96 protein-coding genes and 2 tRNA genes are annotated in these 107,055 nt (G+C 71.2%); 65 read left to right on the forward strand and 33 right to left on the reverse strand.

What is annotated here, in order from left to right; all coding sequences use genetic code 11:
• Positions 1-1,051 (forward strand): stealth family protein (locus KUM40_RS33070; protein WP_217169972.1); only part of this gene is annotated, 1,051 nt, incomplete at its 5' end.
• Positions 1,052-1,202: 151 nt separating this feature from the next.
• Positions 1,203-2,471 carry a glycosyltransferase gene (locus KUM40_RS42255; protein WP_302180926.1) on the forward strand — a complete coding sequence of 423 codons (1,269 nt, stop codon included), beginning with the start codon at positions 1,203-1,205 and terminating at the stop codon, positions 2,469-2,471.
• Between the two features lie 80 nt (positions 2,472-2,551).
• Here the strand turns inward: KUM40_RS42255 and KUM40_RS33080 are convergent, their stop codons facing one another.
• The 3 genes from KUM40_RS33080 to KUM40_RS33090 form a co-directional block, all read right to left on the reverse strand.
• Entirely contained in the window at positions 2,552-6,121 is a 3,570-nt protein-coding gene (locus KUM40_RS33080; protein ID WP_217169973.1) for a bifunctional glycosyltransferase/CDP-glycerol:glycerophosphate glycerophosphotransferase, read from the reverse strand.
• Positions 6,122-6,144: 23 nt separating this feature from the next.
• Complete coding sequence (locus KUM40_RS33085) at positions 6,145-8,376, reverse strand: bifunctional glycosyltransferase family 2 protein/CDP-glycerol:glycerophosphate glycerophosphotransferase (protein WP_217169974.1); 2,232 nt, start codon at positions 8,374-8,376, stop codon at positions 6,145-6,147.
• 568 nt (positions 8,377-8,944) lie between these two features.
• Entirely contained in the window at positions 8,945-11,140 is a 2,196-nt protein-coding gene (locus tag KUM40_RS33090) for a hypothetical protein (protein WP_254396009.1), read from the reverse strand.
• Positions 11,141-11,431: 291 nt separating this feature from the next.
• On the opposite strand from KUM40_RS33090, the gene proB reads away from it, so the two are divergent.
• The 5 genes from proB (at position 11,432) to KUM40_RS33115 (ending at position 16,587) form a co-directional block, all read left to right on the forward strand.
• The gene (gene proB, locus KUM40_RS33095) at positions 11,432-12,535 is read left to right on the forward strand and encodes a glutamate 5-kinase (RefSeq protein ID WP_217169975.1); all 1,104 of its coding nucleotides are present in this window, start codon (positions 11,432-11,434) and stop codon (positions 12,533-12,535) included.
• A gap of 137 nt (positions 12,536-12,672) precedes the next feature.
• Entirely contained in the window at positions 12,673-13,239 is a 567-nt protein-coding gene (locus tag KUM40_RS33100; RefSeq protein WP_217169976.1) for a hypothetical protein, read from the forward strand.
• Between the two features lie 216 nt (positions 13,240-13,455).
• Complete coding sequence (locus tag KUM40_RS33105) at positions 13,456-14,742, forward strand: glutamate-5-semialdehyde dehydrogenase (RefSeq protein ID WP_217169977.1); 1,287 nt, start codon at positions 13,456-13,458, stop codon at positions 14,740-14,742.
• A 119-nt stretch (positions 14,743-14,861) separates the two neighbouring features.
• On the forward strand, positions 14,862-15,431 hold the full coding sequence (locus tag KUM40_RS33110) for a hypothetical protein (protein ID WP_217169978.1): 570 nt from the start codon (positions 14,862-14,864) through the stop codon (positions 15,429-15,431).
• Between the two features lie 85 nt (positions 15,432-15,516).
• Positions 15,517-16,587 carry a hypothetical protein gene (locus tag KUM40_RS33115; RefSeq protein ID WP_217169979.1) on the forward strand — a complete coding sequence of 357 codons (1,071 nt, stop codon included), beginning with the start codon at positions 15,517-15,519 and terminating at the stop codon, positions 16,585-16,587.
• Positions 16,588-16,597: 10 nt separating this feature from the next.
• On the opposite strand, the gene KUM40_RS33120 is transcribed toward KUM40_RS33115, so the two are convergent.
• Entirely contained in the window at positions 16,598-17,809 is a 1,212-nt protein-coding gene (locus KUM40_RS33120; RefSeq protein ID WP_217169980.1) for a M48 family metallopeptidase, read from the reverse strand.
• Between the two features lie 155 nt (positions 17,810-17,964).
• On the opposite strand from KUM40_RS33120, the gene KUM40_RS33125 reads away from it, so the two are divergent.
• From KUM40_RS33125 to KUM40_RS33170, 10 genes are all read left to right on the forward strand, one after another.
• On the forward strand, positions 17,965-18,126 hold the full coding sequence (locus KUM40_RS33125) for a hypothetical protein (RefSeq protein WP_217169981.1): 162 nt from the start codon (positions 17,965-17,967) through the stop codon (positions 18,124-18,126).
• A 143-nt stretch (positions 18,127-18,269) separates the two neighbouring features.
• On the forward strand, positions 18,270-18,437 hold the full coding sequence (locus KUM40_RS33130) for a hypothetical protein (protein ID WP_003976223.1): 168 nt from the start codon (positions 18,270-18,272) through the stop codon (positions 18,435-18,437).
• A 59-nt stretch (positions 18,438-18,496) separates the two neighbouring features.
• Complete coding sequence (nadD, locus tag KUM40_RS33135; RefSeq protein WP_217169982.1) at positions 18,497-19,213, forward strand: nicotinate-nucleotide adenylyltransferase; 717 nt, start codon at positions 18,497-18,499, stop codon at positions 19,211-19,213.
• A gap of 16 nt (positions 19,214-19,229) precedes the next feature.
• Positions 19,230-21,023, forward strand: a complete 1,794-nt coding sequence (locus KUM40_RS33140) for a LytR C-terminal domain-containing protein (RefSeq protein ID WP_217169983.1) — start codon at positions 19,230-19,232, stop codon at positions 21,021-21,023.
• 83 nt (positions 21,024-21,106) lie between these two features.
• Positions 21,107-21,553, forward strand: coding sequence for a ribosome silencing factor (rsfS, locus tag KUM40_RS33145; protein WP_217169984.1), 447 nt, complete (start codon positions 21,107-21,109; stop codon positions 21,551-21,553).
• The gene (locus KUM40_RS33150) at positions 21,550-22,221 is read left to right on the forward strand and encodes a histidine phosphatase family protein (protein WP_217169985.1); all 672 of its coding nucleotides are present in this window, start codon (positions 21,550-21,552) and stop codon (positions 22,219-22,221) included. The genes rsfS and KUM40_RS33150 overlap by 4 nt, the downstream gene beginning before the upstream one ends.
• Positions 22,222-22,341: 120 nt before the next feature.
• Positions 22,342-22,414: transfer RNA gene (locus KUM40_RS33155), tRNA-Ala, on the forward strand.
• A 201-nt stretch (positions 22,415-22,615) separates the two neighbouring features.
• Positions 22,616-22,789 (forward strand): hypothetical protein, encoded by a 174-nt coding sequence (locus KUM40_RS33160; protein WP_104632996.1) that lies wholly within the window; start codon positions 22,616-22,618, stop codon positions 22,787-22,789.
• Between the two features lie 3 nt (positions 22,790-22,792).
• On the forward strand, positions 22,793-23,026 hold the full coding sequence (locus KUM40_RS33165) for a hypothetical protein (protein ID WP_003976229.1): 234 nt from the start codon (positions 22,793-22,795) through the stop codon (positions 23,024-23,026).
• 120 nt (positions 23,027-23,146) lie between these two features.
• Positions 23,147-23,219: transfer RNA gene (locus tag KUM40_RS33170), tRNA-Ala, on the forward strand.
• A gap of 88 nt (positions 23,220-23,307) precedes the next feature.
• Here the strand turns inward: KUM40_RS33170 and KUM40_RS33175 are convergent.
• The gene (locus KUM40_RS33175) at positions 23,308-24,921 is read right to left on the reverse strand and encodes an NADH-quinone oxidoreductase subunit NuoF family protein (protein ID WP_217169986.1); all 1,614 of its coding nucleotides are present in this window, start codon (positions 24,919-24,921) and stop codon (positions 23,308-23,310) included.
• The gene (locus KUM40_RS33180) at positions 24,918-26,150 is read right to left on the reverse strand and encodes a ferric reductase-like transmembrane domain-containing protein (RefSeq protein ID WP_217169987.1); all 1,233 of its coding nucleotides are present in this window, start codon (positions 26,148-26,150) and stop codon (positions 24,918-24,920) included. The genes KUM40_RS33175 and KUM40_RS33180 overlap by 4 nt, the downstream gene beginning before the upstream one ends.
• Positions 26,151-26,684: 534 nt before the next feature.
• Between KUM40_RS33180 and leuS the strand changes: the two genes are divergently transcribed.
• From leuS to KUM40_RS33205, 5 genes are all read left to right on the forward strand, one after another.
• Positions 26,685-29,585, forward strand: a complete 2,901-nt coding sequence (gene leuS / locus KUM40_RS33185) for a leucine--tRNA ligase (protein ID WP_217169988.1) — start codon at positions 26,685-26,687, stop codon at positions 29,583-29,585.
• A gap of 240 nt (positions 29,586-29,825) precedes the next feature.
• Positions 29,826-30,587, forward strand: coding sequence for a hypothetical protein (locus KUM40_RS33190; RefSeq protein WP_217170072.1), 762 nt, complete (start codon positions 29,826-29,828; stop codon positions 30,585-30,587).
• A gap of 103 nt (positions 30,588-30,690) precedes the next feature.
• Positions 30,691-31,536 (forward strand): DegV family protein, encoded by an 846-nt coding sequence (locus tag KUM40_RS33195; RefSeq protein WP_217169989.1) that lies wholly within the window; start codon positions 30,691-30,693, stop codon positions 31,534-31,536.
• Positions 31,537-31,646: 110 nt separating this feature from the next.
• On the forward strand, positions 31,647-32,732 hold the full coding sequence (locus tag KUM40_RS33200; protein WP_217169990.1) for a ComEA family DNA-binding protein: 1,086 nt from the start codon (positions 31,647-31,649) through the stop codon (positions 32,730-32,732).
• Positions 32,729-35,299 (forward strand): ComEC/Rec2 family competence protein, encoded by a 2,571-nt coding sequence (locus KUM40_RS33205; RefSeq protein ID WP_254396011.1) that lies wholly within the window; start codon positions 32,729-32,731, stop codon positions 35,297-35,299. Before KUM40_RS33200 ends, KUM40_RS33205 begins: the two co-directional genes overlap by 4 nt.
• A 210-nt stretch (positions 35,300-35,509) precedes the next feature.
• Here KUM40_RS33205 and KUM40_RS33210 read toward each other — a convergent pair whose 3' ends face one another.
• On the reverse strand, positions 35,510-35,995 hold the full coding sequence (locus KUM40_RS33210; protein WP_217169991.1) for a hypothetical protein: 486 nt from the start codon (positions 35,993-35,995) through the stop codon (positions 35,510-35,512).
• A gap of 8 nt (positions 35,996-36,003) precedes the next feature.
• Positions 36,004-37,455 carry a helix-turn-helix domain-containing protein gene (locus KUM40_RS33215; RefSeq protein ID WP_217169992.1) on the reverse strand — a complete coding sequence of 484 codons (1,452 nt, stop codon included), beginning with the start codon at positions 37,453-37,455 and terminating at the stop codon, positions 36,004-36,006.
• 262 nt (positions 37,456-37,717) lie between these two features.
• Here KUM40_RS33215 and KUM40_RS33220 point away from each other — a divergent pair, with 262 nt between their 5' ends.
• The 5 genes from KUM40_RS33220 to KUM40_RS42260 all read left to right on the forward strand — a co-directional run bounded on the left by KUM40_RS33220 (position 37,718) and on the right by KUM40_RS42260 (position 40,726).
• Positions 37,718-38,032, forward strand: a complete 315-nt coding sequence (locus tag KUM40_RS33220; protein WP_254396012.1) for a DUF6415 family natural product biosynthesis protein — start codon at positions 37,718-37,720, stop codon at positions 38,030-38,032.
• Positions 38,029-38,235, forward strand: a complete 207-nt coding sequence (locus KUM40_RS33225) for a hypothetical protein (RefSeq protein ID WP_217169993.1) — start codon at positions 38,029-38,031, stop codon at positions 38,233-38,235. The genes KUM40_RS33220 and KUM40_RS33225 overlap by 4 nt, the downstream gene beginning before the upstream one ends.
• Positions 38,236-38,466: 231 nt before the next feature.
• Positions 38,467-39,390 carry a radical SAM/SPASM domain-containing protein gene (locus KUM40_RS33230; protein WP_254396013.1) on the forward strand — a complete coding sequence of 308 codons (924 nt, stop codon included), beginning with the start codon at positions 38,467-38,469 and terminating at the stop codon, positions 39,388-39,390.
• Positions 39,387-40,520 (forward strand): methyltransferase domain-containing protein, encoded by a 1,134-nt coding sequence (locus tag KUM40_RS33235; protein ID WP_217169994.1) that lies wholly within the window; start codon positions 39,387-39,389, stop codon positions 40,518-40,520. Before KUM40_RS33230 ends, KUM40_RS33235 begins: the two co-directional genes overlap by 4 nt.
• Positions 40,521-40,603: 83 nt before the next feature.
• Positions 40,604-40,726, forward strand: a complete 123-nt coding sequence (locus tag KUM40_RS42260) for a hypothetical protein (RefSeq protein ID WP_302180928.1) — start codon at positions 40,604-40,606, stop codon at positions 40,724-40,726.
• A 60-nt stretch (positions 40,727-40,786) separates the two neighbouring features.
• On the opposite strand, the gene KUM40_RS33240 is transcribed toward KUM40_RS42260, so the two are convergent.
• Positions 40,787-42,439, reverse strand: coding sequence for a transposase (locus tag KUM40_RS33240; protein WP_217169995.1), 1,653 nt, complete (start codon positions 42,437-42,439; stop codon positions 40,787-40,789).
• Complete coding sequence (locus tag KUM40_RS33245) at positions 42,432-43,010, reverse strand: IS607 family transposase (RefSeq protein WP_217169996.1); 579 nt, start codon at positions 43,008-43,010, stop codon at positions 42,432-42,434. Before KUM40_RS33245 ends, KUM40_RS33240 begins: the two co-directional genes overlap by 8 nt.
• 48 nt (positions 43,011-43,058) lie before the next feature.
• Between KUM40_RS33245 and KUM40_RS33250 the strand changes: the two genes are divergently transcribed.
• The 4 genes from KUM40_RS33250 (at position 43,059) to holA (ending at position 46,276) form a co-directional block, all read left to right on the forward strand.
• On the forward strand, positions 43,059-43,835 hold the full coding sequence (locus tag KUM40_RS33250; protein WP_217170076.1) for an arylamine N-acetyltransferase: 777 nt from the start codon (positions 43,059-43,061) through the stop codon (positions 43,833-43,835).
• A 198-nt stretch (positions 43,836-44,033) separates the two neighbouring features.
• On the forward strand, positions 44,034-44,915 hold the full coding sequence (locus KUM40_RS33255; RefSeq protein ID WP_217169997.1) for a YceI family protein: 882 nt from the start codon (positions 44,034-44,036) through the stop codon (positions 44,913-44,915).
• Positions 44,916-44,969: 54 nt separating this feature from the next.
• On the forward strand, positions 44,970-45,215 hold the full coding sequence (locus KUM40_RS33260) for a hypothetical protein (RefSeq protein ID WP_217169998.1): 246 nt from the start codon (positions 44,970-44,972) through the stop codon (positions 45,213-45,215).
• 71 nt (positions 45,216-45,286) lie between these two features.
• Positions 45,287-46,276, forward strand: a complete 990-nt coding sequence (holA, locus tag KUM40_RS33265) for a DNA polymerase III subunit delta (protein ID WP_217169999.1) — start codon at positions 45,287-45,289, stop codon at positions 46,274-46,276.
• Between the two features lie 283 nt (positions 46,277-46,559).
• On the opposite strand, the gene rpsT is transcribed toward holA, so the two are convergent.
• Entirely contained in the window at positions 46,560-46,826 is a 267-nt protein-coding gene (gene rpsT / locus KUM40_RS33270; RefSeq protein WP_217170000.1) for a 30S ribosomal protein S20, read from the reverse strand.
• 275 nt (positions 46,827-47,101) lie between these two features.
• On the opposite strand from rpsT, the gene lepA reads away from it, so the two are divergent.
• From lepA to KUM40_RS33295, 5 genes are all read left to right on the forward strand, one after another.
• The gene (gene lepA, locus KUM40_RS33275) at positions 47,102-48,970 is read left to right on the forward strand and encodes a translation elongation factor 4 (RefSeq protein WP_217170001.1); all 1,869 of its coding nucleotides are present in this window, start codon (positions 47,102-47,104) and stop codon (positions 48,968-48,970) included.
• 328 nt (positions 48,971-49,298) lie between these two features.
• The gene (locus KUM40_RS33280) at positions 49,299-51,176 is read left to right on the forward strand and encodes a long-chain fatty acid--CoA ligase (protein WP_217170002.1); all 1,878 of its coding nucleotides are present in this window, start codon (positions 49,299-49,301) and stop codon (positions 51,174-51,176) included.
• Between the two features lie 228 nt (positions 51,177-51,404).
• Positions 51,405-53,672: an ATP-binding SpoIIE family protein phosphatase gene (locus KUM40_RS33285; protein WP_217170003.1), complete on the forward strand. Its 2,268-nt coding sequence runs from the start codon at positions 51,405-51,407 to the stop codon at positions 53,670-53,672.
• 62 nt (positions 53,673-53,734) lie between these two features.
• Positions 53,735-54,967, forward strand: a complete 1,233-nt coding sequence (gene hemW / locus KUM40_RS33290) for a radical SAM family heme chaperone HemW (RefSeq protein WP_217170004.1) — start codon at positions 53,735-53,737, stop codon at positions 54,965-54,967.
• A gap of 100 nt (positions 54,968-55,067) precedes the next feature.
• Entirely contained in the window at positions 55,068-55,646 is a 579-nt protein-coding gene (locus KUM40_RS33295) for a Uma2 family endonuclease (protein ID WP_254396016.1), read from the forward strand.
• On the opposite strand, the gene KUM40_RS33300 is transcribed toward KUM40_RS33295, so the two are convergent.
• On the reverse strand, positions 55,624-56,448 hold the full coding sequence (locus KUM40_RS33300; protein ID WP_217170006.1) for a DUF3097 domain-containing protein: 825 nt from the start codon (positions 56,446-56,448) through the stop codon (positions 55,624-55,626). The two genes, KUM40_RS33295 and KUM40_RS33300, sit on opposite strands and share 23 nt — an antisense overlap.
• A gap of 34 nt (positions 56,449-56,482) precedes the next feature.
• Positions 56,483-57,307 carry an MBL fold metallo-hydrolase gene (locus KUM40_RS33305; RefSeq protein ID WP_217170007.1) on the reverse strand — a complete coding sequence of 275 codons (825 nt, stop codon included), beginning with the start codon at positions 57,305-57,307 and terminating at the stop codon, positions 56,483-56,485.
• A 184-nt stretch (positions 57,308-57,491) separates the two neighbouring features.
• On the opposite strand from KUM40_RS33305, the gene hrcA reads away from it, so the two are divergent.
• The 4 genes from hrcA to KUM40_RS33325 all read left to right on the forward strand — a co-directional run bounded on the left by hrcA (position 57,492) and on the right by KUM40_RS33325 (position 61,634).
• Complete coding sequence (gene hrcA, locus KUM40_RS33310; protein ID WP_217170008.1) at positions 57,492-58,508, forward strand: heat-inducible transcriptional repressor HrcA; 1,017 nt, start codon at positions 57,492-57,494, stop codon at positions 58,506-58,508.
• Entirely contained in the window at positions 58,509-59,645 is a 1,137-nt protein-coding gene (dnaJ, locus tag KUM40_RS33315) for a molecular chaperone DnaJ (protein ID WP_217170009.1), read from the forward strand.
• Between the two features lie 121 nt (positions 59,646-59,766).
• Positions 59,767-60,852 carry a nitronate monooxygenase gene (locus tag KUM40_RS33320; protein WP_217170010.1) on the forward strand — a complete coding sequence of 362 codons (1,086 nt, stop codon included), beginning with the start codon at positions 59,767-59,769 and terminating at the stop codon, positions 60,850-60,852.
• Positions 60,849-61,634, forward strand: a complete 786-nt coding sequence (locus tag KUM40_RS33325; protein WP_217170011.1) for a 16S rRNA (uracil(1498)-N(3))-methyltransferase — start codon at positions 60,849-60,851, stop codon at positions 61,632-61,634. The genes KUM40_RS33320 and KUM40_RS33325 overlap by 4 nt, the downstream gene beginning before the upstream one ends.
• 39 nt (positions 61,635-61,673) lie before the next feature.
• On the opposite strand, the gene KUM40_RS33330 is transcribed toward KUM40_RS33325, so the two are convergent.
• A complete protein-coding gene (locus tag KUM40_RS33330) occupies positions 61,674-62,075 on the reverse strand; it encodes a hypothetical protein (RefSeq protein WP_254396017.1) in 402 nt (133 codons plus the stop codon).
• 71 nt (positions 62,076-62,146) lie between these two features.
• Between KUM40_RS33330 and KUM40_RS33335 the strand changes: the two genes are divergently transcribed.
• The 5 genes from KUM40_RS33335 to KUM40_RS33355 all read left to right on the forward strand — a co-directional run bounded on the left by KUM40_RS33335 (position 62,147) and on the right by KUM40_RS33355 (position 68,492).
• Positions 62,147-62,674, forward strand: coding sequence for a hypothetical protein (locus KUM40_RS33335; protein ID WP_217170012.1), 528 nt, complete (start codon positions 62,147-62,149; stop codon positions 62,672-62,674).
• A 139-nt stretch (positions 62,675-62,813) separates the two neighbouring features.
• A complete protein-coding gene (locus tag KUM40_RS33340) occupies positions 62,814-66,029 on the forward strand; it encodes a S41 family peptidase (RefSeq protein ID WP_254396062.1) in 3,216 nt (1,071 codons plus the stop codon).
• A gap of 169 nt (positions 66,030-66,198) precedes the next feature.
• On the forward strand, positions 66,199-66,552 hold the full coding sequence (locus KUM40_RS33345; protein ID WP_217170014.1) for a histidine triad nucleotide-binding protein: 354 nt from the start codon (positions 66,199-66,201) through the stop codon (positions 66,550-66,552).
• Between the two features lie 15 nt (positions 66,553-66,567).
• Positions 66,568-67,473: a ribonuclease Z gene (locus KUM40_RS33350; protein ID WP_217170015.1), complete on the forward strand. Its 906-nt coding sequence runs from the start codon at positions 66,568-66,570 to the stop codon at positions 67,471-67,473.
• A 20-nt stretch (positions 67,474-67,493) separates the two neighbouring features.
• A complete protein-coding gene (locus tag KUM40_RS33355; protein WP_217170016.1) occupies positions 67,494-68,492 on the forward strand; it encodes an adenosine deaminase in 999 nt (332 codons plus the stop codon).
• 62 nt (positions 68,493-68,554) lie between these two features.
• Here the strand turns inward: KUM40_RS33355 and KUM40_RS33360 are convergent, their stop codons facing one another.
• The gene (locus KUM40_RS33360) at positions 68,555-69,358 is read right to left on the reverse strand and encodes an IclR family transcriptional regulator (protein WP_217170017.1); all 804 of its coding nucleotides are present in this window, start codon (positions 69,356-69,358) and stop codon (positions 68,555-68,557) included.
• A gap of 200 nt (positions 69,359-69,558) precedes the next feature.
• Between KUM40_RS33360 and KUM40_RS33365 the strand changes: the two genes are divergently transcribed.
• The 3 genes from KUM40_RS33365 to KUM40_RS33375 all read left to right on the forward strand — a co-directional run bounded on the left by KUM40_RS33365 (position 69,559) and on the right by KUM40_RS33375 (position 73,040).
• Positions 69,559-70,455 (forward strand): 5-dehydro-4-deoxyglucarate dehydratase, encoded by an 897-nt coding sequence (locus KUM40_RS33365; protein WP_254396064.1) that lies wholly within the window; start codon positions 69,559-69,561, stop codon positions 70,453-70,455.
• Positions 70,452-71,747 (forward strand): glucarate dehydratase family protein, encoded by a 1,296-nt coding sequence (locus KUM40_RS33370; protein WP_217170019.1) that lies wholly within the window; start codon positions 70,452-70,454, stop codon positions 71,745-71,747. Before KUM40_RS33365 ends, KUM40_RS33370 begins: the two co-directional genes overlap by 4 nt.
• A gap of 132 nt (positions 71,748-71,879) precedes the next feature.
• Positions 71,880-73,040 carry a carbohydrate kinase family protein gene (locus KUM40_RS33375; protein WP_217170078.1) on the forward strand — a complete coding sequence of 387 codons (1,161 nt, stop codon included), beginning with the start codon at positions 71,880-71,882 and terminating at the stop codon, positions 73,038-73,040.
• Between the two features lie 94 nt (positions 73,041-73,134).
• Here KUM40_RS33375 and KUM40_RS33380 read toward each other — a convergent pair whose 3' ends face one another.
• The gene (locus tag KUM40_RS33380; protein ID WP_217170080.1) at positions 73,135-73,458 is read right to left on the reverse strand and encodes a hypothetical protein; all 324 of its coding nucleotides are present in this window, start codon (positions 73,456-73,458) and stop codon (positions 73,135-73,137) included.
• 405 nt (positions 73,459-73,863) lie between these two features.
• Between KUM40_RS33380 and KUM40_RS33385 the strand changes: the two genes are divergently transcribed.
• From KUM40_RS33385 to KUM40_RS33395, 3 genes are all read left to right on the forward strand, one after another.
• Positions 73,864-74,283, forward strand: a complete 420-nt coding sequence (locus KUM40_RS33385; RefSeq protein ID WP_217170020.1) for a DUF4259 domain-containing protein — start codon at positions 73,864-73,866, stop codon at positions 74,281-74,283.
• Positions 74,284-74,430: 147 nt separating this feature from the next.
• Positions 74,431-74,976 (forward strand): winged helix-turn-helix domain-containing protein, encoded by a 546-nt coding sequence (locus KUM40_RS33390; protein WP_217170021.1) that lies wholly within the window; start codon positions 74,431-74,433, stop codon positions 74,974-74,976.
• On the forward strand, positions 74,901-75,419 hold the full coding sequence (locus KUM40_RS33395) for a transposase (RefSeq protein ID WP_217170022.1): 519 nt from the start codon (positions 74,901-74,903) through the stop codon (positions 75,417-75,419). The genes KUM40_RS33390 and KUM40_RS33395 overlap by 76 nt, the downstream gene beginning before the upstream one ends.
• Positions 75,420-76,098: 679 nt before the next feature.
• On the opposite strand, the gene KUM40_RS33400 is transcribed toward KUM40_RS33395, so the two are convergent.
• Positions 76,099-76,377: a hypothetical protein gene (locus KUM40_RS33400; RefSeq protein WP_217170023.1), complete on the reverse strand. Its 279-nt coding sequence runs from the start codon at positions 76,375-76,377 to the stop codon at positions 76,099-76,101.
• Between the two features lie 251 nt (positions 76,378-76,628).
• Here KUM40_RS33400 and KUM40_RS33405 point away from each other — a divergent pair, with 251 nt between their 5' ends.
• A complete protein-coding gene (locus tag KUM40_RS33405; protein ID WP_217170024.1) occupies positions 76,629-77,192 on the forward strand; it encodes a Uma2 family endonuclease in 564 nt (187 codons plus the stop codon).
• A 67-nt stretch (positions 77,193-77,259) separates the two neighbouring features.
• On the opposite strand, the gene era is transcribed toward KUM40_RS33405, so the two are convergent.
• The 3 genes from era to KUM40_RS33420 all read right to left on the reverse strand — a co-directional run bounded on the left by era (position 77,260) and on the right by KUM40_RS33420 (position 79,476).
• The gene (era, locus tag KUM40_RS33410; RefSeq protein ID WP_217170025.1) at positions 77,260-78,213 is read right to left on the reverse strand and encodes a GTPase Era; all 954 of its coding nucleotides are present in this window, start codon (positions 78,211-78,213) and stop codon (positions 77,260-77,262) included.
• Between the two features lie 157 nt (positions 78,214-78,370).
• A complete protein-coding gene (locus KUM40_RS33415) occupies positions 78,371-78,616 on the reverse strand; it encodes a DUF397 domain-containing protein (RefSeq protein WP_217170026.1) in 246 nt (81 codons plus the stop codon).
• Positions 78,613-79,476 (reverse strand): helix-turn-helix transcriptional regulator, encoded by an 864-nt coding sequence (locus tag KUM40_RS33420; protein WP_217170027.1) that lies wholly within the window; start codon positions 79,474-79,476, stop codon positions 78,613-78,615. Before KUM40_RS33420 ends, KUM40_RS33415 begins: the two co-directional genes overlap by 4 nt.
• Positions 79,477-79,588: 112 nt before the next feature.
• Between KUM40_RS33420 and KUM40_RS33425 the strand changes: the two genes are divergently transcribed.
• Entirely contained in the window at positions 79,589-80,047 is a 459-nt protein-coding gene (locus KUM40_RS33425; protein ID WP_217170028.1) for an ATP-binding protein, read from the forward strand.
• Here KUM40_RS33425 and KUM40_RS33430 read toward each other — a convergent pair.
• Both KUM40_RS33430 and KUM40_RS33435 read right to left on the reverse strand, forming a co-directional pair.
• Entirely contained in the window at positions 80,034-80,387 is a 354-nt protein-coding gene (locus tag KUM40_RS33430; RefSeq protein ID WP_217170029.1) for a cytidine deaminase, read from the reverse strand. The genes KUM40_RS33425 and KUM40_RS33430 overlap by 14 nt on opposite strands.
• A 38-nt stretch (positions 80,388-80,425) precedes the next feature.
• Positions 80,426-81,325: a helix-turn-helix transcriptional regulator gene (locus tag KUM40_RS33435; RefSeq protein ID WP_217170030.1), complete on the reverse strand. Its 900-nt coding sequence runs from the start codon at positions 81,323-81,325 to the stop codon at positions 80,426-80,428.
• 113 nt (positions 81,326-81,438) lie between these two features.
• Here KUM40_RS33435 and KUM40_RS33440 point away from each other — a divergent pair, with 113 nt between their 5' ends.
• Positions 81,439-82,941 (forward strand): MFS transporter, encoded by a 1,503-nt coding sequence (locus tag KUM40_RS33440; protein WP_217170031.1) that lies wholly within the window; start codon positions 81,439-81,441, stop codon positions 82,939-82,941.
• Here KUM40_RS33440 and KUM40_RS33445 read toward each other — a convergent pair.
• The 7 genes from KUM40_RS33445 to KUM40_RS33475 form a co-directional block, all read right to left on the reverse strand.
• Complete coding sequence (locus tag KUM40_RS33445; RefSeq protein WP_217170032.1) at positions 82,903-83,310, reverse strand: MmcQ/YjbR family DNA-binding protein; 408 nt, start codon at positions 83,308-83,310, stop codon at positions 82,903-82,905. The two genes, KUM40_RS33440 and KUM40_RS33445, sit on opposite strands and share 39 nt — an antisense overlap.
• Positions 83,307-84,614: a hemolysin family protein gene (locus KUM40_RS33450; protein WP_217170033.1), complete on the reverse strand. Its 1,308-nt coding sequence runs from the start codon at positions 84,612-84,614 to the stop codon at positions 83,307-83,309. Before KUM40_RS33450 ends, KUM40_RS33445 begins: the two co-directional genes overlap by 4 nt.
• Positions 84,611-85,108 (reverse strand): rRNA maturation RNase YbeY, encoded by a 498-nt coding sequence (ybeY, locus tag KUM40_RS33455; RefSeq protein ID WP_217170034.1) that lies wholly within the window; start codon positions 85,106-85,108, stop codon positions 84,611-84,613. Before ybeY ends, KUM40_RS33450 begins: the two co-directional genes overlap by 4 nt.
• Before the next feature lie 12 nt (positions 85,109-85,120).
• Entirely contained in the window at positions 85,121-86,203 is a 1,083-nt protein-coding gene (locus tag KUM40_RS33460) for a PhoH family protein (protein WP_217170035.1), read from the reverse strand.
• 106 nt (positions 86,204-86,309) lie between these two features.
• Positions 86,310-87,674 carry a GH1 family beta-glucosidase gene (locus KUM40_RS33465; RefSeq protein ID WP_217170036.1) on the reverse strand — a complete coding sequence of 455 codons (1,365 nt, stop codon included), beginning with the start codon at positions 87,672-87,674 and terminating at the stop codon, positions 86,310-86,312.
• A gap of 75 nt (positions 87,675-87,749) precedes the next feature.
• Positions 87,750-88,016 carry a protealysin inhibitor emfourin gene (locus KUM40_RS33470; protein ID WP_217170037.1) on the reverse strand — a complete coding sequence of 89 codons (267 nt, stop codon included), beginning with the start codon at positions 88,014-88,016 and terminating at the stop codon, positions 87,750-87,752.
• A gap of 21 nt (positions 88,017-88,037) precedes the next feature.
• A complete protein-coding gene (locus KUM40_RS33475) occupies positions 88,038-89,108 on the reverse strand; it encodes a M4 family metallopeptidase (RefSeq protein ID WP_217170038.1) in 1,071 nt (356 codons plus the stop codon).
• A gap of 366 nt (positions 89,109-89,474) precedes the next feature.
• Here KUM40_RS33475 and leuA point away from each other — a divergent pair, with 366 nt between their 5' ends.
• Positions 89,475-91,196 carry a 2-isopropylmalate synthase gene (leuA, locus tag KUM40_RS33480; protein WP_217170039.1) on the forward strand — a complete coding sequence of 574 codons (1,722 nt, stop codon included), beginning with the start codon at positions 89,475-89,477 and terminating at the stop codon, positions 91,194-91,196.
• Between the two features lie 184 nt (positions 91,197-91,380).
• Entirely contained in the window at positions 91,381-92,076 is a 696-nt protein-coding gene (locus KUM40_RS33485; protein WP_217170040.1) for a TerB family tellurite resistance protein, read from the forward strand.
• Between the two features lie 38 nt (positions 92,077-92,114).
• Here KUM40_RS33485 and KUM40_RS33490 read toward each other — a convergent pair whose 3' ends face one another.
• Positions 92,115-92,663 (reverse strand): N-acetyltransferase, encoded by a 549-nt coding sequence (locus KUM40_RS33490; protein ID WP_217170041.1) that lies wholly within the window; start codon positions 92,661-92,663, stop codon positions 92,115-92,117.
• Positions 92,664-92,918: 255 nt separating this feature from the next.
• Here KUM40_RS33490 and KUM40_RS33495 point away from each other — a divergent pair, with 255 nt between their 5' ends.
• The 9 genes from KUM40_RS33495 to KUM40_RS33535 all read left to right on the forward strand — a co-directional run bounded on the left by KUM40_RS33495 (position 92,919) and on the right by KUM40_RS33535 (position 103,999).
• Entirely contained in the window at positions 92,919-93,692 is a 774-nt protein-coding gene (locus KUM40_RS33495) for an SCO2525 family SAM-dependent methyltransferase (RefSeq protein WP_217170042.1), read from the forward strand.
• Between the two features lie 69 nt (positions 93,693-93,761).
• Positions 93,762-95,606 (forward strand): SCO2524 family protein, encoded by a 1,845-nt coding sequence (locus KUM40_RS33500; RefSeq protein WP_217170043.1) that lies wholly within the window; start codon positions 93,762-93,764, stop codon positions 95,604-95,606.
• A gap of 2 nt (positions 95,607-95,608) precedes the next feature.
• Positions 95,609-96,526: an SCO2523 family variant P-loop protein gene (locus KUM40_RS33505; protein ID WP_217170079.1), complete on the forward strand. Its 918-nt coding sequence runs from the start codon at positions 95,609-95,611 to the stop codon at positions 96,524-96,526.
• Complete coding sequence (locus tag KUM40_RS33510) at positions 96,523-97,488, forward strand: SCO2522 family protein (protein ID WP_217170044.1); 966 nt, start codon at positions 96,523-96,525, stop codon at positions 97,486-97,488. Before KUM40_RS33505 ends, KUM40_RS33510 begins: the two co-directional genes overlap by 4 nt.
• A gap of 1 nt (position 97,489) precedes the next feature.
• Positions 97,490-98,470 carry an SCO2521 family protein gene (locus KUM40_RS33515; protein WP_217170045.1) on the forward strand — a complete coding sequence of 327 codons (981 nt, stop codon included), beginning with the start codon at positions 97,490-97,492 and terminating at the stop codon, positions 98,468-98,470.
• An 88-nt stretch (positions 98,471-98,558) separates the two neighbouring features.
• Positions 98,559-99,683 carry a hypothetical protein gene (locus KUM40_RS33520; RefSeq protein ID WP_217170046.1) on the forward strand — a complete coding sequence of 375 codons (1,125 nt, stop codon included), beginning with the start codon at positions 98,559-98,561 and terminating at the stop codon, positions 99,681-99,683.
• A gap of 185 nt (positions 99,684-99,868) precedes the next feature.
• Positions 99,869-101,962, forward strand: coding sequence for an MMPL family transporter (locus KUM40_RS33525; protein WP_217170047.1), 2,094 nt, complete (start codon positions 99,869-99,871; stop codon positions 101,960-101,962).
• A gap of 76 nt (positions 101,963-102,038) precedes the next feature.
• A complete protein-coding gene (locus KUM40_RS33530; RefSeq protein ID WP_374227442.1) occupies positions 102,039-103,325 on the forward strand; it encodes a sensor histidine kinase in 1,287 nt (428 codons plus the stop codon).
• Positions 103,322-103,999, forward strand: coding sequence for a response regulator transcription factor (locus tag KUM40_RS33535; protein ID WP_217170049.1), 678 nt, complete (start codon positions 103,322-103,324; stop codon positions 103,997-103,999). Before KUM40_RS33530 ends, KUM40_RS33535 begins: the two co-directional genes overlap by 4 nt.
• Here the strand turns inward: KUM40_RS33535 and KUM40_RS33540 are convergent.
• The 3 genes from KUM40_RS33540 to KUM40_RS33550 form a co-directional block, all read right to left on the reverse strand.
• The gene (locus KUM40_RS33540; protein ID WP_217170050.1) at positions 103,987-105,480 is read right to left on the reverse strand and encodes an alpha/beta hydrolase; all 1,494 of its coding nucleotides are present in this window, start codon (positions 105,478-105,480) and stop codon (positions 103,987-103,989) included. The two genes, KUM40_RS33535 and KUM40_RS33540, sit on opposite strands and share 13 nt — an antisense overlap.
• Positions 105,481-105,579: 99 nt before the next feature.
• Positions 105,580-106,122: a hypothetical protein gene (locus tag KUM40_RS33545; protein ID WP_217170051.1), complete on the reverse strand. Its 543-nt coding sequence runs from the start codon at positions 106,120-106,122 to the stop codon at positions 105,580-105,582.
• A gap of 136 nt (positions 106,123-106,258) precedes the next feature.
• The gene (locus tag KUM40_RS33550) at positions 106,259-106,744 is read right to left on the reverse strand and encodes a cupin domain-containing protein (protein WP_217170052.1); all 486 of its coding nucleotides are present in this window, start codon (positions 106,742-106,744) and stop codon (positions 106,259-106,261) included.
• Between the last annotated feature and the right edge of the window lie 311 nt (positions 106,745-107,055).

Below are 107,055 nucleotides of genomic sequence, written 5' to 3' on the forward strand. Positions count from 1 at the left end.
GGTCTCCGACGTGATGCCCACCGGCGAGCAGAGGCCGGCGACGGTGACGGTGCGGGGGCGGGACTTCCCGACCTTCGAGCCGTTCACCATGACCACACTGGACGACGTGACCTTTCCCGTCGACGTGGTGTACACGTGGGTCGACGGCGAGGACCCGGAACTGCGGGCCAAGCGTGAGCGGTACTCCACCGGAGAAGACGCGGGCATCGCCGAACGGGAGGTCGGCGAGTCCCGGTACACCAGTCATGACGAGTTGAAGTACTCGCTGCGGTCGCTGGAGATGTACGCCGACTTCGTGCGGCACGTGTACATCGTCACCGACGGGCAGGTGCCGGAGTGGCTGGACGCGGACGCGCCCGGTGTGACGGTCGTCGACCACAAGGACATCTTCCCCGAGGGTGTGCTGCCGGTCTTCAACTCGCACGCCATCGAGACGAGGCTGCACCACATACCGGGGCTGTCGGACCACTACCTGTACTTCAACGACGACGTCTTCGTCGGGCGCAGCGTCACCCCGCAGCACTTCTTCTACGGCAACGGGATGGCCCGCCTGCCGTTCTCCTCGTACCAGATCGGCGTCGGCGCCCCGCACCCCATGGCGGCCGCCCCCAACTCCGCTGCCAGGAACGTGCGTCGGCACCTGATGGATACCTTCGGACGTTCCATCACGCACAAGTTCCTCCATACCCCGCACCCTCAGTTGCGGGAGGTCATGCGCGAGTTGGAGAGCGAGTACGCGGACGTCGTCTCACAGACGACGCGTTCGAGGTTCCGGTCCATCGACGACGTATCGCCGGCGACCTCTTTCCACCACCACCTGGCGATGCTGACGGGACGGGCCGTCCCGGGCAAGTTCAAGTACCGCTACGTCGATCTGGGCAAGCCTCACCTGGAGAGCCGGGTGGAGTCGTTGAAGGAACGGCGCGCCTACGATTTCTTCTGCCTGAACGACGTGGACACGGAGCCCTCGCGGCGAGCCTACGTGCGCGGCTACGTCCACGACTTCCTCGAGTGGTACTTCCCCTACCCGAGCAGTTTCGAGCGCGGTTGAGGCGCTTCGGCCCGCCAGCCGTTACATGATCTTGAAAAGACCGTTGGTCCGGTGAGACTTAATACCCCCAGAAGCGCAGATAAGGTGATCTTACCTATTTGTTGTGTTCTCTGGGGGGAGACATATGGGCAGCGCGCCCTTTTATCAGCCCATGGCAGACCTGCCTAGAGTGTCGGTCATCATCCCGGTCTACAACGCGGTCGACCATCTGCCGGAGTGCCTGCAGTCGATCGCCGACCAGACGATCGGCTTCACGAACATCGAGGTCGTCGCGGTCGACGACGGCTCCACGGACGGCAGCGGTGCTCTGCTCGACGCGTGGGCGGAGCGTCACCCCGGGCGGGTCCGGGTGACGCATCAGGCGAACTCCGGAGCGCCCGGCGGGCCCCGCAACCGGGCCATCGAGATGGCCGAGGGCGAGTTCCTGTTCTTCGCCGACCCCGACGACTACCTGGGCACCGAGGCGTTGGAGCGCATGGTGGCCGCCGCCGAGCGCGACGACTCCGACGTGGTGCTCGGAAAGATCAAGGGCGTGGGCCGCAAGGCCCCCGTCACGCCGTTCCGGGAGAACGTCGAGGGGGGTGACATCTTCACCACCAAGGCCGTCTGGACGCTGACCGCGCACAAGATCTTCCGACGGTCCCTGGTCATGGAGCACGGGCTGCGGTTCGCGCAGGGCCTTCGCCTGGCCGAGGAACAGGTGTTCGTCGTGCCGGCCTATCTGCTCGCCAGGTCGATCTCCGTGGTCTCGGACTACGACTGCTACTACCTGGTGCGGCGCGACGGCTTCCCGCACCTGACCCAGCAGACCCCCGACCCGGTTCCGTTCTACGGCAACGTTCGCGACGTGCTGGACATCGTCACGGCGCATGTCCCGCCCGGCGAGAAGCGCGACACGCTCCTGTACCGGTGGCTGAGCCTCGAGGTGCTCGGCCGCTTCGGCAACGGCTTCGCCGGGCTCCCGCACGAGACGCGTGCGCAGTACGTGAAGCTGGCCGACGAGCTGCTGCGGGACTTCTTCCCCGAGGAGCTGGTCGCGCAACTGCCGCCGCTGGCCGGGCTGCGCTGCCTGCTGATCTCCCAGGGACGCCTCGAGGAGCTCACCGCGCTGACCACCCTGGTCCCCAAGCCCAAGCCCAAGCCCAAGCCCAAGCCCAAGCCCACGCCCAAGGTGGACTCCGCGCCGAAGCCCGCGCCGGTGCTCGCGCAGACGTCGGCCTCGGCGGCGACGCAACCCGCGCCGGCGGCGGGCGGGGGCGGGACCCGGGTCAACGTGCGTCCTGCGCGGGGCCGTTCCGCACTCACCAGAATCCTGGCCGTCGGCCGCCGCCGGATCCGGGGCCGGCGCGCCGACCCCACCCCCGACCTCACCCCCGGGCCGGTCACCGGGCCCGCCACCGAACCTGTTCGGGTTCCCTAAGACGCTCGGGCCGCCGCGTGCGGCACGCGGCGGCCCGAGCGTCTCATGTGCGGGGCGCGACCCCTGTCACGGCTCCCGGGTCACAGCTCCCGGCTCTGCTCCAGCATCCGGTCGACGACCCGTGCGGAGGCGTTGCCGTCGTCCAGGTCGCAGAACAAGTGGTGGAAGCGGTCGAACCGGTCCTGGTACTTGGCCTGGACCTGGTCGATGTCCCGGATCGCGTCGACCAGTTCCCTGGAGTTGTCGATCAGCGGGCCGGGGGCGTCCTGCTCGAAGTCGAAGTAGAACCCGCGCAGCGTGTCCCGGTAGTGCTCCAGGTCGTACGTGAAGAACAGCATCGGCCGCTTCAGGTGCGCGTAGTCGAACATCACCGACGAGTAGTCCGTGATCATGATGTCGGCCGCGAGGTACAGGTCGGCGATGTCCGGGTACTCCGAGACGTCGAACACGAAGCCGTTGCCCGCGCCCGGGACCTGGTCGACGACGTTGGAGTGGCGGCGGATGAGCAGGACGTGGTCGTCACCCAGGCGCCGGCGCGCGTCCTCCAGCTCGATCCGCAGGTCGAACAGGTACTGCCCCGCGCTGTGGGACTGGTCGTCCCGCCACGTCGGCGCGTACAGCACGACCTTCTTGCCCTTGGGGAGCTTCAGCGTCTCCTTGACCTGCTCGGCGATCTTGTCCCGGTCGGCGGAGTAGAGGTAGTCGTTGCGCGGGTAGCCGGCCTCCTGGATTTCCCCGTCGTAGGAGAAGGCGCGCTTGAGGATCGGCGTGGAGAACCGGTTCGACGAGACGAGCAGGCTCCAGTTCTTCGCCTCCAGGGCCAGGCGGTTCTGGTACTCGCGGTCGAAGTAGAGGGTCTCGATGTCGTGGCCGATCTTCTTCAGCATCGTGCCGTGCCAGGTCTGCACGATCACCTGGCCCGGGCGGCGCACGACCCACTCGGGCAGGTGCCCGTTGGTGACGATGTAGCGGGAGGAGGCCAGTGCCTCGAACCACTCCCGGCCCCACATGCGGACCTTCTCGGCGGTCGGCGGCAGGACGACCTGGCCGTCGCGCACGGCCCACAGGTACTTCATGCCGCTGTCCCGGCGCAGCAGCTCCTCGTGCATCGCCCGCGGGCTGTCCGAGTACTGCTTGCCGTTGTAGCTGAAGAAGAACACCTGGTCGCGCAGCGGCAGTTCCCGGGCGGGCTCGTAGATCTCGCGGCGGTGCTGGAGCTGGCGGTACGGTCCGCGCTCCAGGTCGCTCAGCTCGGAGCGGCAGTTGAGCTGCGGGAAGTCGCCCCAGCGGTTCTCGAACCAGTAGCGGCGGCCGTTCAGTTCGGCGTGGAGCGGGAACTGGGCCACGGCCAGGCGGTCGATGACGAACTCGGTGTCCGGCACGGCCGCGTCCGCCGAGCGCAGCAGCAGGTTCCACCGGCCGGCCTTGAGCGGGACCCCGCCGGAGCCGCCCATCACCGACGGGTCGAAGGACGTGCGGAAGCTGCCGTCGTCGGACCAGTCGACGGCGGTGGCGCGCTCGTCGTAGCGGTTGCGCGCCTTGAGGACCAGCTCGGAGCCCACCAGCTCGGGGCTGGTGCGGCCCTCGACCGCGATCCGGCCGTCGCGCAGGGCGACGTCCGTGATCGTGGCCCGGCGGGTCCGGCCGAAGATCTTCAGATAGCCGTTGTGGCCGGAGACGACGGCGAGTTCGCGGTGCGCGCCGGGCTCACCGAAGGACGCGGGCAGGTCGAATGAGAGATCCTCGAGACCCTCCTTGACGACGCTGGCGAACTGGCGCTCGGTGCCGTCCTGCGAGGTGGCCAGCAGGGCCGTGCTCCAGCGTCGACGGTCGAGCTGGGCGTTCTCGTCGACGGTGTCGTCACCGAGCAGCGCGACGTCGGTCAGCGGCACCCGGGCGTCGAAGGTGGTCCGGGTGCCCGTGCCCTGCTGTGCCACGTCGACGGGGTACTTGTGGACCTCGCCGCTCTTGGCGTTCGTCAGCCGGAGCGCCAGCGTCTCGCCGGGTTTCAGCGGGACCCGGATCTCACCGGCCACCGCGAGCGAGTCACCGTCGAGGCGGCGGTCGGTGATCAGGGCGCGGACCTTCTCGATCCGCAGCTTGAGGGCGCCGCGCGTGACCGTCGGCAGCAGTCGGAAGTTCTCGTCGAGCCACTGGTACGCAGGGTAGTTGGCGGCGGAGCCGCCGCGGGCCCAGACGCCGCTGCGGCGCACCAGGCCGGACGCGTAGACGTTGATGCCGACGTGCCACAGCCCTTCCTGCCAGTTGCCGCCCTTGCGCAGCTTGGCGGGGTCGAGCTCCAGCTCCCAGCCGGCCCAGTCGTAGTTGTAGCGCTGCTGGCCGGAGTCCGTGGTGCACTCCGGGCGGTGGACGCTCCTGGCCGGCAGGTACATGCGGCGGCGCGAGCCCTCCCGCTTGAGCTGCACGACCTTGACGCTGCTGCGCTTCGACGGCAGGTCGATCTTGTCGATGTAGGCGTTGCCGGAAAGCTGGAGCTTGCCGTCGTGCCAGGTCACCGACTGCAACGGGGCACGCAGCGACAGGTCGCCGTCGATGCGCAGCGCGGACTTGGGCAGTTCGACTCCGCTCTCCTCCAGCGTGCGGTAGCTGGCGTACTTGCGGAAGGAACCCGACACCTCGACCGGCTCCTTGCGGCGCTGGGAGGCGAGCAGGGCGATCAGCTCGGGCATGGCGTGCTTGCGCACCAGCAGCCACTGGACCCGCAGATCCGTCGGCAGACCCATCACGATCTTCGGGTCGACGTTGTCGAGGTAGCGGTTGGCGGCCTCCAGGAAGGCCTCGTGGAACTCGGCCGTCGCGTCCGGCAGCACCCGCAGGAACAGCCGCAGGTCGTCGCGGAGCACCCGGTCGTCGTACTGGTTCTTGTACGCGGCGAACTCTGCGCCCGGCTGCTGCGACAGGTAGTCGCTGACCATGCTCACCGCGGTGACCCGGTCGCGGATCGCCTGGGGTTCCTTGCGGCGCTGGGTGATCGACGGCGCGGACTCGCCCTCGCGCAGCCGCCAGAAGTACGTCGGCTCGCCGATGATGTCGACGGCCTCGGCCCGGTAGTAGGCGGGCAGCACCACGGGGATGTCCTCGTGCAGGATGCCCTCGGGGAACGAGAAGTGGTGCTTGTCCCAGAAGGTGCGCCGGAAGACCTTGTTGCAGGCGATGCGGTCGGCCACCAGGCGGGAGTTCTTCGATATGTGCGTGCGCCTGCGGGCCTCGCCGGCCAGCATCTTCAGCAGCGGCACCTGCCAGGACTTCTCGCCCTTGAGGTGGAAGACGTTGCCGGTGGCGAAGTCCGAGCGGGACTCGTCGAGGCTGGTGACCATCAGCCGGTAGGCGTCCGGCGGGATCACGTCGTCGCTGTCGACGAAGGTCAGGTACTCCGTATCAGCGGACATGTGGGAGATGCCCGTGTTGCGGGCGGCTCCGAGCCCGCCGTTCTCCTTGCGGATCAGCCGGAACCGCGGGTCGCGGTCGGCGTACTCGGCGGCGATGGCGGCCGATCCGTCGGGGGAACCGTCGTCGACCATCAGGACCTCGAGGTCCCGGAAGGTCTGCGCGGCGAGCGAGTCGAGACAGGCCGGCAGATAACGCTCCACGTTGTAGATCGGGACGATGACACTGAGCCGAGGGGCCATGGCTTGGTGATTTCCTTTCAGGGTCAGGCCCGCTCGACCAGTTCGAGCGCCTGGGTGGGGGTTGGGGCGTGGCGGCGTTCGTCGAAGGGGACGACGGGCGGCAGGTCCTCCTCACCGAGGAAGACGCGTCGTACGACCCGTTCCGCCGCGTGCCCGTCGTCGAATTCGCAGAAACGCCGGCGGAAGATGTCCCGGCGCTCGGTCGTCTCCGGGCGGTCGTACGCGCCGGAGGCGAGCAGCCCCAGCAGCTCCGCCTGGGTGGTGGCAACCGCGCCGGGCGGTTCCTGGAGCAGGTCGAAGTAGGTGCCGCGGACCGCGGAGTAGACGTCCCAGTCGGGGACGTAGCTGATGATCGGGCGGTCCAGAACGGCGTAGTCGAACATCGCCGAGGAGTAGTCCGTGATCAGGGCGTCGGCCGCGAGGTACAGCTCCTCCACCCGGGCGTGCCCGGAGACGTCGACGATACGGCCGGTGCGGCGCAGCTCGGCGACGTGCGGGGAGTTGCCGTAGAAGTAGTGGCCGCGCACCAGCAGCGTCACGTCGGGCCCGAGTTCGCGGGCGAACCGGCGCAGGTCCAGCGGCGGGGTGAAGTCCGGCTGGTACTCGCGGTGCGTCGGCATGTACAGGAACGCCTTGGTGCCGTCGGCCAGCCCGAGCGCGGCGCGGGCCGCGCGCACGTCCTCGGAGGTGGCGCCCACGAGGACGTCGTTGCGCGGGTAGCCGGTCTCCAGCGAGGTGTACGAACAGGGGTAGACCCGCTCCCAGATCACGGTCGAGAACTGGTTGGCGCTGATGCTGTAGTCCCAGCGGTCGCACCGCTCCAGGAGCTTCTCGAAGTTCATGGCGGTGGACGCCGGGTACTTCTGCTGGTCCACGCCCATCGTCTTCAGCGGTGTGCCGTGGTGGGTCTGCACATGGATCTGCCCCTCGCGCTTGATCACGGAGTCCGCGAAGTTCACGTTGTTCACAAGGTACTTGGCGCGGGCCAGGGCCGCCCAGTACTCGCGTGAGCCCACGCGGACGACCTCCACACCCTTGGGTACCCGGTCCGCGTGGTCCGCGCGGACCGCCCACACGCGGCGCATGTCCGGGGCCAGTCGGGCGAGTTCGGCGTCGATCGCGGCGGGGTTGCAGGAGACGCTGCGGCTCCAGTAGGCGGAGAACAGCACCAGCTTCTCGTCCAGCGGCAGTCTGAGCTGCGACCGGTAGAAGGCGCCCATCGCGACGCGCTTGGACCGGTTGACCGCGGTGCGGGCGCGGGTCCTGACCTGCTGGCGGAGCTTCACCGCACGCAGGGCGCTCATCATCGTCGTGTAGGCGTCGCGCTCCAGCATCCCGTACTTGACGCCGCGACCGCCGCCCGGCCGGGCGAAGCCCTTCGGCACGCGGGCGCGGTAGTCGGCCGAGGCACGGTGGAAGAACTCCGCGCGCGCGTCCTGCGGCAGGCGGCCCGGGCGCGTCAGGACGGTCAGGTAGTGGTCGATCATCTTGCGGAACAACGGGCCGCGCCACTCGGCGAGTTCCTCGTGCGCGTCGAGGTAGTCGAAGACCCGCCGGTACTGGTCCAGGACGTCGAAGTGCTTACGGCTGACCGTCTTGAGGATGTTGCCGCCCTCGCGCCGCTGCCGGTAGCGCACGCAGACCCGGTCAAGGACGGCGATCCGCTCGGCGCTGATCAGGGAGCAGAACGTCCAGGGGGCGTCCTCGTAGTACCCGGGCGGAAAGGTCAGCCCGGTCCGGGTGACGAAGTCGCGCCGGTAGGCCTTGTTCCAGACGATCTGGAGCAGGTCGAGGAGCTGGGGGCGCTCGGCGAGGGAGAAGCTGTCCGGACCCTTCTCCTTGAGCAGGTCGGCCCGCAGGTTCGGGCGGACCTGGCCGTCCCAGTAGGTGCGCGCGTAGTCGAAGACCAGGATCTCGGGATCGCCCGATGCCTCGAGCCGGTCCCGTATGGCGGACAGGGCACCGTCCGACAACGTGTCGTCACTGTCCAGGAACAACACGTAATCGCCGGTGGCCTTTTCCAGCCCGGCGTTGCGGGCGCGCCCCAGGCCCACGTTTTCCGTGAGGTGAATCACATGAATTCGGGTGTCGCGTTTCGCGTACTCGTCGAGAATGTCCCCTGACCCGTCCGGCGAGCAGTCGTCGACCGCGATGATCTCGAAGTCCGTGCAGTCCTGACCGAGTACGGAGTCAAGGCACTCCGGCAGGTAGCCCTGGACCTTGTACGCGGGGACGACGAGAGAGAATTTGGGCATCCTTACAACCTGTTCCGAGGACTGAGCAGGGGGCTGCGGGCTGGGGCCGGAACGCGCTCCGGGCACCGCTCAGGCGTGGACCGCGCCGCCGCATCAGCGTAGAGGATTCACGTGGAGTTTCTGTGGGGACGGTAGTGGGCCATCCTGTGGGCCGACACAGCGGAAAATGGCCGGATCCGCCGCCGGAATGGCCACTCGGAGGCGGCTGGAGAACTTCCTCACATTCGGTCCCCCCTGTCCTCCCTGTCCCCCCTGCCCTCTTCACCGACTTGTGCCGGGTTCCGCCTCATGTGCCCCGACTCGATTTCGGCGGCCCGCTGGTGGCGGGCGGAGCCGGGGGCGGTGAAGGCGTGGTGGAGTACGCCGGGGTGTCCCGCACGTTGTCATGTCTGCGGCTTGTCCGCCCGCCAGTACCCGGCCAGTACTCGACCCCTCCTGAAGGCCGTGATTCGTGACCATCCTGTGACCGGCGTGGTGTGCACATCGAGATCGTCACCGGGGTCCCGCGTCGAGACCGGGTGGGCCGGGCCGGGCCGGGCCGGGCGGGGCCGGTGAGGGCGTCCTGGGCTCAGCTCTGGCGGTGCGCGGGCCCGTGCGTGTGGCGGTGCGGCTCCGGTGCCGCCGTGGGGGCGGGGGCGGGGGCTGACGGCCGGGCGGGTTCGCGGCGCGGGCCCGGAAGCGGCACCTCCGCGGCGAGCCGCTGCGCCATCCGGGCCCGGTGCTGCCCGGCCGCCGCGCACAGGTCCCGTACGGCACCCCCGAAGCGCTCCCTGGACGGCGGCTCGGCCGGGCCCAACAGGCGCAGGGCCAACGCGGCGCGCGCGTCGGCCAGTTCGTCCCGCTCCGGATGCCGCACCGCGTCCAGCAGCGCCGGCACCCCGGCCGCGTCCGGCGTCAGCACGGTCGCCGCCACCACCGTCGGGAACGACTTGCGGAACACGTCCTCGGCCAGTCCGCTGGTGTTTGCCACCGCGTACGGCTTGCCGCTCGCCAGGAAGTCGCTGATGACGCTCGACACATCGCTGATCAGCAGGTCGGCGCGGTTGAAGCAGGCGTAGAGCGGCGGCCGGGCGTCCGTGACGACCTGGTGCTCCCACTCGGGCAGCGAGGCCCAGTACGCCTCCTCCCACGCGGCCGTCGCCCGCCGCACCGCCCCGGCCCGCCCGGGCTCCGGCGCCGGCTGCCGCAGCATCCGCTCCACCTGGTCCGCCGCCGACCGGAAACCGGCCGCCGTGAGCCGGTCCAGCTCCGCCGCCCGCCGGGCCAGGCCGGTGGCCGCCGACGCGTCCGGCCGGGGACCGCCCCGCTCCCGGTCCCGCTCCCGGTTCGCCGCCCGCACCAGCCCCCGGACGCGCAGATCGGCGGCCCGCGCCCGCGGGTCCACCGACCCCGTCAGCGGATGCGGCTTGTACAGCAGCCGTACCCCCGGGTCCGCGAGCAGCGCCCGCACCAGGTTCTCGCCGGCCTCCACCACCGACGTGTTGCCGGGGTTGCCGTCCCAGCCCTCCCAGGTCGGCGCGTACAGGACCGTCGTGAACGCCCCGGTCGCGGGCGGCCCCGCGTACGGCCGTACGGCGTCGAGCTGCGGGCGGCCGATCTCCACCACGTCCTTGTCCTCGACGCCGACCTCCGCGAGCGCGTACCGCTCACGCGCCGCCGGACCCGCCACCCACACCTCGTCGTACGCCTTCGCGTACGGGTTGCAGGAGGACAGCTTGTCGCTCTCCCCGTGGTTGACGAAGGCGTGCTTGATGGTCGGGATGCGCAGGACCTGCGAGGTCTTCCCGGAGTTGGAGGGATGCAGGAGGACGCGGAGCGTGGAGTGCTCCAGGCGCATCAGCGTGGACACCTTCGGCAGGCACACCACCGGGACGTCGGTCGCCGCGATCCGCTGCACCATGAACCGCTCGCGCAGCACGATCAGCGGCCGCCCGTCCGGCCCGTCCAGCTCGTCCAGCCCGGCCAGCGGCTCCAGCCACATGTTCGCCTGGTACGCCGAGGACGCCCCACCCGAGAAGTACAGGCCGACCGTCGGCCGGTACCGGGCCAGCCACGCGTCGAACCAGTCGAGCACCTCCTGCTCGGCGGCGGGGCGGCGCCCCGGCAGCAGCCGCAGCAGCAGGGCGCCGAGGCCGGTCAGCGCCACCGCCAGCGACACCGCGAGGCCGGCCGCCCCGTACCCGGGCGCGTCGGTCGCCGCCGTCGCCAGCAGCCCGGCCGTCGCCGGCAGCCCGAAGGCCGCCAGCCGGTGCCCGGGGCGACGCAGCAGCACCGGGGGCGCCGGGGTCAGGCGCAGCGCCGAGGTGTCGATGTTCCGGGTCACCACGGGCAGCGTCCGGGTGCGCCGGACCAGGACGGAGACCGCCTGGATCGCCCAGTGCAGCGCGTAGAAGACGAGCAGACCGGCGACGAGCGGGGCGTACACCCCCTCCCGGTGCTGCTCGCCGAGCCGCAGCAGGCCCACCACGAGCAGCAGGTCCCGCAGCACGTGCCGCACCGTGACGTCGGCGTGCGACTTGGCGAACAGCGACACCATGCCCCGCTGCCAGCGGTACAGCACCCCCTCGGCGGCCAGCGAGCCCGCGGTCGCCGCGAGCAGCAGCGGTACGTGCGGCAGCAGCGCGCCCACGGCCTGCCCGGCGAAGGCGGTCGCCAGCACGCCCAGGACGAGCAGCTTCACGGCGGTCCGCCGCCCGGGCAGGCGGAGGAGTCGGCGTCGGGGCGGGGATAGGGGCACTGCGGTCGCTCCAGGCTCGTCGCGCATCGGACGAACTGGTTAACGCGCGGTGACCACCCGACGACACGCGCGTGTTGACGCCGCCCCTCGACCCGGCGGATTTCACGCGCCCGTCCGCACCCTGAACCGTGGTGCGGCGCGCGTTCCCCTTCGCGTAGATTGCCTGGCGAGCGCAGGGTTCGGCGCGCGTCGACGGGAGAGGCGGACGGGGCCGTGGCAGGGGCAAGGCCAGGGACAGGGCCGAGGACAGGGCCAGGGCAGGGGACAGAGTCAGGGCCACGGCAAGGGCCGGGGACAAGGCCGGCGACGAGGCAGGCCGTGGGCGAGGCCCGCAGGATCGTCGTCAAGGTCGGTTCCTCCTCGCTGACCACCGCGGCCGGCGGCCTGGACGCCGACCGGGTCGACGCGCTCGTCGACGTGCTCGCCAAGACGCGGGGCGCGGACAAGGAGATCGTCCTCGTCTCCTCCGGCGCCATCGCCGCCGGACTCGCCCCGCTGGGCCTGCCCCGCCGCCCCCGGGACCTGGCCCGCCAGCAGGCCGCGGCCAGCGTCGGCCAGGGACTGCTGGTCGCCCGCTACACCGCCTCCTTCGCCCGCTACGGCGTCCGCGTCGGCCAGGTGCTGCTGACCAGCGACGACATGAGCCGCCGCGCCCACCACCGCAACGCCTCCCGCACCCTGGACAAACTGCTGGCGATGGGCGCCTTCCCGATCGTCAACGAGAACGACACCGTCGCCACCGACGAGATCCGCTTCGGTGACAACGACCGGCTCGCCGCCCTCGTCGCCCACCTGGTCCGCGCCGACCTGCTGGTGCTGCTGTCCGACGTGGACGGCGTGTACGACGGCGACCCGAGCAGGCCGGGCACCTCGCGGCTGTCCGAGGTGCGGGACATGGCCGACCTCGCGGGCGTCGACATCGGCAGCGCGGGCAAGGCAGGGGTCGGCACCGGCGGCATGGTCACCAAGGTCGAGGCGGCCCGCATCGCCGCCGCGGCCGGCATCCCCGTGGTGCTGACCAGCGCGGTCCACGCGGCCGACGCCCTGGCCGGCGGCGACACCGGCACCTACTTCCACGCCACCGGCAGGCGCTTCGCCGACCGGCTGCTGTGGCTCCAGCACGCCTCCGCCCCGCAGGGGGCGCTCGTCCTCGACGACGGGGCGGTACGGGCGGTCGTCGAGGGCCGCAAGTCGCTGCTGCCGGCCGGGATCGCCGGCGTCGAGGGCGAGTTCGCCGCGGGCGACCCCGTCGAGCTGCGGGACGGCACGGGCCGCGCGGTGGCCCGGGGGCTGGTCAACTTCGACGCCAAGGAGATCCCCCGGCTGATCGGCCGCTCCACCCGGGAACTGGCGCGCGAACTCGGACCCGCGTACGAACGCGAGGTCGTACACAGGGACGATCTGGTGATCCTGCACCCGTAATGGGTCGAAACGTCCCCGAATCGGTGGTGGACGTTCCGCAAAATCGCCCCGCGATCTCCTGGCGCCTGCTCAACTTTCCTCAGGGACAAGCCCGGCCGACCACCGGGCCGATGCCGTGTGCGTGAAGGAGGCCCGTCGTGAGCGGAGTGCGCCCTGGATCGGCGGCGTCCCGCGGTGGCAACGCCTCCCGTGCCGGTACCACCTCCCGCGGTGGCACGGGTGTGCACGGCGGCGCGGGGGCCCGCGGCGGTACCGGCGCGCGCTCCGGCGGCGCCCGGGGCGCAACCCGCGCGGCCGGTGAGGAGCGCGCCCTGACCAGCGTCGCGGCCGGCGACCGGTTCCGCGGCGAGGAGCCCGAGCACACCCCGCGCCTGTGGCACGTCACCCTCAGCGTCTCCGGCGCCCACGCCCCGCTCACCGAGGTGCGCCGGGCGCTCGAACAGCTCGCGCACGACCACCCCTTCCTGCTGACCAGCCGATACGCCGACGACCACGCCGAGATCCGGTACTGGGAGGAGGCCCGCGACCTGCACGACGCCGCCGCCGTCGCCCTGCGCCTGTGGGGCGAGCACCGGCAGACCGCGGGCCTGCCGCCCTGGGAGATCGTCGGCCTGGAGGTCATCGACCGGTCCACCTACCACCAGCGCATCGCCGCGGGGTACGGACCGGCCCCGGCGACTCCGGTCGGGGTGCATCCGTTCTAACAATCAGTAAGGCGACCGCGGACCGCGCCATATGCGGACCGCGCCATATGCGGACCGCTCCATATTGGGACCGCGGACCGTAACCATCAATTGCGCACCCCCCACGGCGAGCAACCACCTCCGCGAGAGCGGCGCCGGTTTAGGCGCAAAGGGGCGCCCATCTCGGGGTTCGGGACAACCCGTGGGCGCCCCCGCCCGGCCCATTACGCTTCCCCCATGACCACGCTCTCGCCGTACGACTCGATGTCCCCGGTCACCCGGGCCGCCTACCGGGCCAAGTCCGCCGCGGCCGACCTCGCGCCGCTGCCGCGGGCCGCCAAGGACGACGCGCTGCTCGCCGTCGCGGACGCGCTGGAGGTCCGTACGAGCGAGATCGTCGAGGCCAACGCCCAGGACGTGGCCAAGGCCCGCGCCGCCGGGACCAGCGAGGCCATCATCGACCGGCTCACCCTGACCCCGGAGCGGGTCCGCGCCATCGCCTCCGACGTGCGCGACGTCGTCGCGCTGCCCGACCCGGTCGGCGAGGTCGTGCGCGGCTCCACCCTGCCCAACGGCATCGACCTGCGCCAGGTCCGCGTGCCGCTCGGCGTGGTCGGCATCATCTACGAGGGCCGGCCCAACGTGACCGTCGACGCCGCCGCCCTGTGCCTGAAGTCCGGCAACGCGGTCCTCCTGCGGGGCTCGTCCTCGGCCTACCAGTCCAACACCGCCCTGGTCCGGGTCGTCCGCGACGCCGTGGGCGGGGCCGGGCTGCCCGCCGACGCCGTGCAGCTCGTGCCCGGCGAGAGCCGCGAGAGCGTGCGCGAGCTGATGCGGGCCCGCGGACTGGTAGACGTGCTCATCCCGCGCGGTGGCGCCTCGCTGATCCACACGGTCGTCCAGGAGTCCACCGTCCCCGTCATCGAGACCGGCACCGGAAACTGCCACGTCTACGTCGACGCGCAGGCCGACCTCGACATGGCGATCGACATCCTGATCAACTCCAAGGCCCAGCGCGTCAGCGTCTGCAACGCCGCCGAGACCCTCCTGGTCCACCAGGACATCGCCGCCGACTTCCTGCCCCGCGCGCTGGACGCCCTCGCCGAGGCCGGGGTCACCGTGCACGCCGACGAGCGCGTGCTGGCGCACGCCAAGGACTCCCGGGCGACCGTCGTCGAGGCGACCCCCGAGGACTGGGAGACCGAGTACCTGTCGTACGACATCGCGGCGGCCGTCGTGGACTCCCTGGACCGGGCCGTCGAGCACATCCGGCTGTGGACCTCCGGCCACACCGAGGCCATCGTGACGACCTCGCAGCAGGCCGCCCGGCGCTTCACCCAACTGGTCGACTCCACGACCGTCGCGGTGAACACCTCCACCCGCTTCACCGACGGCGGCCAGTTCGGCTTCGGCGCCGAGATCGGCATCTCCACGCAGAAGCTGCACGCCCGGGGCCCGATGGGCCTGCCGGAGCTGACCAGCACCAAGTACATCGTCACCGGCGACGGGCACGTACGGCGCTGACGGGCACGTGCGGCGCCGACGGGCAGGTCCGTGCCCAGGAACCGAACGGGGCATCTCACCCACCGGATGAATTTCCCCGCCGTCTGCCCAAAACGACCCCCCAGGTCTACTCTGGATCCGTGCCGGAGGACGTGGGGGGTAGGCCGTTCCCTGACGGCTGGGAGCCCGACGACGATCACGACCGCGGGGTGTCGGACGAAGAGTTCGCCTCCGTGGTCTTCGACGAGGCCTTCGTACAGGCGGCCGCGGCGCACGAGCCGACCGCCGTCGAACGCCTCCTGGCCGCCGCGCAGGCCAGAGCCGAGGCCACCGAGGCGGAAGCGGCCCGCCGCGGCCGCAGACGAGCCGAGCGCTACGACGACGGGTACGGCGATTTCGGCCATGATCCCGACCTCGACGACCCGGACGACGACCGCGACCTCCTCGACCGCCCCTACGGCGCTCCCGCGGCGTACGGCAAGCAGGTGCGCTGGCACCGGCCGGTCGCCTGGATGCTCGCCCTCGTGATGGGCGTCGGCATGGTCGCGCTGGCCTTCGTGGCCGTCTACCGGGGCGCGTCCTCGGGCGGCGGCACGCAGCCGGTGCCGCCCCCCGCCTCGACCGGTCCCGAACAGGGTGGCAGCGTGACGCCCTCGGCCTCCGCCGACTACTCCCAGCCGGCCGTGTCGGTCATTCCGCGCAGCCCCTGACCTGCCCCTCGGGCGGCGGCAAGCTGTCCCAACTTGACCTGCACCGGCGCGTTTACGGGACCTTCCGCAGACCTACTCTGAAGGTATGGCAGGGCTTGGCGATCCGCCCGGAGGAACGCCCGAGGGCGCACCCGGGGGCGGAGAGGACGAGTACCGATCCGTCGTCTTCGACGAGTCGTTCGTCCGCGCTGCCCGGCTCCAGGAATTCTCCGCCCAGGAGCGCATCACCGACCACGCGCCCGCCGTACGCCGCCGCCCGCCCCTGCGCCGGGCCGGCCTGTCCCGGCAGGCGCTGATCCTCGTCGTACTGATCGCCGTCGCCTTCGGCACCGCCATCTACATGGGCGTACGGCACCCGTACCAGAGCCCCTCCGGGCAGCGGGCCGCCGAGCCGACGCGGATGACCGTCGTCCCGCTCGCCCCCAGGGGCAAGGTGCCCGGCGCCGACGACGCCGCGTTCCTGTACGAGCACAGCCCCGCCGCGCACTTCAGAACCGCGGCGCAGGGCATCCCCCTGCCGGGGGCCCGGCGCACGGCGCACTTCTCCGAGGACCAGGTGATGAGCGCCCTCACCACCGCCAAGAACTACATCCTCCGCTCGGCGCTCGACCCGGACGTGCTCGGCGGCGGGGAGGTCCGCTCGGTGCGGGTGCTGCTCGACCCCGACCAGCTCCATCAGTTCGACGAGAGCTTCGAGAGGCCCACCGCGGACGGCGGGCACGCGCCCACCGGATGGCTGGTCCGCTTCGACCCGGCCCGGGTCGAACTGGCCGACCCCGAGATCCGGGTGAACGGCAGCCTGCGGGTGGTGGAGAGCGACGCGTCCACGCTGGAGGTCACCACCGACCACACCATGGTGTACGCCCTGCGGCCGGCCGGCGACGCCCGGGCCGAGACGTCGCTGTTCACCGTCCGGCGCGAGCTGCACTTCCGCTTCGACCGGGACGACCTGCGGCTGCACCAGACGCAGCTCGTCGCCTCCTACGTCCAGGCCGGTCCGCTCTCCTGCGCCGAGGACTCGGCGAACCACCTCCGCCCGCTGCTGGCCGGCCAGACGGCCCGGGCCGGGACCCCGGCCGGCACCGACCCGTACACCTCGGACAACGCCACCGCCCTGTGCGGCACCCTCGCGGCGGACGCCCAGCCGAAGGTGTGAGGGCGGGGCGTCAGGCGCCGTCGCGCGGCGGACGGCCCTCCCCGGACTCCGGACCGTCGTCGCCGGACCCCTCGGTACCCCCGGACCCCTCGGTACCCCCGGACCCCTCGGGGCCTTCGGAACCCCCGGAAGAACCCGAAGCGCCGTCCGCCGGTCCTCCCTCGTCCCGGGGCGGACTCGGCTGGGAGGCCGTGAAGCCGCCGAAGCCGCGTCGCATCCGGTCGCCGAGGTCACCGGCGCCGCCCGCGATGTCGTTCACCAGCTTCATGAGCGGATCCTTGGAGCCGCGCACATGCGTGGCGTAGTGGGACGCCGACTCCCGGAAGGAGTCCCGGACCGAGGTGTCCTTGTCCTCGTCGCGCCGCGGGTAGTGGCCGTCCATGATCCGCTGGTACTCCCGCGAGGCCGTCCACTTCTTCAGCTCGGCGGCCCGCACCGTGGTGAACGGGTGCGAGCGGGGCAGCACGTTAAGGATCTTCAGCACGGAGTCGCGCAGGTCGCCCCCGGCCTCGTACTCCTCGGCCTGTTCCAGGAACGCGTCCACGTTCATCTCGTGCAGGTGATTGCCGCCCGCGATCTTCATCAGGCCCCGCATGGAGGCCTGCGGGTCCTGGCCGACGAGCAGGCCCGCGCGGTCGGCGGACAGCTCCGACTTGCGGAACCACTCGCGCAGCGCGGTCACGATCGCCATGATCGCCACGTTGCCCAGTGGGATCCAGGCGACCCGGACGGCGAGGGAGGTCAGGAAGAGCAGGATGGTCCGGTAGACCGAGTGCCCGGACAGGGCGTGCCCGACCTCGTGCCCGACGACCGCCCGCATCTCCTCCTCGTCAAGGAGCTCGACCAGGCCCGTGGTGACCACGATGATCGGCTCGTCCAGGCCGATGCACATCGCGTTCGGAGTCGGGTCCTGGTTGACGTACATCGGCGGGACCTTCTCCAGGTCCAGGATGTAGCAGGCGTCGCGCAGCATGACGTTCAGATGGGCGAACTGCCGGTCCGAGACGCGCACCGAGTCGGACAGGAACAGCAGCCTCAGGCTCCGCTCGGGGAGCAGGCCGCTCAGCGCCTTGAAGACCGTGTCGAAGCCGGTCAGCTTGCGCAGCGCCACCAGGGCACTGCGGTCGGCCGGATGCTCGTACGCCCGCGAGGAGATTCCGGGGAAGCGCCTGCGCTGCCTGCTCGGCACGTTCTCGTGCCCGTTGTGGTGGCCGTCGGACATGTCTTCCCCCATGTGCGTGTGTGGCCTGTGCGTATGTCGGCCTGTGCGTATGTCTGGCCTTTGCGAACCCTTGTGCGGTCCTTTGCGCCCCCGACGCCGGGCCCAGCCTAGGCGGAGATACCGTGGACGGGCAGTACGTCGAAGGAGTCCACGCCATGCAGCACATCCCCCACGCCGACTGGCTCGCCGGGGCCACGACCGCCGCCGAGCAGCAGGGGCCGGGGAATCTGCTCCGGATCGTCCTGATCGTCATGGTGCTGGGCTGTGTCCTGACCGCGTGGTTCCTGTTGCGGGGTTACAGGCAGAAGGACGACTGAGGCGATCCCAAGGTTCCCCGGAAACGCTCCCCGGACCCTCTCGGCCCGTCCCCAACGGCGGAGTCGGCGTGATCGCCCGCGAGGCGCCCGCATACGATGAGCGGACGTCGTGTCCCGCCCACACCGGATAGGTCCTGCCGAAGATGAGCCTTCCCCTCAGCGCCGCCCAGTTCGTCACCCTCGCCGCCGAGGGCGGCGAGGAGCACGGTGGCAACCACGAGAGCCTCAGCCCCTACGTCACCGGCATCGGCGCGTTCGTCATCCTGCTGCTCCTGCTGTGGATCACCACCCGGTTCAACCGCGACCGCTGAGCCCGCGCCACCGTGGGCGCGGCCGGGTCGCTCGGGGCGGGCCGGTAGGGTCTGCTCGCATGGGAGAGCAGGACACGCCTACCGGCCCGGCGCACGCGCCGGCGCGCGGCACGCAGAACGCGGTGCCCGCCCGCGCCACCGGCCCGGGCAACGGCCCCGGCGGCGCCCCGGGCAGCGGCCCGTCGTCGGGCAAGCGCCGCCTGGGCGTCATGGGCGGCACCTTCGACCCGATCCACCACGGTCACCTCGTGGCGGCCAGCGAGGTCGCCGCGCAGTTCCAGCTCGACGAGGTGGTGTTCGTGCCGACCGGGCAGCCGTGGCAGAAGAGCCACCGCGCGGTCTCCGCGGCCGAGGACCGCTACCTGATGACGGTCGTCGCGACCGTCGAGAACCCGCAGTTCTCGGTGAGCCGCATCGACATCGACCGCGGCGGCCCCACCTACACCGCGGACACCCTGCGCGACCTGCGCGCACTCAACCCGGACGCGGACCTGTTCTTCATCACCGGCGCCGACGCCCTCGCCCAGATCCTCACCTGGCGCGACAGCGAGGAGCTGTTCTCCCTCGCGCACTTCATCGGCGTCACCCGGCCGGGCCACACCCTCACGGACGCCGGACTCCCCAAGGGCGGTGTCTCGCTCGTCGAGGTACCCGCCCTCGCCATCTCCTCCACGGACTGCCGTGCGAGAGTCGCCAAGGGCGATCCCGTCTGGTACCTGGTGCCGGACGGAGTCGTGCGCTATATCGACAAACGCCAGCTCTACCGCGGCGAGTGAGCCGAGAGGGGCACCGGTGAACGACGGATACGACGCGGGATACGGCGGCGACGACCAGTACGAGCTCGTCGGCTACGACGAGTACGGCCGTCCCGTGTACCGCCAAGCCCAGGGCCACGGCCAGGGACAGGTCCCGCCCCAGCCCGGCGGGCAGCAGCAGTACGACCCGTACGCACAGCAGCAGGGGCAGCAGGGGGGACAGCAGGGGCAGGAGTACGGGCAGCCGTACGGACAGCAGTACGGGCAGCAGGGCTACGGCTACGACCCGTACGCCACCGGTGGCCACCAGGCCCCCCAGCAGCCGTACGACCCCTACGCCCACCAGGGCGGCTACGACACCGGTCAGCAGCCGCCCGTCCCCGGCCACGGCTCCTACGAGGGCGGCCCCGCGCAGCAGCCGTACGACCCGTACGGCCAGGCCGCCACCAGCGGCCGGCAGCCCCGGGTCGCCGAGCAGACCGCCCACATCCCGCAGCAGGCGGGCCCGCGCGAGGACCCGGAGGCGGCCGCCACCGCCGAACCCGACCGGGAGTACCGGACCGAGCAGTTCGCCTTCGTCGAGGAGCCGGAAGACGACTCCGAGGACGTCATCGACTGGATGAAGTTCACGGAGAACCGCACCGAACGCCGCGAGGAGGCCAAACGGCGCGCACGCGCGCGTGTCGTCGCCCTGGTCGTCGTCCTGGCGCTGGTCGCGGTCGGCGGCGTCGGCTACCTCTGGTACGCCGGAAAGCTGCCCGGAGTGTCCTCCTCCGACGACAAGACGGGCGCTGCGACGACGGCCGGCGCCCAGAAGCGCGACGTGATCGCCGTCCACCTGCACGACACCAAGGGCGGCGGCACCTCCACCGCGCTGCTCGTGAACAACACCACCACCAAGCAGGGCACCGCCGTACTGGTGCCGAACTCGCTCGCCCTGACCGGCGACGACGGCAGCACCACCACGCTCACCAAGTCCGTCGACGACGAGGGCCCCGACGCGACCCGGACCGCGCTCGACTCCGTCCTCGGCACCGACATCGAGGGCACCTGGCGCCTGGACACGCCCTACCTCCAGATCCTCGTCGACCTGGTCGGCAACATCGACGTCGACACCGACGCCGACGTGCCCGACCCGGAGTCCAAGGACAAGGACAAGGACGCCGCGCCCCTCGTGCACAAGGGCGAGGGCCAGACTCTCAGCGGCAAGATGGCCGTCGCCTACGCCACCTACAGCGGCAAGGGCGAGGACGCGAACGCCCAGCTACAGAGGTTCGGGCAGGTCATGGAGGGGGTGCTGCGCAAGTTGTCCTCCGACCCGAAGGCCGCGACGACCACCATCCAGACCCTCGGGCTGATCCTCGACCCGCCGCTGACCGAGAAGGACCTCGGCTCCTTCCTCGCCGGTCTGTCCGACCGCGCCAAGGGCGGCGACTTCAAGACCGCGCTGCTGCCCGTCCAGGACGACGGCGGGCTCAGCGCCGAGGCCAGTGACAGCGTCGTCAAGGACGTCCTCGGCGGCACCGCCAAGAGCCCCGACAAGGACGCGGCCGTCAGCGTGTCCGTCCGTAACGCCACCGGGGTCGAGGACCGCACCGGCAAGGCGCGCGTCGTCCTCCTCAACGGCGGCTTCACCTTCGTGTCGGGCGGCACCGCGTCCGGTACCGAGGCCACGTCGGAGGTCGTCTACGCGGAGGCCGCCGACAAGGAGAACGCCGTCCAGGTCGCCAAGACGCTGGGCCTGCCCACCGACTCCGTCTCCAAGGGGAAGGTCTCCGCGAACGCGCGGGTCTCGGTGGTCCTCGGCAAGGACTACAAACCGGCGTCCTGAGGGGCGGGAACATTTCGCGTGGGCCGTCGTCGGCGGTCGTGAGACCCTTGAGGTCAACCGACCGCCGACCCGAAAGCCAGGCAGTGACCGCGACCGACCGCTCCATCGAACTCATCAAGACCGCCGCGCAGGCGGCAGCCGACAAGCTCGCGCACGACATCATCGCCTACGACGTCAGCGACGTCCTGTCGATCACGGACGCCTTCCTGCTGGCCTCCGCGCCCAACGACCGCCAGGTCAAGTCGATCGTCGACGAGATCGAGGAGCGGATCGGCAAGGAACTCGGCGTCAAGCCGGTGCGCCGCGAGGGCGACCGCGAGGCCCGCTGGGTCCTGCTCGACTACGTCGACATCGTCGTCCACGTCCAGCACAGCGAGGAGCGCGTCTTCTACGCCCTGGAGCGGCTGTGGAAGGACTGCCCCGAGCTGGAGCTGCCCGCCGACGCCAAGGAGACCCGCGGCAAGGCGGAGGAGCACGCCAAGCTCCAGGCCGCCGAGGAGGCGACGCGGACCGACGAGGACTGGCGATGAGCGCCACCGGCGAGGTGACCGCCGGGAGGCCGGGCCGCGGTCGGCGCGTCATCCTCTGGCGGCACGGCCAGACCGCGTGGAACGTGGAGCGCCGTTTCCAGGGCAGCACGGACGTCGAGCTGACCGGCACCGGCGTCGCCCAGGCCCGCCGCGCGGCCCAGTTGCTGCTGCACCTGAGGCCCGACGCGATCGTCGCCTCCGACCTGGCACGCGCCGCGAACACGGCCGCCGAGCTGTCCGTGCTCACCGGTCTCGAGGTGACCCTGGAGGAGGGCCTGCGGGAGACCTACGCGGGACTCTGGCAGGGTCTGACCCACGAGGAGATCATCGCCCGGCACGGCGACGAGTACGCGGCGTGGAAGCGCGGCGAGCCCGTGCGCCGGGGCGGCGGCGAGCTGGAGACCGAGGTCGCCGACCGCGCCGCCCCCGTGGTGCTCCGGCATGCCGAGAAGCTCCCCGAGGACGGCACCCTCGTCGTGGTCAGCCACGGCGGCACGATCCGCACCACCATCGGCCGCCTGCTCGGCCTCGAACCGCACAGTTGGGAGAGCCTCGGCGGCCTGACCAACTGCTGCTGGTCCGTCCTCGGCGAGGGCGCCCGCGGCTGGCGTCTGCTGGAGCACAACGCCGGCACGCTGCCGGAACCGGTGCTCGGCGACGACGACTGAGCCGCAGGTGCGGGCCCGGTTCCCGGATTTCACTTTCCGGCTGGGCGCAGGCTAAAGTTCTTCTTGTTCGCCCCGCCGAGCGGAGCGAAAGAGACCATGCGGCTCCGCCGCGTGGCACCAGGGGCTATAGCTCAGTTGGTAGAGCGCCTGCATGGCATGCAGGAGGTCAGGAGTTCAATTCTCCTTAGCTCCACAGCCCACGGACGAATCCCGTCCCCTTCGAGGGGGCGGGATTTTTCGTCTCCGCCCGCTTGAGCAACAGGCGTCTCACAGGCGTATACCCCTGTGGGACTCCGTGTCCGGACCGGTACTGAGGCGTCGCTGACCGTCTTGGCCCGCTCGTGGCAGAATCAAACGGCCGGAGGGGACCGCGGCCCGACGGGAGGGAGTGGCGATGCCTGGGAGCATCCTCGAGGAGGTCGGTCACCTCCTCGGTGGAGCGGTGGCAAGGAACACGGTCACCCGGCTGAGCTGCCCTTCCTGCGGTTCCGGGCATGTGGCCCAGGTCCTCGGCGACAACGGCGGAATCTCGTACGTGTGCACGGCCTGCGGCCACAGCTGGAGCTGATCGATGGGTGCACACAGGCGAAAGTGCGACTGGTGCGGCAGCGGCACCCCGATCGTGCGGGACATGGAGCCGGTGAATCCGGACTACCAGTACTGGTGCGAGGAGTGCGCGCGGGCGTTGATCATAAAGGGCGACCCGATCGAGACGTACCGCGAACTCGAGGGTGAGCCGATCTATGGCCGGCTCCTGGAGGAGCACTGCACGCTCAAGCGGTTCTACTCGTTCGTCACGGCCTGACCAACGCACGCATCCCACCAAATCAAACAAATCGGACGGAACGGAAACGATTTGGTGGTGGGCCCGGTGGAACGTGTAATGTTGGCGTCGCCGCCGGGGAGACCGGGCGGCAGACGGCAAGGGGCTATAGCTCAGTTGGTAGAGCGCCTGCATGGCATGCAGGAGGTCAGGAGTTCAATTCTCCTTAGCTCCACTTGGTTCCACTTGGTTCCACTTGGTTCCACAACTTCACGAACGAACCCCCCGGATCTTCGATCCGGGGGGTTCGTTCGTCTGCGGTCTCAGCGCCCGAGCGCGCGGCGGCCGCGGCCCTGGGACAGTACCGGCAGGTTGGTGCGCGAGGCCGGCGCCTGCCCGCGGGTGTCCTCCTCGATGCGCAGCGCCAGTGCCGGGCAGCGGCGCACCGCGCGCACCGCCTTGGCCTCGGCGAAGCGCGGCACCTCGGCCTGCGCGACGGTCGGGAAACCGTCGGCGCCGAGCTGGAAGACCTCCGGGAGGATGTCCGCGCACAGGCCGTGGCCCCGGCACAGCGTCCAGTCGACGAAGATCTTCTGGCGGCTGGGCCCGTTCTCCTCCCCGCCGCCGCCCGGAATGCCCGTAGGGGTCCTGCCCCCCTCGAAGAGCGGCAGGACGCCTTCCACGGGCCGTCCGCAGCCGTTGCCGAGGACATGGGCGGCCAGGTCGTCCGTGAACGCCTTGACGGTCGACTCCAGGAACATCGCCGAGCCGTCCGGGTGCGAACAGGCGCCGCGTCGCTTGACGTTCCTCGCGACCTGCTTGACCGCCTCCAGGGCGGCCGGGCCGCCGCCGTTCAGGATGTCCTCGAGACCCCGCGCGGCGGCCGGCAGGCCGAGGTAGCAGGGGCCGCACTGGCCGGCGCTCTCCTCGGCCAGCCACTGCGCCACCCGCAGCGACTCGCCCAGCGGGCAGGTGTCCTGACTGATCGGCAGGATCGCGCCCGCGCCGAGCGAGCCGCCCACCTGCTGCAGTGAGTTGCGGGAGACGATCGCCTCGTCGACGGTCGCCGCGTCGATCCACTTGCCGTGGTAGCCGCCGGTCAGCACGCCCTGCGGCACCGGCGGGGCACCCGCCAGTTGGAGGACGTAGCGCAGCGGCACCCCCGTCGGCACCTCGATGACCATGGGGCGGGCCACCGCGCCGGAGACCGTGAGCATCACGGTGCCCGGCTCGTCGTACAGCCCGGTGTTGCCGTAGCGCTCGGGGCCGATGCGGGCGGCGATGGCGAGCTGGGCGAACGTCTCGGCGTTGGACAGCAGGGTCGGCGCGCCGCCGACGCCGCTCTTGGAGGCGCTGACCTTGCGGCCCGCCGGGATCGCCGGGCCGCCGTCGATGGAGCGGACCAGCGAGGCCGCCGCGCCGGTGACCATGCGCACCGGATTGCGCTGCACGCGCGCGCGGAGGGCGGAACGGCGCCCGTTGCTCAGGCCGCGCTCGGCCAGGGCGGCCTCCATGGAGCGCTGCGTGGACTCGCGGGTGACCCCGATGACGAGCGTGCGGGCGCCCATGGCCTCGGCACACAGCAGCGCGCCGTCCAGGATCAGGTGCGGGGCCCGGTTGATGAGCACCGTGTCCTTGCGGCAGGCGGGCTCGTCCTCGCTGCCGTTGACGACCACGACGGGCCGTACACCGCGCTTGATCGCCGTCTCGGCGACCGAGCGCAGCTTCTTGTGGAAGGGGAAGCCCGCGCCGCCGCGGCCCTTCAGGTTGATGCGTTCGGAGAGCTGGGCGAGCTGTTCGCCGCCCAGCGGTTCGAGCGGACCGTGCACCTTGAGGTGCATCGGCAGATCCAGGCGCTCGACAAGGTCGAAGCCCGACGTGAGCTGGGGAAGACCGACCACGCGGACTTCTGGGACGTCGGGCAGGGCCTCGTTCAATTCCGGCCTCCGGAAGGCGTGTTCCAGGGTTCACCCGAACCCGGTGCGTCGAAGTCGTAGGCCGAGGACGGCGTACCGGGGGTTGGTTCAGTGGCGGGACCGCTGTTGTACGTGTCGTTGGGGTAGTACGTGTCGTAGACCGCGTTCGTCTCACGGGTGTCGTACACGTCACTCGAGCCGTAGCCCGAGGCGTCCGTATTGCCGTAGACCGGGATGGTGTGTCCCGTGTCGTTGAGCGGGTCGTAGGCCGACGGGGGCGCTTCGCCGACCGGCGGCGGCGACGGTACGGGCCAACTGCCGGAGGTGCTGCCGGCGCCGTCCACGAAGGGCATCGCCTCGGTGGGCCGCATGTCCGGCGGCAGCGGAGCGGACGCGGCCGGGTCGGCCGTCAGTGGCGCGCGGGGCGGGCCCGAGGGGCCGGACACGGCACGGTAGGCCGCCGCGAAGCCGCCCGCGGGTTCGGGGGACGTGAGGCGCTCCGCGGACTCGTACAGCGGGGCGGACGGGGGCAGGCCGCGCGACCACGACGCCCCGGCGCGCTCGTAACCCGGCAGGGCGGCGGTGTCCCTCGGCAGGCTTTCCTCCAGCTCCTCGCGGGCCGGCCGCTCCCCGGTCCCGAGGAGGCCGGCGATCCGGTCGGCGACCCTGCGCTTGACCGGGCGGGGCGCCGCGCGCAGGGCCAGGGCCGCCATGACGCCGACCACGGACAGGGCGTACAGGATCGTGAAGACCGGCTTCGCCGGGCGACCCGCGTAGAGCCCGTGCAGCAGGGCCAGGCACCACGCCGGGTAGGCCAGCATGTGCATGGCCCGCCAGCGGGAGGCCACGGGGGCCGGGGACGCGAAGCGGTTGCGCAGGGCGCCGGTGACACTCACGAAGATCATGAGCATGCTGGCCAGGGTGCCGAAGCCGATGAGGACGGCCCGGCCGCCGAACTCCTCGTCGTCCGTGGCCAGGAGCCCGAACGGGAGGACCGCGGCGACCCAGGTGGTGTGGTCGAGGATCAGCTTGACCACGATGTGCACCAGCAGGAACACGACCGAGGCGACCGCGGTGATCCGGTGCACCGCCTGGGCCAGGATCCGCTGGCGGATGTCGAGGACGATCCGGTCCTGGGCGAGGAGTCCCCAGATCACCGAGCAGGTCAGGAAGACCAGGGAGAGGACACCGGCGCCGAAGTCGAGGAACTGGGCGAAGGTGTCGTCCACCGTGCTGTCGTTCGTCACCACGGCAGACCTCCCCACGTCAGGGACGCGAGGGGAGGCGGCGAGCTGTTGTCGCGCGGGTGGATCGGGGGAGGGTTCATGGGGGCAACTCCGGAGTGGTTCGGGAAAGCGGTCCCGCTGCCGCACTCTAAGTGGCGCCATACCCGTGGGTACGAGGTTTGAGTTATTGCGTTGTTATCAAACGACAGTGTGCTTGCGATGATGTCCCTTAGTAGTCGTTACGCGAAGTAACCTTTGACTTTGGTTCAGATTTGGCACCGATTTCCGGATCCCGGCTTCCGGTTCCCGGTGGCCGAAAGCCCGTCGCGGCCCGCTCGGCGACTGCGGTACCCTGACGCCATGCGTGCCGTACGCCTTCTGCTTAGCGAGCCGCGCTGATCAGTCCCGACCCCGGTCGAAGTAGTCGTAGTACCGGTGGCCGGAATCGGCGCGGCGTCCCCTCCTGTGCGAGGGGATTTTTCATTTCCCGGCCATCGCAGCCGCTGGTCATGAAGGTCGCAGCCGCTGGCAGAGACGATCGATGGAGCTTTGAGGATCATGAGCGAGACGAACCCCGCGGCGAGTGCCCCTGTGTCGGCGGACGCCGCACCGCACCGCTACACGGCTGCCATGGCCGCCGAGATCGAGGCACGCTGGCAGGACTTCTGGGACGCCGAGGGGACGTACGCCGCGCCGAACCCCAAGGGTGACCTGGCGGGCGACCCGGAGCTGGTCGCCAGGCCCAAGAAGTTCATCATGGACATGTTCCCGTACCCCTCCGGTGCGGGCCTGCACGTCGGCCACCCCCTGGGCTACATCGCCACCGACGTCGTCGCCCGCTTCCAGCGGATGACCGGGCACAACGTCCTGCACACCCTGGGCTTCGACGCCTTCGGCCTGCCCGCCGAGCAGTACGCCGTGCAGACCGGCACGCACCCGCGCGCGTCCACCGAAGCCAACATGAAGAACATGCAGAGCCAACTGCGCCGGCTGGGCCTGGGCCACGACAAGCGCCGGTCGTTCGCCACGATCGACCCGGAGTACTACAAGTGGACCCAGTGGATCTTCCTGCAGATCTTCAACTCCTGGTACGACGACGAGGCGGACAAGGCCCGCCCGATCGCCGAGCTGGTCGCGCAGTTCGCCTCCGGTGAGCGGGCGGTCCCGGGCCACCCCGGGCGGGCGTGGGCCGCGCTGAGCGACGCCGAGCGCGCCGGTGTACTGGGCGAGTACCGCCTGGCCTATGCCTCCGACGCGCCCGTCAACTGGTGCCCGGGACTGGGCACCGTGCTGGCCAACGAGGAGGTCACCGCCGACGGCCGCTCCGAGCGCGGCAACTTCCCCGTCTTCAAGTCCAAGCTGCGCCAGTGGAACATGCGCATCACCGCCTACGCCGACCGGCTGCTGGACGACCTGGACGAGCTGGACTGGCCCGAGGCCATCAAGCTGCAGCAGCGCAACTGGATCGGCCGCTCCGAGGGCGCCCGCGTCGACTTCCCCGTCGACGGCGAGCACATCACCGTCTTCACCACCCGCCAGGACACCCTGTTCGGCGCCACCTACATGGTGCTGGCGCCCGAGCATCCGCTGGTCGAGAAGTTCACCCCCGACGCCTGGCCCGAGGGCACCCACCAGGTGTGGACCGGCGGCCACGCGAGCCCGGCCGAGGCCGTCGCCGCATACCGCGCGCAGGCCGCCTCGAAGTCCGACGTCGAGCGGCAGGCCGAGGCCAAGGACAAGACCGGCGTCTTCATCGGCGCCCACGCGACCAACCCGGTCAACGGCGAGCAGGTCCCGGTCTTCATCGCCGACTACGTGCTGATGGGCTACGGCACCGGCGCGATCATGGCCGTGCCGGCGGGCGACCAGCGCGACTTCGAGTTCGCGCGCGCCTTCGAGCTGCCGATCCGCTGCATCGTCGAGCCGACCGACGGCCGGGGCACCGACCCGGCGACGTGGGAGGACGCCTTCGGCTCCTACGACGCGAAGATCATGAACTCGTCCAACGGCGAGATCAGCCTGGACGGCCTGCCCGTCGTCGAGGCCAAGGAGCGCATCACCGAGTGGCTGGAGCGCACCGGCGCCGGCGAGGGCACCGTCAACTTCCGCCTGCGCGACTGGCTGTTCAGCCGTCAGCGCTACTGGGGCGAGCCCTTCCCGATCGTCTACGACGAGGACGGCATCGCCCACCCCCTGCCCGCGTCGATGCTGCCGCTGGAGCTGCCCGAGGTCGAGGACTACTCCCCGCGCACCTTCGACCCGGACGACGCCGACACCCGCCCCGAGACCCCCCTGTCGCGCAACGAGGACTGGGTGAACGTCACCCTGGACCTGGGCGACGGCCGCGGCCCGCGCAAGTACCGCCGCGAGACCAACACCATGCCCAACTGGGCCGGCTCCTGCTGGTACGAGCTGCGCTACCTGGACCCGCACAACAGCGAGCGGCTGGTCGACCCCGAGATCGAGCAGTACTGGATGGGCCCGCGCGAGGGCCTGCCGCACGGCGGCGTCGACCTGTACGTCGGCGGCGCCGAGCACGCCGTGCTGCACCTGCTGTACGCGCGCTTCTGGTCCAAGGTCCTGTTCGACCTGGGGCACGTCTCCTCGGCCGAGCCGTTCCACAAACTGTTCAACCAGGGCATGATCCAGGCCTACGTCTACCGTGACGCGCGCGGGATCGCCGTACCGGCCGCAGAGGTGGAGGAGCGCGACGGCGCCTACTACTACCAGGGCGAGAAGGTCTCCCGGCTGCTGGGCAAGATGGGCAAGTCCCTGAAGAACGCGGTCACCCCCGACGAGATCTGCGCCGAGTACGGCGCCGACACCCTGCGCCTGTACGAGATGGCGATGGGCCCGCTGGACGTCTCCCGGCCGTGGGACACGCGCGCGGTGGTCGGCCAGTTCCGGCTGCTGCAGCGGCTGTGGCGCAACGTCGTCGACGAGAACACCGGCGAGCTGTCGGTGGCCGACGTCGCGGACGCCGACATCGCCCCGGACACCCTGCGCGCCCTGCACAAGGCCATCGACGGCGTACGGCAGGACCTGGAGGGCATGCGGTTCAACACCGCCATCGCCAAGGTCACCGAGCTGAACAACCACCTGACGAAGGCGGGCGGCACGGTCCCGCGCACGGTCGCCGAGAGCCTGGTCCTGCTGGTCGCGCCGCTGGCCCCGCACGTCGCCGAGGAACTGTGGCGCAAGCTGGGGCACACGGACTCGGTGGTGCACCGGGACTTCCCGGTGGCCGATCCGGCCTACGTCGTCGACGAGACCGTGACCTGCGTCGTCCAGATCAAGGGCAAGGTCAAGGCGCGGCTGGAGGTCGCCCCGTCCATCTCCGAGGACGACCTGGAGAAGGCGGCGCTGGCCGACGAGAAGGTCGTGGCCGCGCTGGACGGGGCCGGTATCCGCAAGGTGATCGTGCGGGCGCCGAAGCTGGTGAACATCGTCCCCGCGTGACGCCGGGCGGGCGCTGGTGCGGGGCCGGTTCGCGACGCCGCCGACGCGGGAATCGCGCCGGTCTCGGGGCAGCCCCTACGGGTAGGCCCGGGCTCCGGTACGGGCAGGTCCAGGGTTCCGGCGGAACCCTGGACCTGCCCGTTGCGTTTACCGTGGAAGAGCGGCGCGACGCGTGCCGCGCCGTGGCCTGCCGGCCCGTGGGCCCGCGGGCCGGACGCTCGGAGGAGGAGCTTCGTGGAACTGGAAGCAGTCATCACAGTCTTCGCCCTGCTCTTCCTGCTCGCCGTCGTGCTGGGCGTCTACGCCACGGTGAAGGCCGTCGGCGCCGCCAAGCGCAGCGTGGACCGCGGCATCACCCAGGCCCGCCGCACGGTCGAGGACCACACCCTGCGCGCCAAGTCCCTCGTCCAGGTGGGCCCGGCGGCCGAGCTGGCCCAGCTTCGGCTGAAGCTGCGCACCTCGCTGCGCGCCACGCAGGATGCCCTGCACGCGCGCGTGGCCGAGGACGAGTCCCTCAAGGAGTCCCTCGGCCTCTTCGACCGGCTCAGCGCGCACGGGTTCGAGCTGGACGCCGAACTGCGACGGCTGGAATCCGAGCCGGACCGCGCCACCCTCGCCGAGCGCCTGCCCGGCCTGCGTGAACGCACCGACCGCATCACCCGCTCGGCGGACGCCCTGCGCTGGGCGACCCGGGACCGCGCCCGCCGCTTCGCGGACGACGACCTGGACTCGCTGAGCGCACAGATCGACGTCGAGGCCGGCGCCCTGCGGCACTGGACGGAGACGGAGACGGAGACGGAGACGGAGCCCGCCGCCGCGCCGCAGTCCTGGCCCGATGCCCCGGCCGCCGATGCCCCGTCCGCCCGGCAGAGTTGGCCCGAGGCCCCGCGGCAGGAGCAGGCCGAGGAGCCCGGGCCGCCCGCGTCGCCCGCCATCACCCCACCCGCGCCGAGCCCCGTGTACCCCTGGCAGAAGAAGCCCCGCCCGGAGAGCACGACCTGACCCGGTCGGCCGGATCACCCGATCACCCGATCACGGCCCTGTGAACGCCTGACGGCCGGGGCCGGACTGCCGTACGGGCACTACGCCAGGTAACCTCCAGCTCATGTCCCGCCATGTCGCTATCGTCACGGATTCAACGGCCTACCTCCCGGCCCGGACGATGGAGCGGCACGGCATCACCGCGGTACCCCTGACCGTCGTCCTGGGCAACCGGGCCCTGGAAGAGGGCACCGAGATCTCGACCCGCTCACTGGCCCAGGCCCTGCAGAAACGGCGGCCGGTCACCACCTCCCGCCCCAGCCCCGAACTCTTCGCGGAGACCTACCGCAGGATCGCCGAGGCGGGCGCGGACGGCATCGTCTCCCTCCACCTCTCCGCCGAGCTTTCCGGCACCCACGACGCGGCCGTCGTCGCGGCGCGTGAGGCGCAGGTGCCGGTGCGGGTCGTGGACACCGGGATGATCGCGATGGCCCTCGGGTTCTGCGCGCTCGCCGCCGCGGAGACGGCGGAGGCGGGCGGCACGGTGGACGAGGCCGTCACGGCCGCCGAGAAGCGGGCCGCGGGCACCTCCGCCTACTTCTACGTCGACACCCTCGACTATCTGCGCCGCGGCGGCCGGATCGGGGCGGCCCAGGCCCTGTTCGGCTCCGCGCTCGCCGTGAAACCGCTGCTGCAACTGGACGACGGCCGCATCGAACCCCTGGAGAAGGTCCGGACGGCGTCCAAGGCCATCGCCAGGCTGGAGGAGATCGCCGCCGACCGGGCGGGCGCCGCGCCCGTCGACATCGCCGTCCACCATCTCGCCGCCCCCGACCGGGCGTCGGCCCTGGCAGACCGCCTGCGGGACCGGGTGCCCGGGCTGGGCGACCTGCATGTGAGCGAGGTCGGTGCGGTGATCGGGGCCCACACGGGCCCGGGTCTGTTGGGGGTCGTGGTTTCCTCGCGGTGAAGGCCTTCACCTCACCCGTGCGGGGGTCGGAGTTTTCCACAACCCGGCGGTAGTCCCCGGGAATTGAGCATGATCATCGCGGATGTGCCCGAGTGCCCGATCCTCGTCGCATGGCTCTTCGATCACGCTCACGCACCGCGTCCGCGACCAGCGGCCCGGGCCGCGCCCCGTCCTCCGACGGCCGCCACCGCCACCGCCGCGCACCCGGCTCCCGCCCGCACGCCCGGCACGGCCGCCGGCACGCGCCTCCGGAGGAACTGCGGCGGAGGGCGGAGGCGTTGTTCGCCGAGCGCGCTGAGCGAATCGAGCACACCGGACACGACGGACCGCAGAGCGAGTCGGGCAAGGGCCCGCCATTGCCCACCCCGGACGCTGGCACCAGTACCGACACCGACACAGGTACCGACACCCACCCCCACCCCCAAACCGCCGTCGCTCTCTCCGACGGTGTCGGGACGACCTGGCGGGAGCGGACCGGACAGGCGCTGCGGGAGCGGATGCCGGTGTGGCTGCAGACCCGGTGCGGGCTGGAGCGGCGCAGCGTGGCCGCGCTCTCGGTGCTGCTCGTCGTCGCGGCGGTCTTCGCGGTGCAGCACTTCTGGTCCGGCCGCACCGAGCCTGTGGCGGCCCCCGAGGTGGTGCGCGAGGCGGCGGCATACGGAGCCGGGGAAGCGGCGTCGACGGCCGGAAATCGCGCCGGTCCGGCCGCGCCCAAGTCCAAATCCGCACCCACGACCACGACCACGGCCGGGACGGGGACGGGGGCGGAGATTGTGGTGGACGTCGGCGGCAAGGTCCGCAAGCCCGGAATCCACAGCCTCCCGGCCGGTTCACGCGTCGCGGACGCCCTGCGAGCCGCCGGAGGCGTGCGGCCCGGCACGAAGACCGACGCACTGAACCGGGCCCGCTTCCTGGTGGACGGCGAGCAGGTGATCGTCGGAGCGTCCGTGCCCCCGCCCGGATCGGGGGCCGCCCCGGGAGGTCCGGCGGGGGCGGCCCCCGCGGCACCGGTCTCCCTCAACACGGCGACCCCCGACCAGCTCGAGACTCTCCCGGGCGTCGGCCCGGTCCTCGCCCAGCACATCATCGACTACCGCACCCAGCACGGCGGTTTCCGCTCGGTGGACGAGCTGCGCGAGGTCAACGGCATCGGTGAACGCCGCTTCGCCGACCTGCGGGATCTCGTGCGGCCATGAGCCCGGACGTGACGCAGGTGCACCGGCTGCCGCACGGGCTCGACGCACCGGAGGAGCCACGTGCGGCGCCCCCGCGCGCCGCCGTGCACGCGGCCTCCGGCCACCGGCTGGGCGCGGCCCACCCCAGGCAAGAGGGCCCCGCAGACCTGCGCCTGGTACCACCCGCCCTCGCGGCCTGGGCGACGGCGGCGCTGATGCTGGGCGTGCCGGCCGGCTGGGCGGTGGGCGTGGTGACGGGCGCCCTGGTCCTGGCAGGGGCACTGCTGCTGGTGTCGCCGCGCGGACGCCCCCATGTACCGGTCGCCGCCCTGCTCCTCTGTGTCGCCGCGGCCGCCACCTCGGCCGCCCTGCACGGAGCGGACCTGCGCCGGGGACCCGTGCCGGAGCTGGCGCGGGAGTACGCCACCGTCACCGCGGAGGTGGAGGTCACGGCCGACCCCCGCCGCACCCGGCCGCGCGTCCGGGGCAACCGCGCCCTGCCGCCCACGGTGCTGATCGAGGCCGACGTGCGGCGGATCAGCGAGCCGGGCGGGACGGCGGTGACGACCCGAACACCGGTCCTCGTCCTCGTGGACGTCGGCGAGGAAGACGAGCAGCCCCGTGCAGAGCCGGGACCCTCCCCCTGGCTGAACCTGCTGCCGACCACAAGGCTCCATGTCACCGCCCGGCTGTCACCCCCGAGGAAGCGCGGCGACCGGATCGCCGCGGTGCTGCGCGTACGAGCCGGCCGACAGGCGCCGGAGTTGGCGGCGAAGCCTTCGACGGCGCAGCGCCTGGCGGGACGGTTGCGGGAGGGCCTGCGCGAGGCGACCGAGGACCTGCCGACGGACGCGAGGGCGCTGCTGCCGGGCCTGGTAGTCGGCGACACCTCACGCGTCACACCGGAGCTGGAGGAGGCGTTCAAGGAGACGGACCTGGCACACACACTGGCTGTCTCCGGGGCCAACTTCACGATCGTGCTCGCTCTGTTGCTGGGCCCTCCGGGCCTGGCCCAGCGCAGCGAGCGCCGGGGCCTGGCACCCCGCCTCGGCCTGCACCTGCGGACGACCGCGCTGCTCGGCGGGCTGCTCGCGCTCGCCTTCGTCGTCGTGTGCCGGCCCGACCCGAGCGTGCTGCGGGCGGCCGCCTGCGGTTCCGTCGCCCTGCTCGCCCTGGCCACCGGCCGTCGCAGATCACTTCTCCCGGCCCTGGCCACGGCGGTCCTCCTGCTGGTCCTGTACGACCCCTGGCTGGCCCGCAGTTACGGCTTCCTCCTCTCCGTGCTGGCCACGGGGGCGCTGCTCACGCTCGCTCCACGGTGGAGCGCGGCGTTGCGCCGGCGCCGGGTATCGCCCCGGCTCGCGGAGGCGCTGGCAGCGGCGGGTGCCGCGCAGGCCCTGTGCGCGCCGGTCGTCGCCGTGCTGTCGGCGCGGGTGAGCCTGGTGGGGGTGCCGTGCAACCTGTTGGCGGAGTTCGCGGTGGCCCCGGCCACGGTGCTCGGCTTCGCGGCCCTGGCGACGGCGCCGGTGGCGATGCCGCCGGCCAAGGCCCTGGCCTGGTGCGGAGGCTGGCCGGCCGAGTGGATCGCGGAGATCGCCCGCACCGGAGCCGCGCTGCCCGGCGCGGGAGTGGACTGGCCGGGCAACTGGACTGGGGCGGCGCTGCTCGCTCTGGTCACGGCGGGCGTACTGCTGCTCGGCAGGCGCCTGTTGCGGCACCCGTGGTGGTGCGGCGTCTGCGCACTGCTGCTGCTCCTCGCGGTGGTGCAGCCGCCCTCGCTGGCCCGGGTGATCAAGGGGTGGCCCCCGCCGGGCTGGCGCATGGTGATGTGCGACGTGGGCCAGGGCGACGCGTTGGTCCTCGCGGCGGGAGAGGGAACGGGCGTGGTCGTGGACACGGGCCCCGACCCCACCCTGATCGACCACTGCCTGCGCTCCCTCGGCATCACCCGCGTCCCCCTCGTGCTGCTGACCCACTTCCACGCCGACCACGTGGCGGGCCTGCCCGGGGTGTTGCGGGGCCGCTCGGTGGGCGCGATCGAGACGACGGCCCTGGAGGAGCCTGCGGACCAGGCCGAGGCCGTACGCAGACAGGCGGCGGCCCACGGGATCCCCTTACGGCAGGCCGCCGCAGGAGAGCAGCGCCGTTCGGGCCCGCTGTCCTGGCAGGTGGTGTGGCCCCCACCGAGCCCACCGACGACCACCGCACCGGGCACGGAAGGCGGCCCCAACGACGCCAGCGTCACCCTCCTGGTCCGGACGGCGGGCATACGCCTGCTCCTGCTCGGCGACCTGGAACCCCCGGCCCAGCGGGAACTGGCCCGCTCCCCGGCGGCTGCGGCGTTGGAAGGCGTCGACGTGATGAAAGTGGCCCATCATGGCTCGGCTCACCAGGACTTCGAGTTCCTCCGGCGGGCCGCCCCACGCCTGGCGCTCATCAGTTGCGGCGAGGACAACACCTACGGCCACCCGGCGCCCGGCACGGTCGCGGCACTGCGCGCCCAGGGAGCGACGGTACTGCGCACGGACCAGGACGGGGCGGTGGCGGTCGCCGGTACCGGAAGGGAGTTGTGGGCAGCGGGAGACTGAGCGCATGGACACATCGCAGGTGTCCGCACAACTCGCGTCGGCGCGGAGCCGGGCATCGGGCGTGGCCCGCCTTCGACGCCCTGCACGGACTGCACAGGCGCCAACGCCGGTGCGTGGCGGCAGACCATGCGCCGCTACGAATGCCGCACCTGCCGGTGAAGATCGGCTGTCGACACGAGTCGAGGCCGGTCGGTACACCTTGCGCGCTGATCAGCCGCGCCGTGCAGCGCCGTGCGGCCAGACTACGTCGACGGGCAGGCTGGCCTCGCGTGCCTCCAGCACGGTGTCTGCGCTGCCGCCACCCTTACCGCTCGGAGGCTCGCCGTTCCACACAGCGACGAGGCGATCGGCTCGTCTCAGCAGGGTCCGGTTGGCGTGCTCGTACGCTGACCGGTCAGCCGTCTCGTGGTCCAGGACGATGGCCTCGCCCGCGGCGTTCATGAGGCGGTCGAAGGTCTCGGCATGGTCGGGCTTGACCTTGTTCTGGCGGTAGTCCTTCGAGGGAATGACGACGACCAACCGTCCGCCCAGTTCGAGCACGATCTCAGCGAAGAGGGAGTCGGAGCCCTTGGCAATACAGGAAACGCCGGTGAGGTCGGCTGCGTAGGGCTTGAGCGTCTCTCGCAGCGCGTCGCGCACCAGGGGCACGCTGCTGTCGGTCAGGTCCATGTGCCCGGTCACGGCGATCGTGGTCACGTTGCTCCTCAGCTCGACAGGACTTCGCGGATCCTCGTCCGCGCCTCGCTGACGGTACGTGATGTCGACCGGCCGACCGTGTACGGGTACAGATGACCGAGCTGAGTACGGACGCGACTCGACTGCGTGCGAGCAGCGACATCGGCCGCTCGGTGCGTGTGATCGACTGCGACCTTCAAGTCGCCCATCAGGAAGTGGCATTCCGCGAGGCCGATCAGGTCCAGGGCATGGCTGCGTCCCGCCTCGGCACCGCGCCCGGCGAGCGCGTCCCGGATGCTTACTGCTGCGGCTTCAGCATGCGTCTGCGGATCTTCCCGAGCCATGTCGAGGAACCTGCCGCCCGTCACGCCGGCCAGCTCGGATTCGTCGAAGTACGCAATCCAGTAGGGCTCTTCGCCGGGTCCACTGCCGGCATTGGCAAGGGCTTCGGTGGCCTCCCCGGTGGCCCGCCGGAATGCCGCAGCCCGTCCCATGGCCGCGTAGGCCCATGCCTCCCGCGTGTGCAGCAGGGCACGAACGCGTGCCCCAGCCGACTTCCGGGCCCCCTTCTGCGCCAGGTGCACGAGTTCCAGGGCGTCCTCGGGGCGGTCCCGATACAGCATCTGCCGGGCCATCCCCGCAAGCACGTTCGCACCGAAGGCCCTGTCGCCGGCAGAGTGCGCCGCGCGTAGCGCCAGCATGTAGTACTTCTGCGCCTGCTTCTGATGCCCGGAGTCCCACGCCATCGTGGCAGCGATGCCGCCAAGGTGAGCCATCACCCCGAACAGGCCTTCTTCGACAACCGGCGCGTGGTGCTCCTCAAGATTGCTCGCCACCTCGTTCATCTGCCCGACGACCGCCTTACGGCGTAGTCCGCCCCCGAACCGGTGGTCCCAGGCGCGGAAGGCGCGCGCGGTCGCCTCCAGCTCCCGCACCTCGCGCAGCCCGATGCGCCCGCGGTGGCGCTCCTGGTCAGCCTGCGGCGAGGGCTGGAGCCAGGCCTCCAGGGAGTCGAGCAGGGGCGCGCCGGATACGGCTGCGCCTGCCAGCGCCCGCGTTGCAGCGCGACGGTCCATCACGAGATCGCTCCTGGTCAGATCTGCGGCCAGGTGCACCGTCACAGCGGGACGCCAAGGAGCGTCGTTGGAGGGCGGTGCAGATGGCGGCGTCGGTGGGTCGGGCAGGTTGGGATGTCTTTCCCAAGGCCGGTCGGCAAGGCCAACGAGTCGACCGGGGATACCGAGCCCGTCAGCGATGCGGCAGATCACATCGAAGCTGGTGACCTGCTGCTGTCCGCCGATAATCGTGGAGACCTTGCCGGGCGTGAGTTGGCAGGCCGCCGCGATGCGGTTCTGCGACAGGCCGCCCCACTTCTTGAAGAGGGAGAAGGCCGCAGCGAAGTCGTGCTCCTCCAAGGCTCGCTTCACGTCGTCTCGTTCGAAGACCTCGGGTGCGAGTGGGCCGGGGACGGCGGCGTCCATGGGGTCAACTTCCGCAGTGATGGTTGCGCTTCCTCGCGCTCTTACGGAACCAGTAACGACTGTATTACCGACTCGGTAACACCCGCCGGGCATGCCGCAATTGCGTTGCGTCGACGACTCTCGATGCATGAACAGACCGGACCCCGGCGACCGCTCGAACGGCCCCGGGGCGGCCAACGCTCAGCAAGGGAGCGCCGACACGATGAAGGCTACGGCCCGCCCACCGACGGCGTCATTACAGCCTCCGCTCAATACCGCGGAGATGAGAGCCACCGCCCGCCGCCTGCTTGGCGAGGATGCCGAGCCGCCCTCGCCCCAGGACTTGGAGACGCTCACGCTCCGGCTCCGCGGCTACATGATGCTGGCCATCCCCGTAGTCGAGACGGCCGCGCTCACGTGGCCCGAGGACGACGTGCCGCGTGCCTGCGCGCTCGCCTGTATCGGAGAGGCCCGGATGCGGCTGCGCCTCGAGTCCGGCCGCAATCTGCCCGCCGGCATCAGGCACGCGCAGCGCCTCGCCCGGTCCGTGAACGCCCTGTGCGACCACTACCAGACCATGGGCGGCGAACACCCGTGACTGCCCGACGGCACGTGTGCCGGTACTGCGACGAGCCGATCCCCGACCCCGACGACGCCGTCCTGGTCGCCCACGAGGGCGGCAACTCCGGGCCCGGCTGGAACATCTGGGCACATCGCGCGCACGCCGACCTGGTGGAGCCCGACCCGGCCGCCGTCCGCATCCTGGCCCGGGTCCTGGCCGTACAGGCGATGCGGTCGTGAAGGCGATCGTCGGCCTGCCCGCCTACGTGGCGGCCGTGTCGGTCCCGGTCCTCGCCCTGGTGCTGGCGCGGACACCGAGCTGACGCACCCCCATGGCGACCGCAGGGTCAGGGTCGCACCCCCTCAACGCCCGTCCCGTCGGAGGAACGCAAGCCTCTGGCGGGACGGGTCCCGCCAGACCCCCGCCCCGAGCCCCCAACCCTGGACAGGTCGAGCGCCCGGGGCGGGCCCATGTTCGAGACCACCACCCTGGAGGACTGCATGACAACGGCCACCACCCCGATCGCGGCGGGTATCCGCTCCGTCGAACTGGAAATCACCGGACGCTGCCAGCTCCAGTGCACGCACTGCTGCACCAGCTCCGGCCCGAAGGCCAGTACCGGCACCATGACCCGCGACGACTGGGAGCGCGTCATCACCGACGTCGCCGCCCTCGGCATCCCCGGCGTCCAGTTCATCGGCGGGGAGCCTACGCTCACGCCCTACCTGCCGCAGTACATCGACCACGCCCTGGCCGCCGGCCTGAGCGTGGAGGTGTACTCGAACCTCACGCACGTACGGCCCGGCCTGTGGTCCGCGTTCTCGAAGCCCGGCGTGTGCCTGGCGACCAGCTACTACAGCGACCAGGCGCAGCAGCACGAGGAGATCACCCGCGGGCCGGGCAGCTACCGGCGGACCCGCGACAACATCACCGAAGCCGTGCGGCGCGGCATCCCGCTGCGAGTCGGCATCGTCGATGTCCTCGAAGGGCAGCGCGTCGACCAGGCGCAAGACGAGCTGCGCCGGCTCGGGGTGTCCAGCATCAAGGTGGACCGGGTGCGGAAGGTGGGCCGCGCCGCCGACCAGGGCGCGAGCATCCCGAGTACGACGGAGCTGTGCGGGAACTGCTTCCGCTACCGGGTGTCCGTCGACCCCGACGGCGCCGTCTCCGGCTGCATCCTGTCCCGGTTCCTCGTGGCCGGGAACGTGCAGCAGCAGCACCTGGCTGACATCCTCGGCAGCGACCGGTGGCAGCAGCTCACCGACGCGGTACCGATGCCGCGCGGCGCCTGCCCGCCCGACGACTCGGGGGACTGCGACCCGGCGAACACCCCGGCATGCGATCCTGCCTACTACGCCCCGGACCCGACACCCAGCCTCGGAGCGACCACGTGATCTGGGAAACCTGCGCCGCAGACCTCGCCGACCGTGTGACCCACCGGTCCTCACGATGGCGTCGCCCGGTGGCCCGCATCCCCCGCCACGTCTTCGTGCCCGCCTGGTGGGAAGCCGAAGACGACCAGTGGGTGTTACGCGATCCCGTCAACGAAGGCCAGTGGTACCCGGCCGCCTACGCCGACCGCTCTCTGGTCACCCGCGTCGGACCGCGGCACGCCGACCGCGCGAAACCGGACGACCACCCGACAGGCCGGCCGACGTCATCGGCGACGCTGCCCAGCCTCGTGGTCCGCATGTTCCAGCACGCGCGGATCGACGACGGTGACGAGCTGCTGGACGTCGGCACGGGCAGCGGCTACGGCACGGCGCTCGCCACCCACCGCCTCGGTGCTCAAGCCGTGACGAGTATCGACGTCGACCCCCACCTCGTGGAAGCCGCCCGCGAGCGCCTGGCCACCATCGGCCTGCACCCCACCGTGGAAGCGGTCGACGCGACCGGGCCCCTCCCGGCAAAGGCCGGGACGTTCGACCGGATCGTGGCCACCGTCTCGGTACGCACCGTGCCCGTCGGCTGGCTGACAGCCCTGTGCACCGGCGGCCGTCTGGTCACCACGATCGCCGGGACCTCGCTGATCCTCACCGCGGAGAAGCGGGCGGACGGGGCCGCCGTCGGCCGCGTGGAGTGGGACCGGGCCGGGTTCATGCACGCCCGGCACGGCGACAACTACCCGGCGGGATCCTCGGCATTGCTGGCGGCCGCGCACGACATCGACGGCGACGACGTCACCACCGGCCCGTACCCGGTCGTCGACGTTGCCAACGCCTGGGACCTGGACTCCATGCTCGGCATCACCGTGCCGGGCATCGAACACGCCTACCGGGAGGTGGGGGAGCGGCGTACCGCGATCATGGCGCACGCCGACGGGTCATGGGCCCGGGCCACGGCCGTCGGCAGTGAGCCTCCCACGGTCCACCAGGGCGGCCCGCGGCGCCTGTGGGACATCCTGGACGGGATCCGCGCGTACTGGCTTCAGCATGGCGAACTGCCGGCGCGCGGCGCCCGCGCCCTGGTCACCCCGGACGGCGAGACGCGGCTCGCACGAGGGAAGTGGCGCGCGATCCTCTGATGGCGCCTCAGGCCGGCCCCGCTCGTCTGCTCCCCCCGTGGCGGATGGGCGGGGCCTCCCCGTGCCCGAGAGGTCAGTCGTGGATGAGGACCGCCACCCGGGTGTCGAGGACGGCAGCGATCCGCATCACTGTGCTGCGCACGGACCGGGACGGGGCGGTGGCGGTCGCCGGTACGGGCAGGGAGTTGCGGGTGACGGGAGACTAAGGGCATGGAACGAGCACAGGTCGATGCCTATCTCCGCCGTCTGGGAGCCGAGTACCGTTCCTAGTCAGTGAGCAGGAGTGGGTCTTGGACCCACGTCCCGGCACTGCGCGCATCCCGAACGGTTTTGGATGCACTGGTCTGCCGCGTTCCCTGTTGTATCCCCGTTCGGGCACGTGCATCGTGTGCACGCTCCGTGGCGGGTGGGCGGGTTTCCTTACGCCTTCGTGCGCCCGGTCCGGCCTGGACGGTCCGATGCCCACGACGATCACTCTGGTCGTCGTGGGGCGGTGCCGCCCGTCGCCGGATCGGGTGCCCGAGGGCGCGTCGCCCGATCGCGATACCGGCGGCATCGTGACGGGTCATCTTGCGTCGCGGGGTGGCCAGCGGCTTTTGCCAGTGCTGGCCTCCCCACTGGGAGGTGTAGGCCGGATCGACCGCGACAATGCTCAGACCGGCCTCGGCGGCCATGGAGACAAGCCGGGCTTTGAGCCTGCCGGTCGGGATGCCGGAGATGAGCTGCCGGAACCTCTTGCGGCGGCCGTGCTTCTCGCGGGTCTTCTCGGCGGTGAAGTCCAGGTCCTCAATCGCGATGGCATCGACACCGCAGCTTTTTGCCCAGTGCAGGACCTGGGTGATGGCGTGCCGGATCTGTGCGTCCCGGTGGTCTGCCGACCCGGACAGGTCGTAGTGGAAGCGGCGCGGGTCGCCGACCGGGTTGCCGGAGATGTCGAGTTGGTAGGCGGCGAAGCGGTCGGCGTTCGTATCCACGCCGACCATGCCCTTGGCCTGTGCCGTCTCCAGCGGGATCGTCCGGACGACAGGACGCTGCCACGATGTGGTGAGGTACCAGCGCCCGCGTTCCGCGTCGTATTGGATGCGGTAGGCCACGGCCCGGTTGCTCTCGATACGGTCGGCCCACTCCGCGACCCGGTGCGCGAAGGCGATACGGGAGGTGAGGACGTACCGGCCGTGCTTCGCGTTCGCCAGCTCCGCGAGCGGAGCCGGAAGCTTGAGAGAGACCTCACCCTCGGGCGTGACGCGGATTGTCTCGTTTCCGTACCGCTTCCCGGACTCGCCGTCAGCGGCGAGGAACCAACGCTCGGCTTCCCAGCGCCGGCGCCACTCGGTCTCGGTGAGCTGCGCGGCAGCAAGGTTGTGCCGGGTGTTGAGGAGTCGCCGGCCGCCGCGCACGACGTGCACGACACCGGCCTCACGCTCAGCTCGGGCGGTATCGAGGCGGTGTTCCAGGATCGTCAGGCGCCGGGTCTTCTGGAACCACTCGTTCTTGGAGCGATAGCCGCCCGCGGCCTTCTTGGTGCCTTTCTCCCCGAGTGGGAGGGACAGGCGGTGCGTCAGTGTCCGGGTACCGGCTTCGAGGTTCTGGATGTGGGCGAGCTGGCTGCGGCGGGAAAGCGCCCACTGATCGTGTGTCGCCTTCGTGATGCTCCCGGCCCACCGCGACGACGAGGCGGACGTCAGGTCCCGCTTACGGGACGCCCACGTCTCGGTGGAGTGGTCGTTGCCGTCCCGGCACCGTGCCGACAAGTCCAGCGAGGCGAGGTGTCCGAGGTGTTCGCCGACCAGCCGCAGTACCTTCTCGTCCTGCGGTGTGAGGTGCTTGAGGCGGTCGCGTACCGCCACCCCGGTCGGGCCGAGGGCGACGAACGGGGCGTCGATGGTGCGGAGCTGCTTCTTCTTCGCGGGCTCACTCATCGGCTGCCGCCGCCTCAAGAGCCTTCTTTGCACGGTTCTTCGCGGAGCGGCGGCCGTACAGGCGGGCACAGAACGAGGTCAGGACCTCCACCATGTCGCGCACCAGATCGTCTTCGACCTCACCGTCATCAAGGACGACGAGGCGACGCCCGGTCGCGGACAGGGCGGCTTCGACGAGCTCGACGTTCATACGGCCGAGGCGGTCCTTGTGCTCGACCACCACGGCGGTCACGTCCGGATCGGCCAACAGGCGCCGGGCCTTCGTACGGGCGCCGTTCATGCCCGACGCGATCTCGGACTCGATCCGCACCACCCGGTGCCCGGCCTTCGCCGCCCACGCGGACAAGCGCGCCGTCTGACGGACAAGGTCGTCCTTCTGTTCGTGCGAGGAGACACGGGCGTACAAGCCCACACCACCGGTCACCGTCGGTGAGGAGTTCGCTTCGATGTTGACCAGGACCGTGCGCGGCCCGACCCGCTCAGCAGGGACTGGAAGTGTGCCCTCACGGAACCAGCGATACGCGGTCTGCCGATGCACACCGTTCGCTTTCGCCCACTCCGTAAGGTTCATAGACGAGATCGTAACATCGCTTAAACGCGCTAACAGTCACTCAATCGACTGTATGGTCGCACAGTTGACCACCCCGCGGGGCCCACCTCCGAGTCCCTGCGTGCGCTGCACCTGCGCCATCTGCGGACGGTGCCCTTCGAGAACCTGTCCGTCCACCTGGGCGAGGAGATCGTGCTGGAGGAGAAGCGGTTGCTGGACAAGGTGGTGGGCGCGGGGAGGGGCGGGTTCTGTTACGAACTCAACGGGCTCTTCGGGGCCTTGCTCGCGGCGCTCGGGTACGAGGTCACGCTGCTCGCGGCGCGGGTGTACGGGGACGGGGGCCGGCTCGGGATCCCGTACGACCACATGGCGCTGCTGGTGCGGACGGTGGACGGGGGCGACCGGCTGGCGGACGTCGGGTTCGGGGCGCACAGCCACGGTCCGCTGGCGTTCGGGGAGCGGGGTGAGCAGGAGGATCCCGGGGGGACGTTCCGGGTCGTCGAGGCGGGGCCGGACGCGGCCGGGGTGAGCGGTGACCTGGACGTACTGCGGGACGGGAGGCCCGTGTACCGGGTGGAACCGCGTCCCAGGGTGCTCGACGACTTCGTGTCCGGCGCCTGGTGGCACAGCACCTCGTCCCGGTCGCACTTCCTCCAGTCACCGGTCTGTTCACGGCTCACGGAGGACGGAGGCAGGGTCACGCTCAGCGGCCGCCGGCTCACGACGACGGCCGCCGACGGCGCCCGGGAGGAGCGTGAACTGGACACGGACGAGGAGGTGCTCGCGTCCTACCGCGACCACTTCGGCATCGACCTCGACCGGGTGCCCACTGTGTCCCGGCTGTGAGAAATGCCGTCCGGTGCGGCGGTGATACCGGGGCGTATTGGGTCATGTCTGGATGCACGGGCCACTCGTACGTACTCCCAGCACATGTGACGGTTTCCCGCGATGTGGTCCCGTGTTGCCTCGAAAGCCACATCGGTGATCGAATGTTGCTCCGTCAACTAGTTTTCTCATGTCGTCGTCGTGCAGAGGGTGTCGCAATTGATCGGCCGCTTGCTGGGAAGCCGCACGAAGCGGATGCAACGGACGGGTCCCCTGGCCGCGGTGCGGACCCCGCCGGACGCGGGAGTGCTGAGCTGCCGCGTCCTCGACCCCGTCAGCGATCCGGTGCCGAACGCGGAGTTCACGGTGAGCGACGCCATGGGGCGCAAGGTCGTCGGCGGCGGTACGGACCCCTTCGGGTCGTTCGTGGCGACGGTGCCCGCGGGGGAGTACCGGCTCGCGGTGTCCGCCGAGGGCTACACCCCCTACCGCGCCTCCGCGACGGTCACCGAGGACTCGCTCGCCTCGCTCGGCGACGTCACGCTGCAGGTGGCCCAGCCGCCGGCGCTGCCCGCCGCGGGTGACTGGGAGATCGAGCCGGCGCACTCCTCGATCGCGTTCACCGCGCGGCACATCGGGCTGGCCCGGATCCACGGCCGGTTCAACTCCTTCGCGGGCGCGGTGCGGATCGGGGACGAGATGGACCGGTCCGCGATGCACGTGGTGATCGACGCGGCGTCCATCGACACCAACGTGAAGATGCGCGACGACCACCTGCGGTCGGCCGACTTCCTGGACGTGCAGCGGTTTCCGACCCTGGAGTTCTACAGCGACCGGTTCACGCACCGCGGCGGCAACCGGTGGGCCGTCACGGGGGCCCTGTCCCTGCACGGCGTGACACGCACCGTCACGCTGGACGCCGAGTACCTCGGACTCGGTAACGGCATGGAGGGCGAGACGCGGGCGGCCTGCCGCGCCACCACCGAGCTGCACCGCGACGACTTCACGGTGAGCTGGCAGACGATGCTGGCCCGCGGCATCGCCGTCGTCGGCCCCAGCATCCGCATCGACCTCGACGTCCAGATCGTGCCCAAGGGGTGACCCGGCGCCCGGCCGACCGCCGGGCACACCGTCCGGTGGCCGACAATGGCACCCGTGAGTGACGTGAGACATGTGCTGGTGCTGCCCGACCGCGATGCCGCGCAGGAGGCGGCCCAGGCGCTCGGGGAGCGGTTCGGGCTCGACGAGGAACCCCGGCTCCTGAGGGACGCGCTGGCCGGCGAGGACGATGCCGAGGACGCCCAGTGGCTCGTCGTGCTGTGCGACGAGCGGGAGCAACTGGACCCCGGCGAGCTGGACGCGTTCGCGGGGGAGTGGGAGGGCTGGCGCGAGGAGCCGTAGCGGCGCCCGGCGCCCAGTGCCCGGTGCCCTTCCGGCGTTGACTGTCAGTGGTGCGTGCGATGCTTGTCGCGATGGCCAGGAAGACTGCGAATGACGACCCTCTCGCCCCGGTGACCCTTGCCGTGGGCCAGGAGGACCTCCTGCTCGACCGTGCCGTGCAGGAGGTGGTGGCCGCCGCGAAGGCCGCCGACGCCGACACGGACGTACGCGACCTGACACCGGACCAGTTGCAGCCCGGCACCCTCGCCGAGCTGACCAGCCCCTCGCTCTTCGCCGAGCGCAAGGTCGTGGTCGTACGCAATGCGCAGGACCTGTCCGCCGACACGGTCAAGGACGTCAAGGCCTACCTCGGTGCCCCCGCCGAGGAGATCACCCTCGTCCTGCTGCACGCGGGCGGCGCGAAGGGCAAGGGCCTGCTGGACGCCGGTCGCAAGGCGGGCGCGCGCGAGGTGGCCTGTCCCAAGATGACGAAGCCCGCCGACCGGCTGGGCTTCGTGCGCTCCGAGTTCCGTACGGCCGGGCGGTCCGCCACGCCCGAGGCGTGCCAGGCGCTGGTCGACGCGATCGGCAGCGATCTGCGGGAGCTGGCCTCGGCGGTGTCCCAGCTCACCGCCGACGTGGAGGGGACGATCGACGAGGCGGTCGTCGGGCGGTACTACACGGGGCGGGCGGAGGCATCCAGCTTCACCGTCGCCGACCGGGCCGTCGAGGGACGCGCGGCGGAGGCCCTGGAGGCGCTGCGCTGGTCGCTGTCGACCGGAGTGGCACCGGTGCTGATCACCAGCGCCCTGGCGCAGGGCGTGCGGGCCATCGGCAAGCTGTCCTCCGCCCGTGGCGGACGCCCCGCCGACCTGGCCCGCGAGCTGGGGATGCCGCCGTGGAAGATCGACCGCGTCCGGCAGCAGATGCGCGGCTGGACACCGGACGGCGTCTCCGTGGCCCTGCGCGCGGTGGCCGAGGCGGACGCGGGCGTGAAGGGCGCCGGGGACGACCCCGAGTACGCCCTGGAGAAGGCCGTGGTGACCGTCGCCCGGGCGGCGCGTTCGCGAGGGCGGGCGTAGGACAAAACACTCACGAGGACGGGCGTAGGACAGGCGCTCGCGGGTCACGCGGGTCGCTTTGTGGCGCCCGACGCTCCGGTTCTGACGTCTCGGGCCGGTTTCTGGCGTCGGGGTTTCTGCCGGACGGACACAGCAACGCCCCCGGAGTGGGTCCGGGGGCGTTGTCGCAGCGTGGCGTACTGCGGAAATCTGTCCGTGAATCGAGGTAGAGGGCTCGACGTTCCTCACGGGGGGTGCGCAATTCAGCGCGGATCAGACCAGATGATCAGACCGGGCAAGGGGTTCAGCCCTTGAGGGCGCCGACCTTCGACGCCAGCGCCGACTTCTTGTTGGCGGCCTGGTTCTTGTGGATGACGCCTCGGGAGACGGCCTTGTCGAGCTGGCGCGAAGCGACGCGCTGGTACTCGGTGGCCTTCTCGGCGTCACCCGCGGCAGCGGCCTCACGGGCCTTGCGGATCGCGGTCTTCAGAGACGACTTGACGGCCTTGTTGCGCAGCCGGGCCTTCTCGTTGGTCTTGTTCCGCTTGATCTGGGACTTGATGTTCGCCACGAAATGAGCCTTTGCAGGTTCAGGCACGAGGCCGCGAGGGTCCCGTGCCGATGATTTCTTGAAGGAGTGCCTCGCGCTGAGAGGGCATGAGACACAGCCCCCCACAGTACCAGCGGCCCGCAGGGCCACCCAAACCCGACCTCAGTCCGGCCTCACCCCGGCCTCAACCTGTCCCAAACCCATCCCAGCTCCCCAGCCGTGGGACGATGGAAGCTACGTATCGATCCGACCCGAGACCGCAGACACTGCGGACGCCTCAAGAATCAGGACCCTGCGTGCCCGCGATCCCCAGCCATGTGCCCGAGCCGAGCCGTACCGACCCGGCGCTGATCCGCAACTTCTGCATCATCGCGCACATCGACCACGGCAAGTCCACGCTCGCCGACCGGATGCTCCAGCTCACCGGAGTGGTCGATCAGCGGCAGATGCGCGCCCAGTACCTCGACCGCATGGACATCGAGCGCGAGCGCGGCATCACGATCAAGTCCCAGGCGGTGCGTCTGCCGTGGGCTCCGACCCACGACAAGAGCGACACGCACATCCTCAACATGATCGACACCCCCGGGCACGTCGACTTCACCTACGAGGTGTCGCGGTCGTTGGCCGCGTGCGAGGGCACGATCCTCCTCGTCGACGCCGCCCAGGGCATCGAGGCCCAGACCCTCGCCAACCTCTACCTGGCGATGGAGAACGACCTCACGATCATCCCCGTGCTGAACAAGATCGACCTGCCGGCCGCGCAGCCCGAGAAGTTCGCCGAGGAGCTGGCCAACCTGATCGGCTGCGACCCCGACGACGTGCTCAAGGTCTCCGCCAAGACCGGCCTCGGCGTCGACGTGTTGCTGGACAAGGTCGTCGCCGAGGTCCCGGCCCCGGTCGGCGTCAAGGACGCCCCCGCCCGCGCGATGATCTTCGACTCCGTCTACGACTCCTACCGCGGTGTCGTGACGTACGTCCGTGTCATCGACGGCCAGCTCAACAGGCGCGAGCGGATCCGGATGATGTCCACCGGCGCCACGCACGAGCTGCTGGAGATCGGCACCAACTCGCCGGAGATGCGCTCCGCCGACGGCCTCGGCGTCGGCGAGGTGGGGTACCTGATCACCGGCGTGAAGGACGTCCGCCAGTCCAAGGTCGGTGACACCGTCACCAGCATGCACAAGGGTGCCGAGGAGGCGCTCGGCGGCTACAAGGACCCCAGGCCCATGGTCTTCTCCGGCCTGTATCCGCTGGACGGCTCGGACTACCCCCTGCTGCGCGAGGCCCTGGACAAGCTCCTGCTCAACGACGCCGCCCTGGTCTACGAGCCGGAGACCTCCGCCGCCCTCGGCTTCGGCTTCCGCGTCGGCTTCCTCGGCCTGCTGCACCTCGACGTGATCCGCGAGCGGCTGGAGCGCGAGTTCGGGCTCGACCTCATCGCCACCGCGCCCAACGTGGTCTACCGCGTGATCATGGAGGACGGCGTCGAGCACACCGTCACCAACCCGAGCGAGTTCCCCGAGGGCAAGATCAACGACGTGTACGAGCCGGTCGTGCGCGCCACGATCCTCGCGCCGACCGAGTTCATCGGCGCGATCATGGAGCTGTGCCAGACCCGGCGCGGCACGCTCCTCGGCATGGACTACCTCTCCGAGGACCGCGTCGAGATCCGCTACACCCTCCCGCTCGCGGAGATCGTCTTCGACTTCTTCGACCAGTTGAAGTCCAAGACCCGTGGCTACGCCTCCCTCGACTACGAGCCCACCGGCGAGCAGACCTCCAGCCTGGTCAAGGTCGACATCCTGCTGCACGGCGACAAGGTGGACGCCTTCTCCGCGATCACCCACAAGGACGGGGCGTACGCGTACGGCGTGCGGCTCGTCGCCAAGCTGCGCGAGCTGATCCCGCGCCAGGCCTTCGAGGTGCCCATCCAGGCCGCCATCGGCTCCCGGGTGATCGCCCGCGAGACCATCCGCGCCATCCGCAAGGACGTCCTCGCCAAGTGCTACGGCGGTGACATCTCCCGGAAGCGGAAGCTGCTGGAGAAGCAGAAGGAAGGCAAGAAGCGCATGAAGATGGTGGGTTCCGTGGAGGTTCCGCAGGAGGCCTTCATCGCGGTCCTGTCCAGCGATGACAACGCCGGGTCGGGCAAGGGCAAGAAGTAACCGAGAAGTGGCCGGGAAGTAACCGCCACCCCGCACCCAAGCCGGGGCGAAGCGGACACCGAGGGGCTCGTCGTACGAAAGTGCGGCGGGTCCCTTCGCATGTCACGGGCGGGCCTCTGTACGAAGTGACAGGGCGCGGCCACTTACGCGGGGGCCGGTCGCCCTTTACCCTGATGCCTGCCCCGTAGTTACTCGTGAGTTAAACAAGTGATCGGGCAACTGTCCCCGTCACCGCCTGAACACCGCCTGAACACGCCCGAGAGTGAACCAGCCACACCTGAGCCAACCGCAACGAGCCAGCCGCACCGTCGCGGGCCCGGAGGATGTCGTGAGCGACACACAGACACTGATCGAGAACCGTCCCCCCTCCGTGGCGGGACTCTTCCTGGAGCGGGTGGCGGCCACGCCGGACGCCGAGGCGTACCGCTACCCGGTGCCGCCGGCCTCGGGCGAGGGTCCCGAGGACTGGAAGTCGCTCACCTGGGCGCAGGCCGCCGAGCGGGTGTACGCGATCGCGGCCGGCCTCATCGAGCTGGGCGTGCAGCCGCAGCAGCGGGTGGCCCTGGCCTCCTCCACCCGCCTGGAGTGGATCCTCGCCGACCTCGGCATCATGTGCGCGGGTGCGGCGACGACCACCGTCTATCCGCAGACCAACGCCGACGAGTCGGCGTACATCCTCGCCGACTCCGAGAGCCGGGTGCTGATCGCGGAGGACGCCGCGCAACTGGTCAAGGCGAAGGAGAAGCGGGCCGAGCTGCCCGACCTCACCCACGTGGTCGTGATCGACACGACCGGCGCGGACACCTCCGAGGACTGGGTCCTCACCCTCGACGAGCTGGAGCGCAGGGGCGCGGCACGCCTGGAGAAGGACGCGGAGCTGATCAAGGAGCGGGTCGGCGCGCTCACCAAGGACCAGCTCGCCACCCTCATCTACACCTCCGGCACCACCGGCAAGCCCAAGGGCGTGCGCCTCCCGCACGACTGCTGGTCGTACATGGCCAAGGCGATCGCCGCGACCGGCCTGGTCAGCGGGGACGACGTGCAGTACCTGTGGCTGCCGCTCGCACACGTCTTCGGCAAGGTGCTGACCTCCGGCCAGATCGAGGTGGGCCACGTCACCGCCGTCGACGGCCGCGTCGACAAGATCATCGAGAATCTGCCGGTGGTGCAGCCGACCTACATGGCGGCCGTGCCGCGCATCTTCGAGAAGGTCTACAACGGCGTCGCCGCCAAGGCCCGCGCGGGCGGCGGGGCCAAGTACAAGATCTTCCAGTGGGCCGCCGGTGTCGCCCGCGAGTACGCCAAGGTCACCCAGGACAACTTCAAGCGCACCGGCACCGCGAGCGCCCCCGCCGGTCTGCGCACCAAGCACGCGGTCGCCGACAGGCTCGTCTACGCCAAGATCCGCGAGGCCTTCGGCGGCCGGCTGCGGGCCTGCGTGTCCGGCTCGGCCGCCCTCGCCCCGGAGATCGGCTACTTCTTCGCCGGCGCCGGCATCCACATCCTCGAGGGCTACGGCCTCACCGAGACCTCCGCCGCGTCCTTCGTGAACCCCGGCGAGGCCTACCGCACCGGCACGGTCGGCAAGCCGCTGCCCGGCACGGAGGTGCGGGTCGCGGACGACGGCGAGATCCTGCTGCGCGGCCCCGGCGTCATGGAGGGCTACCACAAGCTGCCCGAGAAGACCGCCGAGGTGCTGGAGGCCGACGGCTGGTTCCACACCGGCGACATCGGCGAGCTGTCGGCCGACGGCTACCTGCGCATCACCGACCGCAAGAAGGACCTCATCAAGACGTCCGGCGGCAAGTACATCGCGCCCGCCGAGGTCGAGGGCCAGTTCAAGGCGGTGTGCCCCTACGTCTCCAACATCCTGGTGCACGGCGCCGACCGGAACTTCTGCACCGCCCTCATCGCCCTCGACGAGGTCGCGATCACCGAGTGGGCGAAGGAGAACGGCCTGGAGGGCAGGCCGTACGCGGAGATCGTCGCGGCGCCCGCGACCGTCGAGATGGTCGACGGCTACGTCAAGGAGCTCAACGAGGGCCTCCAGCGCTGGCAGACCATCAAGAAGTTCCGCCTGCTGCCCCGTGACCTCGACGTCGAGCACGGCGAGATCACCCCGAGCCTGAAGCTGAAGCGGCCGGTGGTGGAGCGGGAGTACAAGCACCTGATCGAGGACATGTACGCGGGCTCACGCGAGGCGTAGTGCGTGGCGCGATGTGCAGCACGTGGCGCGTCGCGGACCCGTGACTTCCGGTCCGCGCCGTGGATGTTCGAAGACGTCCGTTTCCCGGCCGTCTTCGAACGCTCGTGTAGCACGGTTCTCGCTCATGACGGCCCACTTCGGTAACTCCGCGCGTATGGCCGGGATCGGTCTGTCACTCTGTCGGCATTGACTGCGAGGAATTCGCACGAACTGCCCGGGGAGCCGTCTATGGGGGCCATTCCGACGCAGCGGGAGTCCGTCTCCCGCGCCGGCGCGGCGCCCGCGCACGCCGCCGCTGAGGCATCCGCCGAATCCGTCCAATCCGCCCAATCCCTCCAATCCGTTCAGGAGTGTCCGTCGGCACGCGTGACCCTGCTCGGCAGCTCCCTGGCGCCCGGCGCCGCCCGCGAGATGGTGCGGGCCGCGCTCGCCGACTGGTCGGCGCTCGGGCTGCCCGGTACGGAACTGCTGACCGAGCATCTCGTCTCCGACGCCCTGGTCGTCGTCAGTGAGCTGGTCACCAACGCCGTGGTGCACGCCGGTACCGACGTCGAGGTGACCTGCCGGCTGGAGGAGACCGGCACCCTCGTCGTCGAGGCCACGGACCACCACCCGTCCCGCGCACCGATCGGCGGCGGCGACGAGACACCGCACGACCTCCCCGAGTACGGGCGCGGCCTGCGACTTGTCGCCGCGCTCGCGGAGGCCTGGGGCATCACGTACCGCCCGGGAGTCAAAACGGTGTGGGCACGGTTGCCGGCTGCGGGTACGGAGAGCGCCGACGGTGCCGGGGCGGGGGAGGCCGTCGGGGTCGCGGAGATCAGCGGGGCTGCTGGGGGCGCCGAGCGGATTGAGGCGTACGGCGCGTGGCGTCGCGGGGCGCGGCGCACCGACACACCGGTCGACCGTTCGTCGGTGGAGGAGCCCGCGCAGTCCCGGCAGCCCGGGCTCCTCAACGTGTTGGACGGCCCCGACGGCATGCCCGGCACCGGCACCGGAATCGGCACAGACACAGGCACAGACACAGGCACCGTCCTGCGTGGCGTCCGCGACCGGGAGTGGCTGGGCCGCGGTGCCCTGTCGTTCCTCGCGGAGGCCTCGGACCTCCTGGCCGGGCAGCTCGACGAGGACCTGGTCGCCTCCCTCACCGGGCAACTGATCGTGCCCCGCCTCGCCGACTGGTGCGGCGTGTGGCTGGAGGACGAGTCCCTGGGCCGGGGTGCATGGAGCGACGGCCCCGGCGCGGCCGTGGGCGCACGGCTGGCCCGCGTGTGGCACACCGGTGAGGGGCACCTCGACGAGCTGCGCGCGGCCCTGGAGAAGGAACCGCCCCGCCCGCGCGACCCCTGGCGATCCGGTCCCGTCGGCCACCCCTGGCCCGGCGACGCGCTCGGCCCGGACGGCAGGCACGGCACCGCGCTCGCCTACCGCCTGGTCGCCGGCGGCAGACCCCTGGGCACCCTGGTCATCGGCCGAGCCGACACCTCGGGCTCCTCGGGCTCGCCGGGCTCCCCGGACACCCCCGGCTCCTCGGGCTCCCCGGACACCTCCGGCTACCTGGACGCATCCGACCCCCCGGACACCGCCGACACCGCCGACGCCCCCGGCCGCTCCGGCTTTCCCGACGAGATCACTGGCCTGGTCGAGGATCTCAGCCGCCGGGTGGCGCTCGCGATCGGCGCCGCCCGCCAGTACGCCCGGCAGGCCACCATCAGCGCCGTCCTCCAGCGCGGCCTGCTGCCCGGCGCCGTCGCCGAGATCCCCGGCGTACGCAGCGCCCTCGTCTACGAACCGTGCGACAAGGGCGGCCCCAGCGGCGACTTCTACGACCTCTTCCCGGCCGGCGAGGGCCGCTGGTGCTTCGCCGTCGGCGACGTCCAGGGCAAGGGCCCCGAGGCCGCCGTCGTCATCGGGCTCGCCCGGCCCTGGCTGCGGCTGCTGGCCCGCGAGGAGTACGACGTCCCGGACGTCCTGGACCGCCTCAACCAGCTCCTCCTCGACGATGCCACCGAGGCCGCCGACGCCGCCGCGCGCGCCCTCGTCGCCGTCGGCGGCCCACCGGTTGCCCCGGGCGACGGACCGCAGACCCGCTTCCTGTCCCTGCTCTACGGCGAACTGGTCCCCTTCGACGGCGGCGTCCGCTGCACCCTCGCGTCCGCCGGACACCCGCTGCCGCTGCTCCTCGGGCCCGACGGCACGGTATCCGCCGTCGCGTGCCCGCAGACCCTGCTCGGCGTCGTCGAGGACGCGACGTACACCAGCGAGACCTTCGAGCTGCGCTCCGGCGACACCCTGCTGTGCGTCACGGACGGGATCACCGAGCGGCGCAGCGGCTCCCGTCAGTTCGACGACGGCGACGGGCTCGCCGCGGCTCTGGCCGGGTGCGCGGGCATGGACGCCGAGCTGGTCGCCGAGCGCATCAGGAGGCTGGTGCACGAGTTCGGGCCCAGGCCCCCGGAGGACGACCTGGCCCTGCTGGTGCTCCAGGCGCAGTGAGCGGGCGGGCAGGGGATCCGGCCGGGCAGGGGGATCCGGCCGGGTGCGGGACAATGGAACGCATGCCCTCCGCACTTCCCGACGGCGAACCCGTCCCCGCCGACGGCGCGCTGCCCGCGCCCGCGCTCGCCGGGGCCGCCGACCGTCCCCTCGGCTTCTACCTGCACGTGCCGTACTGCGCGACCCGCTGCGGCTACTGCGACTTCAACACCTACACCGCGACCGAGCTGCGCGGCACCGGCGGCGTCCTCGCCTCCCGCGACAACTACGCCGATACGCTCGTCGACGAGGTCCGCCTGGCCCGCAAGGTCCTCGGCGACGACCCCCGCGAGGTCCGCACGGTGTTCGTCGGCGGTGGTACGCCCACCCTGCTGGCCGCCGGGGACCTGGTACGGATGCTGCGCGCGGTCCGCGACGAGTTCGGCCTGGCGCCGGACGCGGAGATCACGACGGAGGCCAACCCCGAGTCGGTCGACCCGTCGTACCTCGCCACCCTCCGCGCGGGCGGCTTCAACCGGATCTCCTTCGGCATGCAGAGCGCGCGCCAGCACGTCCTGAAGGTCCTGGACCGCACCCACACCCCGGGCCGCCCGGAGGCCTGCGTCGCCGAGGCCCGCGCGGCCGGCTTCGACCACGTCAACCTGGATCTGATCTACGGCACCCCCGGCGAGTCCGACGACGACTGGCGGGCCTCACTGGACGCCGCGCTCGGCGCCGGACCCGACCACGTCTCGGCGTACGCCCTGATCGTCGAGGAGGGCACCCAGCTCGCCCGGCGCATCCGGCGCGGCGAGGTCCCCATGACCGACGACGACGTGCACGCCGACCGGTACCTGATCGCCGAGGACACCCTGTCCGCGGCGGGCTTCGACTGGTACGAGGTGTCGAACTGGGCCACCTCCGACGCCGGACGCTGCCTGCACAACGAGCTGTACTGGCGGGGCGCCGACTGGTGGGGCGCGGGACCGGGCGCGCACTCCCACGTGGGCGGCGTGCGCTGGTGGAACGTGAAGCACCCGGGCGCGTACGCGGGGGCGCTGGCGGCGGGCAGGTCCCCGGGCGCCGGGCGCGAGATCCTCACGGACGAGGACCGGCGCGTGGAGCGCATCCTGCTGGAGCTGCGGCTGCGGGAGGGCGTCCCGCTGTCGCTCCTGCGGGAGGCGGGGCTCGCGGCGTCGCGCCGGGCGCTGGGCGAGGGGCTCCTTCAGGAGGGGCCGTACGAGGACGGGCGGGCGGTGCTGACGCTGCGCGGGCGGCTGCTGGCGGACGCGGTGGTGCGGGACCTGGTGGACTGATCACTCGGGGGAGTGAATCGGCGCGGAACGAGGGATCGGAACGTAGTCTGATTCGTAGGCTGCCGCCAAAAGGACGCGGCGGATGTGGAGGGCCACGGAGATGACGGCTGTGGACGAACGTGGAGTCGCGGAGTTCTTCGCGGGGTTCGAGCCACCCGAGGGGCTTAAGGTCGAGCTGCTTCGGGGGGAAATCGTGATGATGGCCAGCCCTGATCTGGTGCACAACCGGATCGTCACTTCTCTGATGGACCAGATTTCGAACAGGCGCTGGGAGCGGCTCCAGACTCAGGATGTCGATGTCGTCGACGAGGCCAGTGAGCCTGTGCCCGATCTGGTGGTGTTGGAGGTTGGTGTCGGTCCGGACTCTGGGCGTCTCCTGCCGTCCCAGATGATCACGCTGGTCGTGGAAGTGGTCTCGAAGACCAGTGTCATCCGGGACTACACCGTCAAGCGCTCGATCTACGCAGCGGGCAAAATCCCGGCCTACCTCGTGGTCGATCCGATCATGGCGCACTGCGTGCTGTTCACGTTGCCCGCCGGAGACGGAGACGACGCGGACTACCAGGCGCAGCTAACGGCGAAGTTCGGCGATCCGCTGCCGCTGGAGATGCTCGGGCTCGAACTCGACACCAGCGACTTCGGCACCTTCACCGGCGTCAGGCCCCACCGCTACCCGTGACGAAGTCGATCAGCTCCTCCACCCGCCCCAGCAGCTCCGGCTCCAGGTCCTTGTAAGACCCCACCCGCGCCAGAATCGCCTGCCACACCGCCCCCGTGTTCTCGGACGGCCACCCCACCGCCCGGCACACCCCGGTCTTCCAGTCCTGGCCGCGCGGCACCCGGGGCCAGGCGTCGATCCCGACCGCCGACGGCTTCACGGCCTCCCAGATGTCGATGTAGGGGTGGCCCACGACCAGCGCGTGCTCGCTCGTCACCGCCTCCGCGATGCGCCACTCCTTCGAACCCGGCACCAGGTGGTCCACCAGGACGCCCAGCCGTGCGTCCGGGCCCGGGGCGAAGTCGGCGACGATCGACGGCAGGTCGTCCACACCGCCCAGGTACTCCACGACGACGCCCTCGATGCGCAGGTCGTCGCCCCACACCTTCTCGACCAGCTCGGCGTCGTGCCGCCCTTCGACGTAGATGCGCCCGGCGCGCGCCACCCGTGCGCGTGCGCCGGGTACGGCGACCGAACCGGACGCCGTACGGGAGGGGGCGGACCGCGCCGGACCGGAGGAGGACGGCCGTACCAGCGTCACCACGCGCCCCTCCAGCAGGAAGCCGCGCGGCTCCATCGGGAACACCCGGTGCTTGCCGAAGCGGTCCTCCAGGGTCACCGTGCCCGCCTCGCAGCCGATCACCGCGCCGCAGAAGCCGGTGCCGGGCTCCTCGACCACCAGGCCCGGGTCGGCCGGGACCTCGGGTACCGACTGCTGCGACTTCTTCCACGGAGGGGTCAGGTCGGCGGAGTACTGGCGCATTCTGACGACGATACGAGGAACACGCGCCCGGTGATCAGCGCGACACGCCGAACCGGGCGGCCAGCGCGTCCCGTTGGGCCCGGACGAACGCCGCGTCCACCACCGCTCCGTGACCGGGCACGTACAGCGCGTCGTCCCCGCCCAGTTCGAGCAGCCGGTCCAGGGCGGCGGGCCAGCGCGACGGTACGGCGTCGGGTCCCGCCTGCGGCTCACCGGACTCCTCGACCAGGTCGCCGCAGAACACGACACTCGGGGAGCCCGGCACCCGACCCGGGGAGCCCGGCACCCGACCCGGGGAGCCCGGCACCCGATCCGGGCAGCCCGGCACCCGATCCGGGCAGCCCGGCCCCCGCACCAGCACCGCGAGGTCGTGCCCGGTGTGCCCGGGGCCCACGTCGGCGAGCCGGACCCGCAGGCCGCCGCCCAGGTCGAGCGCGCACTCGCCGCGCACCTCGTGGCGGACGCGGACGAGCGCGTCGGCCGCCTCCTCCGCCGCCCGCGCGTCCAGCCCCTCCGTCACCGCGTCCGAGCACAGCGCCTCCCGCCCGTGTCCGCCCGGCGCGAACAGCGCGCCCGTGCCCACCGCGCCGTACACGCGGGCGCCCGCGAACGCCGCCGCCCCGAAGACGTGGTCGAAATGCGGGTGGGTCAGCGCGAGATGTGTCACACGGCGACCGGCGAGCTTCTGCGCCCCCGCGCGCAACCGGGCGCCCTCGCCGAGACTCGACCCCGCGTCGACCATCAGCGCCGCGTCCTCACCGACGACCAGCCCGGCCGTGCAGTCCCACCCCGGCAGCCGGCACCGCCCCACCCCGGCGGCCAACCGCTCCCATCCCAGGTCTTCCCAAGTCACCGTCACGACGACGACGCTAACGGCATCGCCACGCCCTTGCCGGGGGCGTACCCCACGGCCGTACACTGGGCCGGGGAAGTCTGGCACTCGCGAGCCGTGAGTGCCAAGGCGGCCAGGCAGTGGCGGACAGGTAAGTGGCAATAGCAGACGGCCGGTAAACGGGCGGACGACATGCTGGAGGTGCGCGCGAATGCTCAGTGAACGCAGGCTCCAGGTGCTGCGCGCCATCGTCCAGGACTATGTCGGCACCGAGGAGCCCGTCGGCTCCAAGGCGCTCACCGAGCGGCACAGCCTCGGCGTCTCGCCGGCCACCGTGCGCAATGACATGGCGGCCCTGGAGGACGAGGGGTTCATCGCCCAGCCGCACACCAGCGCCGGGCGCATCCCGACCGACAAGGGCTACCGGCTCTTCGTCGACAAGCTGGCCGGCGTCAAGCCGATGACCGCGCCCGAGCGGCGTGCCATCCAGAACTTCCTGGAGGGCGCCGTCGACCTCGACGACGTGGTGGCCCGCACGGTGCGGCTGCTCGCGCAGCTCACCCGGCAGGTCGCCGTCGTGCAGTATCCGTCGCTGACCCGCTCGACGGTGCGGCACGTGGAGCTGCTCTCGCTGGCGCCCGCGCGCCTCATGCTCGTGCTGATCACGGACACCGGCCGGGTCGAGCAGCGGATGGTCGACTGCCCGGCGCCGTTCGGCGAGGCGTCCGTCGCCGACCTGCGGGCGCGGCTCAACAGCCGGGTCGCGGGACGCCGTTTCTCGGATGTGCCGTCTTTGGTGGAAGATCTGGCGGAGCCCTTCGAGGCCGAGGATCGCGGTACGGTCTCCACCGTGCTCTCCACTCTCCTGGAGACACTGGTCGAGGAGAACGAGGAGCGGTTGATGATCGGCGGCACCGCCAATCTGACCCGCTTCGGGCACGACTTCCCCTTGGTGATCCGACCCGTCCTCGAGGCGCTGGAGGAGCAGGTCGTGCTCCTCAAGCTGCTCGGCGAGGCGAAGGATCCGGGCGTGACCGTCCGAATCGGTCATGAGAACGCCCACGAGGGACTCAACTCAACGTCCGTCGTGTCGGTCGGCTACGGTTCGGGCGGCGAGGCGGTTGCCAAGCTCGGCGTGGTCGGACCGACCCGCATGGATTACCCGGGAACGATGGGAGCGGTACGCGCAGTGGCACGGTACGTCGGACAGATCCTGGCGGAGTCGTAGGTGGCCACGGACTATTACGCCGTACTCGGCGTACGCCGCGACGCATCCCAGGACGAGATCAAGAAGGCGTTCCGGAGGCTCGCCCGCGAGCTGCACCCGGACGTCAACCCCGATCCGAAGACCCAGGAGCGGTTCAAGGAGATCAACGCCGCCTACGAGGTGCTGTCGGACCCGCAGAAGAAGCAGGTCTACGACCTCGGGGGCGACCCCCTCTCGCAGGCCGGCGGAGGCGGTGCGGGCGGCTTCGGCGCGGGTGGCTTCGGGAACTTCTCGGACATCATGGACGCGTTCTTCGGTACGGCGTCGCAGCGCGGGCCGCGCTCGCGCACCCGCCGGGGCCAGGACGCGATGATCCGCATCGAGGTCGAGCTGGACGAGGCCGCGTTCGGTACGACCAAGGACATCCAGGTCGACACCGCGGTCGTCTGCAACACCTGCAACGGTGAGGGCGCGGCGCCCGGCACGTCGGCCCAGACATGCGACATGTGCCGCGGCCGCGGTGAGGTCTCGCAGGTCACCCGGTCCTTCCTGGGCCAGGTCATGACCTCGCGTCCCTGCCCCCAGTGCCAGGGTTTCGGCACCGTGGTCCCGACCCCGTGCCCCGAGTGCGCGGGCGACGGCAGGGTCCGCTCCCGGCGCACCCTGACCGTGAAGATCCCGGCCGGCGTCGACAACGGCACCCGGATCCAGCTCGCGGGCGAGGGCGAGGTCGGCCCCGGCGGCGGCCCCGCCGGCGACCTGTACGTCGAGATCCACGAGCTGCCCCACTCGACGTTCCAGCGCCGCGGCGACGACCTGCACTGCACGGTCACCATCCCGATGACGGCGGCGGCCCTCGGCACGAAGGTGCCGCTGGAGACCCTCGACGGCATGGAGGAGGTCGACATCCGTCCGGGCACCCAGTCCGGCCAGTCGATCCCGAAGCACGGCCGGGGCATCACCCACCTGCGCGGCGGCGGCCGGGGCGACCTCATCGTCCACGTCGAGGTCATGACCCCGAGCAAGCTCGACCCCGAACAGGAACGCCTCCTGCGCGAACTGGCCGTACTCCGCGGCGAGGAACGCCCGACGGGACAGTTCCAGCCGGGGCAGCAAGGGTTGTTCTCCCGCCTGAAGGACGCGTTCAACGGGCGCTGAGCCCGGTGTCCGGGCGGCTGACGTGGGTCGCCGTCGGGGGCTTCGCGATGCGGATGCTCCTGGCGTATGCCAACGGAAGCCCGGATTCGGACTTGTGCGGAGGACGTGACAACATGCCGTCATGTCCTCCGCACTGACCGATCTCTTCCCCTACCCGATCGTGCAGGCGCCCATGGCGGGCGGCGTCTCCGTGCCACGCCTCGTGGCCGCGGTGTCCGAGGCGGGCGGGCTGGGATTCCTGGCCGCCGGGTACAAGACCGCGGACGGGATGTACCAGGAGATCAAGCAACTGCGGGGACTGACGAACCGCCCTTTCGGAGTCAACCTCTTCCTCCCGCAGCCGGAGACGGCCGACCCCGCCGCGGTCGGCGTCTACGCCCACCAACTGGCCGGTGAGGCCTCCTGGTACGAGACGGAACTCGGCGACCCCGAGAGCGGCCGGGACGACGGCTACGACACCAAGCTCGCCGTGCTGCTGGACAACCCCGTGCCGGTGGTGTCCTTCCACTTCGGCGTCCCGAGCCGTGAAGTCGTCGACTCCCTGCACCGCGTGGGCACCTTCGCCGTGGTGACCGCGACCACCGCGGAGGAGGCCCGGGCCGTCGAGAGTTCCGGCGCCGACGCGGTGATCGCACAGGGCATCGAGGCCGGCGGCCACCAGGGCACCCACCGGGACAGCCCGGAGACCGGCGGCGCCGGCACCGGACTGCTGTCGCTGGTCGCCCAGGTCCGGGAGGCGGTGAGCCTGCCGATCGTCGCCGCCGGCGGCATCATGCGCGGCGGCCAGATCGCCTCGGTCCTCGCGGCCGGCGCGAGCGCGGCCCAGCTCGGCACCGCGTTCCTCGCCACCCCCGAGTCCGGCGCGCACGCCCTGCACAAGCAGTCGCTGACCAACCCCCTGTTCGTCCGCACCGAACTCACCCGCGCCTTCTCCGGCCGCCCCGCACGCGGCCTGCTCAACCGCTTCCTGCGCGAGCACGGCCCCTACGCCCCCGCCGCCTACCCCGAGGTGCACCACCTCACCGCGCCGCTGCGCAAGGCGGCCGCGAAGGCGGGCGACGCGCAGGGCATGGCACTGTGGGCCGGACAGGGCCACCGGATGGCCCGGGAGCTGCCCGCCGGACAGCTCGTCGAGGTGCTGGCGGCCGAACTCGCCTCCGCCGGGACAGCGTTGTCGGCCTACGCGGCGGGAGGCGGCGGCCGATGACGGCACCTGTGTTCGTGGTCGACTCCCTCCGCCCGGAGGACCTGTCCACGGGGGAGCCCGGGGAGCCGGGGGAGACAGGGGCGCCGGGGGAGTACGTCCTCGACGGCCCCGAGGGACGGCACGCCGTCTCCGTGAAGCGGCTGCGGGCCGGCGAGAACGTCGTCCTCACCGACGGACGCGGCCGCTGGGCCGAGGGCGTGGTGAAGGCCGCCGAGGGCAAGGACCGCCTCGTCGTCACGGACCTGGAGACGGTCCACGAGGAACCGCCGGAGCAGCCCCGCGTCACCGTCGTCCAGGCCCTTCCCAAGGGCGACCGGGGCGAGCTGGCCGTCGAGACGATGACCGAGGTCGGTGTCGACGCGATCGTGCCCTGGGCGGCGTCCCGGTGCGTCACCCAGTGGAGGGGCGAGCGCGGCCTGAAGGCGCTGGGCAAGTGGCGGGCGACGGCCCGGGAGGCCGGCAAGCAGTCCCGCCGGGTCCGCTTCCCCGACGTCGCGGACGCGGCAACGAGCAAGCAGGTTGCCTCACTTCTGGCCGACGCCGACTTCGCCGCCGTACTCCACGAGAGCGGCGACGCACCACTGGCCGCCACCGAACTCCCCGCCACCGGCGACATCGTGCTGGTCGTCGGCCCCGAAGGGGGCGTGTCCCCCGAGGAGTTGGCGCTCTTCGCCGAGGCCGGCGCCAAGCCCTACCAACTGGGCCGCAGCGTCCTGCGCACCTCCACCGCGGGCACCGCCGCGACCGCCGTACTCCTCGCCCGCACCGGCCGCTGGTCCTGATCTGATCTGACCTGACCTGACCTGACCTGACGTGCCCGGTCAGCCGTCGACGGCGGCGACCACGGCCGGGAACAGCTCCCAGCCGTCCAGTTCCACCGGCCCGCCGCCGATCCCGTCCCCGTCCCCGGCCCTGTCCCAGGGCAGCAGCCCCCGCCGCCCGGCCTCCTCGACCAGCGCCCGTACGACACCGGGTTCGCGCAGGTTGAGCAGGTTGCCGCGGTTGTCGCCCACGCATCCCTCGTACCAGTAACCGCCCTCCGTGGTCCACCGGCCCGAGTCGGGCGCACAGGCGAGGAACACGAACCGCACCCGAACACCGTCCCGGTACAGCGTCAACGCGTCCCGCCAGACACCATCACGCCCGCGTTTCTGCCGGTGACTCCACAGACAGGTGGTCTGTTCGTCCATCACGAGCCTGCGCTGCCTGCGGTCGTTGCCCATCCGTCCACGGTAGTGAGGAGTGGCCGTATGCGCCCTACCGCCGGTCCCGCACCGGTGGCACGCTGCCCTCCATGGGGGCATTGAGGCGGATATTGAGGCGGATATGGCGTGTGGCTCCGGTGGTCGTCGGCTCGGTCGTCGCCGTCGGCGGCGTCGTCGCGTGCGAGCCGGGCGGAATAGGTTCCGCCGCGGTGGCGTACACGACCGACCAGACCGTGACCCGCGAACTGGAGCGGCAGAAGGCGGAGGTGCGGTGGCTCACCTGCACCGCCTCCTACGGCGACCGGGGCAGCACCGCGTCGGCGAGCGAGAACACCGTCGCCTCCGTCGACTGCGAGGGCAGGACGGACGGCGGCAAGGACATCACCGTCGACGGCAAGGTGACCCGTGTCGTCAACGGGGCCTGCGTGCGCGGGAATCTGACGGCCGAGGTCGACGGCAAGCAGTGGTTCCGGGTCAAGGGCCTGGGCAACTGCGACGCCACGAGCGCCCCGCCCGCCAACCGGCCCTCCCCGGACCGGCCGGGGCCCACCGTGACCGTCACCCGGACCATCTGGTGCCCGGACGACCCGCACTGCCACCCGGTCGAGGGCAAGTAGCCCGGCGGGCCGCAGGCCGGTCGCCGTGGCCGGTATGTGATCCAAACCTCTGTCGGCGGGCGGCGCCCCTGCATAGGGTGAGGGGGTGACACAGCCCGTAGCGCCTGCCTACCTCCGCTTTCCGCACCCGCACGGCGAGTTGGTCGCCTTCACCGCCGAGGACGACGTGTGGCTCGCCCCGCTCGACGGCGGCCGGGCCTGGCGGGTCAGCGCCGACAACGTGCCGGTGAACCACCCGCGGATCTCGCCCGACGGCACCACGGTCGCCTGGACCTCCACCCGCGACGGCGCCCCCGAGGTGCACGTCGCCCCCGTCGACGGCGGCTCCGCCAAGCGCCTCACCCACTGGGGCAGCATCAAGACGCAGGTACGCGGCTGGACCGCCGAAGGCCGCGTCCTCGCCCTCAGCACGTACGGGCAGGCCAGCCTGCGCCGCAGTTGGGCCCGCGCCGTCCCGCTCGACGGCGGACCGGCCACCACCCTGCCGTACGGGCCCGTCGGCGACGTCGCGCACGGCCCGCACACCGTGCTGCTGTCCGCGCCCATGGGCCGCGAGGCCGCCTGGTGGAAGCGCTACCGGGGCGGTACGGCGGGCAAGCTGTGGATCGACGCCGAGGACGACGGCGAGTTCGTACGCCTGCACGCCGACCTCGACGGCAATATCGAGTACCCCTTCTGGGTCGGCGACCGCATCGCGTTCCTCTCCGACCACGAGGGCACCGGCGCCCTCTACTCCTCCCTCGCCGACGGCTCCGACCTGCGCCGGCACACACCTCTCGAAGGCTTCTACGCCCGGCACGCCGCCACCGACGGCACCCGCGTCGTCTACGCGTCCGCCGGTGAACTGTGGACGCTGGACGACCTCGACGGGGCCGAGCCGCGCCGGCTCGACGTCCGGCTCGGCGGCGCCCGCGTCGACCTCCAGTCCTACCCGGTCAACGCCGCCCACTGGTTCGGCTCCGCGTCCCCCGACCACACCGCGCGCGGCAGCGCCGTCGCCGTACGCGGCGGCGTGCACTGGGTCACCCACCGTTCGGGACCCGCCCGCGCGCTCGCGGCGACACCCGGCGTACGCACCCGGCTGCCGCGCACCTTCCGCGCCGACGGCGAGGAGTGGGTGGTGTGGGTGACGGACGCCGAGGGCGACGACGCCCTGGAGTTCGCGCCCGCCACCGGACTCGCCCCCGGCGCCTCCGCCCGCCGCCTGGCCGCCGGACAGCTCGGCCGGGTGCTGAACCTCGCCGTGGCCCCGGACGGCAGCCGCGTCGCCGTAGCCTCGCACGACGGGCGGGTGCTGCTCGTGGAGCGCGAGAGCGGCGAGGTCCGCGAGGTCGACCGCAGCGAGGACGGCGACGCGTCCGGCCTTGTCTTCTCGCCCGACTCGGCCTGGCTCGCCTGGTCCCACCCCGGCCCCTCCCCGCTGCGCCAGCTCAGGCTCGCCAACACCACCGACCTGTCGGTGAGCGAGGCGACCCCGCTGCGCTTCGGGGACTACTCGCCGGCCTTCACCCTGGACGGCAAGCACCTCGCCTTCCTCTCCACCCGCTCCTTCGACCCGGTCTACGACGAGCAGGTCTTCGACCTGGCCTTCGTCGAGAGTGCCCGCCCCTACCTGATCACCCTCGCCGCGACCACCCCCTCGCCCTTCGGCCCGCAGCGTCACGGCCGCCCCTTCGAGACCCCGGACCGGGAGGAGACCCCCGACAGCGAGGGCACCCCCACCACCCGCATCGACATCGAGGGCCTCGCCGACCGCATCGTGCCGTTCCCGGTGGAGGCCGCCCGCTACTCCCGGCTGCGCGCCGCCAAGGACGGCGTCCTGTGGCTGCGCCACCCGCTCACCGGTGTCCTCGGCGCCTCCCGCGCCAACCCGGACGACCCCGGCCCCAACACCGAGCTGGAGCGCTACGACCTCGCCCAGCAGCGCGTCGAGCATCTCGGCGGCGACGCCGACCACTTCGAGGTCAGCGGCGACGGCAAGCGGGTGCTGCTGTGGACCGACGGACGGCTCAAGGTCGTACCCAGCGACCGGCGGGCCTCCGGCGACGAGGACAGCGACACCAACATCAGCGTCGACCTGGGCCGGGTCCGCCAGAGGGTCGAACCGGTCGCCGAGTGGCGGCAGATGTTCGACGAGACCGGCCGCATCATGCGCGACCACTTCTGGCGGCCCGACATGAACGGCGTCGACTGGGACGGCGTCCTGGACCGCTACCGGCCCGTCCTCGACCGCCTCGCCACCCACGACGACCTCGTCGACCTCCTGTGGGAGGTGCACGGCGAACTCGGCACCTCGCACGCCTACGTCACCCCGCGCGGCGGCCACGGCTCCGGCGCCCGGCAGGGCCTGCTCGGCGCCGACCTCTCCCGCCACGAGGACGGCACGGACGGCACGGGCGGCAGGGACAGCACGGGCGGCACGGGCGGCAGGGACAGCACGGTCGGCACGGGCGGCATCTGGCGCATCGACCGCGTCCTGCCCTCGGAGTCCTCCGACCCCGACGCCCGTTCCCCGCTCGCCGCGCCCGGGGTCGCCGTGCGCGCCGGGGACGCCATCGTCGCCGTCGCCGGACAGACCGTGGACCCGGTCACCGGTCCCGGCCCGCTGCTCGTCGGCACCGCGGGCAAACCGGTCGAGCTGACCATCTCCCCGTCCGGCGGCGGAGAACTGCGGCACGCCGTCGTCGTTCCCCTCGCCGACGAGGAGCCGCTGCGCTACCACGCCTGGGTCGCCGACCGCCGCGCCTACGTGCACGAGAAGTCCGGCGGCCGGCTCGGCTACCTCCACGTGCCCGACATGCAGGCCCCCGGCTGGGCCCAGATCCACCGCGACCTGCGCGTCGAGGTCGCCAGGGAGGGCCTGGTCGTCGACGTCCGCGAGAACCGCGGCGGGCACACCTCCCAACTGGTCGTGGAGAAGCTCGCCCGGCGCATCGTCGGCTGGGACCTGCCGCGCGGCATGCGGCCGACCAGCTACCCGCAGGACGCGCCCCGCGGCCCGGTCGTCGCCGTCGCCAACGAGTTCTCCGGCTCGGACGGCGACATCGTCAACGCCGCGATCAGGGCGCTCGGCATCGGCCCGGTCGTCGGCGTCCGCACCTGGGGCGGCGTCATCGGCATCGACAGCCGCTACCGCCTGGTCGACGGGACACTCGTCACCCAGCCCAAGTACGCCTTCTGGCTGGAGGGTTACGGCTGGGGCGTGGAGAACCACGGCGTCGACCCGGACGTCGAGGTCCCGCAACGCCCCCAGGACCACGCGGCGGGCCGCGACCCCCAACTGGACGAGGCGATCGCGCTGGCGCTGGCGGCACTGGAGGAAACCCCGGCGAAGACCCCGCCCGCGTTGCCCTGACCGCGGGCAGTCCGCCGGGGCGGCACCCGTCCCGCGGGAGCGGCGCCCCGCAGGCGCAGGCGCGGGCAAGCAGACCCACCCGACAGCAACCCCCGTGAGCGGAGCGGCGCCCCGCACCCCGGGGCTCGCTACGATGCCCCAGAGAAGATCACCACCGTGAGGAGGCCCCATGGCGGGCGAGCCACAGGACGACTGCCTGTTCTGCAAGATCGTCGCAGGGCAGATCCCGGCGACGATCGTCCGCGAGACGGACACGACCGTGGCGTTCCGGGACATCAACCCGCAGGCGCCCACCCACGTCCTGGTGATCCCCAAGGCGCACTACCGCGACGCCGCCGCCCTCGCCGCGGGCGCCCCACAGCTCGCCGCCGACGTTCTGTGCGAGGCCGGGGCCGTCGCCGCCGACGAGCAGTTGGACAGCTACCGCATCGTCTTCAACACCGGCAGCGGCGCCGGCCAGACCGTCTGGCACACCCACGCCCACGTCCTCGGCGGCCGCGGCCTCGAATGGCCCCCCGGTTAGGCGCGGACGGTCACTGTGTCCGTACGTGAACTGGTCGTCCTCGGCACCGCCAGCCAGGTCCCGACCCGGCACCGCAACCACAACGGCTACCTGCTGCGCTGGGACGGCGAGGGCATTCTGTTCGACCCCGGCGAGGGCACGCAGCGCCAGATGCTGCGCGCCGGGGCCGCCGCCCACGACCTGAACCGGATCTGCGTCACGCACTTCCACGGCGACCACAGCCTGGGCCTGGCCGGCGTCATCCAGCGGATCAACCTCGACCAGGTCCCGCACGAGGTCACCGCGCACTACCCGCGCTCCGGGCAGCGTTTCTTCGAGCGCCTGCGGTACGCCACCGCCTACCGCGAGACGGTCGCGCTCACCGAGGCCCCGGTCGGCACGGACGGCGTCCTCGCGGTCACCCCCGCCTACACCCTGGACGCCCGCAAGCTGTCCCACCCCGTCGAGTCGTACGGCTACCGGCTCACCGAGCCCGACGGCCGCCGCATGCTGCCCGAGCGCCTGGCCGTGCACGGCATCAAGGGTCCCGACGTCGGCCGCATCCAGCGCGAGGGCTCGCTGAACGGCGTCCCGCTCGACGAGGTCAGCGAGCTCCGCCGCGGCCAGCGGTTCGCGTTCGTCATGGACACCCGGCTGTGCGAGGGCGTGCACGCGCTGGCCGAGGGTTGCGACCTGCTGGTCGTCGAGTCCACCTTTCTCGACGAGGACGAGACGCTCGCCACCGACCACGGCCACCTGACCGCCGGACAGGCGGCGCGGGCCGCCCGGGACGCGGGCGTACGCCACCTGGTCCTGACCCACTTCAGCCAGCGCTACTCGGACCCGGAGGAGTTCGAGCGGCAGGCACGGGCGGCCGGTTACGAGGGCGAGCTGACCGTGGCCCACGATCTACTGAGAGTCCCGGTTCCGAAACGTCGGTAAAACGGTCCTACAATTCTCTGATGCCGCTGCCCAAAGCTGAACTGCACCTCCACATCGAAGGCACCCTGGAACCGGAGCTGGCCTTCGCACTCGCCACCCGCAACGGTGTCGCGCTCCCGTACGCGGACGAGGACGCCCTGCGCGAGGCGTACCGGTTCGAGGACCTCCAGTCCTTCCTGAACCTGTACTACGGACTCATGGCCGTCCTGCGCACCGAGCGGGACTTCGAGGACCTCGCGAACGCCTACCTCGCCCGTGCCGCCGCGCAGGGCGTGCGGCACGCGGAGATCTTCTTCGACCCGCAGGCCCACCTCGCCCGGGGCGTGGAGATGGGCACGGTCGTGGAGGGGCTGTGGCGGGCACTGGGCGCCGGCCGCGAGAACCACGGCGTCTCCACCCGCCTGATCCTCTGCTTCCTGCGCGACGAGTCCGCCGAGTCGGCCCTCGCGATCCTGGACGCCGCCAAGCCGTACCTGGACCGGATCACCGGCGTCGGCCTGGACTCCGCCGAGGTCGGCCACCCGCCGGTCAAGTTCCGCGCCGTGTACGAGGCCGCCGCCGCCCTCGGTCTTCGCCGGGTCGCGCACGCGGGCGAGGAGGGGCCGCCCGAGTACGTCACCGAGGCCCTGGACGTCCTCGGCGTCGAGCGGATCGACCACGGGCTGCGCTCGGTGGAGGACCCGGCGCTGGTCGAGCGGCTGGTGCGCGACCGAGTCCCGCTCACCCTGTGCCCCCTGTCCAACGTCCGGCTGCGCACGGTCGACACCCTCGCCGACCACCCGCTGTCCTCGATGCTCGACGCGGGCCTGATGTGCACGGTCAACTCCGACGACCCCGCCTACTTCGGCGGCTACGCGGGCGACAACTTCGACGCCGTACGCGCGGCCCTCGGCCTCACCGAGGAGCGGCTGCGGGAACTGGCCCGCAACTCCTTCCTCGCCTCCTTCCTCGAGGACGACGAGGAACTGCGGGCGCGCTGCCTCGCCGAGGTGGAGGCGTACGAGTTCCCCGCCGTGTAGGCGCCTTGGCGTAGCGATTCCCCGCCGTGTCGTAGGCCCCCGTTCTGCGGCACCGGACGGCGCTACCGCCAGTGGACCGAGCCGTTCCCGGCCGGAACCGTCGCCTCCACCTTGGCCCTGGTCTCCCGCATCACCGCCACGATCCGCGCCTCGTGATCCGGCGTCAGCCGGGCCACCGGCACCGAGCAGCTCATCGCGTCCAGCGCCGGCACCTCGTAGCGCAGCGCGAAGCCGAAACCGACGATTCCCGGCACGCCCTCCTCGCGGTCGACCGAGTAGCCGCGCTCCCTGGTCGCCGCGAGGTCGGCCGCCAGGGACTCCCTGCTGGTGTGCGTGTTCGGGGTGTGCGCCTCGTAGGGGCCCTCGGGCAGTTCCGCGTCCGGCCGCTCGGCCAGCAGCGCCTTGCCCAGCGCGCCCACGTGGGCGGGCAGCCGGCGCCCCACCCTGCTGATGGTGCGCAGGTATTCGTGCGACTCCCGGGTCGCGAGATACGCCACGTCGTGCCCGTCCAGCCGCCCCAGGTGGATCGTCTCGCCCAGCGCCTGGGACGCCTCGTCCAGATACGGCCGCGCCACCCGCACCCGCGGGTCGGAGTCGAGATAGCTGGTGCCGGTGAGCAGGGCGTGGATGCCGATGCCGTAGAGCGAGCCGGTGACGTCGGTACGCACCCAGCCGCGCGAGATCAGGGTCTGGAGCAGCGCGTACATCGAGCTGCGCGGCACCCCCAGCCCGTCCGCCAGCTCCTGGAGCCGCGCCGGACGGTCACCGCGCTCGGCCAGCACCTCCAGCAGCTCCACCGTGCGCGCCGCGGACTTCACCTCACGGACGCCGCCTGTCGCGTCCCCGGTCTCCGACGTCTCCGACATGTGCCGATCGTAGGCGGACACCGCCGCGCCCATTGACGCAACTCGTTCACTTATCTAATCTCCATTTTCATACATAGATGATGTCTACATGGGGAGATGAACTAGTGTTGAGCCTCGATCCGCGCCCCGACCACTCGGCTCACTCGGCCCACTCGCTCCACCCGGTCCACTCGTCCGTGGTCGGACGGCTGCGCGAGGGCATGGCGGCGAGCGTGCTGTCCTTCCCGCTGACCACCTTCCGCGAGGACGGCTCACTCGACGCCGACGCCTACCGGACCTACGTCGCCGAACGCCTCGCCGCCGGCCCCGGCGCCCTCTTCCCCGCCTGCGGCACCGGCGAGTTCTTCTCCCTGGACGAGGACGAGTACCGCCAGGTCGTCACCATCGCCGTCGAGGAGACAGCGGGCCGCGTGCCCGTCGTCGCCGGGACCGGATACGGCTGGGCGCAGGCCCTGCGGTTCGCCCGTATCGCCGAGGAGGCCGGCGCGGACGCCCTCCTGGTCATGCCGCACTACCTCACCGCCGCCCCGCAGGAGGGCCTGGTCGCCCAGCTCGAGCGGATCGCCGCCGGCACCCGGCTCCCGCTGATCGCCTACCAGCGCGGCGAGGTCGCCTACACCGCCGAGTCCGTCCGGCATCTGGCCCGCATCCCCGGCGTCATCGGCCTCAAGGACGGCCACGGCGACCTCGACCTCCTCCAGCGCATGCTCCTCACCGCCCCCGACGGTTTCCTGTTCTTCAACGGCGCCGCCACCGCCGAGGTCCAGGCCCGCGCCTACGCCGCAGTCGGCGTCCCCGCCTACTCCTCGGCCACGCACGCCTTCGCCCCCGAGATCGCGCACGCCTTCCTCGCCGCCCTGCGCGCCGGCGACCACGGCACGGTCGACAAGCTGCTGCGCGACTTCTACGTGCCCTTCGTCGAACTGCGCGACCGCGTCCCCGGGTACGGGGTGTCCCTGGTGAAGGCGGCGGCCCGGCTGCGCGGCTTCCCGGTCGGCCCCGTGCGCGCCCCGCTCACCGACCCCACGGCCGCCGACCTGGCCGCGCTCAAGACCCTGCTCACCGCCGGACTCGACCTCGTAGGAGCCGCCCTGTGACCGCAGACCTCACCATCACGGCCGTCCACCTCACGCCGATCCTCGTCGCGGACCCGCCCCTGCTCAACACCCAGGGCGTCCACCAGCCGTACACCCCCCGCCTGATCGTCGAGGTCGAGACCGCGGACGGAATCACCGGCGTCGGCGAGACCTACGGCGACGCCAAGTACCTGGAACTGGCCCGCCCGTTCGCCGACAAGCTGGTGGGACGTCAGGTCGGCGGCCTCAACGGCCTGTTCACCGTCGCCGACGAGGTGGCCGTCGACTCCTCCCGCGTCTCCGGCCAGGTCGACGTGGGCGGGTTGCGCGGCGTCCAGACCGCCGACAAGCTGCGCCTGTCCGTCGTCTCCGGCTTCGAGGTCGCCTGCCTCGACGCCCTCGGCAAGGCGCTCGGCCTGCCCGTGCACGCACTGCTGGGCGGCAAGGTGCGCGACGCCGTCGAGTACAGCGCGTACCTCTTCTACCGGTGGGCCGACCACCCCGAGGGCGTGGCGGGCGAGAAGGACGACTGGGGCGCCGCCGTAGACCCGGCCGGTGTGGTCGAGCAGGCCCGTGCCTTCACCGAGCGGTACGGCTTCACCTCCTTCAAGCTCAAAGGCGGCGTCTTCCCGCCCGACGAGGAGATCGCCGCAGTCAAGGCCCTCGCCGAGGCCTTCCCCGGACACCCGCTGCGCCTCGACCCCAACGGCGCCTGGTCCGTTCAGACCTCGCTCAGGGTCGCCGCGGAACTCGGGGACGTCCTGGAGTACCTGGAGGACCCCGCACTCGGCACCCCGGCCATGGCCGAGGTCGCAGCGAAGACCGGGGTTCCGCTCGCGACCAACATGTGCGTGACGACGTTCGCCGAGATCCGGGAGGCGTTCACCAAGGACGCCGTCCAGGTCGTGCTCTCCGACCACCACTACTGGGGCGGGCTGCGCAACACCCAGCAACTCGCCGCCGTCTGCCGCACCTTCGGCGTCGGAGTGTCCATGCACTCCAACACCCACCTCGGCATCAGCCTCGCCGCCATGACCCACGTGGCGGCCACCGTGCCGAACCTCCACCACGCCTGCGACTCCCACTACCCCTGGCAGTCCGAGGACGTGCTCACCGAACGGCTCACCTTCGAGGCCGGCAAGGTCACCGTCTCCGACGCCCCCGGACTCGGCGTCGAACTCGACCGCGACCGCCTCGCGTTCCTCCACCGGCGCTGGCTCGACGACGACGGAGCCCTGCGCGACCGCGACGACGCGGCCGCGATGCGGGTCGCCGACCCCGCGTGGGTCACCCCGTCCGTGCCGCGCTGGTGACCGACAGTCCTCGTCCTTCCGCCGGTTTGCCGACGGCGTGGTGCACACTGGCCTGATCCGCACCATGCCAGGGAGCGCACCGTGACAGCCTCCACCGCGTCCACTGTGTCCACCACGTCCGACGTACCGCCCATGCCCGTCGTGCCGGCCGACGAGAGAACGCACCGCCACACCCAGGGCGAGGGATCGCACCGACTGCCTGAGACTCCCGAGGCCCCCGAGGTCGATCCCCTCGCCGCCCTGCGCACCCCCCAGGACCCGCCCTGGGACGTGTACCTGACCGGCACCGTCTTCCTCGACGTCGTCTTCACCGGGCTCGACTCCGCCCCGGTGCGCGGCACCGAGTCCTGGGCCCGGGGCATGGGATCGAGCCCGGGAGGCATCGCCAACATGGCGACCGCGCTGGCCCGCCTCGGCCTGCGCACCTCGCTGGCCGCCGCGTTCGGCGACGACCACTACGGCGACTACTGCTGGGACGCCCTCGCGCAGGGCGAGGGCATCGATCTGTCCACGTCCCGCACCGTGCCCGGATGGCACTCGCCGGTGACCGTCTCGATGGCGTACGAGGGAGAGCGCACGATGGTCTCCCACGGTCACGAGCCGCCCCCCGAGGAACCGTCCCCCGACTGCCCGCCGGGCGCGCGTGCCGCCGTCGCCTCCCTCACACCCGGCGTCAGCGCCCCCTGGATCGCCCGGGCCGCCGCCCGCGGCACCCGCGTCTTCGCCGACGTGGGCTGGGACGACACCGGCGCCTGGGACCTGGCGGGGCTGCCCGACCTCACGCACTGCGAGGCGTTCCTGCCGAACGCGGAGGAGGCCATGCGCTACACCGGCGCCACCTGCCCGCGCGCCGCGGCGCACGCCCTGACCGAGCACGTACCGCTCGCGGTGGTGACCCTCGGCGCTGACGGCGCGTACGCGGTGGACCGGCGCACGGGGGAGAGCGCCGAGGTTCCGGCCATCGAGGTGGAGGCCCTGGACCCGACCGGCGCCGGGGACGTCTTCGTCGCCGGCTTCGTCACCGGCACCCTGGCCGGCTGGCCCCTGGCCGACCGGCTCGCCTTCGCCGGCCTGACCGCCGCCCTGTCCGTCCAGGAGTTCGGCGGCTCGCTGTCGGCACCCGGCTGGGGCGAGATCGCCACCTGGTGGCGCAAGGTCCAGTCGGTCGAGAGCCAGGACCCGACGGCCCTGCGCCGCTACGCCTTCCTCGCAGACCTGATCCCCGACGACCTGCCCGGCCCCTGGCCCCTGCGCCGCGCCGTCCCAACCATCGGCTTCCGCCGCCCGACCTGACCGGCCTCGCCGCCGGACGACCTCGGGCCATCGCCACGTGGCGCTGTGCCGGGCGTGGCCCGGGAGAGCCGCCCGGCCGGACCGCCGGAATGTCTCACTGCTCAGGCCGGGGGCGCAGGACCTTCACCCCGACCGGGCGGACGTCGGTCAGCACGGTTTTCAAGCGGGTGCCGTTCCGGCTGTTGCCGCTGTTCCGCCCCGTCGCGTCGTATTGGAACAGCTTCGCCGCGCCCCCTGTTGCCCTGTAGTGCCGCTTGCTGGGCAACTGCACGAGCTGGTCAACGCCGACCTCAAGCACAGCCTGCCCAAGCAGCACCGGGCCCGGAACCAGGCCGAACTCGCCGCTGAGACCCGCCGGCTCTTCCGCTGACGCCAGCGCCAGCCGCACATCGTCCGCGGCTACTTCGGCGGCCCGCATGTCCGCTACGTACTGGACGAGAACCCCATGAGTTTCTGATCAATATGTACTGGCGGGCAAGACTCCGGTCCTCGTTCACAACAGCAACGGAATCTGCGGCCCTGCAACCAAGTTCAACGTGCCGGAATCTCCAGGTGTCTACACGATTCACCTGAAGGACGGAACGAAGTATGTGGGTATGTCCACGACGGACATCAATTCGCGTGTCGCGGCTTCGATGCGTTCGAAACACGCGGTCGGGTCACGTGGATACGGTCCAGGTGATGTGGAGAACGTCAGGCGTGACGCTACTGAACCGCCGTGACCCAGAGATAGAGATACCCTCTGATGGGTACCTTCCGTAGGAGAAATATGGGGTGGCCGGGGTGACGCTCCGGCCACCGCATCGTGCGAATGGATCGAATAATGGGCACGTGGGGTGCTGAACCTTTCGACAGTGACACGGCGCAGGACTACCTCGACCAGCTAGTCGGGCTGACTGCTCCGCAGCGGCTGGATGCGATCAAGCAGACCCTCGAAGACGTACTTGGTCGAGAAGACTCGCGCACATCAGAATCTCTTCCAGAAGAAGTAGTTGCTGCTGCTGCAGTGATCACGGCGAACCTGGAATCAGGTTCCGAGTTCTCGTGGAATGAAGAAGCTTCGGGGGTTATCAGATGGCTTGAGAAGCCCATTTCTGTGGGAATTCGAGATCTAGCGCTGTCGGCATTGGATGCATCGATCCCTGAAGGTAATTGGTGGTGGCAGAGCTGGGTTGACACCAGTGATCGCGAAATTGCCCAAGCCTGCCTGTCCCACGTGAGGTTGGCGCTCCGGCAGGGATAGAACGACTTCCTTGGTCATTCACGCTGCAAACCTGAAGCCCTGTCAGGCATGTCCTGACGGGGCTTCAGAGGCTCTTGACGGCAGTAGTTGACGCTGACGTTGAAAGGGTGGGGTGACAGCGGGCGTTGGTGGTGCTACATCCTCGTCATGAGGTATGCGGATGGCGGCGGTCTGACCGCTGCGGGGCGGGCGAAGCGTGAAGCGGTGCGCTTCGAGGCCGCGGAGATGTTCGAGCAGGGGGTGCAGCGGCCGGAGGTGGCCCGCCGGTTACGGGTGTCGCAGAAGTCGGCGTACGCCTGGCACGCCCTCTGGCGCGACGGCGGCAAGCCGGCCCTGGCCTCCAAGGGGCACGGCGGCTTTCCCTGCCGGCTCAACGATGCCCGGGCGGAACGGCTGCAGGCCGAGCTGGATGCCGGCCCTGCGGCGCACGGCTGGAGCGAGGGCCAGCGGTGGACCCTGGCGAGGGTTGCGGAGCTGATCCACCGGCTGTTCGGGCACCGGTACACCCCACGCGGGGTGTCGTATCTGCTGCACCGGCTCGGCTGGTCGCCGCAGGTCCCCGCGTACCGGGCCGTCGAGCGGGACGAGCAGGCCGTTGAGTCGTGGCGGACGGAGCAGTGGTCACGGGTAGGAGGACGGCCCAGCTCCTGGGCGCGTGGACAGTCTTCGAGGACGAGTCCGGGCAGGACCTGAAACCCGGCAGGAGCTGGACCTGGTCGCGGCGCGGGCTGACTCCGCTGGTCAGAGCGACGGGCAAGGGTTCCGGCCGATTCCTGATGGCCGGGATGATCTGCGTCAGACCGGGCCGCGCAACCAGGATGATCTACCGGACCCAGACGTACCGGGGCCGTACCGGCGAGAAGAAGGGCTTCCGGGCCCGCGAGTTCGCGGACCTGCTCACCTCCGCCCGGCGGCAGCTCGGCGGTGCGCCGCTGATCGTGGTGTGGGACAACGCCAGTACTCATCACGCCAAGGCATTGCGGGAGTTCTGCGAACGCAACAGCAACTGGCTGACCATCGTCAGGCTCCCGCCCTACGCGCCCGACCTCAACCCCGTCGAAGGCGTCTGGGCCCACCTGAAGAAGTCCCTGGCCAACCTCGCACCCACACGATCGACGACCTCACCCCACTCGTGAAGAGCCGCTTGCGCGGCACCAACGCCGCCCCGAAGTCCTCAACGGCTTCATCGCCGGCACCGGACTGGCACTGGAGCCCCCGTAGCCTGTCACCCCACCCTTTCAACCTCAGCGGTAACGGCGGCGGACACAGTGGTGCCCGCCGCCGTCTGAAGGTTCCGGTGAGGTTGGTTGGGTCGATCGGTCGGTCCTGCACCGTCGTGAACACGTGCCCGTCGTGCGATGAATCGTGGTAATTCGCAGTTTCTTACGATGTCAGTCAGTTCGGTAGTTTGTGCGGGTCACTTTCGCGAGGAAAGAGCAAGAAGGAAATGATAGTCAATAGCCCAGTGGTTGCATTTCTGGCAAAAATTGAGCACGGATGTCTGATCTTGCGGGATGCCGGAAGTGACGATGATGTCAGCGACTGGGACCCGGATTTGAGTAGCTGGTACCGAGGGGGCGGTTCACTCATCTTCAGCGTTCAGGCCGGTGTCGATGGTCCGGTCGAATGTGAGGTGTGGAAGTCAACTCCCCCTGTGGTACTTCCTGTGAACCTGTTCGAGGCGTCGCTGTCATGTTCGTCCGGATGGCTCGTATTGCATGATGCAAATGATCACGTCCGAATGCAATTTTTGGGGCTCCGTGACTCCGTGATCTGCTCGGTAATGGTGGACAATCCGCATTTTCCGTCAAAGGTTCAGATCTTGCTGGGCGTAGAAGGTAAGTAGCTTCTTGGTGCCCGCAGGAGCGAGCGAGGTTCCCTTCGAGGGTCGCGCCAGTTCCTCGTATGCGGCGTGACGACGTCGTTCGGCTGGGAGATGTCGGGTGGGCTGGACCGGGAAGCCTCGCCGGGCGATGCCGCGAGCTCGGCCTCGACCAGCCAGGTGACGATCGCCCGGACCGAGTGCAGCGCGTCGAAGGTGACGTCCAGCTTCACCAGCACCGCAGGCACAGGGGAAGATACAGCGGCAGGCACGGGTCACCTTCCTGAGCGCTGAGCTTCGACACCCCAATGACCACGAAGCCCGTGCTTGCTCTGCTACGCACCCCACTTGTGGTGCGCGGGCCCGTCGACGCTTCGGGCCGACATCCGCACGGCACGCTTGTTCGAGGTCTGGCTCGCGGCAGCGAAACCTCCTGTCAGCGGTGGGAGCGCCCGTACGCTGGCCGTGTACCAACTGTCGAGGTCACACCGAGACTGCTGGTCGGATGAGGAGGTGAAAGGGAATGAGCGTCGCCATCGACCACACAGGGCCCTGGACCGTCGCCGACGTCCTCGCCCTGCCGGAAGATCGCACCACCCGCTACGAGCTGGTGGGGGAGTCCCTCGTCATTTCCCCCACCACCGGCATCCGCCACCAGCGTGCCTCGCTCCGGCTCGCCATGATCCTTCACGCGGCGGCCCAGGCCGCCAAGGCGCCGGTCGAGGTGCTGGAGGCCATCAACGTCCTCCTGCCCTCGGGCCTGGTGGTCCCCGACCTCGTGGTGACCGATGCCGGCGCGACCGCCGACGACGGTGTCAGCGTCGACGCCGAGGGAGTTCAGCTCGTGATCGAACTCGTCTCTCCCGGTAACCGCACCGTGGACCGCAAGTTCAAGCCGATGCTCTACGCGGAGGCGGCCATTCCGTACTTCTGGCGGCTCGAGTTCGATCCGGCCCCGATGCTCGTCGTCTGCGCACTCGAAAGCGGCCGGTACGTGGAACGGGCGGCTGCGCTCGCAGGCGCGACCACCTGTCTGGACTCCCCATTCCCCGTCGCAATCGATCCGGCCGGACTCTCCCGACAGTGAGCGCTCACTGGTAGTCGGGTTGCCCGAGGGTGAGATTCTCCCGGGCGCTCCGACTACTGGTTTCGGTTCAGAATCCGAGCCGCCGTAGCTGCTTCGGGTCGCGTTGCCAGTCCTTGGCGACCTTCACGTGCAGGTCCAGGAAGACCGGGGTGCCCAGCAGTGCCTCGATCTGTTTGCGGGACTTGATGCCGACGTCCTTCAGGCGCTTGCCCTTGGGGCCGATGACGATGCCCTTCTGGCTGGGGCGCTCGATGAAAACGTTGGCGTGGATGTCCAGGAGCGGCTTGTCGGCGGGGCGGTCCTCGCGCGGGATCATCTCCTCGACGACCACCGCGATGGAGTGCGGCAGCTCGTCCCGTACGCCCTCCAGCGCGGCCTCGCGGATCAGCTCGGCGACCATGACCTGCTCGGGCTCGTCGGTCAGGTCGCCCTCGGGGTAGAGCGCGGGGCCCTCGGGCAGCAGCGGGATGAGGAGGTCGGCGAGCAGGTCCACCTGCTGGTCGCCAGTGGCCGAGACCGGGACGATCTCCGCCCAGGTGATGCCCAGCTCCGTACCGAGCTGGTCGATCGCGATCAGTTGCTCGGCCAGGGTCTTTGAGTCCACCAGGTCGGTCTTGGTGACGATCGCGACCTTGGGGGTCTTCTTGATCCCGGCCAGCTCCTTGGCGATGAAGCGGTCACCGGGCCCCAGCTTCTCGTTCGCCGGCAGGCAGAAGCCGATGACGTCCACCTCGGCCCACGTCGCGCGCACGACGTCGTTGAGCCGCTCGCCCAGCAGTGTGCGCGGCTTGTGCAGCCCCGGGGTGTCCACCAGGATGAGCTGGGCTTCCTCGCGGTGCACGATGCCCCGCACGGTGTGCCGGGTGGTCTGCGGACGGTTCGAGGTGATCGCCACCTTCTGCCCGACCAGAGCGTTCGTGAGGGTGGACTTGCCCGCGTTGGGGCGGCCCACGAAGCAGGCGAAGCCGGACCGGTGAACAGTCTCGGCCGGTTCTTCGGATGACTGGGTACGAACGCTCATGGCGCCCATTGTCCCTGATCCCCGAAGCCCCGCCGCACCAGCCGTGGTGCACGACCCACAGACGTGACGTGTAGGACGTGTGTGACGTGCGTCATGTGTGGTGGGCGGCCCGGATCCGCTGCCCGGAGGCGTCGCCCGCGCCGCCGCCCTCCGGGCGCTACCCGACGAACGTCGTGAAGGCGGCCCAGGCGTCGCTGGTGAGCCGGAGGGTGGGGCCGTCGGCGGCCGGGTTCTTGGAGTCGCGGACGTGGACGGTGTGGGGGCAGGCGGCCACCTCGACGCACTGCCCGCCCTCGTCGCCGCTGTAGCTGGACTTCCGCCAGGCGTAGGCGACTTCGAGGCACTGGCCGCCCTCGCTGCCGCTGTAGGTCGACTTGAACCACTGAAGCGCTTCGGCGTTCATCGTTCTCCCAGCAGACGGTCGAGCAGGCCCAGGGAGTCCTGGGTGGTCAGGGCTTGCGTCCGCAGCATCGCATACTTGCGCGCCAGGATGGACACCTCATCCGGACAGGAGACCCACTGGCTGCCGCGCTGCGACTCCGTGTAGGCGAGATGCTGGTGGTCCGGGGTCTCCAGGAGGGTGAACGGGCCGTCCAGGCCTGCGTGGTGCGGGCTGGTCAGGGGGAGGAACTGGAGGGACAGGAAGGGCAGTTCGGCGAGGGTGCGCAGGTGGCGGAGCTGCTCGGCGTGGATGTCCGGGCCGCCGAGTGCCAGGTGCAGCGCGGGCTCCCACACGACGAAGCTCAGCGTGGGCGGGCAGGCGCGGTGCAGGATCTCCTGGCGTTCGACGCGGGCGGCGGTGCGGGACTCGACCTCGCCCTCGTCGTAGGCGGGGACGCGGTTGCGCAGAACGGCGCGCGCGTACGCCTCGGTCTGGAGCAGGCCGGGCAGGACCGCGTTGTCGTACCAGGACAGCGCGATGGCCTCCTGCTCGTGCTGGATGTACAGCTCCGCCCACATCGGGAACTGGTCGATCTCGGGGAGGTTGGCCACGCCCGCCGCCAGCAGACCTCTCGTCTCCAGGAGTTCGTCCAGCAGCTCCGCCAGGTCCGGTTTGAGGGGGCGGCGGCCCTGCTCGATCGACGCGACCGTCTCCTCGTCCAGCATCAGCCGCTCACCCAGCTCGCGTTGGGTGAGACCCGCCGCGCGGCGGGCGGTGCCGAGCTGGCCGCCCAGCATCCGCATGGCCGAAAGGTTCTTCTTGCGCGCGTTGCGTGAGCTGGGTGAGCTGGGTGCGTTGTGCGAAGGGTTTCTGGAGTTCATGCCGACTCAACTCCCCACGTGGGCCCGTGCGTGACCGCCGTGAACCCGTACAAAAAATCCGTACGGACTCACTCAGTGATAAACGGTAGTCACCCCACGTGACTCTCGTCCCGTGAACGAGACGCTCCGCATCCCGCCGCTGCGGGAGAAGTTCTTCCGCCGTGAACGCCGCGCCGTGCCCGACGCCAGGCGGTACGCCCACGAGACCCTGGCCGGCTGGGGGCTCGCCGACACCGAACGCGGCGAGGACGTGCTGCTGTGTGTGAGCGAGCTGGTGACCAACGCGCTGTTGCACGGCGTACCGCCCGGACGGCTGTTCCTGCTCTTCCTGCGCTACGACGGCAGGGTGCTGCGGGTCGAGGTGCACGACAGCGGGCCCGGGGTGCCGCGCATCACCGACGGGCGCGACGGGCGGGACGAGGGCGGGCGAGGACTGGTGCTGGTGGCCGCGCTGTCCGACGAGTGGGGCGTGCGGGAGCGTGAGCCCGGCAAGGCGGTCTGGTGCGAGTTCACGCTCCGGGCGCGGGCGGAGCCCTGGGGGCCTATGCCGCCCGTCGTCAGCCCGCGCTGACCGTCTCCCGTACGGTCCCGTCCGGACCGGCGACCAGGACCGGCGTCCCGGGACCGCCCAGGTCCCGTACCGCCGCCAGGTCCTCCGCCGACGCGGACTCCGCCTCCGTCACCACGGCCGCCGCCTCCAGGGACTTCGCGCCGGACGCCACCGCCATCGCGACCGCCGTGCGCAGCGCGCTGAGCTTCAACGAGTCCAGGCCGACGGTCCCGGCGACGTACGTACGGCCGGTCTCGTCGCGTACGGCCGCGCCCTCGGGCACGCCGTTGCGGGCGCGGGCCGAGCGGGCCAGGGTGACGATCTTGCGGTCCTCGGGGTCGAGGTCGGGAGTCTCGGTCATGGGGTGAGCATACGGAGCCGCGCCGCATGCCCGACCGGTCACCCTGCCACCGGGTACATCGCCCCGCGCCGGCTCTCTGGTGAGGCCAGCCACTCCAGCTTCGACGCGGTGTTCGCCTCGTCCAGTGGCGTGTGCAGCACGATGGTCAGATCGGGGCGCGCGGGCACCTGGAGCGCCGTCGACTCCAGGCTGAGCAGGCCGACCAGCGGATGGTCCAGCTCCTTGCGGATCTGCCCGGCGTCCTCGATGTCCCGCTCCTCCCACAGCGCGGCGAACTCGGCACTGGCCGCCCTCAGGTTCGTCAGCACCTGCTGGAATCCCTCGTCGTCCGGGTTGGCCGCACAGGTGGCGCGGAACTGGGCGACGACCGTGCGCGCGTTCTGCTCCCAGCTACGGGAGCGGGACCGGTACAGCGGGTCGGTGAAGAAGTCGACGATGCAGTTCCACGTGGTCTCGGGCCGCATGCCCAGCACCATCGCCGCCGAGTCGTTGTACATCACGCAGTTGTAGTACCGGTCCATGATGTGCGCCGGATACGGCATCCACGTGTCGATCAGCCGCCGCAGCCCCTCGCACATGTCCCGCTTCGCCGGCTCCACCTCGGCCGCGGGCGGGTTGAGACCGGCCAGTACGTAGAGATGGCGGCGCTCGGTGTTGCTGAGCCGCAGCACCCGGCCGACCGCGTCCAGGACCTGCGGGGAGACGGAGATGTCGCGGCCCTGCTCCAGCCACTGGTACCAGGACGCGCCCACCCCGGCGAGCACGGCCACCTCCTCGCGGCGCAGCCCGGGCGTGCGGCGCCGCGCCCCGCCGTCCGGAAGGCCCACCTCCGCCGGGGACAGCCGGGCCCGGCGGCTCATCAGGAACTCCCGCAGCTCACTGCGGCGACGGTCCCGGCCCGCCGACGCACCCTGTGCCCTCGCGATCACGTCCGGCACGTGTGTACTCCCCCCGTAGCCATGCGCATGGTGCGTTCCGGTGCCTGGTGGTGGCACCACCAGAACAATCCGCGTCTCCCCACAACTATTCCGGGGGCCGCAGGCTCCTGTCCATGGCGATCGACACCACCCCGACTCCCACCCCGGCTTCCACCTCGACTTCCACCCCGACTCCCACCCCGACCCCCGTTGCCGAGCAGCAGGCCGCTCCGGCCGCTCCCCGGCTCTCGCCCCGCGACCGGCTCGTCCTGTTCGTGCTCTGCGCGGCCCAGTTCATGGTCGCGCTCGACTTCTCCGTCCTGAACGTCGCGCTGCCCGTTCTCGGCGCCGACCTCGGCATGAGCACCTCCGCCCTCCAGTGGGCGGTCACCGCGTTCGCGCTGCCGTCGGGCGGGTTCCTGCTGCTCTTCGGCCGCATGGGCGACCTCTACGGGCGCCGCCGGCTGTTCCTCGCCGGCCTCGCGCTCTTCGGCGCCGCCTCGCTCCTTGCCGCCTTCGCCTGGGACCCGGCCTCCTTCCTCGCCGGACGCGCCCTGCAGGGCCTCGGCGCGGCGGCCATCGTCCCGACCGGCATGTCCCTGCTGACGACGACCTTCCCCGAGGGCCCCGCCCGCGACCGTGCCCTCGGCATCTCCGGCACCCTGCTCTCGCTCGGCTTCACCGTCGGCATGGTGGCCGGCGGCGTACTGACCGACCTGCTGAGCTGGCGGTCCACCATGGGCCTGCTGGCGCTGTTCGCGCTGATCGTGCTGCCGCTCGCCCCCGGCCTGCTGCCCGAGTCGCGCACTCCCGAACGCCCCCGCCTGGACGTGCCCGGCGCGGTCACCGTCACCGGCGGGCTGCTCTCCCTGATCTACGCCCTGTCCACGGCCGCCGAACACGGCTTCGGCCGCACCGACGTCCTCGTCACCCTCGTCGCGGGCCTGTTGCTGCTCACCGCCTTCGCGGTCGTCGAGTCCCGCACCGCCGCCCCACTGGTCTCCCTGCCGATGCTGCGCCGCCGTACGGTGGCGTGGGGCAACGTGGGCGGACTGGTCACCTTCTCGATGATGTCGACGGTGGTCTTCGTCCTCACCCTGTACCTCCAGGAGGTCCTGCACCTGAGCGCCTTCGAGACCGGCCTGGTCTTCGGCGTGCAGGGCGGGCTGTCGGTCGTCGCCGGTTCGTACGCCCCGCGCGTCATCGGCCGCTTCGGCGCCCGCCGCACCCTGGTCGGCTCGCTCGCCGGGCAGGGCGTCCTCGGCCTGTCCCTGCTGGCGCTGGGGGAGGGCCACTGGTCGGTGTGGCTCGCCACGGCCGCCGTGTCCCTGGCCAGCATGTGCCACCTGGGCGCGATCATCTCCTACGGCCTGACCGTCACCTCCGGCGTCCCGGACGAGGAGCAGGGCCTGGCGACCGGCCTGGTCACCTCCACCCAGCAGGTCGGCATCACCGTCGGCATCCCGCTGCTCGGCGTCCTGGCCACCACCTCCACGGACCTGATGTCCGGCGTCCACACGGTGCTGATCCTGGACGCGGCGATCGTGCTGGCGGCGGCCGTACTGGTCGCGGTCGGGCTGCGGGTGACCCGGGCGGGCTCAGGGACGGTCGAGGCGGAGACGGTCCGCGCGCGGTAGACCGGCGACCACCAGGTCGTACGAGTCCTCGACCAGCTCCCGGACGACACGGTCCGGGAGCCCGGCGCCGGAACCGCTACCGGAACCGCCGCCGAGTCCGTCGCCGGGTCCGGCGTCCACCGTCACCGTGTTCCAGTGCCGCTTGTTCATGTGCCAGCCCGGGACGATCAGGCCCGGGTGGTCGCCGCGCAGCCGGATCGCGTCGTCCGGGTCGCACTTCAGGTTGACCGTGAGCGGACGCCCGTCCAGCGAGGCCAGCGCGAACATCTTCCCCAGCACCTTGAAGACCGAGGTCTCCGGGTTGAAGGGGAAGTCCTCCACCACCGCGTTGAAGGACAGGCAGAAGTCGCGCAGCTCCGCAGGGGTCATTCCGACACGGCCTCCTCGGCCGGTGGCTTCGCCGCGGTCACCGGCTCCACCAGCACCGTCACGATCTTGTTCCGGCGGCCCGCCGCGGCCTCCGCCGTCAGCCGCAGTTCACGGCCGTCCGGCAGCTCGACGGTCGACGAGGCCCCGGCGATCGGGACGCGGCCGAGCGCCTTCGCCAGCAGTCCGCCGACCGTCTCCACGTCCTCGTCGTCGTACTCGTCCAGGCCGTACAGCTCGCCCAGGTCGCCGATGTCGAGGCGGGCGGTGACCCGGAAACGGTCCTCGCCCAGCTCCTCGACGGGCGGCAGCTCCCGGTCGTACTCGTCGGTGATCTCGCCGACGATCTCCTCGAGGATGTCCTCGATGGTGACGATCCCCGCCGTGCCGCCGTACTCGTCGATGACGACGGCGACGTGGTTGCGGTCCTTCTGCATCTCGCGCAGCAGGTCACCGGCGTTCTTGGTGTCCGGCACGAAGGACGCGGGACGCATCGCCGTGGAGACCAGGTCGCTCTCCGCGTCCCGGCTGATGTGGGTCCTGCGGACCAGGTCCTTCAGATACACGATGCCGACGATGTCGTCCTCGCTGTCGCCGGTGACCGGGATCCGCGAGAAACCGGAACGCAGAGCGAGGGTGAGGGCCTGCCGGATGGTCTTGTAGCGCTCGATGACGACGAGGTCGGTCCGCGGGACCATGACCTCCCGCACCAGCGTGTCGCCCAGCTCGAACACCGAGTGCACCATGCGGCGCTCCTCGGCCTCGATCAGGGACTCCTTCTCGGCGTAGTCCACCAGCGCCCGCAGCTCCGCCTCCGAGGCGAAGGGGCCGCGGCGGAAACCCTTGCCGGGGGTGAGCGCGTTGCCGATGAGGATGAGCAGCGACGGGATCGGCCCCATGATCCGGGCCAGCGGCAGCAGCGCGTACGCCGCCGCGGTCGCCGTGTTCAGCGGGTGCTGGCGCCCGATGGTGCGCGGGGACACCCCGACGGCGACGTACGAGAGCAGCACCATCACCGCGATGGCGATCACCAGCGCCTCGCCGGTGCCGTCGAACTGCTTCAGGCAGGCGTACGTCACCAGCGCCGCGGCCGCCATCTCGCAGGCGACGCGGACCAGCAGCGCCACGTTGAGGTAGCGCGTCGGGTCGGCGGCGACCTTGGCGAGCCTCTCGCCGCCGCGCCGCCCGGACCGTACCGCCTCCTCGGCGCGGAAGCTGGAGACCCTCGCGAGCCCCGCCTCCGCGCACGCGGCGAGCCAGGCGACCACCACCAGGGCGACGGCGCCGGCGACCAGCGGGAGGCTCATGAGACGGTCGGGGCCGGGGACGGGCCGGTCAGGCCCTTCTCCGCACGCCACCCGTCCACGATGGCGGCCTGCAGACCGAACATCTCGGCCTTCTCGTCCGGCTCCTCGTGGTCGTACCCGAGCAGGTGCAGCGCCCCGTGGACGGTCAGGAGCTGGAGCTCCTCGTCCATGGAGTGCTGCGTCGGGGCCTCGGTGCCCTGCCTGGCGGCGACCTCAGGGCAGAGCACGATGTCGCCGAGCAGCCCCTGCGGCGCCTCGTCCTCGTCCTTCGCCGGCGGCCGCAGCTCGTCCATCGGGAAGGACATCACGTCGGTGGGACCCGGCAGGTCCATCCACTGGATGTGAAGCTGCTCCATGGCGCCGGCGTCCACGACGATCACCGAGAGTTCGGAGAGCGGGTGGATGCGCATCCGCGCGAGCGCGTAGCGGGCGATGTCGAGGATCGCCTGCTCGTCGACCTCGGTTCCGGACTCGTTGTTGACGTCGATCGACATGGTCTTGCTGGTCTACTTCCCCTTGGCCTTGGCACCGCTTTTGGGTGTCCGGCCGCCGTTGTGGCCGCCGTTCTCGGTGCCGTTCCTGCTGTCGTACAACTCGTAGGCGTCGACGATACGGCCCACCAGCTTGTGCCGGACGACGTCGTGGGACGTGAGCCGGGAGAAGTGGACGTCGTCGACGCCGTCCAGGATCTCCTGCACCTGCCGCAGACCGGACTTCGTGCCGCCGGGCAGGTCGACCTGCGTCACGTCACCCGTGATCACGATCTTCGACTCGAAGCCGAGGCGGGTGAGGAACATCTTCATCTGCTCGGGGCTGGTGTTCTGGGCCTCGTCCAGGATGATGAAAGCATCGTTGAGGGTCCTGCCCCTCATGTACGCCAGCGGCGCGACCTCGATCGTCCCCGCCGCCATCAGCCGCGGGATCGAGTCCGGGTCGAGCATGTCGTGCAGCGCGTCGTACAGCGGGCGCAGATACGGGTCGATCTTCTCGTACAGCGTGCCCGGCAGGAAGCCGAGCCGCTCGCCGGCCTCGACCGCCGGACGGGTCAGGATGATGCGGGTGACCTGCTTGGACTGCAGGGCCTGCACCGCCTTGGCCATCGCCAGGTAGGTCTTGCCGGTGCCCGCGGGGCCGATGCCGAAGACGACGGTGTGCTTGTCGATCGCGTCGACGTACCGTTTCTGGTTCAGCGTCTTGGGGCGGATCGTGCGGCCGCGCGAGGACAGGATGTTCTGCGTGAGCACCTCGGCCGGGGTCTCCCGGCCGTCGCTCTCCCCGTTCTCGCTCGCCTTTAGCATGGCGATCGAGCGTTCCACTGCGTCCTCCGTCATCGGCTGCCCCGTGCGCAGCACCAGCATCATCTCGTCGAACACGCGCTGTACGAGGGCGACCTCATGGGTGTCGCCGACGGCGCTGATCTCATTGCCCCGGACATGTATGTCGGCCGCCGGGAAGGCCTTCTCGATCACGCGCAGGAGGGAGTCTCCGGAGCCCAGTACGGTCACCATGGGATGCTGGGCGGGGACGGTGATCCGTGCGCTCGCCTGCCCCTGCGCGGGGCTGTGGGCTGCTGAGGGTGTCTGAGTCATGGGCCGGCGCTCTAGGCCTGCTCGTCCTCCTCTGCGGCGTGTGCCGCGTGACGGGTGTGATCTGCTCCCTCCAGCGTACGACTCCCCGCCGACAGCACCGAGGGTTTTATCCGACCGGTCCCCGCCGCTGGTCGGCGATCAGGTCCCGGAACCACCCGTAGGACGCCTTGGGCGTGCGCTCCAGCGTCGCGAAGTCCACGTGGACCAGTCCGAACCGGCGGGCGTACCCCTCGGCCCACTCGAAATTGTCAAGGAGCGACCACACGAAGTAGCCGCGCACGTCCACGCCCGCCTCGCTCGCCCGGTGCAGGGCGCGGACGTGTCCGTCGAGGTAGGCGACGCGGTCCCGGTCGTCGAGGCCCTCGTAGGAGCAGCCGTTCTCCGTGATGACGACCGGCGGGAGCCGGTCGCCGTAGCGGTCGCGGAAGCCGGTGAGCAGCTCCGTCAGCCCCTCCGGGACGACGGGCCAGCCGAAGTCCGTCCGCGGCCGGCCCTCGATCTCGCGCACCGAGAAGGGCAGTTCGGCCGGGAGCGTCACCCCGCCGAACTCGATCTCCGCGCCCTGCGGGGCGCCCACCCGCGTCGGCGCGTAGTAGTTCACGCCGTACCAGTCCAGCGGCTCGGCGATGATCTCCAGGTCGGCCGCGATCCGTTCGGCGCTGCCCGGCATCAGCTCGCCGATGCCCTCCGGGTACCGGCCGGTCAGGATCGGGTCGGCGAACATCCGGTTCAGCAGGAGGTCGTAGAAGTCCGCCGCCTCCCGGTCCGCCGGGTCGTCCGAGGCGGGCCAGGTCGGGCCGTGCGAGTTGGCGATGCCTACGTCCGTGGCGCCGGACGCGCGCAGGGCCCGTACCGCCAGGCCGTGCGCGAGGAGCTGGTGGTGGGCGACCGGAAGGGCGTCGAACAGCAGCTCGCGGCCGGGGGCGTGGATGCCCAGCGCGTGACCGAGCAGGGTGTGCTCGGCGGGCTCGTTGAGGGTGATCCACTTGCCGACCCGGTCGCCGAGCCGCCGCGCGACGACCGACACGTACTCGGCGAACCGGGCCGCCGTGTCCCGCTCCAGCCAGTCCAGGCCCGCCGGTAGATCCCAGTGGAAGAGCGTCGGCACCGGCCGCACGCCCGCCGCGCACAGCTCGTCCACCAGACGGTCGTAGAAGTCGAGGCCGACGCCGCCGGGGGAGTCCACCCGGGGCCAGGAGACCGAGAAGCGGTACGCGTCCACGCCGAGGTCCGCGAGCAGGGCCACGTCCTCGCGGTAGCGGTGGTAGTGGTCGCAGGCCACCGCCGCCGTCGAGCCGTCCTTGATCCGCCCGGGTTCGGCCGTGAAGGCGTCCCACACGGACGGCCCCCGCAGCTCGGCCGCGCCCTCGATCTGGTGCGCGGACGTAGACACGCCCCACAGGAAGCCGTCCGGGAACCGCGGGAGAGGGTTCGACGCCGTACTCGCATCAGTACTCGCATCAGTCGCCATGCGCGGATCATCCGTACCCCCGGTAAGGGAAGTCAACGCCCGTGCACGCGCCCGGCGTTACGCGCTCCCACCGTCCTACGCGCCCTCCTTCAGCACTCGGGAGATCAGCCGCCGCTGCTCGTCCGTCAGCCGGGGGTCGGCGGCGTACACCGTCCTCCCGTCCACGGTGAGCTGGTAGCTGAACCCGTCGGGCACGCCGACCGGCGGGGTGTCGCGGCCGTGCGCGACCGCCCGCTCGACCAGGGCGTGCCACTCGTCCGCGTCGGGGCGTCCCGCCGTCTCGACCTCCGCGTGGCGTTCGATGCCCGCGAAGCCTCCTGTGCGCCTCACCTGAATCCGCATGGACCCGTGTCTAGTACGGAACTACAGAGTCCGCACCCCGACCTGCTCCCACGCCTTGCTCACCGCCTCCAGCTCCTCCGCGTCCCCGTACCGCTCCCGCGCGGCCTTCACCGTCAGCGTGGCGAAGTCCGCGAACAGCGCGTCCTGCGCCAGCTCGCCGCCGGTCAGCACGTCGTACCAGACCTGCCCGGCCCGCTCCCAGGCGTGGCCGCCGAGCGCGCTGGCCAGCAGGTAGAAGGCGTGGTTGGGGATGCCGGAGTTGATGTGGACGCCGCCGTTGTCGCGGCCGGTGCGCACGAAGTCGTCCATCGTCGCGGGCTGCGGGTCCTTGCCCAGCACGTCGTCGTCGTACGCCGTGCCCGGCGCCTTCATGGAGCGCAGCGCCTCGCCCGTCACGCGCGGGGCGAGCAGCCCGGCGCCGATCAGCCAGTCGGCGTCGGCGGCGCTCTGGCCGAGCGAGTACTGCTTGATGAGGGAGCCGAAGACGTCGGACACCGACTCGTTGAGGGCGCCGGGCTGGCCGTAGTAGGTCAGGTTCGCGGTGTGCTGGGTGACGCCGTGCGTCAGCTCGTGGCCGATCACGTCCAGGGCGACGGTGAAGTCGACGAAGATCTCCCCGTCCCCGTCGCCGAAGACCATCTGCTCGCCGTTCCAGAAGGCGTTGTTGTACTCGCGGTCGTAGTGCACGGTCGCGTCCAGCGGCAGCCCCGCACCGTCGATGGAGTTGCGCCGGTACACCTCGAGGTAGTGCTCGAAGGTGGCGCCCAGGCCCGCGTAGGCGCGGTTCACGGGGGCGTCCCGGCCGGGCTCCTCGCCCTCGCCGCGCACCCTCTTCCCCGGCAGGTCGGTGCCGCGGTGGGCGTCGTAGACCGTGCGCTGCGGCTTCTCGGGCTCGGCGTCGGCGGGCGGGGCCACGGTGGGGGCGCCGATGACCGTGGTCAGGCCGCGGCGGGTGCGCTCGAGGGCGTCGCGCTGGAGGGTGCGGCGGGCGGGCCCGGCGAGCACGGGGTCCGCGTTCTGGGCGAGCCTGTCCAGGACGTGGGGCGGCACGATGGTGCAGAAGACGGGCTCGAAGCCCCCGTATGTCGTCATGTCCGGCACTTTCGCACTGCGTGACCGGACTGTCACCACCCGCAACCACGATTGGTGAAAACCGGCGCCAACGCACCCCCGCGACCGCCTGTGAGTGGTATACGGCACTTTTTGTCCCAGTTCGCTCCGTGGTCCCGCATACTGATACGGACCCGCGTGAGGGGCGTGGCTCGGCTAGGGTGCTGGGCATCATGCGATTCGGGCTGCTTCTCCTTAGCTGCCGCGGCGAGGGCCTGTAGAGGCCGACTCCCTCCCCGCGGAGCTTGGTGGTGCCGTCGGCCGTCCTTCCGGACACGCGGACGCGGACGTCGTTGACACCGCTGTCACCCGCTGACACCGCGGACATCACGAGGAGCCCACGCCATCATGGCCAACCGCCAGCAGCCCAGTTCCATGCCGACCGCCAAGTACCGCGGCTACGAGCAGGTCGACATCGCCGACCGCACCTGGCCGAACCAGCGCGTCACCACCGCCCCCCGCTGGCTCTCCACCGACCTGCGCGACGGCAACCAGGCCCTGATCGACCCCATGTCGCCCGTCCGCAAGCGCGCCATGTTCGACCTGCTGGTCAAGATGGGCTACAAGGAGATCGAGGTCGGCTTCCCGGCCTCCGGCCAGACCGACTTCGACTTCGTACGGTCCATCATCGAGGACCCGGACGCCATCCCGGACGACGTCACGATCTCCGTACTGACCCAGGCCCGCGAGGACCTGATCGAGCGCACGGTGGAGTCCCTGAAGGGCGCCGGGCGGGCCACCCTCCACCTGTACAACGCGACCGCGCCGGTCTTCCGCCGGGTCGTCTTCCGCGGCTCCCGGGACGACATCAAGCAGATCGCCGTCGACGGCACCCGGCTGGTCACGGAGTACGCCGAGAAACTGCTGGGCCCCGAGACGGAGTTCGGCTACCAGTACAGCCCCGAGATCTTCACCGACACCGAGCTGGACTTCGCCCTGGAGGTCTGCGAGGCGGTGATGGACACCTACCAGCCCGGTCCCGGCCGCGAGATCATCCTCAACCTGCCCGCCACCGTGGAGCGTTCCACCCCGTCCACGCACGCCGACCGCTTCGAGTGGATGGGCCGCAACCTGTCCCGCCGCGAGCACGTCTGCCTGTCCGTCCACCCGCACAACGACCGCGGTACGGCGGTGGCGGCGGCCGAGCTGGCGCTGATGGCCGGCGCCGACCGCATCGAGGGCTGCCTGTTCGGGCAGGGCGAGCGCACCGGCAACGTCGACCTGGTCACCCTGGGCATGAACCTGTTCTCCCAGGGCGTCGACCCGCAGATCGACTTCTCCGACATCGACGAGATCCGTCGCACGTGGGAGTACTGCAACCAGATGCAGGTCCACCCGCGCCACCCCTACGTGGGCGACCTGGTCTACACGTCCTTCTCCGGCTCCCACCAGGACGCCATCAAGAAGGGCTTCGACGCCATGGAGGCCGACGCGGCCGCCAAGGGCGTCACCGTCGACGACATCGAGTGGGCCGTCCCGTACCTGCCGATCGACCCCAAGGACGTCGGCCGCTCCTACGAGGCGGTCATCCGGGTCAACTCGCAGTCCGGCAAGGGCGGTATCGCCTACGTCCTGAAGAACGACCACAGCCTGGACCTGCCGCGCCGGATGCAGATCGAGTTCTCGAAGCTGATCCAGGCCAAGACGGACGCCGAGGGCGGCGAGATCACGCCGACGGCCATCTGGGACGTCTTCCAGGACGAGTACCTGCCCAACCCGGACAACCCCTGGGGCCGCGTCCAGGTGGCGAACGGCCAGACCACGACCGACCGCGACGGCATCGACACCCTCACCGTCGACGCCACGGTCGACGGCGCGGAGACCACCCTGGTCGGCACCGGCAACGGCCCGATCTCGGCGTTCTTCCACGCCCTGCAGGGCGTCGGCATCGACGTACGACTGCTGGACTACCAGGAGCACACGATGAGCGAGGGCGCCTCCGCGCAGGCCGCCTCCTACATCGAGTGCGCGGTCGGCGACAAGGTGCTGTGGGGCATCGGAATCGACGCGAACACCACGCGCGCCTCGCTGAAGGCCGTCGTCTCCGCCGTCAACCGCGCAACTCGCTGACCAGCCGAATCGGCGGTTTGAGGTCCCGCTCGCCGGAAAACGGCGGGCGGGACCCCGTCATATACCGGCCATATATCTGTGGTGGTCACGGAAAGGTCTCGTCCAGGGTACTGACTCCACGTCGGTGATGTGGCTAACATCACGCCAGTGCGACGATGCTGTCGCGCCGTTACGGAGGTGCGACGTGCTGCCAGGACGGGGACGGAACGGCCGAGCTGCCCGGCTGCCACGCATCCTGGGCACCCGCACCGCGTGGACACCGGTCGGCGACGGCGAGTTCTTCTGCCCCGGCTGCGGCGGCGACCGCAACTACCAGCGGCTCGCCGGCCGCCGCCGCTTCATCCTGCTCGGCGTCCCCGTGCTGCCGCGCGGCGAGTCCGCGCCGACCGTCGAGTGCGCGGCCTGCCGCCGCCACTACGGCACCGACGTCCTCGACCACCCGACCACCACCCGCTTCTCCGCGATGCTCCGCGACGCCGTCCACACCGTCGCCCTCGCCGTCCTGGCCGCGAGCGGCACCTGCTCCCGTACGTCGCTGGAGACGGCGGCCGTCGCGGTGCGCGCGGCAGGCTTCGAGGACTGCACAGAGGACCAGTTGAACGCGCTGGTCGAGGCGCTGGAGGCGGACACCGGCCGGGTCCGCGGCGAGCCCTGCGTGCCGGGCCTGGCGATAGAACTGCACGAGGCGCTCGACCCGCTGGCCCCGCACCTCGCCGCCGTCGGCCGCGAGTCGATCCTGCTCCAGGGTGCCCGCATCGCCCTGGCCGACGGCCCCTACACCCCCGCCGAACGCGACTCCCTGGCCACGGTCGGCGCGGCCCTGACCCTCTGCTCCGACGACGTGGCCCGCCTCCTGGACTCGGCGGGCACGCCCTCCTAGCGCGGATCCGTGGACCTGTGGATCTGTGGATCTGTGGATCAGGGGGTGCCCGGGAGATCCAGCCGCATGATCTGGCGGTGCATGCCCGGGCCGAAGTAGTCCGGACGCAGGCCGCCGTCCGGTTCCTCGGGACGGAAACCCAGCGCACGGTAGAGGAAGATGGCGGCGAGGTTGGCGGGCTCCACGGTGAGGCGGACCACCTCGATGCCGTCCCGGCGCAGCCGGGTCAGGACCTCCGTCATCAGCTCCCGGCCCAGCCCGTGACGGCGCCGGTCCTGCGTCACGCACAGGCCGAGTATCCAACTGTCCGCGCCGAGCGCCCGGGTGGCGGCCAGCACGTAGCCGCGCAGTCGGCCCGTTCCGTCGTCGAGGACCAGGAAGTGCTCCTCGTACATGTCGAAGAGCTGGCGCAGCAGGAAACCGGGATAGGCGAACTCCTGGAAGACCTCCTCGTCGAGCCGCCGCAGTTCCGGCAGGTCGGACGCCTGTGCAGTGCGTAGGTCCAGTCGCAGGTCGTCCGGCGGCAGGCCGGGTCGGGTGAGCTGGTCGTGGTGGTCGAGGGAACGTTCCAGCGGTTCGGCGGTCATGCAACTCCCCCTGGTCAGGCAGCGTCAACTCGTGGGCACTTGCGCCGCTCACGATCGAGTGAAAGGACCCATGTGGCGGCCAGTGTCTGCTTCTGGCTAGAGTGAGCGTCCAACTTCCCTCATGCAAGGGCGAGTTCGAGTGTGCGACCATGCGCCCGACGTGCGCCGGGCGGATGGGGATGGCGAATTCCCGCACTGGTCTGTAGTGGTTGTGTCACTTACCGTGAGCAGTGCTGGGGATTTGTCCAAATACGAATGGAACGTGGCAGGGTGACTATGGATCGCAACGCCGACGCGCCTTGGTCGAAGTTCGATCCAGAGGTGTACGTCGACAACAATTACCGGACACCGCTCGAAGTCGACCTGCTGATCGTCCGGTTGATGCGCGACTACTTCACCCGCTGCTTCGACGGAGCCCCCCCGCGCTCGGCGCGCGGCATCGACGTCGGCGCCGGGGCGAACCTGTATCCCGCGCTGTCCATGCTGCCCTGGTGCGAGAAGCTGCTCCTGCTGGAGTACGCGCACCCGAACGTCGAATACCTGGAGAAGCAGATCTCCCCGGCCGGGTACAACATCGCCTGGGACCCCTTCTGGGACGTGCTGCGCGAGGCCCCCGCCTACGCCGCCGTCGCACCGAGACCACTGCTCGGCGAGATCGTCCGGGTGGAGCGCGGCAACCTGTTCGACCTGGAGGGCGGGGACCGCCGCTGGTCCCTCGGGACCATGTTCTTCGTCGCCGACTCCATGTCCGAGGCGCCAGAGGAGTTCCACCGGGGCGTGCGGTGTTTCATGAACGCGCTCGACGAGGGCGCGCCGTTCGCCGCCGCCTTCATGAAGGAGTCCGTCGGCTACCACGTCGGCGAACACCACTACCCGGCCTACCGGGTGAACGAGGACCGGGTCAGGGAGAGCCTGGAACCGTTCACCGGAGAGCTGGAGATCCACGATCTGCACCACATGGTGCGGCCGGGGCACGAGGGAATGCTCCTCGCCCTGGGACGGCGCAATTCGGAGATTGCCACCCCGTAGGAACGGGGACCATGCTCAACGGGGGCATGCGGAACACAGGGCAACGAGATCTGTACGAGGGGTGCGGGGATGCAGATCAAGCCACGCCAGCACCTGCTGGACATCTGGCAGGCCATGGCCCGTCACTCGTTCGACGACGGGAAGCTCGTCCGGGGAGACACCGACGGGCTGAGCAGCGTCGCGGACGCCGAACGCCTGCTCTGCCTGCTCTATCCGGCCACCGAGGTCCCCGCCTTCCGGCTCGACCAGCCGGACACCACCGAACGTGACGTCCTGCGCGCCCTCGACCGGGTCGGCAGCCGGCTGGAGATCCCGCCCAACCTGGTCACCGCGCTGACCCAGTTCATGCGCACCCACACCGCGGCCGACGACAGCCCCACCTTCGCCGGCGGCCACTACTTCCGGCCCGCCGAGCCGGGCGGCGAGATCACCCACGCCCAGCGCCAGTTGGGCGTGGTCGACTCCTACTCCATGTCCGTCACGCTCTGCCTCGCCACCCTCGGATTCCTCAAGGTCTACGAAGGCACCACGACCCGCCCCGAGGTGCGCAAGGCGGTCACCGAGCTGAGGGAGGCCACCAACGCCCGGCTGACCGCCGCGATGGTCAGCCTGCTGCGCTCCTTCACCGTCAACGTCTTCGACGCCGAGTCCGAACAGGGTCAGCGGCTGATCGAGGTCATCGGACAGGGCCGGCAGTCCGACCGGCTCGTCCTCCAGCAGTTCTCCCACCGGTTGCGCCCCCTGCGCGCCACCATCATCGAGAGCATCTCCAGAGGCATCCAGGTCGACGAGGGCATCCGCGACGAAAGCCAGCTCTTCGAGTGCGGCTGGGCCTGGGGCATCGTCAAGGACGCTCCGGAGGTCGACGTCCTGGCCGTCCCGGTAACCGGCCAGCCCGAGGGCATCGCCGACCGGCTGCCCTACGTGTACTTCACCGTCGCCGCCCTCGACGGCATCCAGGACCTGTTCTCCGACCGCACCCTCACCCTCGGCCTGCTCGACGAGGACCAGCAGAAGCTCGCCGAGATGCTGCGCCTGCGCTGGGAACTGAGCCAGCAGTACTGGTCCGCGATCGCCCGCTTCGGCACCGACCGCTGGCCCCTGGAGGACCTGCCCTGGCAGACCACCGGACTGCGGCTGGAGTCCGAGTACTTCTCCCTGACCGTCGCGGCCATCGTGGTCCACGACCTGGTCCGCCGGAAAGCCACCGACGACGACCTCACCCGCACCGTCGCCGTCATGGAACGCCTCGCCGACCGGGGCAGGGTCACCAGCCGCATGACCCGGCGGGACACCACCATCCGGCTGCACAACCCGGGCGTCACCATGCCGCTCGCCGGGTCCGAGGACTCCGGCGGTCAACTGCTGTGGCGGATGACGGACTTCTCCGCCCAGCTCCTCAAGCGAAGCATCCAGCTCGCCGAGCTGTCCCGGAACATCGGCGCCCAGGACCGTCTGCTGCGCCTGTCCGAGCAGACCTTCGAGCACCTGTGGTCACGGCGCATCGAAGACGAGGAGGGCGCCGGCCTCTGGGACAACGTCCAGGCCGTCTACCCCGAAGCGGGCGACGTCGCCCTGCGCATGTCCTGGAGCATCACCGAGCGTGTCACCGAATGCCTCGTCGCCGCCCGCAACCTGTACGTGCAGCAGCCCATCCGCAGCCCCGAACTGGCCGAGATGGCCCGCGAACTGCTCAGTGAGGCCACCCACCTGTTCGGCAAGGAGCAGTTGGAGGCGTCCGCCGCCGCCGACGGAAGCAGAGCCCGGGCCATGCGCAGCATCGAGAGCCGGCTCGACCACGCCCGCAGCCTGGTCGACGACCGGCCCGCGACCGCCTTCGCACTGGCCCTGCCCGTGCTCCAGGAACTCGACACCCTGGCCCAGGCCAGGGGCGCAGCCGCGCAGGAGGTGTGAGCGTGCTCGTCTTCGCCGCCTCCGACAAAGGAGGCACGGGGCGCTCGGTGACCAGCGCCAACCTGGCCTACCAGCGTGCCCTCGCCGGTGACCACGTGGCCTACGTGGACTTCGACTTCGGCTCGCCCACCGCCGCCGCCGTCTTCGACGTGCCCTCCGCGATGCGCGGCACCGAGGAACGCGGCCTCCACTCCTACCTGGAGGGCGAGACGGCCGAGCCGGTCAGGATCGACGTCTGGCGGCAGACCGAGCACCCGCTGCTGCGCGCCCGCCCCAACCAGTCCGGCCGCCTCGTGCTGTTCCCCGGCGACGCGGGCGGCGGCGAGTTCGCCACCGGCGAGGAGGGCCTGGAGCGGTGCATCGACCTGCTGCTGCGGCTCAACGGCGAGTTCGACCTCACCGTCGTCGACCTCAGCGCCGGCCGCAGCTACGCCGTCGACATGGTCCTCGCGGCCACCGCCCACCCCCGGATGCGCAACGTCCCCTTCCGCTGGCTGGTCTTCCACCGCTGGACCCGCCAGCACGTGATCGCCGCCTCCGGCCTCGTCCACAAGGAACACGGCATCATCGGCGGCGGCGTCGAACGCGGCCACGACGAGGACACCCTGCGCGCCGCCATCCGCTTCGTACGGGCCGCCGTGCCCGACCCCGAGTCGCCCCTGTGGTCGCAGGGCTCGCCCGCCCAGGCCGCCTGGATGCAGGCCTGCGACGAGGCACTGCGCCGGCTCGCCGCCGAGCACCGCATCGGCGACAGCGTTGTCCTCGGCGTCGTACCGCTGGAGCCCATACTCCAGTGGCGCGAGCAGTTGATCACCGAGGAGGACGTGCTCGCCACCCAGATCGCCAACAAGGAGACCCTGGAGGCGCTCGAGGAGATCGCCCGGCGCCTGACCGACGACTCGTACTGGGGGCGGCCGTGAGCGACGCAGTGTTCCGCGAGACCGCCGCCGAGCCGCGCACCCAGTCGGTGCCGCTGGCCCACCTCTCCCTGGAGCTGGGCCACCTCTACATGGAGGACTTCGAGGCCGGACCCGAGCGGCTGCGCGCGCACTTCGCCGAAGTGGGGCTCTGGGTGGCGGCGGCCCGCGCCGCCGCCACCGCCCGGGCCGGCGGCAAACGCGCCCGGATCAGCACCTGCTTCCTCATCGACGACTACTTCACCCGCTTCTCCACCCCCGCCGAAGTCGTCCCCATGCTGCTCGCCGAGGCCGAGCGGGCCGGGCTGACCGTCGACTACCTGGCCCGCGAGTCCGGCTGCGCCGTCACCGGCAAGGTGCCGGTCGCTCAGGCGGTGGCAGGCCGCATCGTCGAGTCACCGCCGCCCGGCAGCTACGGCCTGCGACCGCCCGCCGCGCAGACCGGCTGGCTCGCCAACGGCGAACGCAGCCCCGTCGCCCGCGCCCCGCAGGCGATGAAACGGGCCGCCGTCTGGCAGCCGCCCCGCGAGAGCGCGGCCCGCCGCCACTCCGTCTTCCTCGACGTCGAACTGTGGAACGACGACGCCGACGGGCACCGCACCTGGTCCTGCCCCTTCCTCGCCGCCGTCTGGCAGCTCGCCCGCCTCGGACTGCTGCGCAACGAGGGCGAGGCCGTCCTCGCCCCCCAGCCGCGCACCGCCGCCGGCTTCCCCGACGACTGGGACGAACTGCCCACCCTGCTCCGGCTCAACGACCGCGCCGACCCGTTCTCCGCCTACCGGACCTGCTCGGTCCTGCCCAACCGTTTCCTCCCCGTCGAACACGCCGTCCGCGTGATCCTCGACCAGATCGAGGTCGACCCCGGCGCCCTGTTACAGGTCGCCGAACGCTCCGGACGCGAACGCACCCCCGTCCCGGACTCGGTCGCCGACCGCGTCTCCTACGTCTTCTACGCGGGACCCTGACATGGCGCCGCGGCAGAGCACCCCGCCCGCCGTCCTCGCCTGCGGCGAGATCCGCACCTGCCTGCTGCCCGCCCGGCAGGCCCTCGACATCCGCTCCGCCGCCCAACTCCTCGGCCTGCGCGCCGACGAACGGGTCCTGCTCTCCGAACGCCCCGGCCTCTACGCGCGTTCCCCCGACACCCTCACTGGCGTCGACTGCCCGCTGCCCAGCTCCAACGGCGCCCGGATCCGCGCGGTCGGCACCGTCGCCGCCCACGCCGCGCTCACCGAGGGCCGCGTCCTGCAGACCTCCGCGCACTGCCGGCTCCCGGCCACCGGACCCGACCAGCGGCGGCCGTGGGGCGAGTACCTGGTGCGGCCCGGCCTCGTCGAACCGTTCGGGAAGCTCCCCCACGAGGCCGTCGCGCAGGGCGTACTCGGCGGCCCACGCCACGGCGACCTCGATGTCGGCCTGATCGCCGACGGGCTGCTCACCCGGCTGCTGCGCCACCCCCTGCTCGACCAGCGCCCGCCCTTCCGGTCCCGCCCGACCCGGCTGCGCTGGGTGGCCCTGCCCGCCGAACCGGGCGAAGGCCCCACCCTCGAACGGTTCACCCTCGCCGAGGACGAGCTGCGCACCGTACGCCTGCGCGTCCCCGAGGACACCGCGGACTCCGACCTCGCCGCGCTCGTCGACGACCTCGCCCTGCACGACTGGCTGCTCACCACCGTCGTCCGCATGCTCGACGGTCTCCGCCTGGGCGCCGGAGCGGCGCAGGACGCCGGCGCCGTCGTACGGACGCTGCGGCCGGCCGTCGACCACCTGCTGCATCTGTGGATGCCGCGGGCCCGGGTGGCCGCCGAACTGGCCACGCTGTGGGACCCGCTGGAGGAACGGCCCGGCTTCACCCGGCAGTGGCTGGCACTGGTGCAGCGCATCCGCGACCAGCTCACCCTGCACGCCATACCCGCACCCCACCGGGAGGTGGAACCAGCCCCCTGACCGGGCGCCCCAGGGACCCCGGCACCCGACCCGCACGCACATCCCCGCACCCCTATCCGACGCGTATCCCAACGGGGGGAGAAGCGAGATGAGCACGGCACAGTCACCCCGCCCCGACGACACGGCCCGCACGGCCCGCACGACCCACCCGACCGACCTGAGGGGGGAGTCCCCCTGGGCGCGCATGCTGCTGGTCGCCCTCGTCGTCGGCGCCCTCTTCTGGAGCGTCACGGCGCTGATCGGCCCGGACGACGGCACGCTGCGGCAGTTCGTGTCCGCGGTGCTCTGCGCCGGCGCGGCGGTAGCCGTCCAGTACGTCCTCGGCCTGGCCCCACGACCGGGACCGCAGCGCCTGGACGAGCACACCCGGCGGGTGGAAGGCGCCCTGGCCGAGAACACCGCCGCCCTGCGCGACGGTCTGCGCCGCTACGACGACGAGCTGACGACGGGCCTGACCCGGCACACCGAGGACGTCAAGCAGTTGGTCGAGACCCACGTCACCCAGGTCGACCACCGGTCGGCCGAGGCCGGGCGCCCGCTGGACCCGGTCCGCGTCGACAGCGTGCCCGACCTGGCCAAGGGCTTCGCCGACGTCCTGCTGCCCAGCGGCTCTATCCTCCACACCTTCGTCCACCTGGAGATGTCCCGGGTGGTCGGCCACATGGCGGACCTGACCAACCTGAGCGCCGAATGCCCCGGCGAGAACCACGAGTGGATGCTCACCCTCACCCGCGCCGCCGAGCAGTCCGTCCTCGCCACCAGCACCTCCGTCGACCGGGAGTTCTGGACCAGCGAGCCCGCCGGCCGCTACCTCGACGCCCAGCAGGCGGCCATCGACGAACAGGGCGTCACGGTACGCCGCCTGTTCCTGCTGGAGAGCGCCCGCGAACTCGACGACCGGCTGCTGCGGCTGTGCGAGGAGCAGGAACTGCGCCGCATCGACGTACGCGTGGCGGTCCTGCCCGAACTGCCGCCGCACCTCCAGCGCGGCACCACCAACGACTTCATCCTCTACGACGAGGAGGTGTCGTTCGAGATCGAGCAGGACCTGCGCGACGTCAACGTCCGCACCCGGCTCACCGCCCGCCAGGACTACGTACGGGCCCGGCTCAAGCGCTTCAAGGAACTCTGGGACGCGGGCATGGGCCTGCGCGAACTCGAGGTGCGGGTCGACGACGAGGAGGACGGCAACTGGATGGTCGACCGGACCTGAGACCACCTGGGGCCACCCGGGACCACCTGAGGCCACCTTGAGGCCACTACTCCCCGGGGAGTAACGGCCGCCGCAGGTCACCCGGGGCAGTAGCCGCCAACTCGCCCTCGCGCCCGACGTATCGGATGCCCGCCGGCGGAAGTCTGGGAACCGACCCAGACATCCACCGGAGGGAGGCCCGTCAGATGGGGGCCGTAGGAACAAGTGGGCCAAGCGGGGGACGACGGCGGGCCGTGCCCTGGCTGGTGCTCGGACTGTGGATCGCCGTCCTGGCCATCGCCTCGCCGTTCGCGTCGAAACTCGCGGACGTGCAGCGCGACCGGGCCGTCGACTACCTGCCGGCGAGCGCCGACTCGACGCAGGTCGCCAAGATCCAGGACCGACTGCCCGGCGGCGAGGCCACCGAGATGGTCCTCGTCTACCACCGCGACGCCGGACTGACCGCCGCCGACAAGGCCACCGCCGCCGAGCAGGTCGCCGAGATCGCCGGAGCGCACGAACTGACCGGCCGCCCGGCGGGCATCCCGTCCAAGGACGGCACCACCCTCATGTACCCGGTCGCCTCCACCGAGCCCGGCACGGACGAGGAGGCCCGCGACGCACTCGTCAACGACGTACGGGACGTCGCCCTCGGCGGCGACGGGCTGAGCGTCGAGGTCGGCGGCGCCGGCGCGCTCGCCACCGACGCCTCCGAGGTCTACAACTCCCTCGACGGCCCCCTGCTCTACACCACCGCGGCAGTGGTCGCCCTCCTCCTGATCCTCATCTACCGCAGCCCCTTCCTGTGGCTCGTCCCGCTCGCCGTCGCCGGAATCGCCGACTACCTCTCCATGGGCGTCGCCTACGGCCTCAACCAGTGGTTCGGCACCGCCGTCTCCGGCCAGAGCAGCGGCATCATGACGATCCTCGTCTTCGGCGTCGGCACCGACTACGCGCTGCTGCTGGTCTCCCGCTACCGCGAGGAACTGCGCAGAATCGAACGACCGTACGACGCCATGGTTGCCGCCCTGCGCGGCTGCGGCCCCGCCGTACTCGCCTCCTCCGGCACCGTCGCCGCCGGACTGCTGTGCCTGCTCGCCGCCGACCTCAACTCCAGCCGGGGCATGGGCCCCCTCGGCACCGTCGGCGTCCTGTGCGCGCTGGCCGCGATGCTGACCCTGCTGCCCGCGATCCTGGTCCTGCTGGGCCGCCGCGTCTTCTGGCCCCTGGTTCCCCGGTACGGCAGCACGCCCAAGGCCCGCAGGTCCCTGTTCGCCGCGATGGGCAGCTCCGCCGAACGCCGGCCCCGCACCGTCCTGGTGGGCGGCGCCGTCCTGCTCGGCGCGCTGGCGCTCGGAGCGTTCGCCCTGCCGGGCAACCTCAAGCAGGAGGACACCTTCACCACCAGGCCCGACGCCATCGCCGCGATGGAGACCCTCGCCGCCGCCTACCCGGAGCGCGGCACCCAGCCCATCACCGTCATCGCACCCACCGACCGGGCGGAGGCCGCCCTCGCCGAGGCCCGCGACACCCGCGGCGTCAAGAGCGCCGAGGCCGGCCGCAGCGGAGGAGGCTGGACCGAGCTGACCGTACTGGCCTCCGCGCCGCCCCAGTCGGCCGCCGAGACCGCCACCATCGAGTCCCTGCGCGACTCGCTCGACGGCTCCTACGTCGGCGGCCCCAGCGCCCAGCAGATCGACCTGGAGGACACCAACGCGCGCGACACCGTCATCGTCGTACCGATCGTGCTGCTGTCGGTCCTGCTGATCCTCACGGTGCTGCTGCGCTCCCTGGTGGCGCCGCTCATCCTGGTCGCCGCGGTCGTCGCCGTATGGGGCGCGGCCCTCGGCATCGGCGGACTCGTCTTCGGGCCCCTCTTCGGCCTCGAGGGCACCGACCCGGGCCTCGGACTGCTCTCCTTCGTCTTCCTGGTCGCCCTCGGCGTCGACTACGGCATCTTCCTGATGCACCGCATGCGCGAGGAGGCCCTGAAGGGCGCCGAACCCACCCGGGCGGCCCTGGCCGCGCTGCGCGCCACCGGCGGCGTCATCGCCTCCGCCGGACTGGTCCTCGCGGCCACCTTCGCGGTGCTCACCAGCATGCCGATGGTGCAGCTCGTCGAGCTGGGCTTCGTCATCGCCGTCGGCGTCCTGCTCGACACGTTCCTCGTCCGCACCTACCTGGTGACCAGCGCGAGCGTCGCCCTGCGCCGCCGGGTGTGGTGGCCGGGCCGGCTGTCACGGGCGCCCGCGGAGCCGGGACCGGCACCGGCGGATGAGCGGGAGCCCGCCGGTGTCTGACCCGTCCGACCCGTCTCACGACCGGAGTGCGCCCCTCCCCTCCCGGAGGGGCGCGTCCGTCGCGGAGTATGGGCGCGTGCAGGCAACCACTCCGGCAGCGTCCCGGCCCCGCGTCGGCGAACGCGTCATGGCCGTCATCAACCGCGACCCGCGCACCGCCCCGCACGGCACCCGCAACGACGCGACACTCGCCGCGGTCCTCCTCGTCGCGGCGGTCTGCATCGGGCTGCTCACCGACGAGGGCCGCCGCCCGGACGCGGCCGGCTGGGCGCTGCTGGTCGCCGCGCACGTGCCGCTGGTGGGCCGCAGGCACCGGCCCCTGCTGACGCTCTGCCTGGTGGCCGCACCGGTCGCTGCCTTCCACGGCCTCGACTACAACCACTCCGCGCCCGTGCCCACGACCATGGTGGCCCTCTACACCGTCGCCACGACCGGCACCGTGCGCCGCACCCTCGTCATCGGCTCCGCCGTCATCGGCATGGGGCTGACCATGAACGCCCTCACCAACCCCGACGGCATGGCGGAACTGCTCCGGATCACCGGCTGGGTCGTCGCCGTCCTGTTCTGCGGGATCGACGTCCGCTACTACCGCCACTACGTCGCCTCCATAGTCGAGCGCGCCGAGCGCGCCGAACGCACCCGGGAGGAGGAGGCCAGGCGCCGCGTCGCCGAGGAACGCCTGCGCGTCGCCCGGGACCTGCACGACCTGCTCGCGCACAGCATCACCCTCATCGGCGTGCAGACCTCGGTCGCCGCCCACGTCCTGACCGCCGACCCCGAACGCCTGGACCGCACGGCCGTCGCCAAGGCCCTCGACGACATCGCCGACACCTGCCGCACCGCACGCGGTGAACTGCGCACCACGCTGGAAGTCCTCAGGGAGCAGGACGCGTCCGACGCCCGCGGCCCGCTGCCCGGACTGCGCGGCCTGCCCGACCTCGCGGAGACCGCCCGCGCCGCCGGAGCGAGCGTGGAGCTGTCGGTACGCGCCGACGACCTCCCGCCCGCGGTCGGCGCCGCCGTCTACCGCATCGTGCAGGAGGCGCTGACCAACGTCGTACGGCACGCGGGTCCCGAACCCTCCGTCCGCGTGGAGGCGCACGCCGAGCCGGGCGCCCTGCGCCTGTCCGTCACCGACGACGGCACCGGCCCCGACCCGGCCCGCACCCCCGGCTTCGGCCTCGTCGGCATGCGGGAGCGGGCCCGCAGCGTGGGTGGCACACTCGACGCCGGACCACGGGAGGGCGGTGCCGACGCCGGGGGCGGGGGCGGCTTCGAGGTGACGGCCGTACTGCCGACACCCGCCACGCCACGAACGCCCCGAACGCCTCGAACGCCCCTGACCTCGGAGAGAGCCGGATGACGATACGCGTGCTGCTCGCGGACGACCAGAACCTCGTCCGCGCGGCGTTCGCCCTGCTCGTGGCCTCGGCCCCCGACATGGAGGTCGTCGGCGAGGCCGCCACAGGACGCCAGGCCGTGGAGCTGGCCCGCACCGAACGCGCCGACCTCATCGTGATGGACGTACGCATGCCCGACCTGGACGGCATCGAGGCGACCCGGCTCATCGCGGCCGACGAGGACCTCGCCGGGGTCCGCGTGCTGGTCCTCACCACCTACGACACCGACGAGAACATCGTGGAGGCGCTGCGCGCGGGCGCCTCCGGCTTCCTGGTCAAGGACACGAAACCGGCCGAACTCCTCGACGCCATCCGTACGGTGACGGCGGGCGACGCCCTCCTCTCACCCGGCCCGACGGCCCGCCTGATCGAACGGTTCCTGCGCAGCCCCTCGACGCCGGTGGCGGGCGAGGCCGGCCCCGACTGCCTGTCCGACCGCGAACGCCAGGTGCTCGCCCTGGTCGCCCGCGGCCTCAACAACACGGAGATCGCCGACACCCTCGGCCTGAGCCCTCTGACCGCCAAGACCCACGTCAGCCGGATCATGGGCAAGCTGGAGGTGCGGGACCGGGCGCAACTGGTCATCGTGGCGTACGAGTCGGGACTGGTGACGCCGGGCGCCGGTCAGCGGCAGTAGACGTCCGAGTCCGGCCGCTGCCCGGTCGCGAGGAATCGGGAGACCGTGGCGTCCCCGCAGGCGTTGCCGTTGGCGAGGTAGGCGTCGTGGCCGGTGGAGTTCACGGTGACCATGACCGCGCGCCGGCCGAACGCCTCCCGCAGCTTCCGCGCCCCGCTGAGCGGGGTGGCGACGTCCCGTTCGTTCTGGACGAGCAGGACGTTGGAGGGCCCCCGGTCGGTGATCCGCACGGGTGCCTCGCGGGGCGGGTACGGCCAGGCGGCGCACAGCATCGCGTTGCGCGGCATGCCCGCCGTGAGCGGATACTTGGCGCGGCTCTCGGCGACGTCCTTCGCGTACACGGCCGGGGATTTGGGCCACGCCACGTCGTTGCACAGGACGCCGGCGCCGACGGCGGCGACGTTCTGCAGCACGGCCTCGGGCGGCGCCTGGGGCGCGGGCGGCACGGTGCCCCGCAGGGCGGCCCGCATCAGCTTGGCGAGGGTGGGGAACCTGTCGGGGGAGTAGAGGCTGTCCAGCATCGTCTGCCGCAGCACGTTGCCGTTCAGCTCCTCCGGATTGGCACCGGGCCACGGGATCGGCTCGCGGTCCAGCCGGGCGGCGAGCCGCAGGAACATCGGCCGCACGTCGGAGGCCCGCCGCGCCAACCGGTCGGGGTTACCGGGCCGGGCCGCCCAGGCGGCGAACTCCGGGAAGGTGTCCTCCACGCCCTGCTCGTGTCCCGCGAGCCAGGCGCGGGCGACGCGGGTGGGGTCGGGGTTGTCGTTGCTGTCCAGCACGATGCGGTCGGTGCGGTGCGGGAAGAGCTGCGCGTACACCGCACCGACATACGTCCCGTACGACACTCCCCACGCGGAGATCTTCCGCTCGCCCAGCGCGGCCCGGAGACGGTCGATGTCCCGGGCCTCGTTGGCGGTGCTGAGGTGCCGGATCAACTCACCGCCGTTGCGGACGCAGGCGTCGGCCATCCGCCGGGCGGTGTCGAGGTTCCCGTCGATCGAGCCGTCCGGAGCGGGCCAGGGACGGAGCTTGGAGGTGGCGAGGTCGCCGTACTCCAGCCCGCAGCTCACGGACGTGGACGGCGCGAGGCCGCGCGGCGCGAACCCGACGAGATCGTAGGCGTCCCGGACGTCCTGCGGCAGCTTCTGTCCCTTCCCCGAGGGATCGTTGAGGCTCGACCCGCCCGGCCCACCGGGGATCAGCAGCAGGGAGCCGCGCCGGGCGTCCGGGTTCTCGCTCCGGATGCGCGAGACGGCCATCTCGATACGGGGACTGTCGGGATCGGCGTAGTCCATCGGCACGTCGAGGGTGGCGCACTCCTGCCGGGGGTCGAGGCCGGTGCCCTCACAGGCGGTCCAGGTGAGGGGTTCGGGCTTGCTCGCGGTCGTCGCGGATGCGGTGACGGGGGCGGTGACGCCCAGGAGGGCGGTGGACACGCCGACGATGGCGGCGTTGCGGATGCTTCGCTTGCGCTGCGTCATGCGAGGAGCCTCGCGCAGCGGAGGGGCTCATCACATCCGGCTGGCGACCCGATGTTTACGGGGGTTTACCCCCAAGGGAAAGCGGGCGGTGTCGGGACGCTAGAAGGAGCTCACGGTGGACTCGAAGTTGAGCCATGACAGGGAGGCGAGGGTGCTGAGTGAGGGACAGAGCTCCCGCAGCTCGGCCGAGTCGGTCTTGGGCGGTGTGGAACTCATCCGGTAGCAGCCCAGCTTGCGGACGGTGCTCACCGTCTTCACCACCTGGCCCGCGGAATCCTCGACGTCGGTGTACTCATCGCCGGGGAAGTCCCGTTCGACCTTCTCGGCCATGGCGGCGGCGAGCTCCCCGACCGCGGTCAGGTCCTCTCCGCACCCGGCGTCGTCCCAGGCGACGTGGCTGCACATCGGGGACCCGTTCACACCGTAGGCGATCCTGTAGATCGGCATCATCTCCGCCGGGGTCCCGGGGTCGTCGGAGGGGCCGGCTCCCGACGGCTGCCCCGAGTCCGACGGCGTGGAGGACGAGGCCCGGGTCGGTTTCCGGTCGTCGGCCGCCTGCCCGTCGTCGCCGCCGCAGGCGGACAGCGTCAGGATCGTCGTGACGGCTGTGGACAGGGCGATGGCGAATCGGCGCGTGATCATGGGGTCCCGTCTCGGTGCGGCCAGGGTGCGTGCCCCCATGACCCAACCGCCGGACGAGTTGTTCAGACACCCGGCCCGCGGGACTGAACAACGCCCGCCCCCACGGAACGTACGTACTCCGTCAGGTCGCCGACCCTCAGTCCTCGACGAAGAAGCTGTCGTGCCGGACCTGGAAGTCCCGTAGCTCCTCGCCGCCACGCTGGGCGAAGTCGGCGATGCGCTCGAAGTACTCCTCGCGCGGGGCGCCCGGTGAGAAGAGCATCAGCATGGACAGGGGGTCGTCGCTGTCGTTCTTGAAGGCGTGCAGTCCGCCGACCGGGACGTACAGGAAGTCGCCCTGGCGGCCGGTGACCCAGCGCTCGCCGTTGTACAGCTCCACCTCTCCCGACAGGACGTAGAAGGACTCGGAGATACCCCGGTGGAAGTGCGTCTTCGCGCCGGGCGCCTTGGGCCCCATGTCCACCTTGTACAGCCCGAACTCACCTCCCGTGGAGGCGTGGCTCGCGAGGTAGTGGGTGGTCGTGCCGCCCGGGGAGACGATGTCCGGCGGGGTGTCGGCCGCCCTGAACACGGCGTTGATCTCGCCCTTCTCACCGAGGTAGCGCGGCTCCGGGTACGACATGGTGTGCCCCCTTCTTCTTCGTAGGCCAGAGGGGCAACTCTGACTGTCCGGAGGCGCCTTGGTCATCGTCCGAAAGATCGAGAGGGACGGGGACGTGAGGCGTAGGTCGCAGTACCGCGTGTTGGAGGAGTGGCCGTGGGGCCGCCCGCTTCTTGGCCAGTGTCGTGCTTCCGCGATCCGAGTAAAGGGCGCTCCCTGCGGTCGCGTCGGCTGCGCCGATGGGCCTGCGGCCCACCCTTGACTCGGCTCGCTCCAGCACGGGTGAGAAGCGTGCGGGCGGCCGGGGGAGGGTGGGTGTCCCGGGTGGGCCG

It is taken from the genome of Streptomyces sp. AC512_CC834 (assembly GCF_019049325.1).
GTDB lineage: Bacteria > Actinomycetota > Actinomycetes > Streptomycetales > Streptomycetaceae > Streptomyces.

Bases quoted from the DNA above. Each gene is read 5' to 3' on its own strand.
- KUM40_RS42255 (WP_302180926.1), top strand. From the start codon at position 1,203: ATGGCAGACCTGCCTAGAGTGTCGGTCATCATCCCGGTCTACAACGCG.
- KUM40_RS33080 (WP_217169973.1), bottom strand. From the start codon at position 6,121: ATGGCCCCTCGGCTCAGTGTCATCGTCCCGATCTACAACGTGGAGCGT.
- KUM40_RS33085 (WP_217169974.1), bottom strand. From the start codon at position 8,376: ATGCCCAAATTCTCTCTCGTCGTCCCCGCGTACAAGGTCCAGGGCTAC.
- KUM40_RS33090 (WP_254396009.1), bottom strand. From the start codon at position 11,140: ATGCGCGACGAGCCTGGAGCGACCGCAGTGCCCCTATCCCCGCCCCGA.
- KUM40_RS33105 (WP_217169977.1), top strand. From the start codon at position 13,456: ATGACCACGCTCTCGCCGTACGACTCGATGTCCCCGGTCACCCGGGCC.
- KUM40_RS33115 (WP_217169979.1), top strand. From the start codon at position 15,517: ATGGCAGGGCTTGGCGATCCGCCCGGAGGAACGCCCGAGGGCGCACCC.
- KUM40_RS33120 (WP_217169980.1), bottom strand. From the start codon at position 17,809: ATGTCCGACGGCCACCACAACGGGCACGAGAACGTGCCGAGCAGGCAG.
- KUM40_RS33125 (WP_217169981.1), top strand. From the start codon at position 17,965: ATGCAGCACATCCCCCACGCCGACTGGCTCGCCGGGGCCACGACCGCC.
- KUM40_RS33130 (WP_003976223.1), top strand. From the start codon at position 18,270: ATGAGCCTTCCCCTCAGCGCCGCCCAGTTCGTCACCCTCGCCGCCGAG.
- nadD (WP_217169982.1), top strand. From the start codon at position 18,497: ATGGGAGAGCAGGACACGCCTACCGGCCCGGCGCACGCGCCGGCGCGC.
- KUM40_RS33150 (WP_217169985.1), top strand. From the start codon at position 21,550: ATGAGCGCCACCGGCGAGGTGACCGCCGGGAGGCCGGGCCGCGGTCGG.
- KUM40_RS33160 (WP_104632996.1), top strand. From the start codon at position 22,616: ATGCCTGGGAGCATCCTCGAGGAGGTCGGTCACCTCCTCGGTGGAGCG.
- KUM40_RS33165 (WP_003976229.1), top strand. From the start codon at position 22,793: ATGGGTGCACACAGGCGAAAGTGCGACTGGTGCGGCAGCGGCACCCCG.
- leuS (WP_217169988.1), top strand. From the start codon at position 26,685: ATGAGCGAGACGAACCCCGCGGCGAGTGCCCCTGTGTCGGCGGACGCC.
- KUM40_RS33195 (WP_217169989.1), top strand. From the start codon at position 30,691: ATGTCCCGCCATGTCGCTATCGTCACGGATTCAACGGCCTACCTCCCG.
- KUM40_RS33200 (WP_217169990.1), top strand. From the start codon at position 31,647: ATGGCTCTTCGATCACGCTCACGCACCGCGTCCGCGACCAGCGGCCCG.
- KUM40_RS33205 (WP_254396011.1), top strand. From the start codon at position 32,729: ATGAGCCCGGACGTGACGCAGGTGCACCGGCTGCCGCACGGGCTCGAC.
- KUM40_RS33215 (WP_217169992.1), bottom strand. From the start codon at position 37,455: ATGGACGCCGCCGTCCCCGGCCCACTCGCACCCGAGGTCTTCGAACGA.
- KUM40_RS33220 (WP_254396012.1), top strand. From the start codon at position 37,718: ATGAGAGCCACCGCCCGCCGCCTGCTTGGCGAGGATGCCGAGCCGCCC.
- KUM40_RS33230 (WP_254396013.1), top strand. From the start codon at position 38,467: ATGTTCGAGACCACCACCCTGGAGGACTGCATGACAACGGCCACCACC.
- KUM40_RS42260 (WP_302180928.1), top strand. From the start codon at position 40,604: ATGAGGACCGCCACCCGGGTGTCGAGGACGGCAGCGATCCGCATCACT.
- KUM40_RS33240 (WP_217169995.1), bottom strand. From the start codon at position 42,439: ATGAGTGAGCCCGCGAAGAAGAAGCAGCTCCGCACCATCGACGCCCCG.
- KUM40_RS33245 (WP_217169996.1), bottom strand. From the start codon at position 43,010: ATGAACCTTACGGAGTGGGCGAAAGCGAACGGTGTGCATCGGCAGACC.
- holA (WP_217169999.1), top strand. From the start codon at position 45,287: ATGGCCAGGAAGACTGCGAATGACGACCCTCTCGCCCCGGTGACCCTT.
- KUM40_RS33285 (WP_217170003.1), top strand. From the start codon at position 51,405: ATGGGGGCCATTCCGACGCAGCGGGAGTCCGTCTCCCGCGCCGGCGCG.
- hemW (WP_217170004.1), top strand. From the start codon at position 53,735: ATGCCCTCCGCACTTCCCGACGGCGAACCCGTCCCCGCCGACGGCGCG.
- KUM40_RS33295 (WP_254396016.1), top strand. From the start codon at position 55,068: ATGACGGCTGTGGACGAACGTGGAGTCGCGGAGTTCTTCGCGGGGTTC.
- KUM40_RS33300 (WP_217170006.1), bottom strand. From the start codon at position 56,448: ATGCGCCAGTACTCCGCCGACCTGACCCCTCCGTGGAAGAAGTCGCAG.
- hrcA (WP_217170008.1), top strand. From the start codon at position 57,492: ATGCTCAGTGAACGCAGGCTCCAGGTGCTGCGCGCCATCGTCCAGGAC.
- KUM40_RS33320 (WP_217170010.1), top strand. From the start codon at position 59,767: ATGTCCTCCGCACTGACCGATCTCTTCCCCTACCCGATCGTGCAGGCG.
- KUM40_RS33325 (WP_217170011.1), top strand. From the start codon at position 60,849: ATGACGGCACCTGTGTTCGTGGTCGACTCCCTCCGCCCGGAGGACCTG.
- KUM40_RS33330 (WP_254396017.1), bottom strand. From the start codon at position 62,075: ATGGGCAACGACCGCAGGCAGCGCAGGCTCGTGATGGACGAACAGACC.
- KUM40_RS33335 (WP_217170012.1), top strand. From the start codon at position 62,147: ATGGGGGCATTGAGGCGGATATTGAGGCGGATATGGCGTGTGGCTCCG.
- KUM40_RS33345 (WP_217170014.1), top strand. From the start codon at position 66,199: ATGGCGGGCGAGCCACAGGACGACTGCCTGTTCTGCAAGATCGTCGCA.
- KUM40_RS33355 (WP_217170016.1), top strand. From the start codon at position 67,494: ATGCCGCTGCCCAAAGCTGAACTGCACCTCCACATCGAAGGCACCCTG.
- KUM40_RS33360 (WP_217170017.1), bottom strand. From the start codon at position 69,358: ATGTCGGAGACGTCGGAGACCGGGGACGCGACAGGCGGCGTCCGTGAG.
- KUM40_RS33365 (WP_254396064.1), top strand. From the start codon at position 69,559: ATGGCGGCGAGCGTGCTGTCCTTCCCGCTGACCACCTTCCGCGAGGAC.
- KUM40_RS33375 (WP_217170078.1), top strand. From the start codon at position 71,880: ATGCCCGTCGTGCCGGCCGACGAGAGAACGCACCGCCACACCCAGGGC.
- KUM40_RS33380 (WP_217170080.1), bottom strand. From the start codon at position 73,458: ATGCGGGCCGCCGAAGTAGCCGCGGACGATGTGCGGCTGGCGCTGGCG.
- KUM40_RS33385 (WP_217170020.1), top strand. From the start codon at position 73,864: ATGGGCACGTGGGGTGCTGAACCTTTCGACAGTGACACGGCGCAGGAC.
- KUM40_RS33390 (WP_217170021.1), top strand. From the start codon at position 74,431: ATGAGGTATGCGGATGGCGGCGGTCTGACCGCTGCGGGGCGGGCGAAG.
- KUM40_RS33405 (WP_217170024.1), top strand. From the start codon at position 76,629: ATGAGCGTCGCCATCGACCACACAGGGCCCTGGACCGTCGCCGACGTC.
- era (WP_217170025.1), bottom strand. From the start codon at position 78,213: ATGAGCGTTCGTACCCAGTCATCCGAAGAACCGGCCGAGACTGTTCAC.
- KUM40_RS33415 (WP_217170026.1), bottom strand. From the start codon at position 78,616: ATGAACGCCGAAGCGCTTCAGTGGTTCAAGTCGACCTACAGCGGCAGC.
- KUM40_RS33420 (WP_217170027.1), bottom strand. From the start codon at position 79,476: ATGAACTCCAGAAACCCTTCGCACAACGCACCCAGCTCACCCAGCTCA.
- KUM40_RS33430 (WP_217170029.1), bottom strand. From the start codon at position 80,387: ATGACCGAGACTCCCGACCTCGACCCCGAGGACCGCAAGATCGTCACC.
- KUM40_RS33440 (WP_217170031.1), top strand. From the start codon at position 81,439: ATGGCGATCGACACCACCCCGACTCCCACCCCGGCTTCCACCTCGACT.
- KUM40_RS33445 (WP_217170032.1), bottom strand. From the start codon at position 83,310: ATGACCCCTGCGGAGCTGCGCGACTTCTGCCTGTCCTTCAACGCGGTG.
- KUM40_RS33450 (WP_217170033.1), bottom strand. From the start codon at position 84,614: ATGAGCCTCCCGCTGGTCGCCGGCGCCGTCGCCCTGGTGGTGGTCGCC.
- ybeY (WP_217170034.1), bottom strand. From the start codon at position 85,108: ATGTCGATCGACGTCAACAACGAGTCCGGAACCGAGGTCGACGAGCAG.
- KUM40_RS33460 (WP_217170035.1), bottom strand. From the start codon at position 86,203: ATGACTCAGACACCCTCAGCAGCCCACAGCCCCGCGCAGGGGCAGGCG.
- KUM40_RS33465 (WP_217170036.1), bottom strand. From the start codon at position 87,674: ATGGCGACTGATGCGAGTACTGATGCGAGTACGGCGTCGAACCCTCTC.
- KUM40_RS33470 (WP_217170037.1), bottom strand. From the start codon at position 88,016: ATGCGGATTCAGGTGAGGCGCACAGGAGGCTTCGCGGGCATCGAACGC.
- KUM40_RS33475 (WP_217170038.1), bottom strand. From the start codon at position 89,108: ATGACGACATACGGGGGCTTCGAGCCCGTCTTCTGCACCATCGTGCCG.
- leuA (WP_217170039.1), top strand. From the start codon at position 89,475: ATGGCCAACCGCCAGCAGCCCAGTTCCATGCCGACCGCCAAGTACCGC.
- KUM40_RS33490 (WP_217170041.1), bottom strand. From the start codon at position 92,663: ATGACCGCCGAACCGCTGGAACGTTCCCTCGACCACCACGACCAGCTC.
- KUM40_RS33495 (WP_217170042.1), top strand. From the start codon at position 92,919: ATGGAACGTGGCAGGGTGACTATGGATCGCAACGCCGACGCGCCTTGG.
- KUM40_RS33500 (WP_217170043.1), top strand. From the start codon at position 93,762: ATGCAGATCAAGCCACGCCAGCACCTGCTGGACATCTGGCAGGCCATG.
- KUM40_RS33515 (WP_217170045.1), top strand. From the start codon at position 97,490: ATGGCGCCGCGGCAGAGCACCCCGCCCGCCGTCCTCGCCTGCGGCGAG.
- KUM40_RS33520 (WP_217170046.1), top strand. From the start codon at position 98,559: ATGAGCACGGCACAGTCACCCCGCCCCGACGACACGGCCCGCACGGCC.
- KUM40_RS33525 (WP_217170047.1), top strand. From the start codon at position 99,869: ATGGGGGCCGTAGGAACAAGTGGGCCAAGCGGGGGACGACGGCGGGCC.
- KUM40_RS33535 (WP_217170049.1), top strand. From the start codon at position 103,322: ATGACGATACGCGTGCTGCTCGCGGACGACCAGAACCTCGTCCGCGCG.
- KUM40_RS33540 (WP_217170050.1), bottom strand. From the start codon at position 105,480: ATGACGCAGCGCAAGCGAAGCATCCGCAACGCCGCCATCGTCGGCGTG.
- KUM40_RS33545 (WP_217170051.1), bottom strand. From the start codon at position 106,122: ATGATCACGCGCCGATTCGCCATCGCCCTGTCCACAGCCGTCACGACG.
- KUM40_RS33550 (WP_217170052.1), bottom strand. From the start codon at position 106,744: ATGTCGTACCCGGAGCCGCGCTACCTCGGTGAGAAGGGCGAGATCAAC.